The following is a 115,343-nucleotide window of genomic DNA, read 5'->3' as shown; positions in this document are numbered from 1 at the left end:
GGATTTTCACTGGTAAACACTCTCACCTTAAGACTTGCAAAGGCGCTGCTGGCAAGAATATCGCCCGATACTGACTTGCCAGAATGGCAGGCAGATTTACCCTTACCTGCTCCAGCATGCTGCGACAGGCGCTGACCTTCATGCTCTATAAAACTTACAGCAGAGATATGCTCAAGAGATGATACGCCCGGTCTGTCCTTTGCGACAATGGTGGCATACGGCATGAAACAGCCGTTTGTAAGCTTAATGCCTGTAATAAAGAGCGATTTTTTTGCAGGCAGCTTAAATGAAGGATGAAAGACAAAACGGATACAGACAAGCTCCTGAGCGACATTGCTATCTCCTGTTTTTATCTTGCTCACATAGCACAGCGGCAGCTGATCATCACTGGGAAATACCTGCTGTAAAAAGAACCTTGATAACCGATTATTACTTATTTGAGACAGGTTAGAAGTGCAAACAGGAGGTACTGTATTGTCAGGAAGTTCCTTGAGCATTGCTCTAACCGAGCCTGCAAATACTTTAAAAGCTTTGGGGCCTTGAGTATTTACCGGCATTACCCATTGAACAGTACCGCTGTCTGTCGGAGGTACAAGTGGCGACGGCAGAGTTACGCCACTGTGTGAGGCAGTATTTTTGGATAATTTTGTACTCATACGAGTTTAATCCTTTAACTTGCAATCAGTTCTCAGGCTCATATGAAGAAATGACAGTGCATCAGTGCGCATCAGTAAGCTTTGTCCAGGTGCCTGCATAGCAGCACCGGAGAGCATGGGCATGGGCATGCGCCCATGCACGCACATGCTCATGTCCGTCCATGGCGTCAGCCTTGGGCTGCAGGCATGCTGCTACGGGCATGCGGCTGCAGGCTTGCAGCTGTCGGCATGCGGCGGCGGGCTTGCCTGTGCCTGGCCCTGGTGCTGGTATTAATGCATCAGATGCAACGGTATATGAAGATGTACAGAAAGCTCGTGCTTGAAGATAAGGTCAGCATATCCATGGCATGTCATAATGCGGGCTCTGTCACCTGCAGAAGGAGACAGAGCATGCGACATTATGATTTATAAAACATTTTGTTTATAAATATGCACTCATCTTTGCTGACAGACTCAGGGCATTAATCAGACACTGCTAAATGGCGAACTTAAGTTTAAATACCATCTGTAGCGGCCATAGTAACCGTAAGCATGGTTTTAAGTACTCAGACGCTCATTAGCAGGCAATCATGATCAAAAGCTCGCTGATCCTTTCATATCAGTCGTTATCAGTTATTTCCTGGATTTTACAGAAGATTATTTTGCTGTAACTGCAGCTGCTGCAACATATGGCCTTTTGACGTGCGGGCACTGATTTCTGAGGCAAATTTGCTCCTGACAGGGACAAAAAGCATACTCAGCCGTGCTCCGTGGTCATGACAAAGCCATAGCCTGCTGCACAGACTCACAGTCCTGCGGCATAAATACTCTCTAAAACATAAAATATATCATGCAAGCTCAATACTGCTTTTTTCTTCATGACCGGCTGCTGACTGAAAGATGACTGCCGTTTACCAGTCCTGGCGACAGCACTTGATAATGCCAAGGTGTGTCGGGCTTAACATTCTGCACAGCTCTGGCCAAACTTTTACATTACACTGTTGCAGATCCATACTCATGGCCAACTTTGCCAGGAGGATCTTTTATGAACGTGTACTGATGTACTTTGTGCTTCAGGTGTATTGCAGATGCAGGTACCTCTACGGACGAAGTCTCTGTTAACAGTTGCAGTTACTGCTCATATTAAAAGCATAATATGCTGCATTGCAGATTTAATATCTAAAATGTTTTAGAAAGACGGTAAGCAAGGAAAGCTACATTAAAAGACGGGATCAAATGCGACTCTGCAGCTGACTTTATTGTATCAGGACAGAGGTGCTGACCATATCTGTTTATATATCTGTACTGTATATACCGACTGTCATTTGCTCATACTGGAGACAAAATTCCCCTAACCCCAAACAAAAGGGCCTTAAGGAAATCATGATTCCTGCTGAGAATAATGATGGTATGTATATATTGCTGTGTGCAGCTGCCACGACATGGTCATGACATTTCCCGGGGCGCCATGAATAAACATGACGCAACCGGGTATGACATGAAATGTCAGCCATTACGGGATATGACTTATCCCGTCATGACATGACGGGGTATGACCTGTCCTGTCATGACATCATGTATCTGGCATGACAGGGCACAACAAGTCCTGTCATGTGATTCATGTACAGCTGCACACTTGAATTGCATGCCTTTAAGGCACGAGTCCTGATATCCGCAAGCTCAATATGAGTCTTTAACACTGCTGAGCAGTATTGATGTGGAAACGGATAACAGGACGAGTAAGGAAAATGTAAAGCCATCAAGCCTTTGAGACTCTTATGCCTTACATTGAGAAATAAGATATAGCCAGCGCCCAGGAACGACGGGCACCTTATTCAGCCCTGCATTACTTTTACAGCACTGAACGCCGGTCTATCTCATACCGGTATCAGTAGTGCAAAGTCACTCAAAAACTCAGGGACAGAATAAACTTCAGTTCAGACGGTACTGTGGCAGCATATTTCCACTTATGCTGACATAGAGACCGTGCAGAGAAATCTGAAGGCTCAATGCTGTCCTTGCTTACTCTGACAAAAACAGCTCTTACAGATTTACTTAAACAAGTAATAGTCAGCCTCGCAATGATTAAAAATCTGTAGCAGTATTTTCCTAAACAGCTATTGCTGTTCAGGGCAGCTTCGCTGACACTTTCGTGTGAAGCTGAAATCATTATGAGGCGGGTGACTGGCACAGAAGGTCAGATACCTGACCTTAATGCCAGCTATGCCTGCAGCATACAGAACCATGTTGCCCCGTGACAGATGCCCTGAGGCATCAGTCCCTCGCTGCACTTGCGCATATCTGCATGAGTGCAAAGGCACATCAGCAGCGTAGCACAACAAGTGCACGGGCACAGGCACAAACGCCTGACGGTATGAGCACCGCAATGGCACAAACGCCTGACGCATGAGCACCGCAATGGCACAAACGCCCGACGGCATGAGTACCGCAATGGCACAAACGCCCGACGGCATCAGTGCCACCAACGACACAAAAGCCTGACGGCATAAGCGCAAGGTCACCTGCATTACTGCAAAGGTGCATGCGCATATGGCGCTTATGGAACTGTACAGGCAGACGGCCACATGTTATGGGGCCTCTGTCCTGCAGAGCATAATGGTGGATTTCTGGCCAGAATGCCCAGTCCTTACACAGTTAAGGACGGCACTGGTTTCAGGCCAGAAAGGTAAAACTGTTGCAGCATTGCGCTGGCAACAAATGACTGATAAATCACGCTTTTTTCAGTCATTTCCGATTTTTATCACATTTGGGCAAAAGAAAGCAAACCAGAATGACAGATAAATTGTCCTATTGTGAGCCAGATCAAATAAACTGATCTATGCCCTCCTTTACCTGGCATGTCATGCAATAATTTGATGAAAAAGTGAAACTCTAACAGACAAACGTTTAACATGAAGCATAGATGATACTGCCTGCTCTTGCTTCTGATATCAAATGAACAAGTAATGACTGATGCATTTGCAACTGACAAGAAAGATATGATGTCAGACGAGGGAAGGGACGGTCAGATCAGGTGAGGTGAAAAGAAAAGACAGCTCTGGAGTGCTGCTGACAATGAACCTGCAAGGCTCCGCATATTATTATGGACCCTTGCAGCTCACATACACTGAAGATACTAACCAAAACTGGTAGCGAAGCATTAAAATAATACTGGTAACTTTGTTTTATTCCGAGTATGAAATTTAAAACAAATGTACCTGAATGCTGACATAATGTATCCATAAACAACAGTTGGTAAATATATGCATATGTATGTATGTATGTTTTACCGGTAACTGTTCAACAATATGTAAGCCATGGATGCCTTTATTCTTAGACTGCAGGGAAATTATGAACAGCAAATTTATCTTGTTTTACTTTTAGATATGTAAATGTAACAGTAACACTTAATGATAGATAATGCTTTTATTAATACCTCTTTGTACGGAATGAGAATGAATGTAAGGCTTGCAAATATGAAGATAATGAGCACTTTCCATAAGTACTTATTTATCTAATCTTTCAAGTAATGACGTCATACTGAACAGTACGATATCAGGAGTAATAATGAATAAGATTGTATTTGAAGAAGTTAATGAGCAAGAAGTTTTTGCAGAATACACCGAGGGATGCTCTGGCGAGCGCTCTGCCTGCTGTACCCGAGTATGTACCCGTGATATGAACTCTATGGAAGACTCTGAGGAGAAGTGGGGTCAGTTCCTTAGTGTTGAAGGCGGTGTTATTCAGTACTAACCAGTCACTAAAGCATTTCAGCTTTTAATGAACCTGGTATTTATCAGATTACAGGCAATATTATTATAAAGTAATAATGATAAAACTTGGCTGTATATCTCATATAAGCTTAGTTACCTGCAATTACAATGCAGTATCTTTAACAACAATCAACAAAGATGCTGCATTTTATTTATACTCCTGCTGCAGGTCAAAACAAAGCATAAGTTTTGAATATGAAACATGAGTTCAATATTCATGGAAGATATAAAAGATTGTTCGATTATTAAAATTAAGGATTCTGTAGATCTGTTTCTTAATGATGATCATTATCTGATGGTCTATTACATGAATACCAGACAGAGGAAGTCTTTCAGAATCAATGATTCCATGGTTAATCTTCTGCAGACTATTGATGGCAAAAAGTCTGTAAAAGAGATTGTTGATATTATGCTTAATGAGCATGAGGTAGAAGAGGAACAGACCAGATCAGTCATTGAAATGCTCTACAGCCATAAAATATTGACCCCGGTTATGACAGAGCAATCTTTTCTAACTGCTGAGGAAGTTGACAGGTACACAAGGCAGATAAATTACTTTTCTGAGTTTTCAGGAAGCGAAATTGACGGCTTAAAAGCACAGAAAAAACTTTTTGACTCGCATATTGCAGTCTTTGGTTGTGGAGCTGTTGGCGGAAACATAGCTGTCCAGCTTGCAATGGCTGGCGTTGGCTCATTCACTCTTTATGACGATGATTTTGTTGAAGTCAGCGATGCTGCACGCCACATTTACTATGATGAAAACAGCATTGGAGAGAAGAAAGTTAACGCGCTTAAGCGTGAGCTGTTATCAATAAACAGCAAGATTAATGTTGAAACTGTTGATAATTACATGCACCCGGATTCCGACGTAAACAGCATTATTACAGACAGCGATTTCATCATTAATACTCTTGATGAACCCTACATTGGCTATACCTCTGCCAAAATTTCCAGGCTGTGCGTAAAGCACAATAAACCTCATTATATAGCCGGAGGCTTTGATGCTCATCTGGCAAGTACAGGCGAGCTGATTATTCCTTATATCACTCCCTGCGTTGAATGCTATGCATCTCACTTCAAAGTTGCTCTTAAAGACTGGAAGCCTAAAAAGCACCCCGTAATTGACAGATTCCGGGACATTGGCGGCCTTGCGTCAATGAGTCTTTTTTCATCTTCATTTGCCAGCATAGAAATTGTTAAGTACCTGACAGGCATCACTGATATTAATCAGTCGTTCAAAATACGTGGAGAGTTTCTTTTCCATGATATGTCCCTTAAGTACCTTAACTTAAGAAAGGATCCCGACTGCAAAGTATGTGGCAAAGGCGCTCCAGAATAACTCCAGTTTCTGCTAATCGAGGTTTAATAATTGAATCCTAAACTTAGCCCTACTGTTTCGGTCATCAGAAACAGCAGCAGTATGCTTGAATTTTTTCTCAGCGGGATTCGTCAACAGGTCCACATTAAAGTTGAGAACGATCTGATTGAAAGAATTGTATGCTCTTTAGATGGCACCAGAACTGTAGAGCAACTGTGCTCTGAGTATGAGACCAGTGCTGAGGACATGAATAACTTATTAAACTTTCTGAGGTCAAAGGGTGTCCTTGATAACTCTCTGCCTCACGAAGACTTCTATGAGTATGAGAGGTTTCGCCGGGTTATTCACTTTTTAGCCGAGTACTCCAGCAGTCATGAGCACCTGCTGTCCATGTGGAAAAATATTAACAGCAGTACAGTCCTTGTAATCGGACTGGGAGCCGTGGGAACATGGACCGCCTGTAACCTGGCACAGTCAGGTGTCTGCAACATTATTCTGATGGACGACGATGTCGTTGATATTACAAACCTGCACCGTCAATTTGGCTTTACTCAGGCAGATACGGGGCGTTTTAAAACAGACGTCATCGCAGAGCGTCTTCTTAAGTACAACCCTGATATTAATGTTACATCCAGTAAAACACAGCTGCAGGAAGGCAGCCTGGAAATTTTCAATGATGTAAACATTGATCTGATTATCAACTGTGCCGATCAGCCTACAGTTGACATGACATCATTGTTAACTGGTCAGTACGCTATGAGCCGTGCTATTCCCCACATAATTGGAGGGGGATATAACCTTCATCTTTCTCTTATTGGTCAAACAGTCATTCCCGGCAAATCAGCCTGTGTCAAATGCTTTGAAAAAACCCTGGATGAGCTCAATAAGATTGATCCTGATAAGGTCAAGAAGCTGATGGTGAAGAACAGAAAAATAGGAAGCTTTGGGCCAATGTGCTCACTGATTGCCAGCATGATTAGCATGGAAGCTATTAAAGTTCTGTCACGTGAGATCCAGCCATCTAATGTCAACAGACGAGGTGAGTTTGATATTTACACAATGGATATCACTTACAAAGAGTTTCCAAGAAGAGATGACTGTGAGTGGTGCTCAAAGCAAGGACTTTACTATCAGAACTTCACTGAGAAGAAGTAATTTAAAACCTTGCTCCCTCACCCCGATTTGTCCGATGTTAAACTATATCCATTTGTTATGTTATTAGAATTAAAACTGTAGCTATATTTTAAATCTATGTATACATAACTCTCTATATGGTCTTTATATTATGGATAATACAGTTGTTATCAAAGACGCCTATGAGAACAACCTTAAGCACATTGACTTATCTATTGATCTCGAAGCGTTTACATGTGTGACTGGCTGCTCAGGCTGCGGCAAGTCATCGCTTATATTCGATACTGTCTATGCTGAAAGTCAGCGAAATATGCTTGAAGGCATGGGAGGTGCTTTACAGGGGCAAAGATTAATGAACAAACCAAAAGTCGGTCAGATCATTAATCTTAAGCCTGCTATCAGCATTTCACAGCAGTCTTACAACGTTAACCCGCGATCAACTGTTGGTACATCTACTGACATTTCCGACCATTTAAGAGTTCTATTTGCATTAGTTAACAGTGATGACAAACACGAAGTCCCTACCAGCCTTTTCTCTCCCAACATTCAAAGCTCATGCTGCAAACACTGCTCCGGCCTTGGTATAGAAAAGGAAATAAGCATTGATGCCATAATTCCTGACAGGGAAAAGACCCTGGAGGATGGAGCGATACTCCCTTTCAAGGGCAGTCAGTATTCTAAGGAACGCGCCGTCTTAATGGGCCTGTGCTCTCATTATGGTATTGATCCTGGCAAAAAGGTATCAAAGCTGACCAAAAAAGAGCTGAATGTTCTTCTCTACGCTGATGATGGCGTTTCCAGACAGATCAGGTATAAGGTTAACCAGCGCTGGCGCAGCCATAACACCAAACTGAAAGGAGCTGCTGTAAGCATTCTTAATTACTTACAGGATCCGTCCTCATTGGAGGAGTCAAAGCAGTTCAGCAAGTATCTTGTAGAGCAGACATGTCATGTGTGCAACGGCTCAAGGCTTAAGGAGAGTACCTTAAAATATACTGTTGCCGGCCTTAATTATGCCGACGCAGAGTCGATGGAGCTGGTTGACCTCTATGACAGGCTATCCAAATACAAGCTCAATGATGTATGCAAGTCCAAGAAAGATCTGGTCAAAAGTGTTATCAGTACCCTGTTAATCAAGATCCACTCGCTTATTGAGCTCAATCTGGGCTATCTGACCCTGTCACGATCTGTCCCATCCCTGTCTGACGGTGAAAAGCAGCGAGTCAGAGTTGCATCTCAGTTCACCTGTTCTCTTAACGGACTGATTTATATCCTTGATGAGCCTTGTAAGGGTCTTCATTACCGGGATGTAGGTCTGCTCGTTTCAGCAACCAGGAAGCTGGTAGATATCGGCAACACTGTCATTGCTATTGAGCACAATGATCGCTACATAGCAGCTGCCGATCGTGTTATTGAACTGGGCCCTGAAGGTGGTCCTAAAGGCGGATATCTTATTTCTGCCAGTCAGCCAGCCAAGGTCAAAAATCATATTTTTGACTTCAAGGCAGAGGAAGAGTTTAAAAAGTTTATAGCTCTTAAGGGCATCAACTACCGCAATATCAAGGCACAGGACGTACAGATTCCGGTGGGCGCTATAACCTGTATCACTGGTGTCTCAGGGTCTGGAAAGTCAACACTGGCCCATGTAGTCAATGAGTGCATAAAAAGAAAATCACCTTATTGCTGCTCTTCTTTTACCTGCAATAATTCGATTACCAATGTTATCGATGTTAATCCTTCACCTATAGGAAAAACCCCTCGTTCATCTGTTATCTCATATCTTGGCATATATGAAAGCATAAGAGATCTTTTTGCCAGCACAAGTGATGCAAAATCACAGGGCCTTACCTCCAGCAGCTTCAGTATGAATGTTGAAGGAGAGCGATGCTCTTGCTGTCAGGGTACTGGTCTGAAGAAATATGAGATGGCCTATCTTCCAGAGTGCTATGTTCAATGCCCAGAGTGCGGTGGTAAGCGCTTTTCTGACAAGGTGCTTTCCGTAAAGTACAATGGTCTATCTATTTATGATGTATTAGAGACCCCTGTAGCTGAGATCATGGACTTTTTCAAAGATCAGTCCCTTATTTACTCCAAGCTCAACTGTATGCAAGAGCTTGGCATCAGCTACTTAAAGCTCGGACAAATGTCTATGCACCTTTCTGGCGGTGAGGCTCAAAGAATCAAGTTAGCAGACGCTTTAGGCAAGCAGTCTCGCAAAAAAACCTTATTTATTCTTGATGAGCCGGCATCAGGATTAAGCCGCTATGACATTGATAAACTTGTTTCAGTTCTGAAAATGCTGCAAAACCAGGGGCACACCATTTTAATGATCGAGCATAATCCTGACTTCATCGCAAGAATATCAGACTATGTAATTGATTTTGGTATGAAGAGTGGCTCTTACGGCGGTAAAGTGGTAAGCCAGGGTCCTGCTGCCAGAGTGTTTAAAGATTCGCATTCTTCGTTTTACGGCATCTTTTAACCCATCCGCTCCTGACTTTTCAAACAATTACGCAAACTGCGAACAAGTAAAGTTACGGCAGTTATCACTCCTGCTGAACAGCTCAAATCCCATTATGATGGCCGGCTCAGTCGCAGTCGGGACCAGACGTTGAGTTTCGCCCTCATGTCACACAGCCAGCCTGCAGGACGGTGGCTGCTCCCATAGCAGTAGCCCCTGCCTGCCACGCAGAATGACCGTCTGCGCTGGCTCCTGCCTGCCATGCGATAGAGCTGCTTCGCCGGCTCCTGCCTGCCATGCGATAGAGCTGCTTCGCCGGCCCCTGCCTGCCATGCGATAGAGCTGCTTCGCCGGCCCCTGCCTGCCATGCGATAGAGCTGCTTCGCCAGCACCTGCCTGCCATGCGATAGAGCTGCTTCACCTGCCACTGCCTGCTAAGCGTTAGTGCTGCTTCGCCGGCCCCTGCCTGCTATGCGATAGAGCGGCTTCGCCGGCCCCTGCCTGCTATGCGATAGTGCTGCTTCGCTGGCTCCTGCCTGCCATGCGATAGAGCTGCTTCGCCCGCCCCTGCCTGCTATGCGATAGTGCTGCTTCGCTGGCTCCTGCCTGCCATGCGATAGAGCTGCTTCGCCGGCCCCTGCCTGCCATGCAATGGACATGCTGCACATGGTTTAAAACCTGCCGCCTTTAAGACCAGTTCAGCTGCCGGATCTGGAGCTGATGCTTGCAGCTTCCGCACATCCTATTCCGGCCTGGTTTCAATAGAGATATCTGCCGGGAAACCATTGATGGTTATGCTGCCGTCCAGCCCTATACGCCACTCGCAGGTTGCTACTCCCTTCCTGGTCTCTATCTCCTGGCTGTAAAAGTCAGTCAGGTAGATGAAGCGTTGATTGGTTGAGCCCGCCCAGTTGCGAACGGTCTCAGGCCTGCTGTTGACATAGGGGCCGTCAACCAGCACGTCAATCTGATCAAGCAGCTGAGCTACGCCGTCAAAATCGCATTTTTCTTTGAGCCAGCTGTACTCATAACCGGTAAAGCACATCACAGACATCCCAAGTTCCCGAGTCTGACGGGCCAACTGGGCAAGGCCCGGAGCCTGCAAAAACGGCTCACCTCCCAGCAGGGTTATACCCTCTATTTCGTACCTTTCATGCGCCTGCCTGATGCGGGCCATAATCTCATCAGTAGAGACAATCATTTCAGGCCTGATGGGCTGCATTTCCTTATTGCAGCACTCAGGACATCTGAGCATGCAGCCCTGAGTCCAGAGTGCAAATCGCTTTCCCGGCCCCTCAGCTTCAGTACACTCTATAAAACATGAAAGATTAATAAATGCCATTACCTGTTCTCCAAAAATAAACGCTGTAAAGCCAGGTTCATCTCACTCTTTCTCTCATCACCACCTCCACTCCTGTGCTGTACTGCTGGAGTCACTCCGTGTTGCGCAGTCATATGTACGACAGCAGCAGGATATAAGCATCAGTCACAGCCTTCAGGATGATGATGCAGCAAGACCCAAACCCCACGCACACTCATAAAGCCCACGCACATGCATAAAGTCCATGCAGATGCAAAACAACTGCATGGACTGATGAAATTTGTGCTCATAAGTGCAGCAAAAGGCTGCAGCTCTTGCTGGCGTACATGCAGGCTATGGTTGGTTGCAGCACCTGACGGGCGCCCATGGCTGCAGTCAGGTGGCCTGCATTGGTGTGGGATGATGATGGAGTAAAAATCCTATCGGATCTCGAAGATAAACTCGTTTTTCAGACGAATCATGTTGATGGTCCGGCCGCGCAGCTGCTCTGGGCTGGCACTGCACTCAAATAGGAATTCACTGAGCGGGTCGAAGAGATATCTGATCATGGCATTGAGCACACCACGGCCTCCGCTGCGCAGATCAACCATGGAGACAATGCCGTCCAGGGCTGCGTTTTCATCCTCAAACTCAATGCTGTTAACGCCCCATTTTTCCTTGAGACGGTTCTTGAGCGGCACCAGCTTGGCACGTGCAATCTGTCTTAACACTTCCCTGTCAGTCATAAAGTTGAAAGGAATGATGTTGGCCTCCCCAATACGGCCCAGCAGCTCAGGACGCTGCAGCTGATTGGTGAAGTGATCCTGAACGGCATCACGGAACTGAGAGGCTACAGCCTCCTCATCCCCCTGCTCTACTGAGGATGCGCCGATGTTTGAGGTAAAGACAATGAATGTATCTGCAAAGGACACTGTCTCACCCTTACCATCTGACAGACGGCCATCTTCAAGAATCTGCAGGAACTTGTCCAGAATGCGCGGATGGGCTTTTTCAATTTCATCAAAGAGCAGCAGTGAGAAAGGACGTGCCTTGACAGCATTGGTAAGCTGACCGCCCTCCTCATAACCTACATAGCCAGGAGGGGCACCAACAAGTCGCTGGTCAGCATGCTCGTGGTTGAACTCGGACATGTCAAAGCGTATGCAGGCATCCTCATCGCCAAAGAGGAACTGAGCCAGTGATTTGGCAAGCTCGGTCTTACCCACACCAGTAGGTCCTACAAAGAACAGGGCTCCTTTTGGAGTACGGGCCTTTGAAGAATGCTGCAGTCCAGACAGACCGGTATAGGCGCGGATAAGAACCTTGTAAACAGAGTCAATGGCCCTGTCCTGACCCTTTACACGGCGGCGCAGCTCATCTTTTGCCGTAGTAAGTCTGCCGTAATTGAGCTGCTCCCATGGAGACTCTCTGGTTCCATAACGATACAGAGATACCAGGGAAGTTACATCTGCAGGCGGATCCTGCTGGCCCGACAGCCTTACCAGATTGTCGATATCACGCAGAGTCAGGCCGTCAGTCATGGTTGCAAGGTCTGAAAATGACTTGCCTGATCTTGAAAGCGGCTCATCAAGATGGAACATGGAGGAGCGGGCTGTCAGGGCGGCCTCTCTTTCCCTAATAGACGGCAGGGAAATGGTAATGCCGGCAAAGAGTGGATTGTTGACAAAAACAACAGGCGGGATACCGGCACTGCCTGAACACAGGAAGATTACAATGCTGCGCACTCCCCTGCTGTCCACATCACTGGATGCTGAAGGACTGTCTCGCAGGGCATCAGAGATCTGAGACAGCCAGCCGCGCTCCACCTCGGTCAGCGCATTGACCTGACCGAAAAGCAGATTGGTCCAGTCAACGATAAAGGCTATGCCGCTTGAGTCATCTTTGTCGGTAAGTACAGTCTTAACCGTGGCAAAGAATGATGCCGGATCAAGAGGGGCAGCCCCTGCAGCACCGCCGCTCCATCCTGATGAAGCTGACCTGCCCTGACCTGCAGTTCCCACACCATTACCTGCGGACATGGCATCAGCTTGATCATCATCGTCATCACTGCCCATGTCATAAGCATTGCCGGTATCAAAGGTAAAGTTTCTGGTTGTTATCCTCAGGAAGTCCTGGAGGGGCATACCTTTGATTCCATTGACACGGGAGTAAAAGACTACATGCTTAAATCCCAGAGCACGCAGACTGTCCTCAATAACCTCAGTTACCGGCATAATCCTGGACATGCGATTAAAAGCCAGGTCAATAACATTGCCATTTATCTGTATGGCGCGCCTGATCATGCACTGGCGCTCAAAATTCTCCAGCCATGAGTTAATGTATTTGCTCATCTGTACTTATCCTGTCTATCCGATTAATCCCAATCCATAAGTGCTGCTCTGCAGGCACAGCCTTCCATGCACCAGCTCATACATACTCTACAAATTGTTCAGGTTATTATCACTGTTCTGAAGACGAAAAATTCCACAGTACATCTCATATATTCTTTACAAAGTATGCAGGTTATCAGTAACTGACCCGAATACTAAGCATGTCATGATACGTTTATGCATATACTTTATAAAATATACAGGTTAATACATATACTGCAGAACATGCATGCACCCGTGGTCAGGTTCAGGCATGTTCATGACGCCCAGTCATGTAATTGCCGTTACAGGCCGCCGCGCTGGCCTGCATCCTTGTTCTGGATGTATGGTGACATTGCTCAGATGCATTTACTTTGCTGGTGTGGCAGAACATGCAGCCCCCTATGTCATGGATAAAGCACAGTAATGCATGACTGTGCTGTTGTCGATCGCTGTGGAGCAGCATAACTGAAAATGTTGCTGAAATGCCTGAATGGCCTTAATTGCCTGGCAGTGATTTCAAAGCCATATTCTTATCGTATGGCTGCCAGATGTAAGCTGCTATTGCGTTCCGGCATTGCTGCACAGACACTGGCAGGTGCACAGCCATGACATGTCAGAACAGAGAATATGCAGTATGACTGCCGGAGCATCAGCCCCCTGATCCTCCCTGGCTCTGACTTACAGGAGCCACTGGGCGACTGGTAGCGAAAACATCATCTGGATTTGACCAGAGAACACGTCTATTGCTGAGGTTAATGCCGTAAATGTCTTGAAGAGTCGGTATGACCTTGTCAATGTCGGCACGGCAACCCTGGCCCTCGTAATGGTCAAATTTGTATTTGATGGTACCGTCAAGACTAATGCTGAATGCTGCACGGTTACCTGCAGGACGGGCGCCCTGAATAAGAACGACCTCTTTTCCATCCTCCTCTATTAGAACAGGATTTGAAACTGCAAAACCTGCATCCTCCAGAGATTTTGCTACAGCTCTTACTATCTTGCGACGGTCCTCCTCTGACCCATCAGGGCCAGTTTCAATATCTGCTGTGTCATCTTCATAAGGCATGTCATCATCTGGTCCTGGATCAGTTCCGTCAGGTGCAGCATTAATGTCCTCAATGGCATCAGCAGCTGCCTGTGCTGAAGCGGCAGAATGCTCAGATTCGCTCTCACCACTCTGCTGCTGACTCTGCATTGTTTTTGAGGAAAATCGCTTCTGCAGCCTCTCATAGAGCTCATCAAGCTCACTGGCTATTCTGTCAGCGCTCCAGTCATGCTCAACTGCTGATTCCTTGATGTCAGCAAAGTAAGGGCGGGCGTAATTATGCATACGCCTGTTTTTCCAGCCGGAAATATGAGCACGCAACTGCTCGTCAACCTCTTTGCGCCTTTTGATGATTCGCTCCTCTGCAGCCTTGCGCTCTTCCTCAATACGTGCCTGCTCGGCAGCAACACGTGCCTGCTCGGCTGCACTGCGCGCAGCTTCGGCCTCAACGGCTGCAAGCTCCGCCTGCCACTTACGGTGCAGCTCCGCCTCATATGCCTCAGCACGTATGGCAAGCTTACGGATCACATCGACATACTCGCCAAGACGACGATGAATTGTGCGCTTACCTCTGTCAGTCTGAGACAGCTCGCGCCATCCGTTGAGTGTATTTCTGGCTTCATTAATTTCAGTCTTCAGAAGGTAAGCTGCTTCACTATTTTGAACTTCGCGCAAAAGGTTAAAACATTTTGCGAAGTTCTCATTGTTCTCGTGCCTGACTTGACCAATTCTCATACGAAAGCCTATCTCGGCTGCTTCAAATAAGCTCATAATCCCTCAACATGACGGTCAAAAACCGCCCTTTATTCAAAATGTGATAAAGTTCCATACAGCCATGCAAACTGTACCAGCCCCTGTTACAGGGACTCTCACTTTGCCTGCTGCTGTATGTGCTAAATGTTCGGACAGATCCGTCCTGACTGTGTATTCCTTATTGTCTGTTTTTGTTATTGCCAGCATGACAGTACCACTACTGCCTGTACTGTCCGGTACACGGCCATCCTAACCGGCATCTGCGCGGCTGCTTTATGGCCGCTCCATTCTGCGTAAAACTGATGACAGCCATTTGCATCCCTTTTCAGAATCTTAACACGGTCAAGGCCTGCGACCACTCAGGATACTGCTCAGGTGCTGGTCCGGTCCTGCGCCCGCTCAGGATACTGCTCAGGTGATGGTCGGGGCATGCACCGGCTGTGGGGGCTGCTTATATACTGGTCGGGAATTGATACAGGCAAGTGCTGAGGCAAAGGCTGTTTTATAAATCCGTATGGCCAGTAACAGCTCACCGTACTGAGCCATGCTCAGTGCTCAAGTTTTAAGGTATTGGAAACTGCTCTGATAACATAAGCCGTGCCTCCAGAGGCATTCCTTTGCGCAATGCAATGATCTGCTCTCTGAAAATATCATGCAGATCAGGCTCAAATGCCCTATGTCTTACCTCCTCATATGCCTTGCCTGATCCTTCGCTGCATTCAGCGCCCGAACTGCCATCAGCGCATGCCCGGCTACCAGCATCAACTGATGCTGCTGAACAATCAGCATCAGACGTTTCATCTGGCTTATGCACGGAGCCGGATGCAGTATCGCAATCAAAGAATGAAGCGAAATAGCCTTCAGGGCCAAACATGCTTGGAATGACAGCACAAGGAAATGAACTGCGGGTTGGCTCAGTCCGGGGAGCACCTGTCTGAGAAAACATACTGTCATTTCCATCAGCCTCCTCAAGACCTTTGTGGCTGTCCAGTCCACTGAAAATATCCAGAGAGTCAAGACCATCCCTGACTCTGAGCATTTCCTCCAGACGGTTATAGCGTCTGCTCATGTGCTTATCTGAAGCATGTTCAGTTGAGGATGCAATGACTGCGCTGCTATGCATGAAAGTCTCACTGCTATGCATGAAACTCTCACTGTCGCAGTTGTTGCTGCAGTCATGGGTAATATCCTCCAGTCTGCTGTCCTGCCTGCTCTGACCACTGCCATGTATGCTCCTTATTATGCTTTTGTACCTGTTCATGGCCGTCCTTACCTCAAGGGGAATTATGCCGCTTTCATTGAAGACAGCTTTCCAGGACAGCTCGTCCATATACGGCATCAGGCAGCGCACAGACTGATCATATGAGCTATACATGGGACCTTTGAACAGGCTTGGTATTCCCATCCTGTTAAAAGGCCTGTCTCTTTCAGCCGAGTCCTTTAGATACCTCTTTGCGACACTGTCGCTAAAGACAGTCTTGACGCCAAGTCGGTTGGCCTTTTTGACCGTTTCTCTGGAGCCTGAATAAAGAACAACATCATGAGCCTGCAGACACAGAGCCGTGCTGATACAGGAGATATTGAACAGGCTGAAACGGCTGTCATCGTCAGAGCGTGAGAAACTGTCCACCATGAGGGTAAAGTCATAGTCAGGCCAGAAATACACAGCATTGTCACCAAGCTGCAGCAATACTTTCTGGGCCTTGAACGCAAGGGAAGCCACAGCATCGTCATGATGCGTCTTTCTGATGAGCAGAGCTCTGAGCACAGTAAAAGGAATGACAATGCAGCGATTACCCACTGCATGGCGCAGATTATGGAAATTGCCCATGACAAATTCGGCATCCACAACTGCAAGCGGCTGGGAGTACGGTACGATATCAGGGCTTTTATGAAGCTCCGTGTCGCAACATGGCCACAGCTCCCTTAGTGTTATAAGGGAACGCAAATTGACATCGTTATCGTGCGCGTTTGTGACGTTATAGAACCACTTACTCAATGACCGGGCCAGATTAAAAACATAGCCAGAAAAGAAAGTGCTGAGCTCAGGCCAGTCATTGACACTCTGACAGACTAATCTGCTCATAAAGTGTAGACAGGACATACCCCTGTGACGAATCAGCCCGGCACTGAGCCCCTGATGGCAGTAAAGACTGATAAAGTCATATAAATCAGTAAGCCAGGCAAACTCGCTGATCTCGATATTCTGAAATGAGATTTGGTCCTTATGGTATTTCTCTTCAATGCTATGAAGGGAGATCTTGCCCTTATGGTATTTCCAGGACATCAGCTCAAGACGAATGTCGCGGGAAAAGTGATTTAAAGACAGATGTACGCGGCAGTCGCATCTTAAAAGAAACTCCTCAAGGCAGCTAAGCTCCTCCCAGCTGCTTATCTGCCTTGTGATGCTCACCAGGGACTGGGCCTGAGCAGCATCAAAACTGAAGTTAAAGCAGGCCAAATCATGGCAGCTTATGAGCCCTGCATAATCTTCAATATTACCTGGAATGCTCTGCAGGGGAAGCACAGATGCCAGGATACGGAAACTGCTCTGCTCCATGAAGTGCGCGCTCACTGAGGGCTGATTTAAAAGATCAACCATGCCCAGCTCATAACTGAAGAGCAAAGGCATGGAGACCTCATACCCGTCAAAGCTGCACATAATAAACTCAGGGCTGATCAGCATGGCGCGGCGCTTAACATAGTTGATCGCCAGAATGCTTCTTTGAGGATGCTTTATAAAGCGCCAGTAATCGTATTCAACCCTGGTATTATGCTCGGTACCGTCAGCCCTGCATTTTGCCTTAAACACCTTTTTGAGGTCAGAGGCCAGCTCATCAGCACTGACAAAGACAAAACCGCTGATGCTTCCCTCTGCACATGCCTCATCTGCACATATCCCCTCTTCACATGCCTCATCTGCACATGTCCCCTCTTCACATGCCTCTTCTGCACAAGTCCCCTCTGCACATGTCTCATCTGCACGTATCCTATCCGTACATATCCTGTCATGCAAAGCTGCATCGAGAGAATATGCCCGTTCATCATGTGCTGCAGCCCCGATACCATGGGCGTCCTCGGAGAGATATGCCCCGGTTTCATTTGCTTCATCCCATATATCGTGGGTTGCATAAATGACATACACCCGGGCGTCAGGCTTTACTTCTTCTTTCGCCGAGGCTGAGGAATTGGAACTGAAGTTCCTGGCAGTCCGTCTGGAGGAGTGCACGGACTTCTGAGTTGACCTGGCTGAGGAAAGTACGGGAATTTTGGTTTTGGCGGATAAAACATTATTCACCTCACTCAAAGTGTTGTAAGGGTCGCCACCGACACTGCCGGCGTCAGCTGCAGTCGATACACAACCAGCACAAGCAGTGACTGCACCGTCCTGAGGCTGCGCAGCGGCTGCACCTGCCTGCTGATGCCCAGTAGCAACTGAAGTGGTGGTTGAAGATGACAGCGCACTGGATGAAAAGTCGGAGTTGCTGTCATACAGAATGTCATATGGACTTCCCGAAAGCGGGACGGCATGGCCACCTGCGCTGCTGTCACTGTGCACCTGGGAGCGCAGCTGTCTTATCATGGCGTATTGCTCATCGGGGCAGAGCACAACACAGACGTCATGACCATTGACTGAGCTGGTCCGATGAATCATCAGATCAAGCAATCTGAGCTGGGAGCCATCACTGACAGTCAGACTGCTGTGACCCTTGCCCCTGAGCATCTGCCACACCTCAAGATAAAACTCATGGCCTATGAAAAAGACCATATGATCAGACTCATCAAGAAATGCCGCAGTGTCAGCAAGGCGGTGCCTCTTGCAGGTGTCCGACTGCTCATGGCATGAACTGTCATTGCGGTCCCGGTCACAGATGTATCTCAGAACCGATGAGGACATAAGGTCACATTCACTGGCAATGATCCTCGGGATATCACCATCAGGCGCAGCTGCGCTGCCCACAGCATGAACGCCGGTGGCATCGCCGATGGCGCCGGCGATGCCTGAGTCAGTAATAACGGTGGCTGTACTGGCGACATTATGGACTGCTGGAGCTCCGCTACCAGGTACAGCGCTGTCATCAAGCAGCCTGAACTCAGGAACTCTGAGCTTTCTGAGCTCGCCTCTGTGTGGCCTGACACTGCTGTCCGAGTCCTTGCTTATGCGATCAAACAAAGGCTCGATCAGTGCTGTGTACAGATACTGGCGGTCGACAAACTTAAGTAGCTGCTCAAGCTGCTCATCAGGGCTGCTCACACTGATCTCACGGCTTGTGCTGATGGATATCACCACAGGGGCCATAAACATGAGCTGACCAGTGATCTTCAGATCAGGACGCAAAGGAGTCTGCAGTCTGCGCAAGACAGCTGTGTCAGCAGATCCGTCTACTCCAGCACCGCTTTGAGCACTGATACCATCATGGCACCCGCTCTGCTCATTACCCTGCTTGAGCCACTGCTCAGGGGTGAATAACCTGGTTACAGACAGCAGGCTGCCTGCATCAGCTGAGCAGCTGGTAAGCACGCTGTGATAGCTTATGACATAGTCGCAGCTGCTATCATAAGTGCTGCAGCCTGAGGCAAAGCCGGATGCGGAGCCGGATGACTGGCCGGATGCCGAGCCAGCGTCGCCGGTGGAGGCGCATGCTGAGGCTGATGTGTATGAAAATGAGGCTCCAGTCTGAGCCTGCTGCTGTACAGTAGTGACATACTGTCCATGCTCGAGCAGCAGGTCATCAAAGATATTAATGCAGGCCGGTGCCCTCCTTCCACAGCTGTGCTCAACAACATCTGCCTGAGCTGCAAAAAGAACTGCTAACTCAAAGTTGTCACTCATTTCCTGCTCCTGATGTTCTCAGGAAGCACTGCTCCTGTGTCATTACATATTTGATGTTCAGAACAGACAATAAAACCGAACGTATGCCATGATTACAGCGGCAGCTGCAGCGGAGCCTGCTGCGGCTGCCGGGGGCACAGCTGCGCCTGCTGCTGAAGCTGCAGGACTTGCTATAGACGTCATATACTACAGCTTTGCTGTACCTCAACTGATGTAAAGACATTACATTAACCCCTCAATAACATGCAGCACTGTAAAAGGCCCCATTCCGTCCCCTTATGGGCGCCTGACCGACGCCAGTTCACCGGCACATCAGAAGCTCTGGCGGCGGGCATGAGGCCGGTTGCCGCTACAGATCGTTGCGGGTTTTCAGGCCCAGCTGACTTGCCTTGGAGTTGGCCATCTTGTCATCAGAGAGGAACAGCACGTCGTTAAACATGTACTGCAATGCAGTGCCGATAATAAGATCGTCCTTATTGGTTTCACTGCGTATGCTCCTGACCATTTCAAGCATAAACTCGGGGCATTTGACATGCTTTGCCCTGTCCTTGAGCTTTTCAATCTCCCTGACGCCACGGGCCACCTTCTTCTTAAGCTCCTCTGACTCTTTTGGAGAGTGACTGATGTTGTCAAGCTCATCGACCACAGTAACCGGGATAACAATATTGTGCTTAGTGGACAGGCGGGCAATGGTATCTGAAAACTTGATGACATAGTTGGTGTCCAGAACAGCCCAGCTGTGCCTTGGGTCATAAGGCTCAAATACCTTGAAAAGAGCCGTATTAAGACTCCTGACCGGCTCAAAAATCACATCAAGCACGTCCTTTGCCTGCTCGCCGCACATCTCCATGGTTTTCAGGTACAGCTCATCAGGCTGAGCAAGCACCGGCCACAGCTCTTTATGGGAGATAAGCTCAGACGGTCTGTTCATGGTGAAGCTGCTGACAAAGCTGGTGAGCTTTACCAGAAGGTCAAACTCCTTAATATCAAAATTGAGCAGCATAAACTCGCTGTCGGCACCGTCCCTGATGGCAGCAGATCCGCCAGTGGCAGCCCCACGGGCCGCTCCTCCGGCTGAGCCACGGCCAACTCCACCTGAGCGGGCTGACGACCCCATCAGCGGGTAACAGGCAGCCTTGAGCAGTTCGCAGCTGAGCTCAGGGGCAAAGGACTTAAGCGAGAGCTTTCTGCGGCCGTAGCTGCTGTAGACCATAGAATTGAGCTGTTTGACCTGCTCAACAGTTGAGACTGAGTACAGCTTGTCAAAGAATCTGTCAGGCAGGGTATCAGCTCTGATAAATCCTCTGTCGGCCAGATCAGCTATCCTCTGCACGGTCAGGCTGCCAATGTGATTATGAAGGCTGATATGACCTGACAGACGTTCCAGTACCGACAGCTCTTCAATGCTGCAGTCAGCAAAGGCCGGCAGGCCCAGCACATCCGGATAAGGCATCTGCCAGAGATCAGCAACCTCAATACCCAGGGACTGACCGGCAAAAGTACACTCCATAAGCTCAGGCATCAGGATATGGCAATCATCACTTTGCAGGTCTACCAGAGCCAGATACGCATCTGTCGTTGAGATAAAGTCAGACCAGCAACTGGCAGAAATGCCTTTCATATTGCTCTTGTCAGAACTGCCTGCACTCTGAGCCAGCTGCTCACTGATATCACCAGCTGAACGCAGGATAAAACCCGCCTTCGGCCATGCGTTGCAGGCTGCGCTTATGGCATGGACTGCCGCTGCAGCATTTGCCGAAGCCGCTCCGACTGTTGTCAGCACAATGAAAGTGGTAGTCAGTCTTTTGAGCTCACGTATTTTCATGAGCTCATATAAGAAAACACTTACCATATCCTGCTGTGAGGCACCTGCGTCGCTCTGTCCCATAACTCTTGCCAGCATGGTGTCACTGCATATGATGACAGCGCTGTCCTTAAGGGAGGCATAGCGCCAGCAGGTCATGCCAGGATTTGCTCTGACCTCACAGCTGCCTGTATCTGAAAAGGCAAACAGATGGGCCGCCGTAAAGGACGGCTCGGCACGCACCCACTCAGGCATGACATAGCGGACGGCCTGTTCTGCGCCTGCAGTGGCGTTGGCAGCTGAGCCGCCGCGCGCAGCGCAGGCACGATCAAAAAGACGCTCGTTGAGTAAAAATAACTGGTTTACCACACTGTCAAGAAGCATGCTTTCATCGGATTTGCTGATAAACTCCCTGGCCATGCGCTGACCTGAGTACAGGGAGATGGCGTTGTTGCGGTCAAGCTGCACTCTGATGGAAGCTGCGACCAGGACAGGATCACGGTCAGCCTGGACTATGTGGAGCTTGTCCTCATTAAGCGCCAACTCCTTTGAGTACCAGCTGGCTGATGTAAACCATGAGCGGGCCATGGTGTCGAGCACATTTACAGTAGCCTGCAGTGAGGCCGGAATGCCTTTAACGCTGCCAGGATATATTCTGATGCCAGCTTTAGCTGCTGCAGCGTTGTCCAGTCCTGCAGGCAGCCATTGCAGCTGCAGGCGCTGGTCAGCAGATGCGCCAGGCACATCGGAACTGCAAGCATCGATACTGCTGGCTTCTTCAGCATTGATAAAGCTGTTTTTTAAAGGACAGTAATAGAGCTGCTCTTCTTTCTGGACCGGCTTTTTGGCTACACGCTTTTGTCTGTAGAAGTACAGAGCATGCTCAGTAGGAGCAAAATCACTGACCATGAGAGAGCCCAGCTCGGAAATCTCTGCGCTGCCTCCAGACTTCCTGATAAGTGAGCCTTCCTCAATAAGAGAGTTGAGGGCATTGATGACAAAGTCATCTCTGATATACAGGCTGGCTGCCAGGTCATGCCACTGATAATTGCCATAGCCGCTGTTTCTGAGGGCCGGATCGCACATTACGGACAGCACAAGCTCCTCAGGGACATTCATGTATCTCAGGGCTGAATACTCATATCTGACTACATAAGGCTGTGCGTATGTGACCAGATCAAAAGACAGCAGATCCCTGTTTTGTTTAACATCTTTGATGCTCATGACCTTACTCCTTAAATCTGTTCTTTGCCTTGCTCTTGCCAGATAACCCTGATCTTCCCTTGCCATCGGACCAGCTACGGACCTTGCCATCTGACCAGCCACGGCTGTCAGACCAGCCCTTGCCACGACCGGATGAATAAGACTGGTCGCGGCCGTATGAACCTGCCTTTGGTGCAGCAGATGCCTGCTTGCTCAGATCTATTGCCGAGCCATCAGGATTTCTAAGAGCTTTGACAAAATCGGCTGCGGTGGTGACCACGCCGTCCTGACGGTTGTACTCAAGGTAATGGAACATGCGCTGATAAACTCTGACGCGGTCAGTTCCGGCACTGTCCATACGTGGCAGCTTGACCTCGCGGTTTTCCAGCATGTTGCGGGCACCGAAGACAATGAGCAGGTTCTGAGCACGGCTCATGGCCACGTTGATGAACTCAAAGCGGTCAATATAGGCACCACCCGGTCTTAAGGACTGGCTGATTGGACCGCCATTGTTCTTGACAATGCTCAGGATGATCACAGGCTTTTCCTTGCCCTGGAAACGTATTACGGTATTGATATCCACATCAATAGCCTTAAACCACTTGCCTCTGCGCCCGGTTATACGGCTAAGGGCATTGCGTATGGCCTTGCACTGTGGCTGATAGAAGGACACCACACCCACCTTGAGACGACGGGCAGGACCGTAGCCCTTGAGCAGGCACTGGCGCTCAATATCAACCAGAGTACGGGCAATAAGAGCCGCCTCGACCTCGTTGACATTGCCAGGAGCATCCCTGTTCCTGCGGGCATAGTTGTCACCGTACTCATCAAAAGTGGTATCAACCCACAGCACGTGATTTTTCTCACTCATGACCTCAGTGCCATAAGGAGTGGTGAAAGACAGGCCATGATCTCTGTTCAGTCCAGGATTGCCGCACTTGAGAGCACCATCATAGAAGTTATTGATCATGTTCATGATGGTAGGGTGCATACGGAACTGGACATTAAGACGATGTCTTAAGACGTCAGGGCTGTTCTCAAAAAGGTCCTTGAACAGACTGGCCGTAACCAGATTCTTGTACTTTCTGAGATTCTCCTCGGTAAAGTCGGACTCGGAGTTTTTATTGACCTGCCCTTCTTCTCCGTCTTCATTTTCTGCCTGGCGCTTTTCCACCAGGTCAGTAAAAGTTACGCAGTCAGCTTCATTGAAAACAGGAGGCAGCTGGCGGTGATCACCTACCAGGACAGCCCTGCCGGCTTTCATAAGCGGCTGAAGCATCTCAAGCGGGGTGGCCTTGGACACCTCATCAATGATGACCACGTCGAATCCATCAAATCCGTTAGAGGTAAGGGTCTGCTCATTTTCGTTACAGGAAATGGCTACCACGTTGCATGTCTTAATATAGGACTCGCCAATGGAAGCCCAGTCCTGTTCAGCACGTTCCTCAGGATTTTCCAGAATGTCAGCCATCCTGCGATAAAGAGGCAGTCTGTCTCCATGGCTGCTCTCAAAGTCAGTAAGCATCTGTCTTACCCGCTCAAGCACGGAGTTCTGGTCATTGAGCAGCTTTTTGAGCTGATCAACATCAAGCAGCCAGCGCTGTCCCTCACGCATCAGCACTGTCTTTGGCCCCTGCTGACCTGATCTGGCAGCTCCTGAGGCAGCGGCTCCCTCTGCAGCGGCATCAAGGTCAGCCCCGGCGAATGCCTGGCTTACATCTTCAGTAAGGCAGCTGATAACCCCGAAGGTAAAGGCCGGCATGGCAATTCCTGTGGAAACTCTGGCAGCGTATGCAGCATCGACACTGGCAGCGGCATTGATACGTGCTTCAAAGCTCTGTCTTAACTCAGGCAGACCAAGGTAAATGTCCTTGAGCTTCTGCTGCTTTTCGTACTGGGCGGTAAGCCATGCCTGGGCAGAATTTTCATACCTCTGCTGCAGGGTATTGAGTCTGTCGAGCTCCTGCTCGGCTTTCTGGGCAGAGCCAATGGCTTCATCAAGCAGCCTGCGGCTTTCAAGGAGCTTCTCTTTGGCAAGTGCGGAGGCGTCAATGCCGGCGGCCATGGACTGTGCAACAGCACGGTTGATGCTGACAATTAGCTCACAGCGGCCAAGTACCCAGTTCTTAACCTGCTCAACATCATCACTTGAGCTGATCTCACGATAGTCAGGGAAGCAGGAGGCATAGTTGCCAAACCTGAATGAAGTACCGTTGCTCTGGCCTGCTCCTATCCTCATGCGGTTGAGTCTGGTGTTGAGATCTTTGAGCTCTGCGGTCAGACTTCCATCTGCGTCATCATCATGAGCAAGCTGCTCCCTCAGCTCACTGATACGGCTGCTAAGGCGGCTCATTACTTCTTCAGATGCGGTGGATGAACTGCTGCTTCTTGCGGCCTGCTCTTTGTAATCATCAAGATCCATCTTCATGGCTGCAAGGCACTCATTGAGGCTGTACCACCTGCTGTACAGGGCAGCAATGATGGAACTGCGGCCTTCCTCGTGGCTGTGATAGTCCTCGCGGCTGGCAGGAAGAGGCTGTGCCAGCAGGTCAGAGAGCTGTTCAAGAGCGAAGAATCCCTCGCCTGATTTGACCATCTGCTCATCGTCAGGCCATGCAATATTGGCAATCTCAATATCAGCATTCATGTTTTTCTGCAGCTCATCGCTCAAAAGCAGAGCATCTGAGCCCTCAGAGGCCTTGCATACAGTCTTAACCGCTGTGAAAAAGTCCCTGACCATGGAGATTTTGTCAATGCGGTCGTCAATGGTCTTTTGCCTTCTGAGATTGAGACTGGCAGCATTGCTGTTGCGCTGCTGGATCTGAATCTGCTCAGCATTGCTCCTTGCTGACTGATGAGCCCTTTCTAGCTCGGCTATGAGATATGAAAAATCGTGCATCCAGTCCTCAAGATCGGTAACTGTGTTTTTGAGGACGTCATAACGATTTAAGGCACGGCTGTGCAGGGCCTCTGAAATGGACTGATACTGGCGTCCCAGAGCCCGTGCTCCGGAGAAGCCGGCACCGTCTTCAGTGATTTTGTCATTGAAGCGGGCCAGACGAATAGGCTGCAGCTGCGGATTGCTCTGCAGACGTGACAGCGCGTTATCAAGGGCATCATGGGACTGACTTGCCAGCAACACGCGGTTGTTGCGGGCAGCAAGCTGCATGATGGCCTCGGCAATAACAGTGGTCTTGCCTGTGCCTGGAGGGCCCTGAATGAGGCAGATGTTAGGGGCACTGATCATCTTGCGCACTGCCATCTTCTGATCATCATTAAGGTCTTTGTTATACCAGGTGGAGATCTCCTCAATCTCTCTTGGCAGCACAGCAGAATTGATGTCAAACAGATAACCTGCCAGATAAGGTGCATAACAGCCGTCATTGGAGTAAAGCTTTTTCAGGGCTGTGCGCTGACGGTTAATCAGAGTAATGTCTCCGATCATTGATATGGAAAGGAAGCCCTCGTCAGGAATGCCCTTGAAGACACGCTTTAACAAAATGGCAGATCTTGAGGTAACAGAGAGGTCACTGTCCCCAGATCCTGATGAGATATCAAAGGAACGATCCTGAAGCTCAGCTTCGTACACCTCTTCAACCTCTGACAGATCATCGATCAGACGCTCAGAAGGATCGACACTGACTACAGCCACTACGACACGGTCTATATTGATGCCGGAGCTGCTGGCAATGCTCTGGATACGGGAACGGGCTGCATCAATCATTTCATGAGTGACAGCTGCATTGCCACCTTTGCCGCCGGCACCGCCGTAGCGTGGGCCTTTTGCCAGCTCAACAATTTCCACCCTTCCATAAGGCAGCTGGCCCAGATCGTTAAAAGCAGGACGATTCCTGTTTTCCTGACGGCGATCGTTTTCACCTTCAGCCACAGGCTGCAGTCTGAAGACCATCTGATCAGTTGAGACCTCAGTGGTGTATACATTGATACTCTGACGGTTCAGACCGGCCAGCACATGCGCCATGGCAGCCCTGTCACGGGCAACGGTCAGGAATCTGACCTGATGGCTCTGCACATCATAATTCCAGCTGATGTAGCGCAGGCCTATTGCCTGGTGCTTGATCAGATTCTCCTTAAAATCGAGGAAGTTGTTCCAGCTGGAGAAATTGGAGGCGTTTTTCAGGGCAAAGGCCGGAAGATTGAGTATCCGATCCTTGAGCAGGATATTGTCATTCTTATCATCATTATTATATTTGTCTGGAAACTCACCGTGCTCGAGAGGTCTGAAAGATATATCAGCCATCACCTCATAAGGAGCCGGCCAGTACTGACCAAAGGTAATGGCGGCACGTCTGACCTGCATAAACGGTGTTGAGGCTCCACGCAGGCAGCTGCCGATAATGCACAGAGAGACGGTATCAGGCAGAACGTCAAAGTTCGGGTGATCGGCAATACGAATGCAGAAATAATCATCAAACCTTTCATTGCCATTGACGTCATCTGGTCTGATGTTGACATTGCTGATTAGAGCAATCAGGCCCATGTCATCCCAGTTGGACAGGAATCTGTTCAGAAAATGCCTTGTAACGTCCGCATCAGACATGGCATTGGGGCCTTTGCGATCAAAGTACTCAGGGAAGCTGCTTTTGTACTTGCCAAGAGCAAAACGTACTGATTTGGCAAAAACCTCAGTCATGTCACGCTTGCCCTGGACTGAAGGAATGCGCCAGTACAGATTGCCTTTAACCTCTGGCTCACTGTTATTAATATCAGGCTCAGGAGTGTACTTTTCTGTATCCTGTATGGTCATTGGTATGTACCTCAGTGACCACCATTACGCTTAGATGCGCGCTTAGCGCCTGCGTGCCCCTCCCGTACCCTGCGGCCGCGCTCAGGGCGCAGCTGTACGGACGACAGAGGACACATAATCTGCCTCATGCATGTGACATAGTGCAGGCGTTTACAGAATCGGACTTGAAATACAAAAGAATTTGGAAAGGAAAAGCAGATAAGTCATGCCTTGAGTCGGCATGAAAAAGGATAGACAGATTACACAACCCGCCCCTTGCATCTCAATACAGTCTGTCGGCCCGGCTGCAGTCCATAAACTGATGGCTAAATCCTTAAGGACGTACCTGTCAGCCAGGTATCAATACGGACTTGCTGACAGCTGCAGGCAGGAAACGAAATGCATCAACGCAATGCCTCCCTGCAGGGCTTGCTGCGCCCGGCTGACAGCACCAGCCTTACGAGGATTCGACTCAGAGCACGAGTTGCACCTGTGATCGACCATGGTGCTACAGCACGCGATGTGCCTGAAAGCGCCCTCTGCTCTACAGAGAACGTGCAGCGACTCTGTACACCAGCTGCGTTTGAGTCAGGCCCGCATTCCCTGAAATTCAGGGCATGACGGCACTGGTTCAAGTTTGCAGGTGCATAAGGTGCCAGCCTGCCATTAATGCCCGGCCCCAGTCGCGCAGGCGCGCAACCTCTGCCGGTCTTAAGCGGTCCGATCAGAATGAACCATTTCTTCGGGCCTCCAGGCGTGCAAAACTCCAGGGCTGTGCGTCTGACCTTAGTATTGACAATGCACGATCTTTTTGGCTTATACAGGCCTGTTTGACGATCTGCAAAGCATTTCAGGAACCAGAGGGCAGAGGCACAAAAGCTGTCAGCAGCTAAAAGCTAAATGAACTGTATTAAGGACATAAATATAATAAGGACGGGATCATTGAATGATTATTCAAAGCCGGTCATCGAGCTGTGAATAACAGACCATATCTATCAGAAATTTAATCTACTTTATTTTCCAATCCACACTATCATCTGCATCTTTACGGTATTCTGGACGTACCCGGAATGGGCAAGTTCAGTAACCGTCGAGTAACTCAATGCTGTAATTTAATGATGGTAAGAATTGTTTAGAGTCCGCAGGCACGGTGACATCAGTCATACGGCTCTGCAGTTATGCTGCGGTCACATGGTGCGACAGGCGCATTGGGACCAGCTTGACCTTCCGTTTACTGCCGTTGCCTACAGTAAAAAGACCATTGGTCACTGTGGAAATTCGGAAGTCTCTTGAGTAAGGTAGATGTAAAGTCAGGACTGTCCTTATTTGCAGCCGTTACCGGCCAGGAGGTCTTAGCCTTACATTGAGAAAGAAGATTTTGGTCAGTGGACTTGCCGTCCATGTACTGTCCCTGAGTTTGCCTTCTGTACATATCAGACAGCTTTCTCGACTGCCTGCATGACAGCAGGGTCTGTTTTAACACTCTCAGACAGAACACTTTCAGATCATTTACTGCCCATTTCCACAAGGGCTGTAATCAGCACAGGGCTGAAGAAATCTGAAAATGCCAGACTGTCCATGCTTACTCAACCAAGAACAGTCTTTGATAGATACTGGTCAGGGGACCAGGGTTTTGGGTCCCATCCAATGACTGCAAATCTGTAGCAGACTTTCTCTGATCGATGAAAGTTCAGAGACGCTACCGCTCAGCTGTAGCAGCCGGGGTAACACAATCAGGAGATGGCAGGTACAGTCAGTATGAAAGAACTCATACCGTCTGTATGAAAAAAGTCGCAGTGCTGTTTCAATCAGCCTCTCGACCAGAGCGCTGTAGCAGCACAATTAAGGTCATTAGAACCTCAGTACAGGTCATGGAACAGGACAGTATCCATGTTCCGGCGGGCACAGCAGCCCAGGACCTGCGCACAGCAAATTATCAGTAATGACACAGCCTGCAATTGCTCCAAGGCACTTACAGACCAGTACGGGAAAAGAGCTTTACCACCTCCGGCTACAAGGCAGGATTTTGATAAATCATGACTCCCCCCTGATAATTAATATCTATTTGTACCAGAACGCAGCTGCAAAATCAAATACCTGGACAAATATTTTGTCCTGCATCATTTTAGCTGTTAATTGCTCCCCAGACTCACAGTCAAAATTAACATCTGTCCGCCTTTCTTACCTCCCCAGTCCCTCGATTACTCCATACCTGCTGCCCAATCCAATACCATGGCACCCAGCCCCCATGCAAAACCAGGTATGCACTGTCCTTTCATATCGTGCCGGGCAGGTCAGCATGGCCTTCAGGCAGAGTCTGCTGTCACTGACTACAGGCCGGCCCGGACACCGCGCAAGCCGCCTGGCCAGCACCGGCAAATACCTCATACTGAAATCCCTCAATGCAGCGATGTGGCCATGATGCCTGTGCCCACTAATCATCCCCTGTGCACGGCCATGACCATATAACCAGATTCGGATCACGTTTATCATCGGCTTACATAGAGGAGTCTAAAAGGGGCTGATATCATCAGCTTAAGGGCCATAAATGGTATTTGCACCTGATTTCATACCCAGATATCATGGTCTGCAGGTACTGGTACAGGCTCATATCTGTATGTACTGATGCCCATGTCTGCAGTGCAGTGCTGATTTCAGTCTTTTAGTGGCTGTATGTTTTGAGATTTTAAGGAGTTCGACAGTGACACATAATGATGAAGCCCCTTCTGAACTTGCCCAGGCAATGATGGATTACCTTGACTGTCCCTGTACCTTCTTTGGACCAGCCAGTGATGACAGCCGCCTGATGAAGGCATGGCAGGAGACCCGTAAGCGCGGAGCTGTTGAGGGCTTTGTACCTGTAATTGTCACTGTTGACGATAATCTTTTTGAGATGATGCTGCTCAACACCGACGCCGACAAGGACATCCCTGACAGCAGCAATAATCTGAGCTTTAAAAGCGATATGGTCAGACAGTATCGTCAGCGTATGCTCGACGGCTCTCTGCCTGATGGCCGTCAGGTTCTCAATGACATGATCGATACCCGCCGCAGTGAGTCCGATGACGATGAGATTAACTGGGAAAATGAGGTTATAGGAGAGCCAGGACGCAGCTGGGCAAACGACAGTTTTGAGTCCTATGGCGACTACGAAGATGGTTCACAGTGCCCTGTTATTCTGGCCTGCATTCCGGTGAAAAACCCGTGGGAGGTCTTTGCCTGGATTCCCATGGGCAACTGGAATGAATGCCCTGATACCCCTGAGCTCATGGCCGTAGCAAGGTACTGGTATGAGCAGCACCAGGCCGTACCGGCAACCATGAGTCATGACGTACTTGAGTTTACTGTTCCTGTCGCCCCGGACGCAGAAAAAGCACGTAATCTTGCACTTGAGCAATATTCATTCTGCCCGGACATTGTTGACCAGTCAGCTCCGGGCATGAACGTGGCAAGCCTTGCCGAAGTACTCAAAAAGTCATCAGTGTGGTACTTCTGGTGGGACTGATTGCCATTTCCGGTCCATGAGCATATTGCTCATGATTCCTGAGTATCACTTTACATTTTATTTTACAGAGCATATTTCAGCATACCGTTCTGACATATTGCGACACTCTGCTCTGACATATTGCGACATGCCGCTCTGACATGTTGCAACATTCTGGTCCGACATGTCGCAACATTCCTGTCAGGCATATTGTGGCAAGCTGACCAGAATCATGGTCAGCTCAGTTTATGAAATAAGACCTTGCTGCAGACAGCTTCCTGAATGCGCCTGCTCAGAAAGATTGAAGGCAGCCGTCAGCTTTCATGTCACTTTACAAAAATTTTTACAGAGCACAGTGCAAGTACCTGACATACTCAGCATATGCCCGGACGCGCACTGTCCATGGTCTTGCTCAATAACGGCTGTCAGGAACGCTGCATTAAACACCAGGACAAAATCAGTAGACAGATTCTCCTACAACCCCTGCAAAAGACCAATGCCATTGTTATTGCCAAAGCCTGGAGCAATGCCATTGTCATTGCCAGTATCAGTACCACCTCCATGGCCTGAGACAATTTACAAAACCAACAGGTTGATTAGCATGTATCCTTATGCCCTGCTTAGCTCTGCCGTCATTGCTTTCACTGCTGCACCAGTTGCTGCTGCCGCTCCCGCTCCTGCAACTGCCACCGCAGATACATCTGCACATGAGCCAGCTGCTGCACATGAGTCTGCAGCTGCTGGTTCAGATGCCAGTGTGGCAGCTGAAAGGCGGGCTCAGTCTGTCAGTCCCTTTATCTTTGACAATGGACCTGACTACCTTTCGGAGGGTATGTACCGCGTAGTTGATGAACATGGGCGCATGGGCTTTGCCAATGCCAGGCATCAGGTGGTTATAGCACCGCAGTTTTCCTTTGCCTTACCCTTTGAGCATGGACAGGCCAAAGTTACCCTCAAAGGGAAGGCCCGCTGCGACTCAGTCGGCTGTGAACACTGGTACTGGGACAGTGATGACTGGTTCTGCATTGATGTCATGGGCAGTGAAGTCAAATGCAGATCTGATCTAACCGGAATGCATGTCGATCCTCAGCCCTCGTCGCTTTATGGCACTGATGATCAGCCGCCACTTCGTCCTGAGCATAACCCCCAGCCTCAGCGCAAGTGACAAACGCCGCTCCGGCCTCAGCCCTGGCAATGACAGTCCCCATGGCCTCTGCCACGGCAATGACAGCCGCTACGGCCTTAGCAGCAGTGATGACAGCCTTCCATAGCATGAGCATTCATTAACTGGTAAATCCTCTGCAGCACAGCTGCAGGCAGTCATTAAAAACTGTCTGATGCCGATACCCTGTAGCCACCCCTGTATGAGCATGCAGCGTCCGCCCCGACTATGAATGGAGGTTCCTCCTGCTAAAGCTACCACCACTGACTGTTTGTACTTTGACCGGCTGTTGTGAGGCTTAAGGGCCTTCATGACCGGCCGCCCCTGGTGGCCGGCTGCTGGGGCTGGAGCTGGAGCTGCAGCTGCATAGTCAGCTGCAGCTGCCATGAAAAGTGCGCAAGCATGGGGCGCATGGCAATGCAGGCAAGTTCTGCAGATGCAGGGGACAGGCTTATGTAATCTTATGGAGGTTCCATGGCCCATATGGATGACCTGATCACCAGGCTTTTTTCTGAATACCGGGACTATATCTGGCTGCTCTTTGGCCTTATCCTGGTGGTGGGCTCGGTGCGTAACTGGAACTGGCTTTGTGACCCGGTGGGTAAACCAGACTATCTGCTGCTTACCCGGGGCATGCTGCGCTTTATCTTCTTTTGTCTGGGCATATTGCTCATTGGCTGCAGCCTGTACTTCGTAATCTGAAACAATAAGAGCCTGCAGCTGCCAGGGCTGTCCTCAGGGCCACAGTAACTGCAGACCGTGCTGCTTCATAGCTGCATGCATCTGCTACTGTCATTGGCATGGACCAGGCTCAAAGGCAGGATCTGGGCCAGGCTCAGAGGCAGGAGCTGGGCCAGGATCAGCTGGCTCGAAGGCAGGCTCAAAGGCAGGGCATTGGCCATACCTGTGGCTCTGCTCTGGCTTAGGGCATGAGGCAAAACCTGGGCATCTCCTGAGCCCAATGATGTCCCATGCAGCCGCGCACACGTATGTGTAACTGACAGCCTCCCTGCAGGGCTGAAAAACACTTTGGAATTTGATTATCCGGAGGTAAGACATGACTGACAAGAAAAACGGTAAGGCTGACAGCAATGCTGAAAGGATTGGCGACGGGGCTGGATTTAAGGGGCCCTATGTTCTGCTCCATGGTGTTGATAATGTCACAGAGGAGAAATTTGCTCAGGCGGATAAGTGCATTGAAGATATCATTGCCGGTAGTGCCCGCTTCCATAAGGACAGATTCCCTGTAACTGTGGAGTCTGAAACAGGCTGGCACTTTCTGCCTGATGACCTGTTCCAGTACTTTCTTGAAGTAATGGTTCGGTCAGGCTTTGACTGTGACCTCGCTGTTATGCTTTGTAACATCCTGATCAAAAGTACCCGATGGAATAACCTTGATTACAAGGTCGACAGATTTCTGGACCATGCCTTTCGTGACCGCTGGTTTGACGTGGACAGCACATCGGACCGCTTCGGCCACCGCCATGAGTGCAAACTCAAGCCTGGGATTACTGCCGCTGACTGCGATGAGCAGCTGCTCCGCTTTGTCTGCCATGTCGCCATATGTCACAAAGTATACGGGCCATCGTATGCAACCATATCCACTAACTACTATCTGGATATGGTAAGTCAGATTCGCCCTGACATGGTCAATCGCCTCAAAAAGCACGGCACCGGAAATTTGCCTGCCGAGCTTGCTTCAGTAAGTAATGATTTGTTCAAAGCAAAGGCCAATGATGCCTTTGGCACTTTGAAAATCACCGCCCTTGCTGATACTGCTGCATGTTATGAGGGCATTTTGCATTGGCTGTGCAGTGTTATTGTCCATGAAGACTTTCCTCACAGCTATTCCATTGAGTTCAAGGGCCCAACAAAGATCTGGCTGCCGATCAGGGGACTGCCGCGCAAGGGCATCAATCAGCTTTTTGCCTGTGCTGCCCGCTTTACTGAGCTTCATCCGCTGCTTGAGATCTATGCCTGCCTTGCCATGAGAGAGGATGAGTTTTATACCTGCCTGAGCGATGAAGACTGTGCCCTGCCGGGCAGTTTTGCTGTCTTTGCCCTGGGCATGGCTGATACCAGGTGGATACCACTTGTTTGCGACTATCTTAAGATGTGCGATGACGAGCACTCCTCACTGCAGGTCAAATTTGTCAGAGACATGCTGCTCAAATGGGGAATTAACAGTCAGACTGTGGATGTGCTTGTTTATGCCGTACTGTCCACCCAGTCATTGACTGGCTTCAAAGCCCTTGCAGAGCCTGCTGCCTGCAGGGAAAGCCTGGAGGCCCTGCTTGAGGCCCGAACTCATCTGAGCGACTGGCTGACTCATCTTGATTACGATGATGATGACCCCTTTGATGACGAGTATGATTGCGATGATGATGATGCAAATGCAAGGCACTCATCCTCCCCGGACCGTGGGCTTGAGGACAGGCTCTGGGAGGACATCAAGTTTGCCATCTGGGGCCGAAAAGCACTGACCAGTCCCCAGACCATATGCAGCAATGCCCCTGAGCAGCTGCGCTCCCTGTATGCTGACCTGTTGCTTTGAGAGTCTTCGGGCCTGGGCTGTGACTGAAGTTAAGCCCTGCTGTGCCGTGCAGCGCAAGGACGCGCAAAACAAAAGCAGGTACGCTATTATGCAGCTAAGAGGCGCCGCCATAGCCGCCGAGTTCTGACCTCAGCCCCCAGGCCGCCCACTCTGCCTGCCTCCCATCCTCAATCCCTTCCGCCCTGCACTGCCCTGAGCCATGGCCGCCACCGGCCATGGCTCAAACGCCTCTATCCCCTGCAGCAATGCCTCTCCTGCCCTCCCTTCAAGCCATTCGGCTTGCATGCCCTGCATGACCTGCATGCAGAGGCTGGCCTGGCAACACGACCAGCAAGCGCTGCTCAAACGCCCAGGACGCATTGGCCATGCCGGGCTGGGCTGGGCTGGGGTGGTATGGTCCGGAATGGCCTGCGTGTGCCTGTGGTCTGAAAGGCCAGCCATGGCCAGGCCTGAAAGCAACTGCCAGGAGTAATGAGATTACAGGCGGGCATGGGACGCGGCTGTGGGACACAGCCATGAGATGCAGCCGTGATGGCTGCGCCATGCCCAGGGTATGCATAGCTGTCCCCTGATGGGAGGAGTCGCGGTGCTGGCTGCTGGCTGCGGCCTGAATGTGCAGCTGAAGGCCGCTGGCCTGCTGTTGGGTTTATTGCCCTGGCCTGTCATGGCTGTTGCTGGAGCAGTGCTTCAATGGGCTGCTGCAGGCGGATGAGGGGGCGGGGAGTGAACTGCGCGGTCGGCATGGTCCGGGTCAGCTCTGGTCAGGTGGGGCGCTCAAAGGGATGTCAGCTGGATAGCCGTTTACGGTGATGGAGCCGTCGGCACCAATGCGCCACTCGCAGCTGACTATCTGAGGGCGGGTCTCAATTTCGCTGGTGTAAAAGTCCGTCAGGTAGATAAAGTTCTGATTGGTCGATCCGGCCCAGTTGCGCACCTGTTCTGATTTGTTTCTGAGGTAGGGGCCGTCTACCAGCACATCAATGTGCTCAAGCAGCTCCCGGGTGCCTTTGAAATCACATCTGCTTTTCAGCCAGCTGTAGTCATAACCGGTAAAGCACATCACTGACAGTCCGGCCTCCTGAGTCCTGCGCGCTACCTGTGCAAGGCCTGCAGCCTGTAAAAAGGGCTCGCCGCCCAGCAGAGTTATGCCCTCTATATTGTTTTCCTCCCGTGAAGTACAAATGCGGTTAAACAGCTCATCGCTGCTGATAATATGGGCCGGCCTGAGCGGCTGAAACTGCTGATTGCAGCACTCAGCACAGCGCAGCAGACAACCCTGTGTCCATATGGCAAAACGCCGTCCCGGCCCTTCGGCCTCAGTACACTCCATAAAGCAGGCAAGATTCAGCCATGCCATTGTTCTATCCTCCACTCCTCAACTGATTGTCACACGGCACGCACAGGTCATATCAAGTGCAGGCCATCCCGGCCCGTACATACCGGTATGTCCCTGCCCGCACGGCAGGACCGGGCATTCCTGCCCGGACCAGGCCATGTCGTGGCCTGCCGTGCCGGGCACGATCAGGCCATGAGCCGGCGCGGCTGCAGCCCGGCGGTCGCACGGCGGACGGGCTGCGGTCGCACGGCGGACGGGCTGCGGCCGCATGGCGGACGGGCTGCGGCCGGGCTGGTCAGCTGATATCGAACAGGAACTGAGGGCCGATACGGGACATGGTGATGCTGCGGCCACGCAGCTGACCTGCCATGCCGCTGCAGTCGAAGAGGAATTCACTGAGCGGGTCAAAGAGGTAGCTGATCATGGCATTAAGCACGCCACGGCCGCCACTGCGCAGATCTACCCTGGAGACAATGAAGTCAAGGGCATCATTGTCATCCTCAAACTCAAGAGCAGTGATGCCCCACTTCTCCTTAACACGGTTTCTCAGCGGCTCAAGCTTGGCACGGGCAATCTGCCTGAGAATTTCCTTATCAGTGATGAAGTTGAAAGGAATGATGTTGGCATCGCCGATACGGCCCAGCAGCTCAGGACGCTGCAGCACTGAGGTGAAATGATGCTCCACAGCTGATTTGAACTGTGCAGCCACGCTGCGTTCATCTCCCTGCTCTACGGTAGCGGCTCCGATGTTGGAGGTAAAGACGATGAAGGTATCAGCAAAGGAAATGGTCTCGCCCTTGCCATCTGACAGACGTCCGTCCTCAAGAATCTGCAGGAACTTGTCCAGAATGCGTGGATGGGCCTTTTCAATCTCATCAAAAAGCAGCAGAGAGAAAGGTCTGGCTCGAACGGCATTGGTCAGCTGACCGCCCTGCTCATATCCTACATAGCCCGGAGGAGCACCGATGAGACGCTGATCGGCATGCTCATGGTTAAACTCGGACATGTCAAAGCGAATGCAGGCATCTTCATCGCCAAACAGGAACTGCGCCAGAGCCTTGGCAAGTTCAGTCTTGCCCACACCTGTAGGACCTACAAAGAACAGTGCACCTTTAGGAGTACGGGCCTTTGAGGAATGCTGCAGACCTGACAGACCGGTATAGGCTCGAATGAGCACCCTGTATACGGAATCGATGCACTGATCCTGTCCCTTGACCCTCTGGCGCAGTTCATCTTTTGCTGCAGCCAGCCTGCCGTGATTGAGCTGCTCCCATGGGGACTGTCTGGTGCCGTAGCGGTAGAGAGATACCAGCGAGTTGACATCGACGCTTTTTTCCTGCTGATTGGACAGTCTTACCAGATTGTCGATATCTCTGAGGTTAAGACCATCAGTAAGAGTAACCATCTCAGCAAAAGTGCGGCCGGTCCTGACCAGCGGCTCTTTGAGCTTGAAGTGCGAGGACCTGGCTGTCATGGCAGCCTCTCTTTCTCTTATGGATGGCAGAGCAATGGAAATGCTGGCAAAGAGCGGGTTGTTGATGAACAGATCCGGAGGCAGACCGGCAGAACCTGCACACATAAAGATGATCAGGCTGCGCGGCTCTTTCATCTGCATGCTGCTTCCTGATACCGGACTGTCACAAAGGGCATCGGCAATCAGTGACAGCCAGCTGCGCTCGACCTCGGTGAGGTTGTTGACCTGACCGAAGAGCAGGTTGGACCAGTCAACCAGAAAGGCCACTTTTTCGGTATCGTTTTCATCAGTCAGAACGTTTTTGACTGTGGAAAAGAAGGTAAGAGGGTCAATGACATTCTGACCTTGTCCGCCCAGCAGGCCGCCACTGCCCCTGCCCGACCCTGAAGTACCGCCTCGTCCTGAGCCGTCCAGGCTGTCTGAAGCGGACTGTGAGTCGGCTGCATCGGGCTCGTCATCGCCCATGTCATACTCATCGCCCTGCACAAAATCACAGGATGGAGCACTCAGTCTCAGGAAGTCCTGGACGTTCATTCCGCTGATGCCGCTGACACGTGAGTAGGAGACCACATACCTGAAGCCAAGTGCCTTGAGGCTGTCCTCAATTACTTTTTTGACCGGCATCATCCTTGCCATGCGGCTGAAAGCCAGATCCATGATATTGCCATTAATCTGAATGGCACGTCTGATCATGCACTGGCGCTCAAAGTTATCCAGCCATGAGTTGATGTATGAGTTCATAATTCTGATGTCCTGAATCATTATCAGCCCCGCCTGCAGCCTCCTGCATGCCCCATGGCACGCAGGCCAGCACGCAGTGCGGCACGCCGCCCTGAGTACGGACAGGGCCGCTGCGCCCCTTTGCGTACCTGACATGGCCATCCCAGGCCATGAAAAGCATGGCCCGCCCTCCAGGGACGCCACGGCATGCCTGAAGGCAAGCTCCTGCCAGCACAGCTGCAAGTCCCCAAAAACAAGCCGCAATGCTGCGCCGTGAGCTGCAGTCAGCCCGCCACTCAAAAGGCCTGTTAAACAGCCCAGGCCGGTTCGCTGCATCTGCCGGGAGATCGGTGCTGCTGCAGCAGCGAGGCGGCCTCATGCCCGCCCATATTTATGCTTAGCCGGCATCCCATGCAAAGCCTGCTCATCCAGAAACGAATTTAGGGCGGAGCAACCGGAGCAATGCTGTGCACTGATGTTCAGCTGTACATATGCCTCAAAGGCATGGCCGCGCATGGCTATGCAAGTAAGGCAAGGCCAGGCAAAGCTGCAAGCCCGCGCCGGGCCTCTCTGCACGCATCGTGAGCACGCCCTGAGCTGGCCCAGTCTGCACGCGTCGTGAGTAATGACTGCGCGGGTAGTCCCAGGCTGCACTGAGCGCCTGCATGAGACGGCCTGACCGGTATGCCCGGCCTGTGGGCCTGTAGTGATGCCGAAGCCGACACCAGCCCGCGCAGTGCCCTTATGGCCTGCAGACTGTGTAATCGCCGTGCCGGCTTATGTGGGTGTTGCAGTGGCTGCCAGAGCCGAAAGCGATGGCCGCAGCAGCGGCTGCTGCTGCAGCAACGACGGTGACGGCGGCAGCAATGGCTGCGGCGGCGATGGCGGCGGCCGGAGCGGGGCGGGGGTTACTGAGCGGAGCCGGTGCTGCTCTGCTGTACAGGTGCTACCGGGCGGCTGGTGGCAAACTGGTCGTCCGGGTTTGACCACATTACACGCTCATCGCTGAGCTCAATGCCGTAGATTTCTCTTAGGGCTGGCAGCACCTTGTCCATGTCCTCACGGCATGTCTGTCCTTTGTAGTTGTCAAACTTCCATGAGATACGTCCATCAAGATGAACGGTAAAAGCCGCTCTGTTACCGGCAGGACGGGCTCCCTGGATCAGCACCACATCAGCACCGTCTTCGTTCACCTTGACCGGCTTTGAAACAATGAATCCGGCATCCTGCAGTGACCTGCTGACAGCCTTTACCACCATGCGGCGGCCCTCTTCCGTACCCTCATCAGGTACATTGGCCATGACATCGTTAAAAGCAAAGAGGCCATCCTGCGGGGCACTGTCAGCTGTCTCCGCAGCCACCTGCCTGTCTGAGTCGGACGCATCTGAAGAAGCCCTGGATGTAACCTGCCGATCATCAGATTCATTTGCCTGTGCTCTGATCTGCTCATCACTGCCAGCTTCACTTCCGCTGTCGCTCCGGCCACTGCCCTGTGTGCGTCCGGAGAAAGGAGTCCTTCCATTACCGGCAGCTGCAGCGGCATGGCTCTGCTGACGTCTTGCGGCAATATGCTGTTCGATTTTGCTGTAAAGCTCCTCAAGAGCCCCGATAACACCGCAGTCATCGAGCTCCTGTTCCATGGATCTGTCCTTAATCTCAGCAATATAAGGAAGAGCATTGTTGTAGATACGTACATTGGTCCAGCCGCTCATGTGACTGTCAATAAGCTCATCAATTTGGCGGCTTCTTCTTTCCAGCTCCTGCTTTCTGGCCTCCTGCTCCGCCTTGATACGGGCCAGCTCTGCAGCATGCTTCTTTGCCCTTGACTCAAGCTGTCTTACCTCGCCTATGAACCTGAGTATACGAGGGAATAAATTTCTGGCATTCTTTTGATTGTTTGAGGCAGCAAAACTGTCAAGCAGCTCTGACGCCTTACTCAGTTCTTCGTGCAGGATCTCAGCACCCTGCGATTTCTGAGCGTTCTGCAAAACTTCCCTGCAGAGGTCCAGATTATCTTTGTTATCAGCAATCACCTCTCTGACTGGTGCCTTCAGGTGCCAGTTGGCACCTACATGTCTGCTCATAATTACTCCTTGAACAGTAAGCTCTGTCCATCAAATCTATTTGACTGCTCTCAGCCCTTTCCCAAACCAGCCCTCCATCGCAGGGCATGGCCCCATGGCTGGGCATGGCCCCCGTTGCAAGTCAAGACCAGTCCCACATCGCAAGTCCCAGGCTGCTCATTTCATCACACGGGCCTGACTCATTAAGCCGGGCCTGCATACTGATTGTCCGGGCACTGGCCTGGATGTGTGCACATAACTGGACTGTCGGTTACACAGCAGGACTGAAGCTCTGTTAATCCTTGTTGCCTGAGGCCGTAATCTGCCTGTAAGCGCTACTGCTGTACCGCCTGCTGATCGCAGCACCTGTGCCGCATTTGATGCGACGCCGTTGCGACAGCTGAAGCAGCGCAAAATCAGTTTCCGGCCTCATGTCCTTATTGTTTGATTGTCATGTGACCATGTTGCCAATTGATCTTTGGCCTTATGGCATCGGGCCTGTGGCTGCGTGGTCTGCGACCTTTGGCCTTATGGCATCGGGCCTGTGGCTGCGTGGTCTGCGACCTTTACCCTTATGCTTCGGGCTGACTCCGTATGACCTGTGGCCTTATGGCGTCTGGCCTGTGGTTGCGTGGTCTGCTGCCTGTGCCCTTATGATTCGGGCTGACTGCCGTATGACCTGTGGCCTTATGGCATCGGGCCTGTGGCTGCGTGGTCTGCGACCTTTACCCTTATGCTTCGGGCTGACTGCCGTATGACCTGTAGCCTTATGGCATCGGGCCTGTGGGACTATGGCCTCATGCCGGATGCCAGTCCTCAGGAAACAGCCAATACCCTATGAATCATCACCGTCAGACTGTTTCTCTGAGCTTTCAGACCAGCTCCTCAGACGCTCAACCAGGCTCTTCATGTCCGGTGAGCCGAACATGCTTTCGTCAGGCGATATCAAGCCATCTCTGACACCTTCAGATGTCCACTTCTTCATGCCCTCGGCGGTAATAAGCATTCGTTTATCAATCAGCTCCCGTGACAAATCAGTTCTGCCCCTGCGCACTGTATGCAGCTGCTTTCTGTAGACAGACTCAGCTGGAGGAAGGGATGACGTACTGGTGTAATCCTGGGACAGTCCCTGATAAGGATTACATAAACGCAATAAGGCCTTTGCCCTGTCTATCTCCTTCCTGAGCTTCTTCTCATGGACGCCAAGGGCCTTTACCACATTTTCAGGCAGATCCGGGTTGCCACTCTGGTAACTGCTCGTCCAGGACAGCTCGTCCAGTTGACTCTTCATCAGACTGAGCGACTTATCATATGTATACAGACCAAGATCCTCACAGAGCCTGAGTTCGTCATCATTATTCTCTGCCTTTCTTAATGACTGATCTCTGAGCTGAGCCTGCTTGCCGTACACATCATTGACCGCACCACTGAATACAGTCTTAACACCGAGAAAGTTGGCTTTTCTGGCCGTATCTTTGCTGCCGGTGTACAGTACTGTGTCGTATGTCTGCAAAGAGAGTGCGGTGGCGATGCAGCTGTCACTGCAGTTGCCTCTGTCATGCCCCATACCTTCACTGCCGTCATTACCACCCTGCTCTTCTACGGGCACTTCCTGCTGGTTTTCCGGGCTGGCCATGGCCAAACAGTTAGTAAATTCGAAATCAGGAGTGAAGTAGACAGCTCTGTCACCAAGCTCAATTACAGCTCTTTGCGCATGATTGGCTATCATATTCATAGCCACATCAAAGTGTAACCTGCGACAGATAAGCCCCGTCAGTACCGTTGCCGGAATAACAATGGTACGCTTGCCTGTGGCCTGTCTGATATTGTGGTAGTTGCCCATGAGAAATTCGGCATCCACTACCGCCAGCGGCTCATCACGGGTGACAATACTGCGGTCGGACATGATCATGGCAACAGTATCAGGATCAGGCTGGCACCATGGGCAGCTCAAAAGTGAGCTGAACTCTGCTGAATCCTCATACCTGCAGAAAATAGCCTGTGTCAGCTTTCTTAAATTGCGAATCTCTTTAATAAAACTGCTTGAATTAAACAGCTCCAATGAAACCGGGCAATCATAAACAGCCTGACTGATAAGCAGATCCAGGTTATTCACATATGCCAATCCCCTGTGGCTGAGAATCGCTCTGTCAACATCTTGCTTACCACATAACTCATAGAAGTCCCTGATATCATCAAGCCACTCAAACCCTTTGATACCCAGCGGATGAAATTCTTTAACTCCCGAGTTGTAAGAATGATTGTTCTCCTCATATCTGTCTTTGAGAAAATCAAGGCAGATCGTGTATTCGAAGCTGTCAGGAGAAATCGTCACCTTGAAAGGAAATTTCCTCAGGTAATTGAGCAGCTGCTGCAGATCATCTTCCGTCTTTACTTCTGCAAGTCTGTCTACCAGACGCTGCATTCCTGGACGTGTATAGCCTCTTGGTATATATAAATATTTAGATCCATGCGTATATTTGTCATGGAAATTCAATGAGTATCCAAACTGCCTGTCGAATTTAATGTCAGAACGGAAGTATCTGAGACACTCAGGAGGGATTTTGAAGCTGATGTCTGGCAGACTGTCTACTGGCAGCACCCTTGCCAGGGAAACAAAACTCTGCACGTCGTTACACTCAAAAGACGGCAGATTGACCATGTCCACAAACTCCATTTCATAACCAAACAGCAAAGGCAAATTCAAGTCATTGTCCTGCCAGCTGCAGTTAATAAACTCAGGACTGAGCATCATGGCCGATTTGCTCTGGTAATCAAGCACCATGATTTTTCTCTGGAGATGCTTTACGAAGCGCCAGTAGCCATACTCTTTCTGGTATTCGCGTTCCCGTCCATCCTTCTGGCACTGGGCTTTGTACATAGACTTGAGATCGTCGGCCAGTCTGTCGGCGCTGGCCATAACAAAGCCGCAAGTACTTGGCCATAACGGCTCCTCGACGTAAACAGGCGAGCCATACCTGTCAAAACCATCAAAGAGATGACGAAAGCCGTTCTCATCAATCATTTCGTACTGGTAACTATCAGGATCAAACCTTCGCCACCATGAAGTCCATCTGGGCATGCCCCCGGCTGAAGCGGCTGCATCTGCATCCTCTTCATGTGCGTGTAACCACATTATGGAATCGCGTAAACCTCCCTCACCGGGCTTGATGGCGCGGTATTCTTTTTCAGGCCACAGCACAACACAGACACATGGTTGATAGAAACACAGTTTGAAACACGCGTTGGAGATTATGAGCTCAAGAGCTGTCAGCTGAGGCCCCTCCAATCGCTCACGGCCCAGAAAATCCTTATACCTGCTGCTCTTAAACAGACTCATCATGTCCAGATAGAGCTCATGTCCAATGACAAATACCAGACCATAACTATTTTCAATAAAGTGTTTCGCACACTTCAGACTGCTGGTTTTAGGAAGTAAACCTTCTTCTGGATCAAGTCTACATTCATAACCTGAAGCAGGATCCTCAGCCACAAGCTTAAAAGTGTTTCGTCCCAGCAAAGCTGATGTCATCAGGGCACAGTCACTGGCAATCAAACCTGCTCGCTGCTCTCCGGCTCGCTTATCACTGTCTGCATCAGAAATATGGTCAGCAGAGACTGCAGATAATGATCCTGATATCCTCAGATCTCCTGTGTGTACTTTTGCAATGCTTTCAGACTCCTTCTCAAGAGCAGCGAACACCGGCCTGATCAGCATTTCATACAGAAAGTTTCTGTCAGCACCTGCAAGCCATGCCGCAAAGCTCTCGTTGCTGCTGCTCAGAGCAAGCTCATGACTTTCATTAACTGTTATGACCAGACGCGCCTGCAGTAACATGATCTGATGATCCTCTGCCTGTTCTCTGGCAGGTGGTATTTCACAATCCTGGATCATGTAAGGATCATAATCCGGCCCAATATCTACAGGCTGTGCACAATGCGACATAAACCTGCGATCGGACAGATGCAATGATTTGCCGGATCTGACAAGAGCTTCCTCCTGAAAACGCCGCCATAGTGTTGCCGTCACCTCATGGCTCATACTTCCGGTCGTATCGGCATTTCTCAGCACATGACCATGATAGTTGCAGACACATTCATATCCATGATCATAACTGTAATTCAGTACATCTGCTTCGTCGCCATTGCCCGTATGCCCTAATGTTTCTTCATATGGCTGGTAACAGTTTTGAAAGAATGGATCGCCTTCAAAGTAACCGTAACTCTGGTCATCTTCGACTTCATCGTTGTCCTGTATCCTGCCTCTGGTCATGATTAAGTCATCAAGGCCTCTGAGGACTGAGACAGGGCTGTCCTGCTCATTTTGTTCGTGCACATGAACATGTCCGTTAAACAGAACTGAGAACTCAAAAATCGTACTCATATACACTTCCTTAACTTGTTTTGCTTGCTGACATGCATCTGATGGCGGTTGATCGCAATTGGATCTGCCCGGATGACCACAGGTCAGGGACCAATGCCATACAGCCGAGCTTACGGCCTGCCAATGGCTCGGCAATGAAGACTATGGCGCTGCCCTGCTCCAGCCCATCATCATGTCTGCTGGCGCAGGTGCTGGTGCTGGTGCAGGTGCAGAGCGTTCATTGGGATGACACGGAGGCTGGTATGGCCGCCGGGACTCCCCCTGTCGCTACCGGTCTGGCCGCCGTGACGACTGCTGTCGCTACCGGTCTGGCCGTATTGACAGGCCGATAATATGGCGTGTAGCCCGTGCGAAATTGTTCAGTCAGTACGGACGGCAGTCATGCCTTGATACGGTCATATGTCTTCATGGTCACCTGGGGCCGTTTATGTACGGCCTGAGACCTGCCGGTGTCAGCACACCGGCATATGGCCTGATGCCCGCAGCCAATCCCCGGGCAACAGCCGGTTCCCTATGAGTCACCGCCTTCAGACTGTTCCTCTGAGCTTTCATACCAGTCCATGAAATGGTCAATCTGGACCTTCATATCCTCAGCAGTGATAAGCGTTCTTTCATCAGTCATCAGCCTTGCCGCAGCAGTTCTGCCCCTGCGCAGTCCAAGCAGCTGCTCTCTGTATACAGAGTCAGTCCCAGGCCTGGATGCCATCCTGACGAAATCATGGTAAATGCCGGGATTATGGCTGTATAAATTCAATAAGTATGATGCCCAGTCTGCCTCAGTTAAAAGCTTCAGTTGAAGATCAAGAACAGCCTTTGCATGTTTTTCAGACAGATCCATGCTGCCCATAACGCCAGTATCGTAACAATGCTTCCAGGACAGATCTTTCATAGCATTATCAATCAGGCTCATGGATATGTCGTATGTCGACGCGTATCCAACATCCTCATTGCAACTGAGTTCCTCAGCATTGCTCTGATCCTGTGTAACAAGCTTATTTATGAGCTTAGCCTGTTTTCTGTATGCACCAGTTACCGCGTCGCTCAATACAGTTTTCACGCCCAGCTGCTCAGCTTTTCTGGCTGTTTCTTCGTTGCCTGTATACAGGACCGTGTCGTATGCCTGCAGACAGATGGCTGTGCTGATGCAGCTGTAGCTGCAGATACTGCTGTCCTGGCTGTCCTCCTCGCTCCCGGCATCGCTGTCCTGGCTGTCCTCCTCGCTCCCGGCATCGCTGTCCAGGTCATTGTCTTCGCTGTCATCATCTGCAGTCATGAAAGCACTGTAAATATCAGTAATGCTGACATCACAGCTCTCAGAGGCTTCATCAGGCTCAGTATTCTGGTTTTTCTGGCCAGCCCTGGCTACCATTGAAGTAAAGTTGAAATCGGGAACGTAGTAGACCGCCTTGTCACCAAGCTTAATAACAGCCCTCTGAGCGTGACTGGATATCAGCTTCAAAGGTAAATCAAAGTGGCCTCTGCATACTGAAAGAGCATTCAGCACAGTCAGAGGAATAACAATGGTGCGATTGCCTGCGGCCTTTCTAATATTGCGGAAGTTACCCATGAGAAACTCGGCATCCACTACCGCAACAGGCTCATCAAAACTGACAGCATTGCTGTCGGATCTCATCAGGTGCAGCATGTCCGGATCAGGACGACACCAGGAGCAGCTTATAAGTGACCTGAACTCTGGTGAGTTTTCATGCCTGGACAGCACACAACTGAACAGCTTTCTCAGGTCTCTGGCCTCTTTAACCCAACTCTCGGAATCAAACAGTTTCCTTAACACAGGGAAGTCATATACAGCCTGACAAATAAGCAGTTCAAGATTGTTGATACATGCAAGTCCCCTGTGGCTGAGCAGCTTACTGGTAAGCCCCGAATGCCTGAAGCTCTTACAGAAGTCAATGACATCATTGATCCACTCAAAGCCTCTCATCATCAGCCGGTCTAAATTTTCCCACGTATATGAATGACGTTGTTTATTAATGTATTTCTCCGGACTGTATCTCATCTGAAGAAAAACAAGGCGCATTTCGTCATCAAAGCTGTCTGGCGAAATCGTTGCTTTTAAAGCGACTCTCTCAAGGTATTTGTTCAGATCAAGCAGATCATACTTTGTCTCTAAAGCGAGTCTGTCCACCAGACGCTGCGCTCCTTGCTGAGTAAAGCCTGGAGACGGGCCAGTCATGAATTGTATGTCCCATGTATCAGGATAGTAACCTGTGTAAAAGTGATCGAGCAGATCGGCTGGAATTCTGACACTGCTGTCCGGAAGATAGTCCAAAGGAACTGCATGAGCAATGGCAACTAAACTCTGCACGTCGTTAAACTCAACCGACGGCAGATTTACCATGTCCACCAACTCCATTTCATAGCCAAACAGCAAAGGGAGCTTTACACTGTTATCCTGCCAGCTGCATTCAAGACACTCAGGACTGAACAGCATGGCCTTTGTGTGTGTGTAATCAAGCACCATGATATTTCTCTCTGGATTCTTTACAAAACGCAAGTACCAATACTCTTTCTGGCGGTCCCGCTCCCTTCCGTCTTTCTGGCACTGCACTTTGTAAAGAGACTTGAGATCTTGAGCCATTCGGTCTGCGCTGGCCATAACAAAGCCGACTTTACGCGGCCATGATCTGTCACTGCGTTTTCCTTCAGGCAATGGCCACCATCTGTCCAGGACACCGGCTGAGCTGCAGGTCCTGGTGTCATCCCCTGAAGCAGCTGCATCTGTATCCTCTTCCAGATCATGTAGCAAGGTTACTGAATTGTCATCATCTTCATCGGCAGGCTTGATTGCGCAGTAGTCTTTTTCCGGCCACAGCACCATAAAGACACAGTTTGGTACTTTTTCCAGAAACAGCTCAAGCGCTTCCAGCTGAGGCCCATCCTCTCTCTCACGGCCCAGAAAGTCCTCATACCTGCTGAGATCAAAACGACTCATCATATCCAGATAGAGCTCATGACCAATAACAAAAACCAGACCTTTGTCTTCATCAAAAATGTGTTCTGGCAAACTCAGGCTTATACTCTCAGAAACTAAGCCATTAAAACGACCCCAGCTATCATTAAATAGATCTATAATGCTTTGTCTTTGACCATGTCTTAGACCAGGTCTTAGACCATGTCTTAGACCAAACTTATAAGTGTTTCGACCAAGCAAAGCTGATGGCATCAAGGCACAGTCACAGGAAATAATACCTGCATCATGCTTTTCGAAGCTCAGCTCACTGTCTGTGCCCGACTTGCTGTCTGCAGCAGCTTCGGCCGACGATGGTCCTGATATCCTGAGTGCACCTGTGTGTACTTTGGCAATGCTTTCAGAGCACACCTCAAGCGCATGGAATACTGTCCGGATCAGTTTTTCATAAAGAAAGTTGCTGTCAGCGTTGGCAAGCCATAATGCAAAGTACTCATTGCTGCTGCTGAGAGTCAGCTCATGACTTTCATTAACTTTTATTACCAGAGGAGCCTCCAGAACAATTACCTGATGCTCCTTCTGATACTCCTTCCTGCCTGCTTTCGCTGCGCGCCTGACATCTTCCTCTTCATTGTTACAATAATCAATCTGACGTACTGGAGTCATATCCTGGTCCAGATAGCCCAATTTCTGGAGACGTAACTCCTGTACACCCCTCCAGATATATGCCCAAACCTTATGGCTCAGACTGCCGGTCACGTAAGCATTGCTCAACACATCTCCTAAATAGCAGAATAAACCCTCATATCCTGCATCCCTGAAGTAAATATACTCTTCTTCGAGTTCAGCCGTTGCATATGGACTGCCCCTGCTTAATATTAATGAGTCAATACTGCTGAGGCCTGAAACTGCCCGTTCCTGCTCATGTTTCCCATGGAGCTCAACAAATCCACGAAACAGAACTGAGAACTCAAAAATCGTACTCATATACACTTCCTTAATTTGTTATGTTTGCTGACACTAAGCTGCCCGCAAGCAGCCCTGAGCACAGTAACCACAGGTCGCATGGCAATGCCTGACAAGCGTCGCCTGCTGCAGCATGTGCTTACGGCAGCCTGATGACGCTGCCCTTAAAACTGCGGTTATGTTCTGCCATGAAGCCCCGTGGTGTCGCCCTGGCCCGGCACCAGCCCCTTGTCATGGCTGCAGGTGCAGAGAGTTTATGGGGCTGACACGGCGGCACGGCCAGCCGCCGTGACGGCAGCTGACAGTGCACATGGTGCGTCAGGATTTTGTCTGAAGACCGAGCTGTCCTGCCTTGATATTGCACTGGCGGTCTGATGAATAGAAAACAGTATTGTTGAACATATACCTGAGAGCTGCAGCCAGAATGCGGTCATCCTGGTTGGTCTGGGTGTTGACGCTTCTTACCATGTTAATGAGCGGCTCACTTGCAGTAATGATCTTCATTCGGTCCCTGATCATTTCCAGAGAGTTAAGGCTGCGGCTTACCTTGTCCTTGACTGACTGAGCTTTGTTGCGTGAGTGCTTGATACCGTCAAGCTCGCTCATGACAGTGTCAGGAATCAGCACGGTTCGATCATGGAACAGGCGGTGCAGATCAGTGGCGTGATCAAGAACATAATTGGTGTCAAGAACAGCATAGGATGCCTTTCTGTTTACAGGCTCAAAGATCTTGAAAATCTCACGACGTACCCGGCTGAGCGGCTCAAAGTACTGCTCTACAGAATCAAAATCCTTTTCCTCAAACAGCTCCATCATCTCAAGCTGCAGATTGTCAGGATCCAGAAGATCAGGCCACAGATCTTTCTGCCCAATAAGGCTCTGAGGTCTGTTGCTGTCAAATCCGTCAGCAAACTCACGCAGCTTTATCAGGCGGCTGAACTCATAGACATCAAAGTTGAGTTTGCTGCCCTGTCCGCTCAGTGCAGCAATGTTGAACAGTTTCCTGTTCCGGCCTGAATTTCTGCTGCTGACATAACCAAGACTGCGCCTCATGACCTCGAAACGAATGCCGGTGTCAAAAGACTTAAGCGAGAGCTTCTTGCGGCCATAGGAGCTGTAGACTGTTTTATTGAGGCGATCGAGCTCATCAGAGGAGCTGACTGAATGCAGTCCTTTAAAGAAGGAGTCCGGCACCGAGTCAATCTTGACAATGCCCCTGTCAATCAGGCTTTCGAGGCGATTCACAGTGAAAGGACCCACATGATTATGGACTGAAATCTGACCTGCCATCCTGCTCATCATGACCAGCTCTTCGTCGCTGCAGGCAGCAAAAGGCCGCATCTGCAGCAGATCCGGAGCCTTGATATCCCATACCGAAGCACGGTCCAGTTCAAAAGTCTGACCGGCAAAATGGCAGTCAACATGTTCAGGCCTGAGCAGCAGGCTCTCGCCTAATCTGAGATTGACCATTGCCATGAAGGAAAAGCTGTCATTGATGATCCTTTGCCAGCACTCTCTGACTTTCTTCTGATCCTTGCTGTCACTGACCGCTTTGGCATTGACTTCATACTCACGGGCAAGTTCAGGTCGGCTGCGCATCATAAATCCGGTATGCTTCCATGGATTTACAGCACTGATACTTCGGGCAAATTCCCGGGCTGCAGCGCTGATCTCTCCGGAAGCAGCGCTGATCTCTCCGGTGGCAGAGTCCGTCATGTCATGCAGTGAGTCTGCATTGTCCTGGTCAAGCACTATCACCATGGTAGGTCTGCGGTGGCGCTCTCTTTTATCCAGAATCTCGTGCATAAACATGGTCACCACATCCTGATTGCAGCAGCCAACATATGTCTCATCGTCAGCGGTCATGCCCAGCATGCGCTCAACCATGGAGCGATCGCATATCACCACTGCAGGCTCATCCTTGTCCATGAAACGCCAGCAGCTGAGATCAGGATTGTCCCGACGCAAACAGGATCCGTCTGCAGCCCGGTAATAAAGATCCGTGGCCATGAAGTTGATTTTGTGCTCGGCACCATCAGGCATGGACGGCATGAACTGACCTGATGCAATGACTTCATGCTCCTGCTCATTTTCCCGGCCTCTTCTGGTCAGAGCCTTTTTCAGGCCCGAAAACAGATCTGTTTTATGCTCGGATAAGGCCTCCATGGCGCCCTGACAGGCCTTGCGGTGCATGGTGGCGATGCGTGACAGCAGCGGAGAAATCAGATAATTGAGCTTGAGTCTGTCATCACAGCGGTTCAAAAATGAATCAACCATGCCTTCTGAAGAAAACAGTGACAGATTGCCGCTGCCAGGCTCGATCATTATCTTGATCTCCGAGGTCACGGTACCTGCTTCCTCATCAAGAGGCTTAAACTCTACACCGTTTTCTGTCAGAGAGCAGTCCTCAGGAAACAATCTGCCATCATTTACTCTGGCTACAGCCATGTGGCGCAGCAGATCATCTGAGGCAACTGCCGAAGGCGGTACGGGATCTGTCTGCTCAAAGACAGCGCTGTCGGCACGGCCCCCTGAGCGTCCGGCACCTGAGCGCCCGGTACCTGAGCGTCCACCCCCGGCGCGCATGGCGCCTGCCCCGGCTCCCGCCGCCGCTCCAGCTCCGGATGCCTGTGAGGCACTGCACTGCCAGGAGAGCTTAAGGCGGGATGAAGAAACCTGAGAGTCGTTCTGTTCAGTTTTCTGTGAAGCTGCCGACTGCTCATAGAAGTCATCATCATCATAACCATCGTCATCGCCATGATCCTGGTCATGATCAGTTTTGAGAGCACTCTTGATTTCTTCTTTGTCTACGAAGCGATCATAGAATGGACAGAAATAGAGGTTCTCCTCCTTGAGATTAGGCTTGCCGACAAAGCGCTTGTATTTGTAAAAGCGACTTGCATTGTCGTTAACATCAAAATCACCGACCAGCGCCTCCTCGAGCCTGTCTGAGGTTATTTCCTCCCCTTCAGAACCGTACATCTCGATCATGTCTTCGCTCATCAGATTATCCAGGGCATTGTGGACAAAGCCATCATCAATGCGCAGTTCACGGGTGAGCTCAAAAAGAGGAATGTCCTCGTACCCGCTGTCCTGAAGCGAGGTATCGCACAGCAGAGCCAGTACCAGCTCTTCAGGCATGGTCAGAACGCGTACCTTGGCATACTCGTACGTGATGGCATAAGGCGTGGCTGAGGCACTGAGATCAAAAGCAAGCAGATCTACGCGCTTTTCTTTTTCTGTTTTGCTCATCTTCCTACTCTCCATCCTTATCCTGAGTGCCTGCCTGATCATCTGCGGCATCATGATTAACTGTTATGCCATCTGCAGCCTGCCCGTTTCTGAACACTTTTGGTCCTGCAGATCCTGAGCTGTTCCCGGCACGTAACTGTGCGCCTCTGCCCTTGCTCTTAACGCTGCCCCTGCCGGAGGCGGATGCCATGCTCTGGCTTCTGATGGCCTCATCATCAGGCAGGGTCATCAGGAACTCCCTGGTAGTGGTAATTGAACCGTCTTTGGCTGTGAACTCCAGGTAGTCAAACATATTCTTGTAGACCATTCTGTCGTCGTAGCCGGTGCTGTCCATGCGCGGCAGTCTGACTGAACGGTTCTGCAGCATGTTGCGGGCACCAAAGACCATAAGAAGGTTCTGGGCACGGCTCATGGCCACGTTGATAAACTCAAAGCGGGCAATATTGGCTCTGCCCGAACCGAACTTCTGGTCCATTGGTCCGCCGTTGTTCTTGACCAGGGACAGGATAATCACCGGCTTTTCCTTGCCCTGATAGCGGATCACGGTATTGATCTCCACATCAATGCAGGAGAAGTGGTTGTTGTTGCGGCCAAGCAGTCTTGAGATTTCAGAACGAATAACTCTGCACTGAGGCTGATAGAAAGACACCACACCAACCTTGAGACGGTTATCACGACTGTAGCCCTTAAGTGAGCACTGACGGTCTATGTCCACAAGAGTACGGGCAATCAGGCGGGCCTCAACCTCATTGACATTGCGCTCCTTTGAAATCTGGAAAGATGCGCCTTTCTCATTGAGAGTGGTATCCACCCACAGCACATGATCTTTTTCGCTCATTAACCTGGTGCCTGACGGTGTGGTAAATGAAAGGCCATGTTCACGTGGCTGTTCAGGATTACCGCAGATCAGGGCGTCATCATAGAAGCGGTTGATGAGCTGCATAATGGCTGGATGCATGCGGAACTGGATGTTAAGACGCTGTCTTAAGGTATCCGGACACTTTTCAAACAGTTCCTTGAACAGACTGGCAGTAACCATGTCCTGATAGCGCTCCAGATTTTGCTGGGTAAGCGCAGCCGGAGAGGTGGTGTCCTGAGCTGCCTGTCTGGCGTCATGGTCAAAGCCATAATCATCTACAGACTGTTCGACATGCTCGCTGAGAGAGACGCCGTCAGACTCATTGAAAATTGGCGGAAGCTGGCGGTGATCGCCTACCAGAATGGCGCGCGGGGCACGCATCAGAGGCAGCAGCATCTCAAGAGGAGTTGCCTTTGAAACCTCATCGATAATGACCACATCAAAGCCGTCAAATTTGTTGTTGACAAGGGTCTTCTCGCTTTCATTGCAGGACATGGCCACCACATTGCAGCTGGCCAGATATGTGTCCTTCATAAGCTTCCATTCTTTTGTTGCACGCTCTTCAGGATTCTTGAGAATCTCTGCCATCTTGCGATACAGAGGCAGCATCTGGCCGTTTGATTTTTCAAAGCTGACAAGCTGCTCCTGAACCATGGCCTGCATCTTCTTCTGCTCTTCAAGCAGACGGGCAAGATCAGCATCATCAAGACGCCAGCGGCGGCCTCCGCGCCTTAGCACAAGGGCCCCGCCGGAGCTTACTGACCTGTCGTCCATGACCTCTGCAGCTGCACCACCTGCCACACCGGCCTGCCCGCTAAGTGCATCGCCAGTACCGACATCAGCTGCGCTGGCTGCAGCCAGTCCGTCTTCGGATGCGCGCTCATCAGCGGCTCTGCGTACGTGCCTGTTTGACTGCCTTGCAAGCGAGGTGAGCACAGTACGGGTAAGCTCAGGCACAGCCAGATCCGTTGAGGTTGCGGCGTCCTGCCCGGATGCAGCACCTTTCCTGGATGCGGCCCCATTGCTCGATGCGGCTCCATTACTGGATACTGCAGCCTCATTCTTTGCTTCCAGCTGACTTGCAAGTTCCGGCAGCCCCAGATAAATGTCTCTTAAAGAGGCTTCATGCTGGTACTGGGTATCCAGCCACTTTTCAAGACGCTCTTCGGTCTCCTTGTACTCAGCATTGATAAGCTCAAGCTCCTGCTTTGCTCTGCGGGCTGTGCTTAAAGACTCATCCAGGGCTTCGCTCTTGCTGAGCAGCTCAAGCTCCATATTTGCAGCAGCCTCAATACCTCTGGCCATGGCACGGTTTAGAGTGCGGTTGAAATTGACAATCATGGAGCTGCGATCTTTCAGCCAGAACCTGAGCTGGCCTTCATCTCCAATATCACGTACCTGGATGAAATCAGGGAAGCGCTCTGAATAATCACCACATACGGAAGCAAGGCCCGCCCCTGCAGCGTTGCTGCCAAGAGTCAGAGCCGTGCGACGTCCATTCAGACGGCGCAGTTCATCGAGCATGCTGTTATCAATTTCATCAGATGCCCCCAGCTGCTCTTTGAGCAGGGAAATCTGCCTTTTGATGCTTTCAAGCTCGGCCTTGTTCTGAGCGCTTACAGATGACCTTTGTGTCCCTGTGTTCTCCAGATCCATTTTCATTGATGACAGATCAAGGTTCAGCTGATGCCACATCCTGCAGACAGAGGCAATGATGGCGCCGCGCCTGTCATGATGATCAAGGTAATCATCAGCAAAGGCTCCGACCTCAGGGAGCAGCTGCTCCAGTCGCATAAAGGCCTCTCCGGCCGCCATGAGCTTTTCATCATCAGGCCAGGTAATATTGGCAAGGACCACATCAATGGAGCTGTTCTCCCTGAGAGCATCACGCAGCTGCAGCACGTCCGGGCTCTCACTTGCAATACAGATCTGCTGAACTGCCTTGAAGAAGTTCTGCAATGTTTCCAGGGCATTGATACGGCCATCAATGATCTGCTGCTCTCTGAGTACATCATCAGATACAGTCAAAAGACGCTCCTGGCTCTGACGCATGGCGCTTACAGCTTCAAGATCAGATCTGACTGAGGCTATTGATGAGAGCAGGAAATCAAACTCCTCAGTCCATTCTTTCAGTCCTGATGCAGTGTTCTGCAGCTGAGTAAGACGTCCCAGACAGCGACCATTGAGATCATCGGCAATTGCCTGGTACTGACGGCCCAGCACGGCACTTTCAGTAAAGGATTTGCCCTCATCGGTAATACGTTCAGAGAACCTGGCCAGACGTATGACCTTGAGCTGAGGGTTGCTCTGCAGACGTGACAGAGCGTTATCAAGGGCATCATGGGACTGACTTGCAAGCAGCACCCTGTTGCCGCGCCCGGCCAGCTGCATGCAGGCCTCTGCAATGACCGTGGTCTTGCCTGTACCTGGCGGGCCCTGAACAAGGCAGATATTAGGCGCACTGATCATCTTGCGCACAGCCAGCTTCTGAGCATCATTGAGACTGTCGTTATACCAGGTGTCAATCTCCTCAATTGACTCAGGCTCAAGAGCCGAGGTGATATCAAAAAGATAACCGGACAGATGAGGGGCGTAACAGGAATCATTGGAATACAGATTCCTGAGAGCTTCACGATGGCGGTTGATCAGGGCCAGATCACCTAAAAGGGAAATGGATATGAATCCCTGCCTTGGCATGCCTTTGAAGGCCTTGCGCAAAAGCACGGATGGATCACGGGGATCGACAGAGCGTCCTTTGCCCTCGCCCTTCTCTTCACGTGGAACATAATCAAAATCAATTTTCGACAGCTCATTTTCCAGATCTTCAGATGGCTGTACTTTGATCAGGGCCATAACAGCTCTGTCAGGATTAAGGCTGGTGCGGCCCTCCTTGACAATGTCCAGGAGCATTGCTCGAGCATGAGCAATGTCGTCAGGGTTTGCGAAATCATTGCCACCACGTGAACTGCCACGGCGCAGGTCGAGAACGGTGACACCGCCAGGCACAATCTGTCCCATCTGACTGAAGGCAGAACTAAGAGAGTTGTTGTTGTCCTTGCCCAGCTGGAGACTGAAGATCATGGGGTCAGATGAAACTTCAATGTTGTAGGCATGGACAACCTCTCTTTTCATGGTGCTGATGGCTCTGTCCATTGAGAACCTGTCAGGAGCCACAACATAAAAGAGGATACATCCCGAATGCCTGTCGTAACTCCATAACAGATAGCGCAGGCCCTGAGCCTTGTGCTTGACCAGATTGTCCTTAAAGTCAAGGAAGTCGCTCCAGCCCTTGAAACGGGCCGCATTCTTCAAGGCAAAAGGCTCAAGAGAGGTAACCTGTCTGAGGTTGAGTACATTGCCCGACCTTGTGCCTGGTCTGTCATCAGGTGGAAACTCGCTTCCTCCAAGCAAATGGAATTTGACCTTTGCCATAAGCTCATAAGGAGCCGGCTCAGACTGACCAAAAGTAATGGAGGCACGTCTTATCTGAAGAAATGGCGAATCTGTATCGCGCTTGCGGGTACCTACAAGACACAGTGCCACATTTTCCGGCAGCTCCGGAAAGGAAGTATGACCAGGAATACGGATACAGTAGTAGTCGTACTGACGATCAGGGCTGTCATCACCAGGTCTGTTGTTGATATTGCTGATACAGCATACAAGATCATGGCTCAGATCCTGAGGAAAGAAGCGCATGAGGAAGCTGCGTGACAGCTCTTCGTCGCTTTTTCCGGATCGGTCGCGGTTGAACTCAGGATACAGATGGCGATACTTGCGCAGGGCAAAATCCACGCTTTTTGCCAGGGTGATCATGGCATCGCCAGCTGGCGGCAAACGCCAGTAGACAGTGCCGCTGACAGGGGCAGATGATGCCGAATCTGAGGCAGATCCGGAGACAGAGTCTGCACTGTTTGATGATTGAGATGAACCGCCCTGAGCTCGGAATCTCAGGTCATCAACTCTGGAACGACTGACTGGTAAGAGTCTGGTTGTCATATGAATGCTCTGTTCACAACCCACCATGCCCGAAGTCAAAAGACCTGAGAAGTGACTGAAAGAAGAGCATAGAAAAGAAGAAGAAGGTGAGGATGGCCGTAAAGCCGGCTCAGCAGCCGCAGTCAGTCTCCAGAGGAGATGCAGCAAGACAGATATGACAGATTCAGGACCTGATAAGACAGCTGCCCTGTAACCTGCCCGCGCCACGCCTCAAGGCGTGGAGGCAGGCCCGGCCTCGCCATGCCCCGCCATGCCCGGCATGGCCCGCCACCACCGGACATGAAGGCCGGTGCGAGGCCACGGGGCCGTGAGCTGTGGAGCCATGTGCTCCTCAGGGCATGTGCCGAGCCTTATGGCATGCGACATTTACTGCCCTGGCGATGGCATCCAGGGCATAATGTGCAGGCAACGCAGCTGACCGCCTTGTGGGCTGGCAGTGATTTTTCCCGATCAGATGGACGGCTGTTATCTTAATACCCGGTTCATGACTGCAGGCCGCTGACGGCCAAAGGCATAAGCCTCAGGTACAGGCCGGACATGAATAAGCCACTTGCAGACCCGGCCGCTTTACTCCATGAGCTGATTTCATGCACATGAAGGTGAGGCTCAATGCCTGCTCAGGCTTTGCCCTGTCAGGCATTGCCTGAATCAGGTTCAGCCTGTGCACGGCCGGTTCACGGCTACTGACTGCATGCACAGACGACAGTCGGCTGCATGAGCATGAACTCAGGACTGAGCTCATCCAGAAAGACGAGTCCATCCTGCAGCTAAGGTCTGCTGACGTCTGTCTGCGGCCTGCGGCCTGCAGTCTGCAAGGGCTGCGCAACAGTGCACATAAACTGCTGCGGTCATACCGGTGCCGGTGCTGCCGATCTGACTGGTCTGATGTGGCATCAGGAGTTGCTGCATCAGCCAAAGTCATTCCTACAGCACAAAGTCCATTTCAATGATTTCCTGCCGGTACACTGCAGAGAGCAGATAATGACAGCATACCTGGCCCGGAGCCCTTACTCATAAGACCTGGCGGTCACATGAGTAAAGGCTCTCAGCCCCGTCTGCCCTCTGAAAGAATCAAAAGGTCTGGGACGTCAGGCCGGTATGCCTTTCCCGTCAGTAACCCATCTGCCCGTAAAGACAGATCTGACGCTGCATCAGAGCTGTCTCTGTAGCCGGGCAAACAGCCCGCTGCATCTGTGAACTTACGAGACAGATGTAAGTTTCATGCTGTGAACCTGCGACCGGCACAAGCCGATCGGCTCGGCCTGAGGCCACTGCCCCCGCCAGACGCCGTACGCCAGACGCCGTTACGGCGCCCGCACCGACACTGATGACCAGCCAGGCTGCAGGACAGCCACCGGTACAGGCAGAAGCACAGGGACAGGCCCTGGTTCATTCTCGTCCGAATCCCGCAGCTGAACTGCAGGCAAACCACCGCTGTCGGCACACAGCTGCGTCAGCACACCAGTACTTCAGGCACAGCTGTGGATGCAGCAGGTCCGGCTCAGGACGGGTTGAAGCCACGGCAGTGCAGTACTGTGCTGACCTTCCCTCACCGGTCGGCAGGCTCAGCACAGGGCGGTCCAGCAAAGGATCGGTCCTGTGTTCATGAGCATGCTGTGGACACAGTTCGGGACGCAGCAGGTCCAGTTCAGCTCGCACCGGCGCCCGCCCCGGTTTAAAACCGGAGCTCTCAGTGGCTCACAGCCGTTTCCTTACCGCCTCTCAGGGCCGTTTGAGGCTGGGAAGCACGGTTCAGGGCTGAGTCTGTGCTCATGAGCGCGCTATGGATACAGTTCTGGACGTTGCGTACAGTGCACGGCAGGCACAGTAACGGACGTATTCATCTCAGGCATCATGACCTGATCTGACTTTACAGCGATTGAAACTTATTGAATTAACAACAGGAAAGACAGGATCATTGAACCATCCACAGCACAGAGAAAATTGGCTGCGGACGAGCTGATCGTATCTATATCTATCTAAAACTTCTGAAAACTGCTTTCTTCTAAATTTCTAAACTAAATTTCTTACAATCAGTTCTGCAGATGTATACAATCTCCCCCGTCCCCAATGTAAGGGGCATGACGGAGTCAAATTTTTCTACTTCAGAACAAATGATGGAAAAAATTTATTTGCACTGCAGATGCCTGACCTGAGGTCATGGACATGTCTGCAGCTCCGCACCGGGTCTGCTCAGTAAACCTTGCAGCCAGTGCCGGGTTCCCCGCCAGCAGCCAGATGAATCACCAGGGATCCCTGGCCGTCGTGGAAGTACGGGAAACTTCCGAGTAAGATTGATGTAAGTTAATGAAGAAAGCCTGTAAACAGGGCATTCAGCCGTCCCTCACATTGAGAAATTTAGATGCGGCATGTGGACAAAAGTACCATGTCCCGTCATCAAACTATCCTCCAGAGCAGTAACCAGGTCTTCTCAAACCCGTTTGCTGAAATGAAAGATACTCCTTTGTTCTAAGACAGAACATTTACAGACCGGCCATGTTCGCACAGGACTCTTCTTCCACAGAAGCTCCTGCAGCGAGCTGAGGCTGATGGTCTGAAACCGCTGAGCTGCCCATGCTTACTCAGTCAAAAGCAGCCTTTAGATAGATACTGATCAGGGGACCAGTACGGTATGGGTAACCCTTTCAATGATTGAAATCTGCAGCAGATTTTCTCTGGAAGACAGAGCAGATACCGGGCAGAGCCTCTGGGCATCTGAATCAAAGATGAGGAGGTTTGAAAGGTTTTGAACAAAACCTTCAGTCTGGAGAGGTGCTCAATGAGACCGGTTGCGGTTCATCGGGCAATTGCTGATTTGCGGCAGTATCCTGAGACATTCACCGGGCTTCAAAAGCTCAGCTGCTGTCACCGATACTGACAATGACAGAGTACACAGAAGCTCAGTCACGCTCAGCAAACTGAAAGCAGACACACAGTTGCGATGCAGCTGTGCTGACCGGCCGGTCAAAGACCTGCTGTCGAATCTGCCCCGGTTGCAGCCCTGTTCTCTGCCGTTGTTCCTGTACCCATGTCAGGCGTCAGAGCTTCAGGCGTACTGCCGGTTAACAGTGCATCTATTTTTACCATAAGGTCATACGAAAAATCAAACCGTAAAAACAAAAAACCCAAAACATTGCCGCATTTCCTGACATAAATCAGCCCTCATACCATACGACAACCGCCTTATTTATCACGATCACCCCGCCCCAGGGCTGCCAGCATGCACCATGGCAGCCAGCGCTCCCCAGCGGCTCCCGGCTGACTGTTCGGCTGGCGGCCCCCTGGCAACAAGCGCTCCCCAGCGGCCCCCGTTGACTGTTCGGCAGGCTGCCCCCTGGCTGCCAGCGCTCCCCAGCGGCCCCCGTTGACTGTTCGGCAGGCTGCCCCCTGGCTGCCAGCGCTCCCCAGCGGCCCCCGCTGACTGTTCTGCAGGCTGCCCCCTGGCAACAAGCGCTCCCCCAGCGGCCCCAGCTGACTGTCCGGCAGGCTGCCCCTGGCAACAAGCGCTCCCCAGCGGCCCCCGCTGACTGTTCGGCAGGCTGCCCCCTGGCAACAAGCGCTCCCCAGCGGCCCCCGCTGACTGTTCTGCTGGCTGTCAACCTCGCAGCCTGCCATTCCTCAGCAGTCCCTGCTGACTAACCAGAAGACAGTCGACCAGGCTGCTGCTGCATTGGCTTACGTTAGCCTGAATCTGAACACTCTCAGCCGCGTGCACCTGATTACAGCTGGCTGCTGAACATGGCTCGTGGCTGTATGCTTGTAGGGAATGGCACTGTCTGAGGACGATGCGCAGCCCGCATGTTATTGCAAGGCTTTGTCAGGGCGCCTCAGGCTATGATGCGGTCAATGCCCCTGTAGCTGTGACAACTGCGTTATGAACAGGAGCGCATGGTAAAGGTCACTGGATCCATGGCTGATGCAATCATGTATGACTCTGACTTGCCTCGCAGACACAGAGGCATGACCTTTCACAGAAGGCTCATGTTCATCTGGATCCGGGCATACTTTTCAGCTCGTTACAAATCAATGCCCTCTATCCCCACAAAGGCCAGCCCCGTTTATGGAGCTGGCCTTTTTCGTCATCATCAACGGCTGAGGTCAGATCTGCTGCTGGTTCCTCATCTGCGCTGCTGTGCAGAGCCACTGCTGCCCGCTGCACATAAATAACGTCATGGATCACATTCAGTCGGACTTTCTGTGGAGGGCCGCTGCAGTGACTGTTAATATCAACAGGTACCACTGTATGGCCCTGCATCCCTGCAGGTCTGCAAACTTGCAGACCATGCCTGCTCTGCAGAACAGGGCGGCCCTTCCTGCCATGGCGGTCCGGCATACCTGGCAGTCAATGAGTGACATTCAGGCAGTGCTGACAAGGTATTCCAGTTCATATCATGGCTTCCTTTGCATCCTGAGCGAGGACATGTAACTGTACAGCGCTTATGGAGGCGACGGCCTGCACGTTGCGTACGGGCCGCAATTTTAAGTCCGGGCCGGTGCAGCACATTACAGTGCAGCCACAGGGCTGCAGGAGCAAGAAATGAAAACTCACGACCAGACCACGGCCCCGTCAGCCCCAGCAGGCCACACCGTTAAAGCCGGAGCTGACTGTGCCGCCCCGTCAGGCGCAGCAGCCGACACTGGATCCTGCGCCACCGGTGCTGCAGGCACTGCACCGGCCCCGGAGGCTGCAGCTGCTGCAGCGGAGGCCATGACGGCAGCCGGGGCGGTGGTGCTGCCCGAAAAGGGCGTGGCCAGGATTAAGGCCATTAATGAGCTTGGTCAGGATGAGAGCAATGCGCCCCTGCTCTTTGACCTCGTCAAAAACGAAAAAGGCAAGTACAAAACAGCCGCCCAGCAGGCTCTGGCCATCTTCGAGTACGAGCCGGCCGCGCCCATGTGGGCCCGCATGGTCAAAGGCAAGCTCATGGGTTCATCTGTATTGCTCAAGGCCTGCTCTGACACTGTTTCTGAGGCTGCCGGTCCTGAAATTTTCAAGAGACTGAGCGCCATGCTGGACATTGCTGAAGACAGAGTGCTGACCCGCGACGAGCAGGAGCAGTTCAATCTGTGCATCAACCTGATGCTGGGCAAGGCATCCCCGGCCATGCTTGAGGTATACCGCTACATGGCCGGACGGCTTGAGAGTTTTGCCAGCCTCAGACATGCGCCGCTTTATGATGGCGACAGCTGCAATACCTGGCATATAGGCGACCACATGGGCATTTATCATGTGGGTCCTGAAGAGCTGCAGAAAATTCCTGCTGTTACTCTCAGCGCCTCGCTCATTTACAGCTCCGATCCCCGACTTCACGAACTGGCAGCACAGCTTTATGCAGATCATGGCGGTGTCTGGCTGATTTCAGCCCTGATAAGCGACATCATCAACCGGCCTGGTGACGAGGTCTACAGCCGCTGGTCTCCCCTGCTCAAAACAGATGACCGCGCTCTGGTATGCAATGCCCTGGCGCTGCTGGACTTCTGCCAGTATCCCCGCAACTGGAAATATGAGCGCTGCAGCCCTGACGGCATGAGAGCACTGGTTTTCTGGGGCATGTCACGCTATGGGGTTTACGATTACAGCTTTGTCTTTGACCGCCCGGTCAATCTAGATGAGCGCTGGATTTACGATCTGGCCGTCAACCCGGAAGAGAATAAACCGGCCGTTACCTGGCAGAGCTATAACCGCAGCGGCGTACTCATGGAGAGCTACGATGAGATGCTGATAAGCCTGCTGCCCCTGTACCTTGAAAATGAGGAGCTCAAGGCACAGCTGCGCCACTACTTCTCGGTAAGAGCCTCTCTTATCAGGGTGGAAAAGAGCATCACCGTATACAAAGATGCCGCAAAACGCTTCGGCACAGAAAAGCTGTCCTGAGGCTGTTAAACAGGCCGGATAACAGGCAGGCATATGCATGTTCTGACCTCACTGCCGGCCGCATTCAAACATCGTCAATACAGCAGTCATGCAGCCATGAACTGTCAGCTATCACTTAAGCCATGGCGGTAAGCTCATGGCAAAGGCACAGTGCACTAAGGAGATTAAATGACAACAACCTGCTTGCCTTCATGGCTGAACGGCCTGCAGCTTAACCGTGAGCCCTCAGGTGAAATATCACTGGCAGGTCCTGCAGGAACCTCTCTGTTTGAAATCTGGTATTGCGGCGAACTTTGTAAGGTCAAAGGTGAGCCTCAGCTGTACATAGTGGCAGATGACATTCATCCCCTGCTCATTGAAGCGCGCAGTATCGACGGATCAGAGCGCCATGTCATTTTTGACGGCCTGCGCCACGGATATAACGCCATGTTCTGCGACAGCTTTGACCCTGAGGCCGCTGCCCATCGACCAATGGTTCGCTATGACCACCCTGCAGCCTCGCTGGTGCTTGAGACTGGTCATGGTATTGACTATGAGGATGAAAAAGAAGACTACGAAATTGACGACAACGGCATGGTAACCATCAACTGCGGCGACCGCATTTCATGGGATCAGGTCAAAACAGATGGCATCGACTGGCTGGCCATATATATGGTCGACAGTAGCGGCAAACGCTGTCAGATTGTCAGTCTGGAGCTGGCCTGACGCACTGACTGATATTTGCCATCCTCCTTGATATGGCGGCCATGTGCTTACTGATGCCGTACTGTCATGACAGGATTGACAGAAACCATGCAGGCCTTTAATGACAGGCTCTGACAGTCGCTCTGCTGGCCTTTAATGAAGGCTCGCCAGTCAGGGCTGTAAAGCAGGCAGCGGGCTCAGCTAACGCCCCTGTGGCGGCCGTGTAGAGCCCACACCCTGCAGGCCTGGTGAAGCAGGATTAAATGGACAGGAGTTGAGATGGATAAGACTGAGCTGATGGAGCAGTGCGAGCGCTGGCATAATGAGATCCAGCACGGGCGTATTATCACTGCTCTTGAGGGGCTGGGAGCGGACTGCCGCGATGCCCATGTCGACAGCATTCTGGCGCGTGCGTATAACAACAGCTCTCAGTATGGCAAGGCTGTGGAGCTGCTCAAAAAGCATGAGCAGACCATGAGCTCTGACCACTTGTGGAACTACCGTCTGGGCTATGCTCTGTATTATCTGGGGCGCTATGAAGAGGCTCTTGACTGTTTTAACCGGGCCCTTGAGGCCTGCCCTGGCGATAAGGATACCCTGCTCTTCATCCAGTTTTGCCAAAGCAGCCTTGAGCATGCTCATGACGCTGCTGATGCTGCTGACTATGATGCTGATGCTGCCGGGGAGGATGGCGATGATGAGTTTGAGGACGTTGAGGGCCTCAGGGCTCTGAGCCGTCCGGCCATAAGGCTGCACTTTTGCGGCAATGCCCCTGAGGGCACAGGCGCAAGCCGCTTTGGTGGCAGGCCTGATGTGCCGCCAGACTTTGTCTGGCCTGAGTATGATGGAACAGACTACAGGGATAAAAAAGCCGTACGCCCGCTGTCCTTTCTGGCTCAGTTCAACTGTGCCGACCTTGCGCCCTATGACAGTGAGCATCTGCTGCCCGATCACGGTGTGCTCTCTTTCTTCTATGAAGTCCTGAGCATGACCTGGGGCTTTTCCCCTGAGGATATGGGCAGTGCCCGGGTATACTGGTTTGAGGACGCCAGTGTCCTGCGCCCGGCTGACTTTCCTGAAAACATGGACAAAGACTGCAGATTTCCCCAGATCGGAGTGCAGTTTGAGCCCCTGAATACCTGTCCTGACAGGGTCGATTATGTGGCTGTCACCAATGCTGCCCGCAACCATGAAATCAGCAGTTTTCAGCCCATGAGCGCGCACGAGCGCTGCAAGGTATTTTCCAAGAGCTTTACCAGGGCCAGAGATAAGATTATGGGCCTTAACAGTGAGAACTTCGAGCCTCACTCATGGCTGCTGGGCTGGCCTGAGGTTATTCAGAACAGCATGTTTTATAAGTGCGAACTGGTAACGGCAGGCTATGAAACCGGTCGCGCCCCTGAGCTCATTCCCTCAGAAACGAGGAAAGCAGCTGAGCTCACTGCCCATGAAAAATGGACCCTGCTCATGCAGATGGACACGATTGAGGCCGATGATTTTGAGCTGATGTGGGGCGATTGCGGCCATATCTACATCTTTATCCCGCGTGAGGACCTGGCCGCCCGCAACTTCGACAACTGCTGGCTCATCCTGCAGTGCTACTGACCTGCAAACAAAGCAGTGCAGTCCCGTCAAACCCATGGCCCCGCTGCCCCCATGATATGCGGCTCTGTGGCCCGCTGCTGCAGCACTGAATTACGGCCCTGTGGCACGCTGCTGCAGCACTGAATTACGGCTCTGTGGCCCGCTGCTGGAGCACTTAACTTCAGGCCACAGCCACTGCTGCAGTACTGTCTTGCGGACCTGTAGACCTGGTTGCTCCCCAGGCGCCTGCCTGCAACTGCAGTTAGCTGCAGCTCGTAGCAGGACCAGCGGCAAAAGCGACTATCTTGCCCGAGGCCAGCATGGCAGGCGACAGCGAAGCATGGCAGCTGCACTGCCGTGCAGCCCCTGTCAGCTGTTGTCCTTGATTTTCTGCTCGAGCTCTTCAAAGCTGTCGCATTGAATCATCTTGACCTGGCGGTCATCATCAGGACTGCAGACCAGGAAAAAGTGAGTGCCCTTTGCTGACTCGTCTACCCCGTCCCAGCCATAGGAAAGGATATAGCGTCCCTCAAGCATGCGTCCTGTGTCCTTTACAGTGCGGCCATGGCCTGCTGTCTTGTTGAATCTTTCGACAAAGTGTTCAGGAGAAAATTCAGCCATATTGTTTTTACCTGCTATTTGTTCTGTATACCCTGTAAGCTGACAATGAGCGCCGCTGCCCGAGGTTAACCCCCTCAACAGCATGAAACGGGCAATCAGCAAAGGCAATTGTCACTGAGCTCAGTTATCCTGGCACAGAGCACAGCTCATCACGGTAAGTCCATCAGGTCCAGCTACCTGAAAGGCCCGATGACACATGGAGCTCTGCTGTATGAATATCCAGAGGACACATGGAGCTCTGCCGCATGAATATCCAGAGGGCACATGGGGCTCTATTTTATGATTGCGGTAAGCACTTTTGGGATGAGTCCCTTGCCTGTCAGCTCTGAGAGCTATTTGTTTTCGGTGCATAACAATACCACCAAAATGGACTCAGGTGAGCTTTTCTTACCTGAGCTGCCCTGCCATGACATACTGTCAATGGCAGCTGGCACCTTCTGCTGCCGGCAGCTGCCACTGGCGTCCGGCACCGGCAGCTGTCACTTGAGAATGACACTGACGGATGGTCCCACCGTCACCCATGACTGTCAGCCATATCGGCATTCGTTATTTGCCGGTCTGTGCATTTTCATGAGGATAGAGGAGAAGTCTATGAAGAAGTTTAACCCTGCTTATGTTCTGCTCAAGGACATGTACGAAGATGATTACTACCCTGCTTTTCTGGTAGACAAGGTGCGTGATGAGCTCATATCAGTCATTGAGCTGCTTGAAAGCGGTGAGACTGACATTGAGCGCATTCAGGACAGCCTTGACCGCGCAGTAGAGGGTATCAACGATCTTCAGGATGAGTTTGATGCCCATGACAGCGAGATTGAGACTGTTGCCCGTGAGAGCATTGGCGAAAGCGTAACCTACATTCTCAGCTGGTTTGGTATTGGTATCGACATTGAGGAAGCCATTCGTGCGCGCGACTGGTAAGAGCAACAGCAGCTGTAAAGCAGGTACGGTAAAGGAGTCCGGCTCCGGCTCAGGTTCAGGCACAGGCTCCGGATCGGCCCGCCCGGGCAGCACTGCTGCCGGGCAGGCCCCACGCTGGCCTGCACGGGCAACTAAAGCTGCATGGCAGGACGGTCAGCTTACTCTTGACGATACCAAAGTGCTGCCCATGGCTGCCGACGACCATGAAGCCTTTGAGCGCCTGTGTGCCTTTCGTCTGCTGGGACTGCAGATTACCGGCCTGCCACTTGATGCCTCTGCACTGAAAGCTGTCAGCTCGATAAAAAGCCTGGTCAACCTGAGCCTTGATAACTGCAGTCTTGATGACAGCTGCTTTGAGCCGCTGGGCCACATGCAGGCCCTGCGTTATCTAAGTCTTGAAAATAATGGTTCCCTGACCGGACGTGGGGTTGCAAAGCTTGATGCCCTGCCCCTGGAGCTTCTTTCACTCAGTTACACCTCTCTTGATGACCTGGGCCTCAAAGCCGCTGCCGGCCTGCAGAAGCTGAGCATGCTTCATCTGAGCCACACAGCTGTGACCTTTGACGGTCTCATGGCCACAGCTGATAACAGCCGTCTGAAGATTGTGGCCGGTGAGCAGTTCAGCGACAGCCAGATGGATGAGTTTGAACGCGTTCAGCTGCGCCGCTCCATCGATCCGCTCGACAGCAGTCATCCTGATGTGGTGTCCTGCCGTGAGGTTCTGTGGGACTTCTTTGCTGCAGTCAACGACTGGGAAAAGAAAATGGAATCAGAGGATCTCGATGACACCACAGGCATGGCTGCCCTTCTGGACATCTGGGATAACTTTGTCTGTGAAAAGCCCCGCAGCGGCTACCGCCCTGAGGCTCTGTCATGGTCGCCACATGGGACCTATTCAGACCATATCTATCTTGATGCCGGCAAGGTAAGCCGCAACAAAATTCACATCTACACCCGTGAACTCAATAATGGCTTTAAACGCCGCTTCCTGCTTAAAAGAACACCTGATGGCTGGAAAATTGAACGTGCAGACATGCTGCTCAACGGCTGGCAGCGCTATGGCCTGTAATGACAACAGCAGCCATACAGGCCGTCTCTGGCATTGCTGTCCATCCATGGCTCAGCCCGGGTACTGAATGTCATGTGATCGTATTTTGCTGTTGATGCAGGCAGGTCGTATTACTTTGTTGTGCAGTCAATGCAGGCTGGTCATGTGACCGTGTTGTGCTTATGATGCGACCGTGTTGTGCTGCTGATGCTGGCTGGTCATGTGACCGTGTTGTGGTGTCAATGCAGGATGGTCATGCGGCATAAGCACCGGTCTTAAAGGAGTTTATATGGATATTCTCAGGCAGTGCCAGAAATGGCACGAAGAAAACAAGTTCAGGAAAATTGTTGATGCCATTGAGGCTCTTGATGATGATCATCGCAGTGCTGAGCTGGACCTGGAGCTGGCGCGTGCTCTGAATAATCTTGCCTCCTTTGAAGATGAGCCTGAGCTGTACCGCAAGGCTGTGGAGGCTCTGGAGCGCTGTCAGGATGAGCTTGAGAACACTCATCTGTGGCAGTTCAGAATGGGGTATGCGCGGTACTATATGGACCAGGATGGCTGGGCCCTTGATCACTTCCGCAAAGCCCTTGAACTGCTGGGACCTGATGATCCTGAGAAGTGGGGTGAGGATACCCGCTATTTCATTACTCAGTGTGAACACCGTACCGCCCTGCCGGCATTCAACCAGTGCTTTGCCGAGCGTGTACGCCTTGCCTGGGATGAGTTTGTTCAGGTAGAAGAGCGTATCCGCAAGCACATTGACGGTCGCAATGATGATACTCAAGAGGCCAATATGGAGATGCTCAGGCTGTGCAGCGGAGCGCTTAACAGGGCCTTTACTTCAATATCCTACGAACTGGGCAAATCAGGTGAGCTCTATGAGCTCATAGTCACTCCTGAGGGCGATCGCGTACGCCTTTTTGAGATCGAATACTTCATGCGCCATGCTCCTGAGCAGCTGCGTGAACACTGGAAACTTACCATCGGCCGTCAGGCAGCGGCCAATATCTGCATAGTAAGTGAGGGCTGCAGGATCTCGGCTGAAGATGTCACTGTCTGGGTGAGCGCTGCAGAGAGCGGCAGCTTTGCCCTCAAATGCTGCTGTGAAAAGCTCGAGCCTGCCTTTGAGCAGCAGTCTGAATCATTTGTCTGGTGGCTGCTTACCAACCTTACTGACCAGACTCTGGGCGAGCTGGTTCACATGCGCTATATCGAGTCCTTTGATTTGATGCGCAGCCCTGCAGATGCCGGTGATGATGCCGGAGAACAGCTTACTCTGGACAGGCTGCCTCAATGGCTTGCCGATCATGACTGCAAGCTTGATCTGTCAGCCCGGGAGTGCCTTGATCTGTACACAGGCTACAGCATGAAGCCCAATGAAGACCCCAACGCTGACTGGCGTCTTGATATCATTGCCGGCAGCACCTGCTGTGTCCCCCTGGTACAGGAATATCTGTCTGCAGACAACGATGTGGTAAATGCCCTGCACTCCGATGGTGTGGCTGCTGGTTTTTTCATATGGCCGCTTGATAAGCTCAAAGACGGGGGCAGCGAGAAGATCTTTGCTTTCAGAGACGAGCTTGAAGCTGCCCTGAGCACTGATGAAGGCCGTGAAGCCGTAACTGTTACCGGCGGCGGCACCGGATGTTTCTGCGGCTATCTGGACTTTATTGCCTGGGATCCGGGCAAGACCCTGCAGCTTGCAGGCGAGTTTTTTGACTCCAGCTCAGTTGACTGGGCTTATTTCCATTCCTTCAGAAGAGATGCGGCTACAGTGCCGCTCAAGCATGGCAATGATAACGGCCGTCTGACCTCATCGGTAATCAATCCTCAAATCGAGGATGGTCTTGAGTATATTGCCTGGTCTGAAGAGCAGGCCGATGCCTTCTATGAACAGCTCGAGCAGTGGAACAAAGATGACAAATTCTCACGATGCATAGCTGTGCTCAATACTGTGCCTGAGAGTCACCATGATCTGCGCTTTGCCATTGCCATGGCCCGCGCCCTTGAAAACTATGCCATCATAGGCGATGACAACGATGGCACTGCGCGCTATAAGGGCGACATAGCCCTCAACAGGGCCATTGTAGTTCTCAAGGCTGTTCAGGAAGACGGAAAGGACGATGTCAAATGGAACATGCGCATGGCCTATGGCTATCAGTACCTTTATGGCAATGAGGAGCAGGCTATTGAGTATGCCCGCCGCTGGGCTGAGCTTGATCCTGACGATGAGCAGGCTCCTGATGTTATCGAAGAGTGCCTTGAGGAAATAGAAAAACGCAGGCGCATCGAGGCAGGTATAGACAGCAACCCGGGCAGCATTCTTGACTGACCTTCCTGACCAGCTGCAGCCGTCGGCTGCAGCTGCCCCGGCCAAGGGCGGTCCAGTCTGGGCTGGCCCGGACAGGGCAGCCTCAGCCAGGGATGGCCTGGACTGGTCGGGCTGACCATGGCCGGTGGCGCATGGCCCCCATGCCATCCGTGGCATTAGCTCAGGGAATGACCATATGGAGATAAAAAATGGGTCTTGATATTTATGCCGGTACTTTAACCCGCTACTACTGCGGCAACTGGAAGAACATGGTTCAGCAGTGGGCAGAGGCCTGTGGACATGAGTATCATGTCATCAGGCCTGATTATGACCAGGGAGACGATGAGGAACTTGATGAGGCTGAGGTTCAGGCCGCTGTTGAGCAGTGGCGCAACCTGCTCATTGAGTCGGTCATGCCTCCGGGCTCAGGTGCTGATGAGCAGTGGCCTGAGAACAATACCGCTCCGTACTTTACCCATAAGCCAGACTGGGATGCCTTTGGCGCCCTGCTGGTAACTGCAGCCTGTGCCCGCTATGGCGAGCCCATACCTCAAAGCGTGGAAAAGAACCACGATTTCATGGAGCATCCGCTGGTATTAAAGGCCGCTGAAGACACTGAAAAGGTCTGGTCACTGTTTCGTGGAGCCACCATGTGGGTGCCGCTGTCACGACCTCTGCTGTTTAACGGCACCCTGGTCAATGGCAGCGAATGCACCATCAGTACTCTGGCTGCGCTGCGCCTTGAACTGGAGAAACTGAACTCTCTGGTATGGCAGGCTGACGAGGCCACTGTTGCAGGCTGGAAAGACACCGAGGGCTATCCAGCTGACCTTGAGCAGGCTGAGGACGGCTCTGTTGATCCGCAGAAGATTCAGAAGCACGACAGCTACGACACCCAGTCTCTGGCCCGCTACGCTTTTGCCATTTTGTGGGAGGCCCTGCTCTTTGCTGAAAAGAACAGGTCGGCCATCATTATGGACTTCTGATATCACCAAGCCGCGCCCCAGCCACAGGCCAGGCCCGTCTATCCGGACGCGCCTGCCGGCCCTGTGGCCGGTGCAGCGGCACTGCAGCAGCGGCAGAGACACTGCAGCAACGGCGACGGCGTCCTTGCGCCAGGCATTAAGGAAAGATCATGAGCTCTGTTATGAACAGCATTCCGGCTCCCCCATGGATGGTATGTCCTCACCTGTCACGCTTCTCGCTTGGGTGGCGTATGGGCTATGGTGAAGGAGTAATAGACATCTTCTGTCAGTGGCTGGACAAACTCAATAAACAGCAGCGGGCTGAAGTACAGGAACTCTTTCCTGAACCATTCACCTGGCAGGGCTGGTGGAATGAGGAAGAAGACGACGGCGATGATGACAGCTTCAACATCATGGAGCATGGTGATTTGCTGGTCTTTGTCAGGCAGCCTGACGGTCAGCCCTGCTACAGCCGCCAGTGGCTTATGGATCAGCAGGCCGGCATGTGCCGTTCAGCTGTAATGTTCTGGGGACACCAGCCACAGGCTGATGGCAGGCTCAGCCACAGCTGCATGAGCCAGTGGTGGAAAGAAGACTTTAAGCGCGAGCATGAGAGCTTTAGCTGTGCCGAGCAGTTCATGATGGCCTCCAAGGCAAGCCTGTTCAGTGACAGCGAATGTAAAAAGAAGATCATGAGCAGCTCCGACCCGCGCCATATCAAGCAGCTGGGCCGCACGATCAGTCCTTTTGATGAGTCCGTCTGGGATCGCTTCAAATACGCTATTGTCGTTGAGGGCAACTGGTACAAATTCTCCTGCTCCCAGAGGCTCAGAGATTATCTGATCGGAACGGGCTCAAGAGTTCTGGTTGAGGCCAGCCCGGCAGACAGAATCTGGGGCACAGGCCTTGCCCGGGATCATGAGCATGCCTGCAATCCTGAGCTCTGGCAAGGCGAGAATTTGCTGGGCTTTGCGCTTATGGAGGTACGCGACGAGCTGCGCCGCGTCTATGCCAATGCCCACCGCTGCTCCATGGATCCTTACCGCATACTTGAAGAATGATCACACAGGCCGCATATGCTACCAGCATCCGGCACCTGCATCAGGTTCCGGCCGCCCAGATAATCGGCCGGCGCACCCGGCCCACGGCTCCAGCCTCGCCCGGACGGCATCGTAAACTGCTGGCACGGCACCGTAAACGGCTGGGACGGCTCCGTAAACTGCTGGGACGGCTCCGGCCCCGGCTGCCTTCGTAAAAAGCTGGCGCACCCATCCCCGGCATCCTTCGTAAGCAGCTGGCGATCCACCTGCATCACCAGCCTGCTGCTGGGTGCAAGGCCAGGTATTACAAGAGTAACTTTGACAGGAAATTAAGCTGTGATGGAATATCTGCAGGTGTTCTGGGCCGATGCACCGCAAGGAGAGCCCGCTGTTATCTTTTACGAAGTCGATACGGCCGATGACAGGCTGGGACGGCGCTCCATTGATGTCTTTGCTGATGGCCGCATGGTCCGTTATGAAGATATGTACGACGGGGCCATTGAAATCACTCCCCTGCCCACAGCTGCAGAGCTCAACAGCAATATCTGGGGCGAGGAGTTTCACGCCCGGGAAATCACAGCCGCTCAATTTGAAAGTGTCTGGTATGCGCAGCGCTATGAGGGGCCGTTTCAGGCTCAGTGAGCTGCGAACATCACCTGCAGCTCCGGCCCCGGCCGATTGCAGGCCGCTGCTGTTGCAGCTGCCAGCCCCTGCTGACGGCTTCACTCTGCTAATTTATCTGATGCGCCCGTAACGCAGGCGCATGGAGGTTCTCATGGGAAATGGATTCAGTCCTCTGATAATTCTGGGACTGGTTGCGCTGATTTTTGGCGGCGCAGCCTTTATCCGCAGTGTGGCTGAACGTCCCTGGTACCACCTGATGGTCTTTTTTGCCTGCACCCTGGGACTGCTGCTGTGGATTGCATGGCGCTGGTGGCGCATGTAATACCGGCCGTCTTGGCCACCACGCCCCCCCCTCTCTGCAGCCAGGCCATTCTCCCATGAGCCCGTCCGGCCTGCCGGCCTCATGACGTGGCATCAGGCCACTTCCGGGCGCTTATGCAGGCATGCGCCTTCGCTCATGGGAAGGCATGCCCTTACGGACATGGTCGGGCATGAGCGCAGGTCGGGCCGTCCCCGCTCCGGCCTTACATGGCCGGGGCGGGGTGTGGACGGCATGGGCGTGCAGTATCAGTGAAAGTTAAGGAGTGTGCATGTACAAGATTGCATATCTGGGTAATTTCGACAGTGTTCCCGAGCCGGTGCGCGCGGTGCTGGACGAAGATAAGGACAGTCTGCTCTCTCAGCTTGCTCAGGGACTCGATCTCAACAGCAAAGTGGAGATCAGCCGCTATATCACCCTCATGCCTCTTGAGGCTGCAGTCTTCTGCAACCTGCCGGACATGATTACTTTCCTGATTGAGCATGGAGCCCGCCGCGACCTTGCAGTTGAAAACCCGCTTGTCATAACGGCCGTGCGCTGCTGCGGCAGTGAGGTCCTGTCCATGTTTATCGACCAGGCGGCCGATCTGAACGTAAAACACAAACGCAGGATATTTCTTGAGGTCTTCTGGGGTGGCCATACCGAGCATCTCAAAACTCTTGAAAATGCCGGTATCACCGCTGCCCTGTATGGAGGAGATGCGCTGCGCCGCGCTGCTTCTAAGGGCGACAGAGACACGGTCAGGCTGCTTCTTGATATGGGAGCTGACATCAACTGGCATGAGCCGGACATGGTCTTTCCCTATGCCTCAACTCCGCTCATTGAAGCGGCCCGTAAAGGTGATATGGAAACGGCAAAACTGCTGGTTGAACGCGGCGCTGATGTCACCATATGCGATCGCGACGGTGACCGCCCTTATTCGGCAGCACTGAGCAGCAAAAATCAGGATCTTGCTGCCTGGCTTAAAACCCTGGAGCCTGAACAGTGGCATAACGAACAGGAAAAACTCAGGATGCTGCGCGGATACAAGGCACCTGCAGCCATGATTGAGCAGCTGACCCAGGGGCCATGGCTCATTGAGTTTCCTGATGCTCCGCTGGTGCGCTTTGTCCGTCTGCATCAGCTCATGGATATCATGGAGTTTTCCCGGGGCCGCAGAAAATACCTTTCCCTGCTGGCTGAAATTGACAACTACAGCGACTGGAAGCTGCTGTGGAGCCGCACTGACCGCAGTCTCTGGGCTTTTGACATCGAGCATGAAGAGCTCAAAAAGCTGGGCTCATGGTCAGACTTTACAGAAAATCCAGGACTTATGCTTAACAAAATGATCGATGAGCATGTGGAGTACTGATATGGATATTTCCCTTAAAGACCGCGAGTTTATCAGCTCGGTAAGCATCACTGACATACCATGGCGCCGCCTTGTATGCTCTTCGGGCCGTGCCGGTAACTTTCCTCAGTGGCTCAATGATCTCAGTGAGCTTAAAAGCCGCAGTAACATCAACTTTGCTCTGTCCAGCCTGAGCCAGGATATGGAGCATCAGTCCACCTTATGGCACTGCACTCCATTTGCCCTCATCTTTGCCGTGCGCGCTCTGGACAATGCTCTGCAGCAGCTTGAGCAAAACGAGCTTGCAGACTTTCTTGCAGGCGAGCTGATTGACTGGTTTGCATGGCTTAACCGGGGCATAAATGAAATTGAGGCATACGAACACGCCGCCCCGCTTGAGCATTTTGCCGACCTGCTCGATGAGCGCTACCTGCTGCCTGATGTAAACAGCCATGATAACGCTGATGACGACGAAAACGATGTTGCTGATGAGAACGGGGATGAGGATGAGGAGAGCGATGATGAGGATGATGACTGGGAGGAGGACGAAGATGACGCGGATGACTACTTTGAAGAAGATTTGGACTACCCTGACAATGTCTTCTACTCGTTCTACTACTACAGCAAAGTAGCCATAGAATCATCCCGCGAAGTCATAATCAGGCACAATGCCGTCCTAAACGACAATTTGCGCTCCCTGGCTCAGGAGCTATTCCCTGACCTTATAGTAAACGAATTAAAGATTTGATTATTAATCGGACTAGTGGTCTGTAAACCAACTGCAGCTACATAGAGCTCTAAACCTGACGTTAGACGCTCTATAAAGCGAAAAGTAACTAAACAATGTGTCGTCAAGTTTGTCGAGCGTCTCGAAGTACCGATTATGTGTTACTTCGCGACGTGTTACTCGCCAGCAATTGCTCAACAGGGTTAAGGTCATGTGAGTAAGGGGCATTTTTATAATGTCCAGCTTTTCCCTGATGTCCTTATACTCCGGAAGCTGCTCATCAACAATTAGCCTGAATGCTTTTTTATGCCATGGGGGCGTTGTCAATCACGAGAACTGCTTTCTTACCCTAAGCAATATTAGCCTCGGCTATGAAGTCTCTCAAGGACTGAATAACCGTTTCAAAGTTAAACCATGACGGCCTTGTTACAATGAGCTCACCAGTCTCTGGAAATACATACCAGGACACAGCAACTGATCACCTGCCAGGAGCAGATAGCACTTGAAGTTTTGAGCCTTTTAAGGCCCATATCCTTGACACACTTGTTGTCTGATGGAAGTGCGCTTCATCCTGAAAAACGAGGACTTTATTCAAGTCATTATTTTTCTCCAGGATTTTTTTAAATGCTGCACGCTCCTCTTCGTTAGCCCTCCCCTTTGACGGAAAGGTCTGGTCTAATCAATGAAGGGTTTAGCTTGTGCTTGAGAATGTTCTGACACTGTCTGACTCCAAGAGATACGTTGAACTGTTGTTCAATGTAGACAGAAACAGACTTGCCATCCCATACTCTAAATCCATAATCTTCAGCAGATGAGCTCACTGCTTTATAAAGCATAGAAAGCTGCTCTTCAGTCAATCTGCTGTTTCTTCCAGGAGGAGATGTGGGTGTTAATGCGTCAAACCCTTTTTCATCAGCTGTTTTTATCCAGTTGTTGATTGTTCCGATACTTTCGCCACAGCACGCTGAAAGCTCTTTCTTTGAGATACCGCCTAATGCCAGACTGACGACAGTAGCCCTATATACTGTTTTCCTGTCGTTGCTTGACTGAACAAACTGAAGACCAGCCTCCTTTAGAACTGCTGGATCATTAACAAACTTACGAACTTTCATTCTGACCGCTCTAAAACTCTAGATAATGACACCTGGACATTATATTAAATCTGCAGTCTGAATATTGGTTTATTAATCAATAATTTGTTTCTTATATTATGAGTTCTGACCTCAGGAACACAGATCGGTGCGCCCCTTTCAGGCAATGCCATTTTCATACTGTACCAGACTCAGTCAGACCATAAACTCCAGGCATACCTTCTCCATGGTCTTATCCACGGCTGGTCCCCATGAGAGCCAGGAGCAATTAACAGTGCATGCAACATCATGGCAGTTGCATCCAGACGTCATGCTGCCCATCAGTAAGCAAGGATTCTCAAAGGAAGCTCAGCTTTTGTAAAGCGTCAAGGTCAGGCTGCCCGTCAGCAAAGCTGACAGCTCACAGGAGGTTCTGCTTTTGTAAAGCGCCATGGTCAGGCTGCCCGTCACCAGGTCCTGACGCTCAAAGGAAGTTCTGCTTTTGTAAAGCGTTAAGGTCATGCCGCTGTGTCAGATTGCAGCTGTAAACACAGTTTGCAGCTGCAGCAGCCAGCCATGCTGCAGGTTACAGCCAGAAGTCTTGCTGCATTGCTATGGACAGCAGGCAGCAGCCATGCTGCCCGGTGCAGGGCCTGCATGGCTGACCTGATGCGGCTAAATCCACAGGGGGCCCATGTCTTCAGGACGGATTGGCAGCTGCCACTGGTCCTCGTAGGTTACATGAACCAGATACAGGCCGGCAGCCTGGGCGGTTGGTCCGGCCAGCTCACGGTTGCGCGCATCAAAGACATACTGCAGCCACTGCCTGTCCTTTGAGCCGTCTCCCACCAGCAGCAGCGATCCTACAATATTGCGTACCATATGGTGAAGGAAAGCGTTTGCCTGAATATCAAAGATAATATAGCGGCCCCGGCGCATGACATTAATGAAATGAACATTGCGCATGGCATGAGGGTTTTCATCCTGGGCAGAGCGGAAGGAAGAAAAATCGTTTTCGCCAAGCAGAATCTGAGCCGCATCATGCATGGCCTGAACATCATATTCGCCACGGTATAGAGAAACACCGGCCCTCATAATGCCAGGACGGTAGTCAGTATTCTGCAGAATGTAGCGGTAGCGGCGGGCACGAGCTGAAAAGCGTGCATGGAAATCATCAGGGACCTGCTTTGCCCAGGTAATGGCGATATCGTCTGGCAAAATGGTATTGGTGCCTAAAATCCAGGCACGCTCAGAGCGCTCTTTAGTGGTATCAAAATGGATTACCTGACCGGTAGCATTAACACCGGCATCAGTACGGCCAGCGCATTTGATCTCCACAGGCTCGGCAGCTATCTGAGACAGGGCTTTCTCAAGTTCATTTTGAATGGCAGGAGCATGCCACTGGCGCTGAAAACCAGCATAATTCCAGCCTGAATACTCAACACCAAGAGCAAATCTCATAACCACCCTCCCCGAGCTGGTATAGCTAAATCCATTTTCTCACCAGGCAAACAGGCACCGTAAGCTAATCATACTGAGATGATACGGTGGCTGAGCCCATGTTTTCGCGCCATAGTCTAAAACAGCATGTGTTGTAAAACAACAGGGGCCGCAGCAAAGCTTCCTAAGGCTTTATCTGCGGCCCCTGCTGTATGCAGCCGGACAGTAGCGACCCGGATGTCATGCATGACTCACGGCGCTGTCAGCCAGTACATCAGTCATCACATGAGCTTACATCGCCATGGCTGTCATCTCTGGTCTGTGCTTCTGCTGCTGCTGTTTTTGAGTCAGCTGCTGCAGCACCTGCAGCAGCGTCGGCAACCTCAGTGGATGCTGCAGTGGCTGCAGCAGCTGTGGCGGATGCTGCAGCAGCAGCTGTGGCGGCGGCCGGGGCGCTCTGATGCTCGTTAAAGTAAATACCGCTGCCAGTACGCCTGCATCCCTCGATAAGACGGTTGCTCAGTCCGCCTTTGACTGTGGAGACCACATAAACTGGACGTCTTTTAACCTCTTCACTGACACGGCCCAGGTACTCACCCAGAACGCCAATGGAAATTAGCTGAATACTGCCAAGGAAAAGCACCACGCACATAAGGGAGGCATAGCCAGGTACGTTTACGCCCCTGATCATGGTACTTATCATTATGTAAATCATATAGACAAGTCCCAGGGCACCTACACATCCACCAATGTAGGACCAGACGCGCAGCGGCAGAGAGGAGAAGGACACAATGCCATCAAGGGCAAAGTTCCACAGCTTCCAGTAATTCCACTTGGTGGTGCCAGCGCTGCGTTCAGGGCGCACATAGTCTACATTGCGTGAGGTAAAGCCAGGCCAGGCATAAAGTCCCTTCATAAAGCGGTTGCTTTCATTAAGACTGCGTACAGTCTCAATAATGCGTGAGTCGATAAGACGGAAGTCGCCCACATTCTCAGGGATTTTTACTCTGCCTGAGAGCTTGTTAAATACATAGTAGAAGCCGCCTGATGATACACGCTTGGTGCCGGAGTCACTGGAGCGGTCAATACGACGACCATAGACGGTATCAACATTTTCCTCGCGCCAGATACGTATAAACTCAAGTACCAGCTCAGGAGGGTCCTGCAGATCCACATCAATAGGCACCAGAGCATCGGCGTCGCACAGGTCAATGGCGGCTGTCATGGCCGCCTCCTTGCCAAAGTTGCGTGACAGCTTAATCAGGGCAATGCGGCTGTTCTGCTCCATCAGACCCTCAATAATCTCAACTGAGCGGTCCCTGGAGCCGTCATCGACAAAGACAATCTCAATGTGGTCGATAACCGAAGCCAGTTTAAGCTCTACTGTTTCCACGAAAGAGGCAATGGTCTCCTCCTCGTTATAGACAGGAACAATAAGAGCAACCTTGTAATTTTCATCGTGTCTTGCCATAGCGACCACCTGCACCACAGTGCCAGAATAATGTCCAGAACCCGGGCCCACTTATGTATACCCGCGCAGAGAAACAAAAGCCATACTCTCAGAGCACTGCTGTCATCAAGACACAGACATAATGCAATGCTCTGGCGCTTTGGGGTAATTTTTACCTTTTGATAAGCCAAACATAAATTTGAGCTTAATCAAGGGCTTAAAGTGTATTCCTAAAAACTTAGCAATGCTATAGGCGCTGGCCCAATATCTGCCATGCATCAGAATCAGCCATCCCCTGCGCAAAAAAGCCCGCCCTTTTCAGAACCGGAACACCAGTCCTTTCAAAGGCGGGCTTTTGAGCTTCCTGCTTTATCGTTACCCCAAAACTGACAGCACAGCCCGGTAAGCCGCGCAAACCACCATATTACCTCATCAGGACTCAGTCCTGATGACGGCAAGTCGGCCACCACCTGATGACTGATGCCAGCGCCATGATGCTGATGCCAGCGCCATGATGCTGATGCCAGTGCCATTATGCTGATGTCAGCGCCATTATGACTGAACCATGAGCCCCAGGCCTGCGCCTTGGGCGTGGCGGTCGCTGGACCATCAGAGGAGCTTACCGGGCACGGTCACGGGGTATGGACAAGTTCGGGACTATCGGTCGTCAGTCAGGAACTCATGGCGTGAGGATGGATTATATTTGAAGTGACCGCTCAGAGCTGTGGTAGTAGTTGATGAGGTAGGGTCCTGTACACCACGGGCCTTTACACAGTAATGGGTACCGGTAATGGTAACAGCCACATTCTCGGTCTCAAGCAGGGTCTTGAGAGCCACCAGAATCTGCTGGGTAAGGCGTTCCTGAACCTGAGGGCGCTGAGCAAAAAAGCGCACAATACGGTTAATCTTGGACAGTCCGATAATCTTGTTATCAGGCATGTAGGCCACCTTGGCCATGCCGTCGATAACCATGAAGTGATGCTCACAGGTAGAGGTAAAGGAAATATCCTTGACCTTGATCATCTCATCTACCTGCATCTTGTTTTCAATCACGGTGATTTCAGGAAAATTGCGGTAATCAAGTCCGGAAAACAGCTCATCGACGAACATCTTGCCCACGCGGTAAGGAGTTCTGGTAAGGCTGTCATCACTCAGATCAAGACCCAGGGTTTCCATCATGGTACGCATGCACTGGCTGATACGCTCACGCTTTTCGTCGTCGCTCAGACCATTATCATGCACCGGAGTCTCAAGGCCGCACTCGATAAGGGCATTCTTAACTTTTAAAGCCTGCTGGCTTAACTGCTGATCACTCATAACAACCTCAAAATAAAGGAGCACCCTGGCCCATAAAGTACAGAGCCAAAGCCGGGAGCTAGCTCCGCACCAAAATTTACTATGCGTCTGTCTCCATGGCATTTATACCTGGCCGGGCTGTTAATTATACCCCTATTGATGCGTTACCAGTCGCAACTGATAATTAAGCACGAAAGCACCTGTCATAACGTCCCATTCCACACCTGCTAAGTCCGACTGAACAAAATGCCAGTCGGCCGGTAAACAGCCCTGGTGCCGGCCTCAGTAAAAAAGGGGCTCATCAACGTGCCATTGCGCCCTGCAGTGAAATTTTGTGCCGAAATTTCTCCGAATTGAGGCCTCGGACATACTATACAGCGCCCTTTTCATCTATCATGGCTGAGTGCCTGTTTGCCTCAGCTGGCAACCAGTCCGCATTAGAGCACTGTCCCTGTCCTGTAGCCGTCATGGACAGACGGGGTACGCCACCATGTCTAACTGGAGCATAAACGCTCCCTGCAGCCTTTACTGCGCACAATGCCACAGATAATGTCTGCATTATGAAGTGGCAGCTGTAACTTGTATTTTTCCTGTTCTTTTTCTGGAGGAGGTATGGTCAACTCTATAGAGCCTGTAGGTGCTGTAGACCGCATTGCCAAAATCAAAGCCGCACAGTCCCGGGCCCGTGGAGCTGCAACAGACTTCAGTCTTGCTGAGCGCGAGGATATCGATCCTGATGAACAGCGTAAAAAGGACTCTCAGGAAGAACGTAAGAAAGAGCAACAGCTGGCCGTTTCTCTGCTGCTGGAAAGCCAGTCACCGGAACACGCAAGTCACCAGGTAAGTGAAAGTCTTGAAGAGCTTGAGCACGACATGCCGACAGCCATGAAGCATTACCATGCCATGCTGACTAACATGCTCTTTGGTGACAGCTCTCTGGTTAACAGCAGCATGGAGCTGCGCACCTTTTTCTCCTCAACAGCCAATACCATAAGGTATGGCATGGGCGTCAGCCCTGAGCAGCTTGAGGCGCTCAAGGTCAATCCGTCACAGACAGTTCAGACCTCATTTGGCTGGCTTAACTACAATGATATTACTCACTTTGCCAACCTCAGCGCGCGCATGACCGCTACTGGAGCCTTTGATCTGAAAAGACAGGCCATGGCACTTATGGAACGTTTTGCCCTGAGCAGCGATGAGGTAAGACAGTCGTTTTTTGACCATACAACAGGCTTTACCACAAAGGCCTGAAAGCATTGAGCTTATGCCCTGAGTAAGCCCTCATGCCAGCCTGTCCATGCAGGCTCATGCCGGCAGCTCAACTTACTGCCCCCAGGTCAGCTTACCCACCGACTGCTCAGCGTACCATCCATCTGGATCATGCTGGCATGTCAGCTTAATGCCCCGCAGGTCAGCTTACCCACCGACTGCTCAGCGTACCGGCCGGCTGGCTGGCTCATGCAGGATGTACCGCTCACCTGATGAGTTTCCGACAGAAACAGGTAACAGCTGCGCGGTAACAGTGTTCAAAGAACAGCTGATGACATGGTAATCAGACTGTACTTTAAGCACTCAACTTCATCCGGACCGATACAGTGCGCGTCAGGCGCAGTGGATCACTGATAATCAACAACTTTGGACTTCGGGAGTTTTTGGCTATGTATATTTCAGATAAGTTCTGGCACAACTATGTAGGCGACACCGACGACAGCCTTAATCTGGTAGCCATGCTCAATGAGCTTGAAGACAATGAGGTCTCCATCGACACTCTCTTTGAGCAGATTGGCATCAGTCAGGATCTCCAGGCAGTCCGCAAGTCAACTGATAACCTGTGCTTTACCAACAGCGATGGAGTTACTGTTCAGTTCGCCTACGCCATCAACCAGATTCTCGACTGTGCGGCAATCATGCTTGAGTGTTATGTCAACGGATCTGTGCGCCTGTCTGAACTGGATGACTATATTGAAAGCGAGCGTGAGATTAACATTGTCGCCTCCCTTGGCAATCATGAGTTCATCAGCCATGTTCTTCAGGACTTTATTGCCAGTCCAAAGGAATATGACATCTGTGAAATGCTTGATGATGACGGCATTGCCGAAATGGTTGAGGTCGTTACTGAGCTGCATGAAGAGCTTTATAACCCTGCCCTCGTCCGCCATAACTACGCCATCAAGGCCGATCAGATAAATCCTGTACTTACCGACTGGGAAGGTCCTGATGCATGTATTGCCACCTCAAGAGTAACAGTTCAGAACTTCAAGGTGGGCTACTGCTACCGTGAAGAGCCCCAGGATCCTACCGACTGCGGCTGGCGCTTTATGGCAGGTAACGAAAGCGAAGGCTATATGAGCGATCCCCGCTACGCCTTTATCTACTCGCTCAATGTCATTGCCAACTACGACCCTGAAGTTCTCAGCGTACTAAAGACAGGTGCAGTCTGCGCTTTCAGCAAGAACGCCGAAGGACGCCTTGTTCCTACCCCAATCACCCTTGAGGGCAAAGACTACGACTGTGCCGAACCCGTCCCTTCCTCATGCGCTGCCGCCCATCAGGGATCAGACAGTGAGAACTGTTCTCCTGAAGCTGAAGCTGCAGCTGATGCCGGCACCAGCACTGAGCATGACAACTGATCTTCAGCCAGTCCCTGAAAAAATAAAAAGCCCGGGCTTATGCTTGGGCTTTTTATTTTGCTTTCTAAAATATTATGTTAAAGCACTATGATGGAGCGTTATTCATCATTATGTGCGTTTAATCTAATGGCCACTTTGTGACTCATACAGCTTTTGCAGCTCTCGTTAATAAGTATGAGGAAAATCACAAGTTCATCGACAGTTTAGCTGTAGATGAAATGGACGATGCCATAAATCAGAGCATAAAGCTTGCTCTCTGGAGCAGTCACACCAGCCACACCAGCCACACCAGCCATACGGGCATGATACAGTCAGTAAGCATGGTGTAAAGACGTCCTTATCAGGATGGCTCGTCAGCCTGCTCATGCAGCTGACTTATGAGCAGTCATCGTCAGGAGTCATTGTGAGAATGACTTGTGAGGTTACCTTTCGAGAGTGCCTGAAAGGCAGGCCAGGCTGGTATTGCCTATCAGGCTGGTATTGCCTATATTGCGCTGTCAAGCTGTCGAGGTATTGCCGGTTTTTCCTAGTCTTCGTCGCTGGATCCGGCCGGGCCTATGGTGTAGGTAGGAACGTCCTTTTCATAAGTGAAATGTGAGGCAAAGTGCTCAAGGCCAAAGCGATCGGCAAGCATGTCTCCAAGGCGGCCAATAGCAAGCTGCTCTGAGGCGTGATGACCTACAACAAATACCAGAGTGCCGGTCTCAACTGCCATGTGGTAGGTCTGCTCATTGGCATCACCGGTTATTAAAGCCTGGAAATTCGGCTGCTTGTTGTCATCAAGCAGTGAGGATCCTGATCCTGAACATACAGCAAGATCATCGATCATGATGTCATCAGTGATATTGCCCAGCAAGGTTACCTTGGTATCAAGGCGATGGCACAGCAGTGCTGCAATTTCCTTTACAGCCAGAGGCTCAGCAAGACGTACACGCATGCCAATTGACTGCTTTACTCCCGGCTCAATGTAGTCAACCACATCACCACCAAGGATATGGGCCAGCACAGCATTGTTACCGAGCTCCATATGGGCATCCAGTGGCAGGTGATAGGCTACAAGGTTAAGATTGCCATCAATCAGAGCCTTGACGCGCTGATAGTAGTTGCCGATAAGACGCGGATCAGCGCCCTTCCAGAACAGGCCATGGTGCACAATCAGGGTATCACAGCCTGCCTCAACTGCAGCATCAATAGCCTCAAGAGAGGCTGTGCATGCAGTGGCAATCTTTTTGACCTCCTCTGGTCCTGCCACCTGAAGGCCGTTATAGGAAGCATCCTTATAATCACGTGCTTCCAGCAACTCGTCCAGAGAGGCAATTAACTCTGATATATGCATGGAAATTCTCCTTGACAATAACTCTGACAGAACCTGCAACTGTTACTTGCTCAGTCAAAGCCTTACGGCTATGACTGGAGTTCAGTCACGCCTGCTGTCAGCAATCTCAACCTGCGCTTAAAAGCTAAGAGCGGTTCAGACCTGATGGCGACTTTGCAGTGACTGAAATTCTGGTAATGCCTGAAATTATAGGCCATAGAGCGCCACTATAGTAGCCTTGCATACTGTGATTTGTCCTGACACCAGCTGCTCAGTCAGCCCCGCACCATGCAACACGCAGTTAAACTGCCGGTGGCCTCGATCCATGGCAAGGCTGGGCCTTACCAGCTTGCTCAATGACATGGCTTGGCCTTACCAGCTTGCTCAATGACATGGCTGGGGCCTGACCAGCTTGCTCAATGACATGGCTGGGCCTGACCAGCTTGCTCAATGGCATGGCTGGGGCCTGATCAGCTTGCTCAATGGCATGGCTGGGCCTGACCTGCTTGCGCTGTTGCCTTGCTGGCCCATGGCCTGCCTGATACAGGGGCCTTATTTTGGCTTTGCCAGCCACGGGGCCGCCAGTTTCCAGAATAGAGGGATTATTTGCCCTTCCTGGTCTTTTCAGGAGCTTCTGGCTGACAGAAGAAAGTTACCAGCTCGGGGCACATCTGTCCTGAAACTACAGGGCAGCGCAGCAGAGCATAAAAATTGCCAGGAGCATCTGCACTGGTCTTCCACTTGTCCATGTAATCGCAAAGCAATTCTGATGAGCTGTTGACCTCCCTAAGGAGAACGTCCATCTTATGGCCGTTTTCATCCTTGAATATGGCACGGACATGCTCTGGATCGCTCTTATCAATATCCAGGCACTTGCCCACATGTACCAGATGAATGTTGTCTGTTCTGCCCTTTACTGAAAAGTACTCGGATGAACTGCGCAGTGAGCTGCGTCTTAATGCCTCATAATCACGCCATGCTATCAGATCGTAGAGCTCCCTGTGAGCAACATCATTCTCTTCGCTACTGCCTTTGCTTTCGTTTTCTTCTTCATCTTTAGAGATATCAACAACAAAGTCAAAATCAGTCCATGATTCTTTGGAGTTTTTGATCTTGCCATCACAAACCCATACTCCGCAAAAGCACAGTACTTCGCCGGCTGCTGCTGAAAGAGAATAGCTGCTATAATCGGTGCTGAACAGCGTCTGAGGAGGCCTGAATCCGTCATTAATAACTGAATAGATAGCCAGAAAACGCCGTCCGATAAAGTCGTAGAAGTAATAAGCAATTGATTCACAGTTGCCGCTGGTTGGTGTTGAGGTATCGACCCTGTTATAGCCACAGCCCACTACCGGCATGGTCTGTACATAGTATGAATGACCGCTGTTAATACCGTAAAGAGATATCAGAGCCTCACGGCTGTCATTCTTTCTGATGGCCTCCACTGTATTTACGATGCGGCACAGCAGATTGAAAATGGCCCCCACACTGGCAGAAGCACTGTCATCCATGAAACGCTTGAGCATGTTGAGCAGGACAGACAGGGAGTTATGAAGAAACTCAATACGACAGCTGCCCGCCTCAACAATCAGGGCCTTGACCTTTTCACACATGTCGAGATTGAGGTTATTCAGGCCCTGAGAAAAAATCAGACTTACCGTTGCCAGCACCTCATCAAAGAAAGGCTGAAATTTCTCACGAGATGTGAACAGAGCATCTAATTCATCCTCACACTCCAGACGGTCAAGTATCAAAAGAGCCAGCATGCCTGCATGAAGGAGCTCATATTCCTCTCTGTTGTCTGCCTGCTCGTCAAGGAGCTTGCAGCTGCTGTTGCGACTGAAGCTCAGGCTGCAGGCACAGTCAGGCATATTGCAATAAAGAATGTCTTTGTTCTGGTCCCAGGTAAAGTAGCTGTGATTGTCACATATTGCCATCAGTCTGCGATCAAGCCACGCCTTTGGGGTAAGCCCCTCTTTGAGCATCTCCGAGGTAAGTCTGTCCAGACCGCCATAGTGCCCCTCAAGAATAAGCTCACGCACTTTCTGAGCACTCAGAGGAGCGCTGGATGTGTCATATGGCATGTAGTCGCGCTCACTGAGGGTGAAAAAGCGCCCCAGCACCTCCAGCTGCGCACTGTTCCAGGAGCATGACTGATGACTCTGGATTTCCTGCTGAGCTTGCTGCTGACGGCGCTTTGCAGTCAGATCGGCAATAGCTGAAACTGTCTGATTGATTTTATCCAGTGCCAGATCAGTGGATGACTCTTGCCTCTGACCACCCTCTGGCTGCTCGATCTGCGACATATTGTTCTCCTGTTTACCGGCACTCCTGTCCGGTGAGCCGTAATCTTTGATTTGCCTGTGCAGCTGTCGCTACATGCAACACTGGTAATCCTGCGACCATGCCTTGCATGCAGCTGTGCTCCTGGCATGGCTGTATGAATACAGTCATGCTTAAATGCATGCACCTGAGCATTTAATTCACTGCTTTATCCACTGGAGCACTCCCCAGCCACTTCATATGCAGCAGCCGTCTGCAGACATGTGCTGCTGCAGGACATGCTCACAAAGTCTTATAGCTGCTCTAGCATGCTTCTCATCTGATCATTGTTGCCCGGTGCTTCCTGCAACGGCACGTCAAGCGATGACAGAGCAAACTGAATATGAGATATGGCTATGGTTACAGCCAGAGCTGTCTGGGGATTAACAGTACGCAAATAGTCACTGCAGGCCGTATAAAGCCTGCCCAGGAGCATTCCAATAGACTTGAAACCAATCTTCTCGGCTGTCTCCCTGAGGCTGTCGAGCTCAACCAGAGTGGTATCTTCAATGATGCTGTAGCCCAGCATCAGATACTCCTGAACGGTTTCGTTAACTCGTGCCAGAAAAAGAGCATTAACATTACTCATCGAAATTCAACGCAGAACCTGTTCCTTAGTACAGGCAGGCGCTGTCCTCCTTTCATGTCAGGTTAAAAAATGGCGTCAGCATACAATGCAGTCCCGGCATGCCCCGGCTGCAGCAGCTAAGGCCTGCGCATAATGCAGAGGCCTGGCTGTGCACCGGCCTGCATAGTGCAGAGGCCTGCTGCGCACGGCCTGCATAGTGCAGAGGCCTGCTGTGCTCATAGTCTTTGCAGCGCATGCTGTGCAGTCCTACAGCTGTGGTGCGGCAGTCTGCCTGCGGTGCAGCTCAGCAGTCAGGGCGGTCAGCCGCGCACCATGGTCGATACGTACTCGACAAGGCGATCCGGACTGAGCACAGCCACGTTGGCACCAACTGAAGAGAGCCTGGCGGCCGTTTCTTTGTCATACGAAGGAGCACTGTCTCCCAGAGCAGGCAGAATCAGATAACGTACACCACTTTCAATATGGTCCTTGATCATCTTGATCATGCGTGCAGGCTCAAAATCATAGAGATCTGAAATCAATACCACAATGGTACGTTCTGGCTGAGCAAACTTCGGCTCAATATAGGAAAGTGCCTTGCAGGTCTCAGTACCACCTGAAAGCTGTGACTTGAACAGCAGCTCTACCACATTGTCCAGATACTCGCTGTAGTCCACCACATCACTTGAATAGATCACCATAGAGGTATTCAGACAGCCCAGCTGAGCAAATACCGAGGCTACAATGGCACTGTAGGCATATGAATCCATCATGGATCCGCTCTGGTCAACTACAACAAAAAGGTCGTGAACCACGTTTTTGATACTGCGTGGTGTGAAGTACAGCTGACGTGGCACTATGCACTGATACTCAGGCAGGTAATACTTCATATTAGCTTTTATAATGCGCCTGATATCAAGATTTCTGAAAGTGCGAACCGGTGTGGAACTCAGGTCACGATGACCGTAAAAGGCACGCTGAGCCTCGAGTTTAAAATGCTTACGCAGCTCCTTTACTATGCGCTCTACCATGGCCTCTGCATTAGCCAGAGCCTTGCCATTGAGAGAGTTCTTCAGTGAGAGAATGGAAGAGAGCAGATCCATATTGGGCTCAAGCTGAGCCACAAAATCATCATCCTGAAGCAAAGCAGCGATGCGGCCATGAGCCATGGCATCCTTCTGCACAATCTCATAAATGCCCGAAGGAAAGAGCTTTTTGGAGGTGTTAAGCCAGTTGGTGGCGGTCAGTGAAACATCCTCATTTCCGCCCTGACTTTTTTCACCGCTTTGCTCATCAAGCTCGTTTTCGTAAACATACTCAAGGCACTTGTCGAGATCTCCAAGAGTGTAGCGACGATTACTGCCAGGCTCCTGAAAAAATTCCTGATCGGATGACAGAGGCATATCTCCCTCAGCACTGCTGCCAAGGATCAGGCGCCACTTATCCTTAATATCGATTTCTACGTCCAAAATCCTTTACCCCGAAAAAGTCTTAATCACCAGCTCACGTCGTGCTCATCACAAAGCGCACCTGCACAACAGAGCATGTGCAGCATCTGCAGGCTGCCCAGCTGAATGCAGCAGGCCGTAACAGCAGGCCTCCGTTACTCCTGCCAGGTACAGGATGGAGCAACATGAAGCAGGCAGCCTGGTGCAGGCCGGGGAGGCATGCAGCAGGCAGCCTGGTGCATGCCGGGCCTGCCATGGCAGTGAGCAAAGCTTACTGCCATGTTTGTGATGCGGTGAGCTGATTGTCGTGATTTGAGTTATCCGGCTCAGAGTGGTTCATCATCAAGCAGGATATCGTCATCAGCGCTGCTGCGCTGAGAGTCATCATGGCTCTGCGATGCTGCTGCTGCCGGATTCAGGATATTTACCGGCTTTCGTCCGGTCAGATCCTCAACCAGTCCTGGAGTTGCCAGGGTATTGGAGGAATGCTGATCAATCATGCTCCAATCAGGCATATCAAGCCACCTGCTCATCTGCTGGTACATGATTCTGTCAGCTTCCATATTGGCAACATAGTCTTCTGGTGAAACCTCAAACTCTACCTGCTCAATAGACAGGCCATGAATCTTGCGCAGCAGTTTGAGCACCTTGAAGACTTCAACCTTGCTGAAATCAGCAAAGCAGCGCTTGAGCATGATCAGGACCTTCAAGAACTCCTCACCACGAAGAGACTCAATGTAGGCATTGAGCAGCTTCATGATGCCGTTGCGGTAGAAAATACCGGCACGGGAGATCTTGATAATGCCGTAGAAAAAGCCTATGCAGTCATTGTTGCTGAGAATTGAGCCATAAACGAACTGATCGACATGGCGCTCAAACTCTTCATAGGAGATTTCCTTGTTCTTAAACAGCAGGGAAAGATAGCATCCCTGAAGAGTTGAACCGACAGCATCATCTTTGATTAGCTCACGCAGCTGGGTACAGTAGGCCTCTTTATGACTGTCATACTTTCCAAAGTAGTAGTTGATGCACTGGATGTTATCAACGAAGTCATCGACTTCATCATCTGTAACATCATTGAGCTGAGACAGAATACGCAGAGCCTGATCAAGCACCAGACTGTTGAGCTGATCGACTGTTGTCTGACTGTGCTCTTCTACCTTGGCAATAAAGGAATAGGAGCTGAGGATATTGAGAGCTTCGGCCACCTCACCAAGCTCCTTTTCGCTGGAAATGGCATTTCTGATAAGGCCGGCAAGTTTACGAAGGATCTCGTCAATGCCCATGTCGACGCACTGACTGAACAGAGTACACAGCTCTGAAAGACTGTCCCTGCTGCTCTCAAGGCGCATACGTACCAGCTTGCGACAGGCAGTGCCCATATCCTCGCCATGCTCAGCGGCCCTGATAATGGCCATAATGGTACTGTCACGGAAACAGTAGTTGTATGTCTCTCGACGTCGTACTGTATTGCCTGTGGTTTCCTGGCTCAGTTTTGTAAAACTGTCAGGATCGATGAATGCTGCCTGAGCAAAGAACTGGCCTTTAAGGATGTTCTTTTCATCCTTGAAGATGTCGATGGTGGCATTGCTTACCGTGTCGATTTCGGTCTTCATGCCAAACTTGCGGGCTTTTAACACGAAGTCACGCCACAGCGGAGGCACATTGACATTTAGCGGGACCGATCCTGAAGGCAGAGAGGTCAGAGCTTTCTGCAGGTTGAGCAGCATGTAATGAGACTCACCCAGCTCCTCTTTAATGCAGGTGCTCTTGACGGCATCGATAAGCTCAAACACTGATGGAGCGAGCTTGTCACGTATAGCACAAAGGCCTTTGAGCATGACATTGCAGTCAATCTGCACAGCTGTAGCCAGTCTGCGGCCACGATAGTCGCGCAGCTGGCGGCTGAAATAGAAGCATGCAGCTTCTGCAGCGGCAATGAGCTGCTCATGATCAGCACGGTAGCTTAACAGTGCAATGCGCTGCGACGGACTCAGCTCCACTGAAGTCTCTGCTGCAGCAGTCTGAGCAACATCTGCTGTCTCTGCCTGATTGTCAGCACTGTCTGATACAGCTCCATCACCCTTGCCCTCCATGGCATTTGCAGCCACAGCTCTGGCGGCCAGGGCGTTGAGCTCCTTAGGGTCCTTGATTTTGGCCTGCTCAGCTACTGATCCCAGTGACTTGATGAGATCAAGTACCTTATCAACAGGTCCTGACGGTGTCTGGTCGCTGCTGCTGTCCTTTTTCTTTTTTCGTCCGCCCTGCTCATCATCTGCCTCATCCTTACTGTCTTTTATCTTATAGACCTTGCAGGCGGCTCTGATGGCAGACAGAGGGTCATTCCAGTGCCCAAACTGACTGTGATCACAGGCTACAGCAACCCACTGCTGCTCTGACTCAGCATCAGCTGGATCGCAGTTACCTGACTGAGCATCAGCTGAATCGGAGTTACCTGACTGAGCATCAGCTGAATCGGAGTTACCTGACTCAGCATCTGCTGGATCGGAGTTACCTGACTCAGCATCTGCTGGATCGGAGTTACCTGACTCAGCATTGGCAGACTCTGAGTTGCCTGATTCAGCATGGGCAGACTCTGAGTTGCCTGATTCAGCATGGGCAGACTTCCCGGCCACAGAAACAGAGGCATCTTCAGCGGCGCTGAGCGCAGCTGCAGCAAGATCCGAAGCCAGCTTAAGGCTCAGCGACGGGTTGAAAGACATTGAGTCTTTAATTGCTCTGTAAAGCACAAAGTAGAAAAACGGGAAGACCATGCCAGCTCCATAGGAGTTCTGGGCATCAGCTCTACGCCATGAAAATGGAATGATAAAGCTGTTGTTTTTGATCTTTCCAAATTTGACCGGCTTGTCTTTGGCTTTCTTATAGTAGAGGTAGTCACAAAGCGCTACAGAATGGGAACCGCCGGTAAGTACCAGCACACGGCTGTACTTTTTGGAGGCAGCAGTAATCTGCTTGAGCATGAAGAGCTCACGCTGCACATTTGCCAGTCCCTCACGATCTCCAGATCCTTTACGCGTTACATAACAGTATATATAGAGATCACGCAGATAGGTCAGAGTATCAACACCAAGGGCATTAATCTCAAAGCAGCGATCCCAGAACTCTTCAAAGCTCAGAGAACCACTGTTTTCTGTTATGCACTCGATGATTTCGCCAAATGAGGAATCGGATTTAAGGTGCTTTACCGCCTCCATCTGCAGAGCCTTGCGCTGCTCATCTGCAGCAGCCACTGCGGTGTCAGCCCCATCTTCGCTGTCGACCTTCAGGCCATCATCACTGCTGTCTGAGGTCTGAGCGCCCAGGGCATTGAGCAGAATCTGGCCTCCAGCCATGGCATGCTGCTCCATAAGAGCAGCCAGCTCATTTTGAGCCTGCGCCTTCTCAAGTTCATCAAGATAGTCAGTCTCGCAGCTGCTCAGATCAATGCAGCTGAAGTCGATATTGCGGTTTACCGCCTCTCTTATGGCCACATATTCAGGTGACTGCTCGAGCATTGGGTAGAGGTGATTAAAAGGCACTTCAACCGTTTGCTCAACAAGTTCTGAATCCGGATCATCTTCATTTTCAGGAACAAGCTTATTAACCTTTGTTGTTCCATAGCTGAAAAAGGCAACAGGAGGCACCACGCCCGGGGCTATCAGATCACGGCAGATTTCCTGATAGGCATAAGGCATTTCCACAGCAATGTGATCTGGCTGGTAGGCGTCGATAATACGCGGCAGATGCAGAGCCATGGCCGGGGAGTGATGACGCATTGGAACGAGCAGCACCTTGGACTCAAAATCCAGAGCCTTCTTCCAGTGCTCTTTGATAACCTCAGGGTCAAGTACATCAGCCTCTTTGCTGCCTTTTTTGCCCTTTGCTTTAGATGAGGTCTTTGAACCTGTCTTTGATCCGCTCCTGCTTTTGGCTTTTGCCCTGGGCTTGTCAGCACCAGCAGCCGCATCAGCTGCCGCAGCTGCAGCGGCAGCGGCTGCGGCTGCGTCAACTGCAGTCGCTGCGGTGGCATCAGCAGTGACCGCTTCAGTGCTGGCTTGAGCCTTGCTGTCACTGGATATGTGAGCTTTACTCATTGCAGTTCACCCCTCAATCAGCACTTGGCTACCTGCTTTGCAAACTCCTGATAAAGTTCGTCATTGCTCTTCTCCTCTGACTTGGCTATGACCTTGACATAGTTCTTCAGAGTCTTGAGGTCCTCTTCCTTATCCTTGATTACAGCTGACTTGATGTTGTTGACGAAAGTCTTCATGGAGATCTCGTCATCATGATAGTAATGGGCGTCAACAACGGTCTGCTGATAGACCTGAACAGCCTCAGCTGTAGACAGCACGGCATCAGGACGGTCAAACTTGCCTCCGCCTGAGGAAGTGCCGGTACGCAGATCACGGAAGGTTGAAGCCAGAATGCTGATGAAGCTGTCATCAAAAAGCTCAGGCTTCATGTCAGCGCAGAGTTTGGATGCCTGTGAACGGATAACTGACATTTCCATATCAATGGTCTTGATAGGCTGTACAGTCTCGAAGTTGAAGCGGCGCTTGAGAGCGCTGGACATCTCATTTACGCCCTTGTCGCGGGTATTGGCGGTAGCGATGATGTTAAAACCACGCTGAGCCATGATGAAAGGCTGATCCTTAAGCTCAGGAATAGAGAGAATCTTGTCTGACAGTACAGAAATCAGAGAGTCCTGAATTTCCAGCGGAGCACGGGTGATTTCTTCAAAACGGGTGATGATACCCTCAGTCATGCCGGTGTAGAGCGGAGAAGGCACCAGAGCCTCAGGAACAGGGCCCTTGGCAATAAGCAGAGCATAGTTCCATGAGTACTTAATCATGTCCTCAGTCAGGCCAATACTGCCCTGAATGGTATTGCGGCTGTTTCCGCAAATACCGGCACTGAGCAGCTCACTTAAAAAGGACTTGGCTGTGCCAGGCTCGCCAATAAGCAGCAGAGGACGGGAGCTGGCCAGAGACACAATGCAGCGCTCTACCAGAGAGTCATTACCAAAGAACTTTTGTGAAATGGTTATGGAGCGTCCTTCATATTCAAGAGGTTTCTTCTGACCAAGAATAAAGGTACGCAGTGACTTTGGAGAGAGCCTCCAGCCTGCTGGCTTTTCACCCTTGTCATGAAAGGCCAGTGCCTCAAGCTCGTCCTTATACAGATCTTCCATACATGGTTTGAGAATGTCGCTCATATAAACTCAGCGCCCAGCTCCACTGCCTGCAGTCAGGCGAGGAAGCGCTGTCCTCCTTTCAGGTTGGGTTGAAAAAGTCGTTTGTCTTGACCAGCATCATTTCTTAATTCTGATACGGTCTGAAATACTCTGTCAGTACAGAGTGCTTTTTGTCAAAGCTCCCTGCAGCAGATGCACAGCTGTCAGTATGTCCCGCCCTTTCCCATGTCATCAGCATAAGACGCAATCAGCAGCGCCTGCAGCGGCAGCGGCAGCGGCAGCGGCGCCATGTTCTGGAACTCTGCGACCTGCGGACTGCGGCCTGCTGCAAAATGAGCAGCCACGTGTCCGGGCAGCATGCCAGCAGGCCAGACTGCCATGTGGCCAGGCGAACATAAGGGCAAAATGATTACAGCACAGCCATTACATTGTAATTTCAAGCTAATTTAGCATTTAAGTTACGAAAATTCAACTATATATTAAATTATTTTTTAATTTAATGGACAGTAAAGCTACTAACTGCAAATTCACTTTGTTATGCGACAGGAATCGAAGTCTATAAACAGCGGCCAGAATAATGTCCCAAAAACGCATTTATATAGTCTATCTATATAAGAATTTATTTAAACACTAAAGTCATGAAATTTTTATTAATGCTATTGAAGCTATGCCTGTAATTTCATGGTAAAAACCATCAATGTGATCTAAAGAACTACGACTTATGGCCTCCTTCAATGCTCTTTGAAAAAGATACAGATACAGTGACCGCTGGAAGTAACACTTGCTTTTGCCAAACAGCGCTTGTTTACTGAAATTGCGCCCGACTGATCGATCAACAGGCCTGTCTCATCTTCCTCCCCTGCCACGGCCGACGACGCCTCTTCTTCAATTGCCATGACGTCATCGCAGGCTAGGAATTACCAGTTTTATGGCGCAATCTACAGAGGCGGCTGATACATCATCTTAAGATTGGCCATAAATGAAAAAAGCCTCTGGACCATAACGCAGATTATGGTTCAGAGGCTTTTGTATTTTGTACTGACGGCCTAAATGAAGCCCGCTTCGGGCACATTCATGACTGGCCGGTATAGCAGATGCGGCTACGCCTGAGTGCATTGCATGGCAGCAGGCATGCCTGCTGGCTATGGTGCTGGCATGGTTACAGGCATGCCTGCTGGCAGGGTAACAGCCATGCGTGCTGGCATGGGTGCAGTCACTGATGCCGGCGCGCCTGCATCAGTTAGGAACAATCTTTGATTTGGTGCCGCACAGGCGGTTTACGCGCTCTACCAGAGTGTTCAGGTCATTTCTGTTGTTGGAGCGACCGCCAAAGACACGGAAGAGCTCACGGCCATTGGTATTGACCCTGACAGCATAGACAGGAATGCCGTCACCCTGAAGTATTTTGACCACCTTCATGGCATTATCTTTCTTGGAGAATACGCCAACCTGAATGACAAAGCGCTCGCCTGGACGGCTGCCGGCAATAATCTCTTCATCATTGGAGCCAGGACCAGGGGATGGCTTTGCGGGAGCTGGTGCAGGAGCTGGCTTAACTTCCTTCTTTGGAGGATTTCTGTCAGATACCAGAACCTCATGAGAGTTGCCCTGTGGGCGCTGGCTCTGAGCTGTCTGAGCGTTCTGAGCCGGCTTTGACGGGGTCAGAATTTCAGTACCACCGGACTGAACAGCCTGACCTGACGGGGCGGCTGCAGGAGCACGATTGCTGGTAAGAATTTCACCTGAAGGACTGGTTTCAGGACGGGAAAACTCAAGCATTTCAACGCCATTGTCCTGACCTGCTGTAACCGGTCCGTCATTGAGGTCTGGAGCAGGATTCTTCTGCTCACCGGCAAGCTGCAGAGTACCGCGATCTGAGTTTACATTAAGTGCCAGATTCAGATCGGCCTGGTCCTTGTAGGCAAGCTCACCTTTTTCATTAACTACTGCTCCATTGCCATTTACAGCAATGGCATCAGGTGTTCTCTTGGTGATCATATCCTTGGAAAGAATTAAAGGCAGTATGATCAAAATGGAAGAGGCTACTATGCCAAAGCCCACCAGGCGGTTTCTTAAGGTATTGCTGACAGCCATGAAAAACTCTGCTCCGTCTCTTGGCACTGGCCCATGGACTTAAAGGCCTGTGACTTGTGTTCTGCCGGCTGTAATCCTTTGAGTCAGGTGCCGGACTGAGCCCATTGTACACTGATTTTCATGGCCATTGGCTACCAAAGAACTAATGCACTGTTTACGGCTGAACTGCCAGTAAGCAAGCATCAATTTACCGCTCCACTATTGTCAGCACTGCACTTTTCTGCCAGTGAAAGCCGCCCGCTGACTGCTGAATGGTGCCTGATGACTGTCAGCTTACTGGCTCCTGCGGCTGACTGGCGTTGACTGCCTGCTGCCTTGCCTGTACCAGTGCCCGGAAACAAAAAAGCCAGCAAAGCATAAGCTCGCCGGCCGTTTGAAATGTTCAATGCTGCTGAGGCATGAAAATCAGGTACATCAGTGATGATTCAACCGTATGATACAGACTTATGCTGCAACCAGGCTGGACATGATGCCAGGACAGACTGCTGGCCGACGCCTGATGGTTGCAGTCATGGTATGGCCTGCACACATGGTCCATTCCTGGTGTAGTCCTGGTATGGCCTGCACGTATGGCGCAGCCCTGGTGTAGACCGCACGTATGGTGCAGGTCTGGTGTAGTCCGCACGTATGGTGCAGGTCTGGTGTAGTCCGCACGTATGGTGCAGCTCTGTTATGCCCTGCATGTATGGCGCGGCCCTGGTGTAGACCGCACGTATGGTGCTGGTCTTGTGTAGTCCGCACGTATGGTGCAGCTCTGTTATGCCCTGCACGTATGGCGCAGCCGCAGGCTAGAGCACGTTCAGATAACGTGCTGCCTCGCTTACGGTGACAAAGGAGCCCAGAACCACAATGGTGTCGTCAGGTCCGGCATCGCTGCGGGCAGCATCAAGAGCTGATGCCGTGTCATCAAAGGTTCGTACAGTTACGCGCTCTTTATCGGTGTTGCTGTTGAGCCATTCACCAAGGCGCTCCTTGCTCTCACCGCGCTCGGTATGCAGGGTGGTTACATAGAAGGCATCAAAGCTGTCCTTGAGCACATTAAGCACGCCCTCAACATCCTTGTCCTTGAGCATGCCTGCTACCGCGATACGACGTCCACCGGTACCGGCATAGGAATCAAGATTGCGACACAGGTGCTCGGCAGCTGGAACGTTATGGGCGACATCCAGATAAACAGCAGGCTGCGATGCAACTTTCTGCATACGTCCTGGCAGAGATACCGTAGCCACGGCACGCTCTATAGCACTGAGATTGTCGTAGTCGTTCTTGAAGCCCAGGGAGTCATTGAGCTTGAAGATGACATTGAGTGCCAGACCTGCGCAGCTGAGTGGGACCTTAGGATATGGGAAGTACAGCGCAAAGCTTACAGTTCTGTCCTGGTAACAGATATCGTATTTGAGCTCATCTGGAACTCTGCGTCCCTGCTTTTCAAGCTCAGCAACACGAGGGTCAGGCTCGGAACGTGGCACCAGGTCCACCTTGAAAGCAAAGTCCTCAGGCCAGTTACGGGCATCTCTGATTTTGGCTACGCGCAGTATTTCCTGACGTGCAGCCTCGTCCATATTGCGGCCAATTACCACCTCACCATAAGGCTTGATAATGCCGGCCTTTTCAAAGGCAATTTCCTTGCTGGTATTGCCCAGAATCTTCACATGATCCATGCCTATGGAGGTAATCACGGCAATATCATTGTAGAAGACATTAACGGCATCAAGGCGCCCGCCCAGACCAGTCTCCAGCACCAGCAGCTCACAGCCGCTGCGCATAAAGGCACGTACTGCAGCCAGAGTTACCAGCTCAAAATAACTTAGCAGTACCACAGCATCCTTAAAAGGACGTTTTTTGGCCATCAGCTCTGGCGCACCGTCCTCCTGGGCTCTGGTAGCGTGATTGAGCTCAGCAATAGCCATGAGACGCTCATCGTCGCTCATTGAGCTGTCTTCCTCAAAGTCATCAGAGTTGAACTCGGTGCTGAACTTTTCAGGATCAGGAACAATTACGCCTTGCAGGTCACAGTCAGGATACTGGGCTGCAACCACCTCGGAAAGACAGAGCGATAACAGACTGTTGTCGATATTTTTACCATTGATCTGCATGCGCTCATTAAAGGAAATGAGATGCGGTGAGGTAAAAAGACCTACGTTTACTCCCTGATTACTCATGGCCTGAGCAATCAGAGCACAGGTAGAGCCCTTACCATTGGTTCCGGCAACGGTAACGATATAGGTTCCGTTATTTACCAGATCCTCAAACATGTGCAGACGGAAGGCTACTTCCCTGATACGGTCAAGGCCCAGGGTCATGTGGTTGGGATTGATGGCGTTAAGATACTGCTCCCAGCTCTCCACAGTCCAGTTACGACCCTCATCACGGGCTCTGGCCAGCTCAGCCATCAGTGCGCTGTCATCGCGCTCAACGGCATCTCCGCCAATGGTCTCAGTTACGCTCATAATCAAACCTCAAATTGATCTTAATGGCCGTATTACCTTTCAGGCATACACATGCCAGTCTCAGCCATCGCTCTTTCAGCCCTGTAAGAACACAACGGTCAAAAGCACATCATACCTAAATCAGGTTAATGAATCTGCAGCTGCATGTTAAGTACATCTTATTATCACATTAAGCCTGTATAAGCCCCCGGCAGAGCCTGCAGCACACAGCCCGGCAGTCACCATACCTGCCACTCATGCAGCCGCCCCGGCTGTTCTTACGCCCTGCAGCATGTATTGCTGCGGCTGTCGCAGCGGAAGCTGGGGCTGAGGCATTTTGCTGCGGCTGTCGCAGCGGAAGCTGGGGCTGAGGCATTTTGCTGCGGCTGTCGCAGCGGAAGCTGGGGCTGAGGCATGTTGCTGCGGCCCCTGCAGGTGCGGCATATTGCAGATATCAGCCAGAATTGCAGGCCTGCATCAGGGTTATGCAGCAGCAAATCATGCTGTTAAAGTCCTGATGGAAAAAAAGGAGCCGCCTGTCAGGGCGACTCCTTTTTTTGTCTGGAGCTCCTCAAATATGAGGCAGCTCCTTTGTTTGTGCTGCAGTACGGGATTTTCAGTACTTCAGCCAGAAAAAAGTGAATTATTTCTTGAAGCCGATACGACGGGATGAGCCTTTAGCCTGCTTGCCGTCCTGCTTTTCCTCTTCGGCAGCGGCAATGGCCTGAGCGGCCTCTTCACCGGCACGGGTTTCTTCCTCGCTGCGGGCGCGGCGACGGCGGCTGGTGGTCTTAACCTCGTCGGCATTGAGTTCGACAGGCAGTGCTGCACCACTCTCCTGGGCTGCAGAACCGGCCTTGCTGTAGCCTGAACCTGCGTTCTCATAACCCATCATCTTGGAAATGAGCTCGGCAATCTCGTCACGCATATTGTGACGGGCAACGATCATGTCAATAGCGCCTTTTTCAAGCAGAAATTCAGCATGCTGGAAGCCCTCAGGGAGCTTTTCGCGTACGGTCTGCTCAATAACACGAGGACCGGCAAAGCCAATCAGGGCATTAGGCTCGGCTATATTAACGTCACCAAGCATGGCCAGGGATGCAGACACACCGCCCATGGTAGGGTCAGACATAACGCTGATAAAAGGCAGGTGGGCGTCAGACATCTTGGCAAGTACAGCTGAGGTCTTGGCCATCTGCATCAGGGAGAGCAGAGACTCCTGCATACGTGCACCACCTGATGTGGAGAAACATACCAGGGCACGGCCTTCCTTGAGACACTCCTGGGCAGCCAGACAGAAACGGGCACCTACTACAGAACCCATGGAACCTGCCATGAATCCGAACTCAAAGGCACAGGCAACTACTGGAATACCCTTGAGAGTGCCCTTGAGCACTACCAGAGCGTCCTTTTCACCAGTGCTCTTCTGAGCGCTGGTATAACGGTCCTTATAACGTTTGAGGTCCTTAAAGCGCAGAGCATCCTTAGGCTCAAAATCGGCCCCCAGCTCTTCACGGCGGTCAGCATCAAGGAAAGATTCAAGGCGTTTGCGGGCCTTAAGACGCATATGATGGCCACACTTTGGGCACACGTTGAGATTGCGCTCTAACTCAGAACGGTATAAGACCTGCTCGCAGGACTCACACTTGGTCCATACGCCTTCTGGGATTTCATGCTTGCTGTTTTCACTCTTGGTAAACTTCTTAGCAATATCATCAATCCAGCTCATAAAAATGCACCCTCAGTTATTGGACACGTCCCAGTCATCAGCGTAGCGCAGGGCATGGCTCCCATCTCTTGTGCAGGGCCATACATAAGCTGCAGATACCAGCATATCGGGCATGAAGCATGGAGCACTTACTGGCATGCTCAGGCATGCCTGTGCAAGACAGTTAAAGCATATGACAGAACATCTTCTGTCTATCCCCGGAAAGCTGTCCGCCCGGCCTCAGGACCTGACGAGGTCTCTACACAGCGCATGGGCAGGTGATGAATCTGATGTTCAGACTGACTGAATGTATGCTGAACAATCCCCATAAAACACGGTTCGGTCCAGCACAGCGACCTGTAATTATAATACAAAGTTAACCAAATCTCACCAGCATCGCATCAAAGCCCGTATATATGGGCTTTAAGACGAAAAATTCATTATCTATGCACTCATTCCCCAGGCACATTCCAGCCCTCAGCCAAACGCGTAACCCCCTGCTGTCGGCTGCACAGTCCCCTCCATATCGCATTCAAAAACTCCCCTTAATCAATCACAGCTGTCCTCGCACTTGAGAAAATCCCAGGCCACTGCTCCTGGCCACGCCTGATGGCCACAGCCATGAGTCAGTGCATGAAAAAAGACTCAGATGGAGCAGGCATGGCCGTATGGTCATAGTAACGCCACCAAATGCGGTCAGGCACGAACTGATAACAAAGGGCCAGGGCCTGGGCCAGGGCCACGGTCGTGAAACAACTGACTCATAACATGGTGTCAGTTCCACAGACACGAAAGAGCTGTCTTACTCTGCAAGGCGGGCCCGAGTCAGGAGGCATGGTCTTTCTCTGCAAGGCAGGCCCGAATCAGGAAGCAAGGTCTTTCTCTGCAAGGCGTGCTCAAGTCAGGAAGCATGGTCTTTCTCTGCAAGGCGGGCCCGAATCAGGAAGCATGGTCCTACTCTGCAAGGCGTGACAGATATGAAGACTGTTGAGACTGATTCAGAGCCAGCCGGAGCTGAGTGCTGCATGAAGACAGACAGGGCAATATGCCACACAACCTGGTTGGCTGACATAGTGAGAGTGCTGGCAAAGCGGGACTTACCTGGGGCCCAATGCCGCTACATGCAGGGCGCAAACTAAAAAGGCGAATCCTCAGACCCGCCTTAATATAGATTAGTGAGTAGTTTGCAAAATCACTTGTGTGAGTTTTGCGCAACCAATTATATAGATTTTTTCCTGGACTTTTCCTAGCGCTCATACAGCGTCATGACAGCGATCACAGGCAGATGGTCTGAGACACTGGCCCAGTCGATGCCCATTTCCTTTCCTTTAGGGATGGTAAGGCTCTTAAGAGTCCAGCGCTGACCACGGGAGGTAAAGATATGGTCAAGGTCAGCCATAGGGTTGGCAGAAGGCCAGGTACGCATTCTGTAGCGGTCCTGAAGAGTTACCAGGTCCCAGTAACGTGACAGCTCGGCAATGTTGTCACTGTTGCCGGTATCGTTGAAATCGCCCATCAGGATTTTGACCTTGGTAGTCACATCTCTGATCTGCTTGAGAGAAACGTTGGCCACAGCAATATCATTGATGGTGGCAATCTGCTTTCTCTGCAGCACATGATCCTCTTTGTAATCCAGATGGGTATTGAGAATTACCACCGGGGTATCAAACTTCTCGTGGTTAATTTCAACAGCCAGAACTACACGATCCTCATCAACCCCAGGCTCCCCCTGAGGGAGATTGACTACCTCGTAACTGCTAATGGGATAACGGCTCAATACGGCAATACCGTATTTGCCGCCCTCAAAATCTATGGCTGGACCAAAGGCATACTGCAAACCAAGCTTCTCAGCTATGTATTTGGCCTGGTCAACGCCACCGGCACGAGCTGTTTTGTTATCCACCTCATTTAAGGCAATAACATCAGCATCAATGGCCTTAATGGCCATGGCAACACTGTCAAGAGAGGAAACACGGGCTGCAGCTATATTGTAGGATGCAACCTTGATAACCGGTCCTTTCTTATACTCCTTATTTGTAACCCCCTCACTTACGGGAGCTGGCACTTCTGCAGGAGTGTTGGCAGCTTCTGTACCGGCAGCCTGAACGCAGGCAGCCATCATAATTCCGGCAAGAGCACCTGCCAGAGCTGACAGCTTAAGCATTAGTACCCTCCATATCCTCAGATGCTCCTGACGCCTCATGGCTGTCATTTTGGGAGGAGAGATCATCGGTTGGAGTAACGCTTGCTGCTCTGACACTTACACCATAGGCAAACTCAGCCATGGCACGCTCGTAAATAGTACCCATTTTTCCAAAAACTCCTTGTCGACGGCAGTGGCAACTACAATCTGCCAGTAAAACCGCTCTGTGCGGGTATAAAAACTCCAGAATGCTTATGCTCATATCTGAAAACGGCCACGCAGCCTCACTCACGCAGCCCTGAGCGGCATTTGATCAAGACAATCCTCTGCATCTGCAAGGCACCACACAAATACTGTCAGCAGCCATGGATCCAGAGATGCAGACATCAAATTATCTTTTTGTTGAGAGAAATTCATCAACAAAGATCACATTATTTTCCTTATTTACGTTTTATTTACGCGCTTTTTGCAGCTGAGGCCACAATTGAGATCCAACAGGGTGCAACTCCTCCAGATTCGCTCCCCAAGTGATCACAGCTGCAGGCAGGCTGCAGTTTCTGCCCACTGATGGAACATTCCATGCCGGCTGGCCTGTACCAGGCCTTACATCAATACCTGGGGCCACAGTCATTTACCCCGCCTGTGGACAAGCCTTAGGAAACATTCATTTTCTCGTCTATGTTCCTTCCTGACGCCCATGCTATTGCCCCGTCTGTGCTCCTGCCAGATGCCCGTGCCATTGACCCGTCTGTAGGCCTGCCAGATGCCCGTGCCATTGCCCCGTCTGTGGGCCTGCCAGATGCCCGTGCCATTGACCTGTCTGTGGGCCTGCCAGATGCCCGTGCCATTGGCCTGTCGTGGGCATGCCAGATGCCCGAGTCATTGAAGACCGGCTCATAGCCCGCCCGTGAGCCTTCCTGGCGCCTTACTTACACCTGACTGCTGCAGACGTGCCCATCCATGCCTGATGCCGCACATGCTGTCCAGCATGCTGCCTGTTCCCATGATTATGTCCCGGCTCAACATTCTCCCCAGTCTGCCCTGCGCATCCGCCCTGGGAAAAGCCTTATACAGGCCTTATAAAGGCCTTATAAAGGCACCATGACCTGACTTACTGCAGGATGCTTCCTGGCCGACCTTAAGGTCATGCCTTTTGATTCAGCCCTGTTCTCTGTCATTTAGTCTGTTCGTACATTTCTTGCCCGCCATGCCATTGCCATTTGCAGTCAAGGTTACTGCCATGACATCTGTCACAAGGGATATGGCACATGGCGCATGTCATATGCTGCATATCATATGGCTCACGACCTCAATGCTCTGAGCATTGAGCTGCTTTGCAGTGCCCTATCCCTGCAGTTATTCAGATATACCGATACAAACTGTGTAATAAAGTGCTCGCTGTGTATGCATAATGAGGGTACTTTTTTCGCCTCATGCGTGTTCATGGGCAGATAAAATCTGTCTGAGCGTGACGGAGCGCGCAATTATGTGTCTTTGAGGTATGGCCACAGGGTATGCTTAACCCTTATCATTATTTTTGACCATATGAATGCTTCAGCTTCACTTTGAGACTGATAAATGTTCGGCCCGACTGATGAGCTGAACTGGCCAGAACGGATAACGTCGGGGCAGTGATGCCCTGAGTGAAATACCCAGGTCTGCGATCATGAAGAGCGCCTTTATGGATTGCCCTCAAGGGACATTTTTCAGGTTGCTGAGCGTGCCGTTCATTGCCTGTATGGGCCATGCTTAACTGAGCTGCCTCTGTACAGCTTATGCATCCTGGGTAATGCCCCTGAGATTTCTGCTTTGATCACATGGTATTGAGGCGCTCGGTAACAGGACAGCAGATTTGCTGTTGCCTGTTCCCCGCCCGTGTGACCTGCGGTCAGAATACCAGGGGATTTTGCTGCCGGGAAAAACGGGGCATAGTGGTACCATAAGAGTCGCCCCGGGTATCTGATACCAGTGAGAATCTTTCCCATGGTATCTCATCCCCGTGAGAATCATGCCCTTGGTATCTTATACCCGTGAGACTTATGCCCTTGTATCTGATACTCATGGACTGAGGCCTTGCCGGACAGCTGACCTTGCAGCTGTGCCCCGGGTTCAGTGCCATGATGACTTTAGCTGACCGGCATGCTGACCAGGTTAACCGTACGTTATATGCCTTATCATGGCATGCACTGCATGGCTGCGGGTATGATGAGCATGGCTTCATGCATGATGGGCATGGCTGAGGGCATGACGCTCAGGCTGTGCCTGGCCTTATGGCATGTGCTTTGGAATAAAGGACAATTATTAACACCTGGCGTCACCTGGCGCTTTGATGTGTTATAAGATGCATGGCAGCTCCATAAATGTGGAGATGCCAGTCATTTGATGATTAAAATATCACAGGCCTGACCTGCAGGCCTTAGATGTCATGGCCAGACTGAGCTTATGAGCAGCCTGACGACATCTCAATACCGAGGCAGTCTACTTTGCTTTTCCCCTCAGGGGATGTACTGCCGAATTGTTGTTTGACAGGAGGGTGCCAGTACATACAGTCTTAAAGCTGTATGGCTCTGGTGAGAATAATATGAGCTACGACCACGGTAACGTAAGTGAAGGTGCAGCTGCCCATGCCATGCTTGAGGTTCTGCCCTACAACCATGATGAGCACTATATGCAGCTTTTCAACATGTCTCTTGAACTCAAGAGCTATGGTGAGTATCTGGATGACAGTGATGAAGACATCCCTGATGAGCTGCTCGAAAAGGTCGATCAGACCGTAGTTGACTATCTTAAGGGAACTCACCTGCTGGTATGTTTTGCCCATGATGACAGCGGTCAGCGCCGTCTGGCCGGTCTGCTGTCAGCAAGTGTCACTCCTTATGAGGATATCAAAGCCAAAAAGGCCGCCTCTGTTGATCTGACCGCTCTGCAGATACAGCTTATCCGTCAGGCTTCCAGCGGCAATTCCGACAGCGGCGCCCAGAATGTCTCTACAGCCAGTCTGCTCGAGGCAGCCCTGGCCTCTGCAAGGTCAAGCTCACCGGATCCTCAAGGCGTCGACGGCTCTGACTCATCCTCAGCAGATGGCGATGGCAGCGCCGGGGGCTCATCTGGCCAAAAGACCCGTGACCCTGGCTGCTACCTGTACGTCAACCGCATTTATGTGCGCCCTGGCCACCGCCATCAGGGTGTAGCTACCAGCCTTATACATTCAGCCATAGAGCTGGGTTCATCGCTGGAAAAGAAGTGTCATAACGTCATTATTGCCACTATTGCCTCATATCAGGCTGCCCTGAGTCTCTACCAGCACTGCGGCTTTGTCATTACCGGGCAGTCTGGACTGCCATCCAATCTCAAAGCCAAACCAGGCAATATCTACTTAAACTACAGCCTTGATGCTCAGGAACAGTCGCAGTAACTGTGAGGCTGTAACTTAAGTTCCGGGCACCGGCTTCATTCAATGACTGAAAGTCAGTGACTGTACGTCAGTGCCCGGCCCCCAGCGGTTCCGGAATCCCTGCGGTGCGACCTGCTCCAGTAAGCTGCACTGCACAGCGCTGTATGAGGTCACGGGCAAAAGACCGTACCAGATGGTGCAGCTTAATTTGCACCTGATTTTGACAAAGAGGCCAGACACTTTTGGGTGTCTGGCCTCTTTGCTTTTGTTCATAAAGAACAGGGCTGGATAAAATCACTTTGACTGCAAACAGCCATATATGGGCGCTGCCCCTGCCCGACTCTGCCCTTGCTCTTCCTGCAAGGCCCCGTTACGGGATGCTGACAGAGCATGCGGCGGCGCATGCAGCGGCGCTTGCAGCTTAGCTTTATGTGCTGCTGGCGCCGGTCTGTGACTGGCTGCTGTCATCGACGTCGTCGTGGCTGCCTGCTGTATCAGGGAAAAGCGGTTCGTAACGGCGGAAATAGAGGTACAGTGCCAATGCTCCCACGGCTGCCAGAATGGCACCAAATATAGTGACCCAGCTCATGTGCATATTGAGCTCAAAAGGAATACCACCTGCCCAGGCTCCAATGGCATTACCAAGGTTAAAAGCCGCCTGGACCAGAGAGGCTCCCAGCAGCAGGCCGCCAGGTGCAACTCTGAGGATAGACACCTGCTCAGGGGAGGAAATGGCAAAGAGCATACCGGCAGCCACACAGGCCAGAATAATCAGTACCACAGGATTCTGACCAAAGGCGGCTATGCCCAGCAGTACAAAAATGGTAATGAACTGACAGACAAAGGCTACCTTGCCAGGTGTATAGCGATCGCACAGACGTCCTGATACCAGATTGGCAATGACCATTGATATACCCATGGCGGCCATGATGGCTGATACATACTGCAGTGGCAGACCGGCATAGTCGGTAATAAGCGGGCTTATGTAGGAGTGCATGCAGAAAATACCAGCATTGCCAAACATGGTAGCTGCCAGCACCAGCCATGGAGCCGGATGTCTTAAGAAGACAAACTGTCCCTTAAAGCCGGTATCCTCGATTTTGCCAACATCACGTACCCACATGATGGCGCTGACCAGCACAATAATGCCCCAGACAATGACCAGATAGAAAATAGTGCGCCAGGACAGACTGTGAGCCAGAGCTGTACCCAGAGGTACGCCGAAAATATTGGATACGGTCATGCCGGCCACCATGATGGACACGGCTGAGGTGCCCTTGCCCTTTGTTGCAAGGCGCTGGGCAATGATTGAGCCCACACCAAAATAGGCACCATGGGGCAGGCCGGCAATAAATCTTGCTCCGAGCATGGTCTCAAAGGAAGGTGCAAAAGCCGTAAGCACATTACCCAGAATATGGACCACAATGAGCAGCAAAAGTATGCTCTTAAGGCGCATACGGCGCATGACAATAATGCAGAAAGCACCTATGGCCACGCCTATGGCATAAGAAGAAATGGCATGACCGCTCTGAGCAATGGAGACATCAAAGTCTGCAGCCCAGTAAGGGAGAAGGCCCATGGCCACATACTCGGCAATTCCCAGTCCCAGGGTGCCAAAAGCAAGCGCAATTAAGCCACGAATCATAATAGTCACTGTCCTCAAGCAAAAGCTGAAGCAAAAAACACCACAGTCTGCCATCCCCGGCAGCACCTGGCGCAGCCAGGCATGGCAAGGACCTCTGGGAGAGAGCCCGCGCCGCCTGAGCTGCCCATGGGCTGAGTCCTGGCGGATCCCCGGGGCTGTTAAGGCCAGAATATCAAGGCAGCCTGTCAGGTGTAAGGCATTAAATCAAACGATCATTATGCCCAGAAAAACAGGGCTGCGAAATGTGCAGGTCAATTGAGTGTACAAAACGTTATTGCAGTGCGCCCAGTTATCTGATCATGCTCACAATATTCACCTGCATTGACAAATGCTCAGTCCCACCCGGAAAGCCACAGGAACTGTACCATAACCTCCTGGACAGGGCAGCGAGGCTCATGGCAAGGGCTGTCACTCCCATGGTAATACCAGCCACATCCTGAGCAAGCCAAAGTGGCTGCCTGTCCCGACAGGCCTGCCCGGCGGGGCCAGGGCATGCTGCCGCTACGGCAGGCCCGTTTATTTACGGCCGACAGCAGTGAGTGCCGGGCAGTCAGCTGACCATGAGCTTACTTACGGAAATGCATACACAGCCATGGCGTTTGCAGCCTGGGCATGAAAACTCAGCCATGGTGCATGCAGCCAGGGCATGCAAACTCAGCCATGGCGCATGCAGCCTGGGCCTGCAAACTCATCAATGGCGCTTGCAGCCTGGTCCTGCATAAACAGCCATGACGCCTGCAGCCTGGGCCTGCAAACTCATCAATGGCGCTTGCAGCCAGGGCCTGCATACACAGCCATGTCGCATGCAGCCTGGGCCTGTTTAACAGACAGCATGGTATGCACGACTTGCTGAGTACAGGCATAGGGGCTATTATGTGCCTGTTTTTACAGGTACGTTTTACGCTTGATGATGGCGTACCCCTGAGGCAGCTTAGCTGTCGTAGTTGTTCACGAGATCACACCATGCAGAATTTTGCCGCAATCGACTTTGAGACGGCCAACAGCAAGCGCAGCAGTGTCTGCTCTGTTGGCGTTGTGATTTGCCGAAACGGGTCCATAGTAGAGGAAATCTACGAAATGATTCGTCCAGTACCGGACTATTTCAGTCAGGCATGCATCAATGTTCACGGTATAAGACCACGTGATGTTGCCGCTGCTGACCCTTTTCCTGCAGTATGGTCCCGCATTGAGCCCCGCATATCAGGCCTGCCTCTGGTAGCTCATAACCGTGCCTTTGACCGCAGCTGTCTGCAGAATGTGTTTGAGGCATATGACATGATCTATCCTGACTACGAGTTCCACTGCACCCTGCTTGCTGCCCGCCGTCTGCATCCTGAGCTGCCCAACCACCGTCTGAACACCCTGTCCAGAATCTACAATATTGATCTCCAGCACCATCAGGCCCTGTCTGATGCCCGCGCCTGTGCCAGCCTGGCGCTGCAAATCCTGTAGCTGAACTCAAGTCCAACCCCCGCCCATCTGACACGCGTCAGCAAGCAGCTGCCCTGCCGGGCCGCATGCAGCCACAGCCGCTGCCCTGCAGGGCACGCATACAGCCACAGTACCAGCCCGTCCCAGGTGTTATGAAGCACTGGCCCTGCCATACCTTAACAGGCTGTGGGTGGATTACTGCAGACTGGGCTCGACCGGGACTGACCAGGCCTGCTGCCAGACTGCTCGGATCGGAGGTTCTGCCCAAAAGAAAAAGGCTTATGACAGCATATGTCATAAGCCTTTTTCTATGTCTGACAGCCAGACCGGTGGACAGGTTAAGCTCCTGCCTTATACCTCATGCAAGGGCATAAGGTATAAGCTTGTGGCACGTAAGAGCAGCGCAGGATGCCACTGACTGCCATGGAGATGGCAGAGCAATTACTTGCTCTTCTTGTCGGTGCCGGCCTTTTCTGCGGCTTGATCCTTGGCAGGAGTCTCAGCTGGCTTTTCAACAATGGCAGGGCCTACGGACTCAACCTCAACTTCCCAGATGTATGGCTGGCCGAACTCCAGAGAGGAGGTACGCCATAATGGCTGCTCATTCTGTAAGGTGGTATCAAATACCAGCTTTACATGATCGCCTGCGGACAGACCGGCAGTAAGGATCTTCATCTGTGGGTTTAAGTTGGCGAAATTGAGCTCCTCATGATAGAAGCCCAGTACATTGCCCTCAAGGTCAATGCGCTTGGTCAGGATACGGGCAGAGGTGTCATCACCAATCTTCTTGCCATCGCCGCTGTTGCCGCGCTCAAGGAAAATACGGTAACCGCCGTGCTGACCAAAGGCAGCATCGGTGAACTTCTCAACACCCTCGATTGAGGCAACTTCCTTGAAGAACTCATTGGAGCGCAGCAGATTCATCTGATACTGGGTAGCCTCGGCTACAGCACCTGCATCATACAGGGCATGTGGCTTGAAGGTACAGGCAACACCTTCCTTGGAGTAAACAACAGGACTGTTCATGTCACAGTACTTGGCAACAAATACCAGAGAACGGGCCTCATTAAGGGCGTTCTGGTTGGCCATTAACTGAGCCTGAGCCTCTTTTTCAGCGGCATCTTCTTTCTTGTCCTTCTTGCCTTTGCCCTTGTTCTGATCGGCCTTCTGCTCATCAAGAATTGGCTGTGGAACATAGGCTACGGTGTCACCAAGAACACACTTGACGTTGTTCACATCCATGGTGAAGCAGACATGATTACGTCTGTTGATATCAGAAGATGAGGTAACCAGAGCTACGCTGTCCTGAGTACTGGCAGCAGCCGGAGCAGACTTAGTGTCTTGAGCAGTGGCGTTGGAATCGTTGCAGGCAGTAACAAGGAGAGCTGCACACAGTGAAGACAATACAAAAGACTTGCCCATTGGGCTATTTGAACTAAGCATGAATGATGCCCCGTGATAAAACAAAACAACTGCGTTACTTTAGCCCTTTTTGATTAGCCAAATCTTAGGACAGCTCATAATCTGAGCTCATTGCCCTGATGACCCGGCACCAGGGCGTGCCAGGACAGGCCGGGAAACCGGAGCCCAGGGCCAGAAATTCCTGCAGCACAGTACAGAGGAATATGCATACACAGCGCAGCATTTATCAGCGCGGGCCAGACATGAGTGAAGGCTAAAGCAGATATTGAGCCCGTCTACAGCCCCAGCAGGCGCAGCACAGGCAGAAAAACGTTTGCACAAAGCGATGCAGCATACAAAAGACAGCCGCAATGCCGTGCCCAAACTGTTCACGTCAAACCTGCTATTTTATCCCAAAAATCAGCATAGATGCATGACGCTGCAGTGAAAAATGACAATAACAGTACGTATTACCTTTTTAAGCCCGGCTCTCAAATATGCAAATATTAATTTGGAAAAGCAACTGAGCAGTGAGCAATGAGCAATGAGTATCACGTACTTCCAGTGCGACAAAACAAGTCTGTCATCCCATTAATCCGATGCGCAAGTCATAACAACAGGCCAGGATCATCACAGAAATCAGCCCGGTCAAATCAGAACTTATTTATGACAAAAACTGTCTGAAATCTCAGGGCCGCCCGCGATATGACAGCTCCCTGCCATGGAAACAACGCAAGAGTGGGATTACAGCCTGTGCAAAAAGTGCATGTTAATCAAGGGCTCGGGACTGGCCTTTAATCAGGAGGCTGGCCCGGCAAGCCTGCTCCCCAGCACAACATACACCCGGCAAGGCACAGAAAGCAGGCAGGTAAGCCCTGGCAAGACCAATGATAGCGGTCAAGGTCTAATCGCTCTCGCACTGACTGGAAAACATGGACAGGTCATGCACTTGCAGATATCAGAGCATGGCCGCGAAGTGATGGGGTAAGACATGCCCATGCTTATAAGCAAAATGGCGGAAAACAGCTGTATCAGGCATGCCAGGCAGAGGACTTGGCAAGGCTGGAAACGGATAGGTGTCAGGCATGCCAAGGCTGAGGGCTGGGCATGGCCGGGAACGGATGGGTATCAGGCCTGCCCAGGCTGAGGGCTGGGCATGGCCGGGAACGGTAATGGACCTGGCGGCGGGCGCCAGGCTGCCCTTGGGGCACAGGTGGGAGTGCAATCGGGATCAGGCCTGCTCTTTGAAGGCCAAAGTGCCGTTGCGCTCTTCCATGAAATCAGGAACCAGAATGATATTGGCAAGGCGTGGCTCCTCACCATCCTTGACCTCACGGATATTGTCGAAGAGCTGCTGAAGCTCATCAAGAGAGCCTCTGATCATTCCAGCCTGACCGTTGTGGCTTACCACATAGACGCTGTAGCCGTATTTCTCCATGAGATCACGCCACCAGGTGGTGCCGCCTGCAAGCTCCATAAGGTAAGGACAGAACTCGGCAAAGATAACAGGACGGAAGCCCTCGTCAAACATCTTCCAGCTGCCATTGAAGACGAACTGCTCGTGGCCCTCGACGTCAATGACAATAAGATCAGGCCACTGATCCTTGCCCCTGCCATAGAAGATATTTTCCATGGAGTCTGTCGGCACGGTGATTTTCTCAAATACTGTCTGGTCACGAGCCTGGTTATGGGTACTCAGGTGAATGGAGCTGCCGCCGTCGTTGTTGTGGTTGACGTGGAAATCAACTTCGCCCTCTTTGTCTGACAGAGCTATACCATGAACCGTAATCTGACTTTCAAGCTGGTTGATACGGACATTGTCCTTGAGCAGCTCCAGAGTTTCAGGATTAGGCTCAAAGGCATCGATCCTGACCCTGCCAGTCATACGGGCAGCCAGTACTGAGTACCAGCCAATATTGGCGCCGATATTAGCCATGGTAAAGCTGTCCTTATGCTCAGCAAAGATACGAATCAGCTCAGCGACAATCAGGCTATCATCAGGCTCCCAGCAGCCTCTGGTGGCAATAGCACTGGCAATATAGCCATGGAAAACAGAAGGATCAAAGGTGCGCATCAGGTAGGAAGAGAGGTCGCCACGCCATCTTACTCCCTCAGGCAGGGCTCTGTTGAGCTCACTCTCATCACGCAGCTTCATATTTTTCACGGCCTCAGGCAGTCTGATAAGACCAAAGAACTGATCAGGCTTCTTAAGACATACCAGATTGTAGGTATAAGATAGTAACTGATCTTCATGTCCGGCAAGGAAAGCTTTAAGTTCATCAGGACCGGAAAATGATTTGCCTGCCGACGCTGCAATCAGCTCCTTTGACATCTGACACTGGGTATTGAGCAGACGGAAATTGATGCCCAGATCATCAAGAGCCTTACAGGTAAGAAGTGAGCGCTCGGCCTGACTTAACTTTCTGCGCAGTTCAGCATCCCAGAACTCAACAGTGGAACTGGTAATAACCCGGCATATGCCCGGATCGCCGCCATTGATGGCGTAGTGTGGAGTGGCAGTGACGATTTCAATATGAGCACCATGAGCGCAGATGCGATAAAGCTCAGGCAGCAGCCACATCAGGGACTTGCCCTGCTCCGGGGCCATACGCTCAAGGGTGTAATGAAAACGTGCCTCACAGACAGAATTGTCCTTAATATCGGACAGCTTAACGTCCCATGAAAATGGCCTGTCTGAAGCCTTGTCTGTCTTCTTTCCCCGGCTTGCCTTTACCACCATGTCAGCGGTATTGATAAAGCCACCTGAGGAAAAAGTCTCATCACCAAAATTAAGAGCGATCATCGTCTTACACTTCTCAAAATCAAAAAAAGCCCCCTGACAGGAGCCATAAATGGCCCTGATGGGCCATATACTCACAGCCACATGACGCAGCTGAGCAGCGCTACACGCGCGTCTGCGAGCACAGTGTGCAGCTCATGCAGCTCTGCGCCTGCGATGCCTGTAAGCATAATCTGCAGCAATCAGAGCAAAACCGCATGCCATCCGGACAGCTCACCCTGGAGCGCATCTCATGCAGTGCCGCATCTCCCCCTGGGTCGCATATCATACTGTGCTGCATATCATACTGCACCGCATCCCATACTGTGCCGCATCTCGTGCGGTGCCGCATATCATACTGCTCAAAAGCATATCTGTGCAGCTTTCAGTGCAAAAGTATCGGACAGGATCACCTTTATGACCAATTGTCTGTCCAGCCACTCAAGTCATGCTCCTTCTCAAGACGTTTACCGCCATGTGCAAACTGAGAATACCTGGTCCACCTGCAGGCCATTTCACATCCTGCAAGTACTGGACACTGGCCGGGCACGGCATGGGCACGGCATGGGCACTGGCCGGGTACTGCCGTGTCTAACGACAAAGCGATCTGGCCCGGCATGGCCGGGACATGTGCTTTATAAAGCAAAAGTCCCGGAATGCCAGCTGCTGCAGCAGTTCCGGGACCTGATTTAACTCACAGGTGCAGGTCTGAAGCTCAGCTGTATTGAGTAAGACCTGATGCGTAAGTTGACCTGTAATGCCAGCCTTTATGTGGCATGACGGTGCTGGGCTGGTTAATCAATCTGCAGCGGAGACTGAGACTTGACCAGTGAATCCAGCTCATTGAGCTGAGTGAGGAAAGGATTGAGCAAGGCCAGTGGCAGAGCACTTGGACCATCACACCTGGCCTGATCCGGGTCAGGGTGAGTCTCAAGGAAAATGGCAGCTATCTTCTGGGCGACACCTGACTTGGCAAGCTCCAGGGCCTGAGCACGACGGCCACCTGATGCTGCTGCATCTGAGGCACGGCACTGCAGAGAGTGGGTTACGTCAAACACAATTGGGGCACCGTTGCTGACATTTTTCATGACAGTAAAGCCCAGCATGTCCACTACCAGATTGTCATAGCCAAACTGGGTGCCACGCTCACAGAGCATCACCTGCTCATTGCCGCACTCGGAGAACTTTTCAATAATGTTAACCACCTGATTTGGTGACATGAACTGAGGCTTTTTGACGTTGATAACCTTGCCGGTCTCAGCCATGGCATTCACAAGATCAGTCTGCCTTGCAAGAAAGGCCGGCAGCTGCAGCACATCAACATAAGGTGCTACTTCATTACACTGATACGGCTCATGCACATCAGTGATGACAGGCACATTAAACTCTTCCTTGATGCGATCAAAGATCTTCATACCCTCATAAAGGCCAGGACCACGGAAAGAGTGAACCGAAGAGCGGTTGGCCTTGTCGAAACTGGCCTTGAAGATAAAGTTCAGACCAAGGGAGGCGCAGGTCTCCTTGTAAACCTCGACAGTGCGGGCAGCAAGGTCGTAATCCTCAAGCACATTAAGACCACCAATAACGGTAAGAGGCAAGTCATTGCCAATCTCAAAGTCTGCTACTTTAATTCTCTTATCACTCATAACAACCTCTTCCTAAAATACTTTATAAAGTATCAACCTGTCATATAAAACAGATAACAGCGCACTCAGTTCACAGCCACCATCACGGCAGCCACAGGTCAGCTCACCTCACAGGTACGTGTACCGCGTCACATGCGGCCGTTCCCGTCAGGGCACGGCATCAGCCTTTAATGCATGTTACTGCATCAGGCTGCAATGCTGACCGTCGTCCTGCTGGCAGCATACTGTAACGGGCCTGTGCAAGGGTCAGCGCAGCTGTCCCATGGTGACACGGTCATTACCGCTAAGGTCTTTTACCGTGCTGACGTTGTCAAAGCCTGATGAGCTCAGTACAGCTCTGACGGCCTCTGCCTGATTATATCCATGCTCAAAGAGCAAATATCCACCTTTGACCAGATATTGACCAGCTTTATCAGCAATGTGGCGGATATCATCAAGGCCATCCTGTCCTGACACCAGTGCAGTAAGCGGTTCAAACCTGACATCGCCCTGAGTAAGATGCGGATCATGCTCCTCTATATAAGGAGGATTGGATACTATCAACTCAAAGCAGCTGCCCTGAGGTAAAGGCTCAAACCATGAGCCCTCATAGAAGTGCACCTCAAGATTATTAAGCCGGGCATTTTCCCGGGCTACCTCTAATGCCTGAGCGGAACGCTCTACTGCGCTGGCAATAATGTGCCCGGCTGAATGCTTGATGGAGAGAATAATGGCTCCACTGCCTGTGCCCAGATCAAGAACTCTGGGGGCTGGGCCAAAATCATGGCTGCTGACAGCTTTCAGAGCCTGCTCTACCAGAACTTCAGTATCAGGACGAGGAATCAGAGTATGTTCATTGACCTTTAAGGTAAGCTCCCAGAAGTCACGCTCACCCAGCAGATGAGCCACGGGATGCCCTTTGGCACGGGCGGATATCAGGCGCTCAAACTCCTGGGTCCTGTCTGGATCAACCTCACTGTCGTCCATTGTGATTAGCTGAACCCGGCTTAAATTACAGGCCTTCATCAGCAAGAGTACGGCATCAAGGCGGTAGCTCTCTGAGCCGGCTGCCTTGAGCTCTTCAACGCCCTTGCGCAGCAGTTCTCTAATAATCATGGCACTCTCTCCAGTTCATAACGGTATTTGTCCATAAATAATAACAGCAGATACCCACTCAGTGCCTTACTGATCTGCAGGCAGGTCACGATACACGCATGATAACCGATAAGGAACTGTAAGCAATTAAATTGATCTTTTAAAACCATTGATTCGATAGTTCCAGAGAGGAAATGGCCCAATGGGTTCCATGTCTATCGATTTCATCTGGGCATCACTGATTTTGATGCCTGTTTCA

At 51.3% G+C, this 115,343-nt stretch carries 64 protein-coding genes and 1 pseudogene (1 of these 65 running past the window's edge); 28 read left to right on the top strand and 37 right to left on the bottom strand.

Annotated features, from left to right (window positions below):
- Window positions 1-362 carry the 5' portion of an AAA domain-containing protein gene (locus MXE39_RS01620; RefSeq protein ID WP_246976521.1) on the bottom strand. It extends 6,094 nt beyond the left edge of the window, so 362 of the gene's 6,456 nt are visible here — the first part of the coding sequence; the start codon lies at window positions 360-362; its stop codon lies off the left edge, out of view.
- A gap of 2,832 nt (window positions 363-3,194) precedes the next feature.
- Between MXE39_RS01620 and MXE39_RS01615 the strand changes: the two genes are divergently transcribed.
- The 5 genes from MXE39_RS01615 to MXE39_RS01595 all read left to right on the top strand — a co-directional run bounded on the left by MXE39_RS01615 (window position 3,195) and on the right by MXE39_RS01595 (window position 9,342).
- On the top strand, window positions 3,195-3,437 hold the full coding sequence (locus MXE39_RS01615) for a hypothetical protein (RefSeq protein WP_247073726.1): 243 nt from the start codon (window positions 3,195-3,197) through the stop codon (window positions 3,435-3,437).
- Between the two features lie 765 nt (window positions 3,438-4,202).
- A complete protein-coding gene (locus MXE39_RS01610) occupies window positions 4,203-4,388 on the top strand; it encodes a hypothetical protein (RefSeq protein ID WP_246976518.1) in 186 nt (61 codons plus the stop codon).
- Between the two features lie 222 nt (window positions 4,389-4,610).
- Window positions 4,611-5,747: a ThiF family adenylyltransferase gene (locus tag MXE39_RS01605; RefSeq protein ID WP_247073724.1), complete on the top strand. Its 1,137-nt coding sequence runs from the start codon at window positions 4,611-4,613 to the stop codon at window positions 5,745-5,747.
- A gap of 81 nt (window positions 5,748-5,828) precedes the next feature.
- A complete protein-coding gene (locus MXE39_RS01600) occupies window positions 5,829-6,881 on the top strand; it encodes a ThiF family adenylyltransferase (RefSeq protein ID WP_246976512.1) in 1,053 nt (350 codons plus the stop codon).
- Window positions 6,882-7,011: 130 nt separating this feature from the next.
- Window positions 7,012-9,342 (top strand): ATP-binding cassette domain-containing protein, encoded by a 2,331-nt coding sequence (locus MXE39_RS01595; RefSeq protein WP_246976510.1) that lies wholly within the window; start codon window positions 7,012-7,014, stop codon window positions 9,340-9,342.
- 721 nt (window positions 9,343-10,063) lie between these two features.
- Here MXE39_RS01595 and MXE39_RS01590 read toward each other — a convergent pair.
- The 6 genes from MXE39_RS01590 to MXE39_RS01565 all read right to left on the bottom strand — a co-directional run bounded on the left by MXE39_RS01590 (window position 10,064) and on the right by MXE39_RS01565 (window position 27,400).
- The gene (locus MXE39_RS01590; protein ID WP_281503348.1) at window positions 10,064-10,663 is read right to left on the bottom strand and encodes a 4Fe-4S single cluster domain-containing protein; all 600 of its coding nucleotides are present in this window, start codon (window positions 10,661-10,663) and stop codon (window positions 10,064-10,066) included.
- 398 nt (window positions 10,664-11,061) lie between these two features.
- Window positions 11,062-12,972 carry an AAA family ATPase gene (locus MXE39_RS01585; protein ID WP_246976504.1) on the bottom strand — a complete coding sequence of 637 codons (1,911 nt, stop codon included), beginning with the start codon at window positions 12,970-12,972 and terminating at the stop codon, window positions 11,062-11,064.
- Window positions 12,973-13,642: 670 nt separating this feature from the next.
- Window positions 13,643-14,809 carry a hypothetical protein gene (locus tag MXE39_RS01580; RefSeq protein ID WP_246976501.1) on the bottom strand — a complete coding sequence of 389 codons (1,167 nt, stop codon included), beginning with the start codon at window positions 14,807-14,809 and terminating at the stop codon, window positions 13,643-13,645.
- Between the two features lie 544 nt (window positions 14,810-15,353).
- The gene (locus tag MXE39_RS01575) at window positions 15,354-19,625 is read right to left on the bottom strand and encodes a hypothetical protein (protein WP_246976497.1); all 4,272 of its coding nucleotides are present in this window, start codon (window positions 19,623-19,625) and stop codon (window positions 15,354-15,356) included.
- A gap of 349 nt (window positions 19,626-19,974) precedes the next feature.
- A complete protein-coding gene (locus tag MXE39_RS01570) occupies window positions 19,975-22,653 on the bottom strand; it encodes a PIN domain-containing protein (RefSeq protein WP_246976495.1) in 2,679 nt (892 codons plus the stop codon).
- Between the two features lie 4 nt (window positions 22,654-22,657).
- A complete protein-coding gene (locus tag MXE39_RS01565) occupies window positions 22,658-27,400 on the bottom strand; it encodes an AAA domain-containing protein (RefSeq protein WP_246976492.1) in 4,743 nt (1,580 codons plus the stop codon).
- Between the two features lie 2,680 nt (window positions 27,401-30,080).
- On the opposite strand from MXE39_RS01565, the gene MXE39_RS13060 reads away from it, so the two are divergent.
- The 5 genes from MXE39_RS13060 (at window position 30,081) to MXE39_RS01540 (ending at window position 34,579) form a co-directional block, all read left to right on the top strand.
- A complete protein-coding gene (locus MXE39_RS13060) occupies window positions 30,081-30,884 on the top strand; it encodes a DUF4253 domain-containing protein (protein ID WP_246976487.1) in 804 nt (267 codons plus the stop codon).
- Between the two features lie 381 nt (window positions 30,885-31,265).
- A complete protein-coding gene (locus tag MXE39_RS01555) occupies window positions 31,266-31,433 on the top strand; it encodes a hypothetical protein (protein ID WP_246976484.1) in 168 nt (55 codons plus the stop codon).
- 31 nt (window positions 31,434-31,464) lie between these two features.
- Entirely contained in the window at window positions 31,465-32,028 is a 564-nt protein-coding gene (locus MXE39_RS01550) for a WG repeat-containing protein (protein ID WP_246976481.1), read from the top strand.
- 471 nt (window positions 32,029-32,499) lie between these two features.
- Window positions 32,500-32,727, top strand: coding sequence for a hypothetical protein (locus MXE39_RS01545; RefSeq protein ID WP_246976478.1), 228 nt, complete (start codon window positions 32,500-32,502; stop codon window positions 32,725-32,727).
- A gap of 355 nt (window positions 32,728-33,082) precedes the next feature.
- Window positions 33,083-34,579, top strand: coding sequence for a DUF6138 family protein (locus MXE39_RS01540; RefSeq protein ID WP_246976475.1), 1,497 nt, complete (start codon window positions 33,083-33,085; stop codon window positions 34,577-34,579).
- A gap of 751 nt (window positions 34,580-35,330) precedes the next feature.
- On the opposite strand, the gene MXE39_RS01535 is transcribed toward MXE39_RS01540, so the two are convergent.
- The 4 genes from MXE39_RS01535 to MXE39_RS01520 all read right to left on the bottom strand — a co-directional run bounded on the left by MXE39_RS01535 (window position 35,331) and on the right by MXE39_RS01520 (window position 44,010).
- Entirely contained in the window at window positions 35,331-35,936 is a 606-nt protein-coding gene (locus MXE39_RS01535) for a 4Fe-4S single cluster domain-containing protein (RefSeq protein ID WP_246976472.1), read from the bottom strand.
- A 274-nt stretch (window positions 35,937-36,210) separates the two neighbouring features.
- Window positions 36,211-38,130, bottom strand: a complete 1,920-nt coding sequence (locus MXE39_RS01530; RefSeq protein WP_246976469.1) for an AAA family ATPase — start codon at window positions 38,128-38,130, stop codon at window positions 36,211-36,213.
- Window positions 38,131-39,017: 887 nt separating this feature from the next.
- Complete coding sequence (locus MXE39_RS01525; protein WP_246976467.1) at window positions 39,018-40,193, bottom strand: hypothetical protein; 1,176 nt, start codon at window positions 40,191-40,193, stop codon at window positions 39,018-39,020.
- Between the two features lie 814 nt (window positions 40,194-41,007).
- The gene (locus MXE39_RS01520; protein WP_246976464.1) at window positions 41,008-44,010 is read right to left on the bottom strand and encodes a hypothetical protein; all 3,003 of its coding nucleotides are present in this window, start codon (window positions 44,008-44,010) and stop codon (window positions 41,008-41,010) included.
- A gap of 195 nt (window positions 44,011-44,205) precedes the next feature.
- On the opposite strand from MXE39_RS01520, the gene MXE39_RS12905 reads away from it, so the two are divergent.
- Entirely contained in the window at window positions 44,206-44,334 is a 129-nt protein-coding gene (locus tag MXE39_RS12905; protein ID WP_281503479.1) for a hypothetical protein, read from the top strand.
- A 733-nt stretch (window positions 44,335-45,067) separates the two neighbouring features.
- Here the strand turns inward: MXE39_RS12905 and MXE39_RS01515 are convergent.
- The 3 genes from MXE39_RS01515 to MXE39_RS01505 all read right to left on the bottom strand — a co-directional run bounded on the left by MXE39_RS01515 (window position 45,068) and on the right by MXE39_RS01505 (window position 56,558).
- Window positions 45,068-48,151 (bottom strand): hypothetical protein, encoded by a 3,084-nt coding sequence (locus MXE39_RS01515; RefSeq protein WP_246976461.1) that lies wholly within the window; start codon window positions 48,149-48,151, stop codon window positions 45,068-45,070.
- A 618-nt stretch (window positions 48,152-48,769) separates the two neighbouring features.
- Window positions 48,770-51,703 (bottom strand): PIN domain-containing protein, encoded by a 2,934-nt coding sequence (locus MXE39_RS01510; protein ID WP_246976458.1) that lies wholly within the window; start codon window positions 51,701-51,703, stop codon window positions 48,770-48,772.
- A 4-nt stretch (window positions 51,704-51,707) separates the two neighbouring features.
- Window positions 51,708-56,558, bottom strand: a complete 4,851-nt coding sequence (locus MXE39_RS01505; protein ID WP_246976454.1) for an AAA domain-containing protein — start codon at window positions 56,556-56,558, stop codon at window positions 51,708-51,710.
- 4,537 nt (window positions 56,559-61,095) lie between these two features.
- On the opposite strand from MXE39_RS01505, the gene MXE39_RS01500 reads away from it, so the two are divergent.
- The 3 genes from MXE39_RS01500 to MXE39_RS01490 all read left to right on the top strand — a co-directional run bounded on the left by MXE39_RS01500 (window position 61,096) and on the right by MXE39_RS01490 (window position 64,722).
- Window positions 61,096-62,433, top strand: coding sequence for a hypothetical protein (locus MXE39_RS01500; protein ID WP_246976451.1), 1,338 nt, complete (start codon window positions 61,096-61,098; stop codon window positions 62,431-62,433).
- 168 nt (window positions 62,434-62,601) lie between these two features.
- Window positions 62,602-63,138: a hypothetical protein gene (locus MXE39_RS01495; protein ID WP_246976448.1), complete on the top strand. Its 537-nt coding sequence runs from the start codon at window positions 62,602-62,604 to the stop codon at window positions 63,136-63,138.
- Between the two features lie 258 nt (window positions 63,139-63,396).
- On the top strand, window positions 63,397-64,722 hold the full coding sequence (locus MXE39_RS01490; protein WP_246976445.1) for a DUF1963 domain-containing protein: 1,326 nt from the start codon (window positions 63,397-63,399) through the stop codon (window positions 64,720-64,722).
- 348 nt (window positions 64,723-65,070) lie between these two features.
- Here MXE39_RS01490 and MXE39_RS01485 read toward each other — a convergent pair whose 3' ends face one another.
- A complete protein-coding gene (locus tag MXE39_RS01485; protein ID WP_246976443.1) occupies window positions 65,071-65,322 on the bottom strand; it encodes a hypothetical protein in 252 nt (83 codons plus the stop codon).
- Between the two features lie 591 nt (window positions 65,323-65,913).
- On the opposite strand from MXE39_RS01485, the gene MXE39_RS01480 reads away from it, so the two are divergent.
- The 9 genes from MXE39_RS01480 (at window position 65,914) to MXE39_RS01440 (ending at window position 74,628) form a co-directional block, all read left to right on the top strand.
- The gene (locus tag MXE39_RS01480; RefSeq protein ID WP_246976439.1) at window positions 65,914-66,240 is read left to right on the top strand and encodes a DUF5713 family protein; all 327 of its coding nucleotides are present in this window, start codon (window positions 65,914-65,916) and stop codon (window positions 66,238-66,240) included.
- The gene (locus MXE39_RS13055) at window positions 66,224-67,309 is read left to right on the top strand and encodes an NTF2 fold immunity protein (protein ID WP_246976435.1); all 1,086 of its coding nucleotides are present in this window, start codon (window positions 66,224-66,226) and stop codon (window positions 67,307-67,309) included. The genes MXE39_RS01480 and MXE39_RS13055 overlap by 17 nt, the downstream gene beginning before the upstream one ends.
- Before the next feature lie 268 nt (window positions 67,310-67,577).
- On the top strand, window positions 67,578-69,623 hold the full coding sequence (locus tag MXE39_RS01470; protein ID WP_246976432.1) for a hypothetical protein: 2,046 nt from the start codon (window positions 67,578-67,580) through the stop codon (window positions 69,621-69,623).
- A 188-nt stretch (window positions 69,624-69,811) separates the two neighbouring features.
- Entirely contained in the window at window positions 69,812-70,588 is a 777-nt protein-coding gene (locus MXE39_RS01465; protein WP_246976429.1) for a hypothetical protein, read from the top strand.
- Window positions 70,589-70,737: 149 nt separating this feature from the next.
- The gene (locus MXE39_RS01460) at window positions 70,738-71,628 is read left to right on the top strand and encodes an NADAR family protein (protein ID WP_246976426.1); all 891 of its coding nucleotides are present in this window, start codon (window positions 70,738-70,740) and stop codon (window positions 71,626-71,628) included.
- A 318-nt stretch (window positions 71,629-71,946) separates the two neighbouring features.
- Window positions 71,947-72,249 carry a hypothetical protein gene (locus MXE39_RS01455; RefSeq protein WP_348647457.1) on the top strand — a complete coding sequence of 101 codons (303 nt, stop codon included), beginning with the start codon at window positions 71,947-71,949 and terminating at the stop codon, window positions 72,247-72,249.
- A gap of 133 nt (window positions 72,250-72,382) precedes the next feature.
- The gene (locus MXE39_RS01450; protein ID WP_246976420.1) at window positions 72,383-72,553 is read left to right on the top strand and encodes a hypothetical protein; all 171 of its coding nucleotides are present in this window, start codon (window positions 72,383-72,385) and stop codon (window positions 72,551-72,553) included.
- A 268-nt stretch (window positions 72,554-72,821) separates the two neighbouring features.
- Window positions 72,822-73,901 carry an ankyrin repeat domain-containing protein gene (locus MXE39_RS01445; RefSeq protein ID WP_246976417.1) on the top strand — a complete coding sequence of 360 codons (1,080 nt, stop codon included), beginning with the start codon at window positions 72,822-72,824 and terminating at the stop codon, window positions 73,899-73,901.
- A 1-nt stretch (window position 73,902) separates the two neighbouring features.
- The gene (locus MXE39_RS01440) at window positions 73,903-74,628 is read left to right on the top strand and encodes a hypothetical protein (RefSeq protein WP_246976414.1); all 726 of its coding nucleotides are present in this window, start codon (window positions 73,903-73,905) and stop codon (window positions 74,626-74,628) included.
- A gap of 623 nt (window positions 74,629-75,251) precedes the next feature.
- Here the strand turns inward: MXE39_RS01440 and MXE39_RS01435 are convergent.
- The 4 genes from MXE39_RS01435 to folE all read right to left on the bottom strand — a co-directional run bounded on the left by MXE39_RS01435 (window position 75,252) and on the right by folE (window position 79,884).
- Window positions 75,252-75,719, bottom strand: a complete 468-nt coding sequence (locus MXE39_RS01435) for a helix-turn-helix domain-containing protein (RefSeq protein ID WP_246976411.1) — start codon at window positions 75,717-75,719, stop codon at window positions 75,252-75,254.
- A 633-nt stretch (window positions 75,720-76,352) separates the two neighbouring features.
- Entirely contained in the window at window positions 76,353-77,138 is a 786-nt protein-coding gene (gene truA / locus MXE39_RS01430; protein WP_246976408.1) for a tRNA pseudouridine(38-40) synthase TruA, read from the bottom strand.
- 253 nt (window positions 77,139-77,391) lie between these two features.
- A complete protein-coding gene (locus tag MXE39_RS01425; protein ID WP_246976405.1) occupies window positions 77,392-78,588 on the bottom strand; it encodes a glycosyltransferase family 2 protein in 1,197 nt (398 codons plus the stop codon).
- A 636-nt stretch (window positions 78,589-79,224) separates the two neighbouring features.
- Window positions 79,225-79,884, bottom strand: a complete 660-nt coding sequence (gene folE / locus MXE39_RS01420; RefSeq protein ID WP_246976402.1) for a GTP cyclohydrolase I FolE — start codon at window positions 79,882-79,884, stop codon at window positions 79,225-79,227.
- A gap of 591 nt (window positions 79,885-80,475) precedes the next feature.
- Between folE and MXE39_RS01415 the strand changes: the two genes are divergently transcribed.
- Entirely contained in the window at window positions 80,476-81,114 is a 639-nt protein-coding gene (locus MXE39_RS01415) for a hypothetical protein (RefSeq protein WP_246976399.1), read from the top strand.
- A 407-nt stretch (window positions 81,115-81,521) separates the two neighbouring features.
- Window positions 81,522-82,493: a DUF2185 domain-containing protein gene (locus MXE39_RS01410; RefSeq protein WP_246976396.1), complete on the top strand. Its 972-nt coding sequence runs from the start codon at window positions 81,522-81,524 to the stop codon at window positions 82,491-82,493.
- A 526-nt stretch (window positions 82,494-83,019) separates the two neighbouring features.
- On the opposite strand, the gene MXE39_RS01405 is transcribed toward MXE39_RS01410, so the two are convergent.
- From MXE39_RS01405 to MXE39_RS01345, 13 genes and pseudogenes are all read right to left on the bottom strand, one after another.
- Window positions 83,020-83,829 carry a Nif3-like dinuclear metal center hexameric protein gene (locus tag MXE39_RS01405; RefSeq protein ID WP_246976393.1) on the bottom strand — a complete coding sequence of 270 codons (810 nt, stop codon included), beginning with the start codon at window positions 83,827-83,829 and terminating at the stop codon, window positions 83,020-83,022.
- Window positions 83,830-84,410: 581 nt separating this feature from the next.
- Window positions 84,411-86,114 (bottom strand): hypothetical protein, encoded by a 1,704-nt coding sequence (locus tag MXE39_RS01400; RefSeq protein WP_246976390.1) that lies wholly within the window; start codon window positions 86,112-86,114, stop codon window positions 84,411-84,413.
- Between the two features lie 269 nt (window positions 86,115-86,383).
- Window positions 86,384-86,719, bottom strand: a complete 336-nt coding sequence (locus tag MXE39_RS01395) for a hypothetical protein (RefSeq protein WP_246976387.1) — start codon at window positions 86,717-86,719, stop codon at window positions 86,384-86,386.
- A 299-nt stretch (window positions 86,720-87,018) separates the two neighbouring features.
- Window positions 87,019-88,167: a VWA domain-containing protein gene (locus MXE39_RS01390; protein WP_246976384.1), complete on the bottom strand. Its 1,149-nt coding sequence runs from the start codon at window positions 88,165-88,167 to the stop codon at window positions 87,019-87,021.
- 305 nt (window positions 88,168-88,472) lie between these two features.
- Window positions 88,473-92,240 carry a DUF5682 family protein gene (locus MXE39_RS01385; RefSeq protein ID WP_246976380.1) on the bottom strand — a complete coding sequence of 1,256 codons (3,768 nt, stop codon included), beginning with the start codon at window positions 92,238-92,240 and terminating at the stop codon, window positions 88,473-88,475.
- A gap of 17 nt (window positions 92,241-92,257) precedes the next feature.
- Entirely contained in the window at window positions 92,258-93,337 is a 1,080-nt protein-coding gene (locus tag MXE39_RS01380) for an AAA family ATPase (protein ID WP_247073721.1), read from the bottom strand.
- Window positions 93,338-93,543: 206 nt separating this feature from the next.
- Entirely contained in the window at window positions 93,544-93,684 is a 141-nt protein-coding gene (locus MXE39_RS01375; RefSeq protein WP_247073719.1) for a hypothetical protein, read from the bottom strand.
- A gap of 387 nt (window positions 93,685-94,071) precedes the next feature.
- Window positions 94,072-94,236: a hypothetical protein gene (locus MXE39_RS01370; protein ID WP_246976374.1), complete on the bottom strand. Its 165-nt coding sequence runs from the start codon at window positions 94,234-94,236 to the stop codon at window positions 94,072-94,074.
- A gap of 340 nt (window positions 94,237-94,576) precedes the next feature.
- Window positions 94,577-95,434, bottom strand: a complete 858-nt coding sequence (locus MXE39_RS01365; RefSeq protein WP_246976371.1) for an SPOR domain-containing protein — start codon at window positions 95,432-95,434, stop codon at window positions 94,577-94,579.
- Between the two features lie 788 nt (window positions 95,435-96,222).
- Entirely contained in the window at window positions 96,223-97,884 is a 1,662-nt protein-coding gene (locus MXE39_RS01360) for a cyanophycin synthetase (protein WP_246976368.1), read from the bottom strand.
- Window positions 97,885-98,752: 868 nt separating this feature from the next.
- Window positions 98,753-99,592: pseudogene (gene accD, locus MXE39_RS01355) on the bottom strand (acetyl-CoA carboxylase, carboxyltransferase subunit beta); the annotation flags it as partial.
- Between the two features lie 1,225 nt (window positions 99,593-100,817).
- Window positions 100,818-101,735: an endonuclease/exonuclease/phosphatase family protein gene (locus tag MXE39_RS01350; protein WP_246976365.1), complete on the bottom strand. Its 918-nt coding sequence runs from the start codon at window positions 101,733-101,735 to the stop codon at window positions 100,818-100,820.
- Complete coding sequence (locus MXE39_RS01345; protein ID WP_246976362.1) at window positions 101,728-101,880, bottom strand: hypothetical protein; 153 nt, start codon at window positions 101,878-101,880, stop codon at window positions 101,728-101,730. Before MXE39_RS01345 ends, MXE39_RS01350 begins: the two co-directional genes overlap by 8 nt.
- 512 nt (window positions 101,881-102,392) lie before the next feature.
- Here MXE39_RS01345 and MXE39_RS01340 point away from each other — a divergent pair.
- Together MXE39_RS01340 and MXE39_RS01335 are read left to right on the top strand one after the other, a co-directional pair.
- The gene (locus MXE39_RS01340; RefSeq protein WP_246976359.1) at window positions 102,393-102,614 is read left to right on the top strand and encodes a hypothetical protein; all 222 of its coding nucleotides are present in this window, start codon (window positions 102,393-102,395) and stop codon (window positions 102,612-102,614) included.
- 1,681 nt (window positions 102,615-104,295) lie between these two features.
- On the top strand, window positions 104,296-105,129 hold the full coding sequence (locus MXE39_RS01335) for a GNAT family N-acetyltransferase (RefSeq protein ID WP_246976356.1): 834 nt from the start codon (window positions 104,296-104,298) through the stop codon (window positions 105,127-105,129).
- 406 nt (window positions 105,130-105,535) lie between these two features.
- Here the strand turns inward: MXE39_RS01335 and MXE39_RS01330 are convergent, their stop codons facing one another.
- On the bottom strand, window positions 105,536-106,753 hold the full coding sequence (locus tag MXE39_RS01330) for an MFS transporter (RefSeq protein ID WP_246976353.1): 1,218 nt from the start codon (window positions 106,751-106,753) through the stop codon (window positions 105,536-105,538).
- A 963-nt stretch (window positions 106,754-107,716) separates the two neighbouring features.
- On the opposite strand from MXE39_RS01330, the gene MXE39_RS01325 reads away from it, so the two are divergent.
- Window positions 107,717-108,205 carry a 3'-5' exonuclease gene (locus MXE39_RS01325; protein WP_246976350.1) on the top strand — a complete coding sequence of 163 codons (489 nt, stop codon included), beginning with the start codon at window positions 107,717-107,719 and terminating at the stop codon, window positions 108,203-108,205.
- A gap of 420 nt (window positions 108,206-108,625) precedes the next feature.
- Here MXE39_RS01325 and MXE39_RS01320 read toward each other — a convergent pair whose 3' ends face one another.
- From MXE39_RS01320 to prmC, 4 genes are all read right to left on the bottom strand, one after another.
- Complete coding sequence (locus MXE39_RS01320) at window positions 108,626-109,627, bottom strand: hypothetical protein (protein WP_246976347.1); 1,002 nt, start codon at window positions 109,625-109,627, stop codon at window positions 108,626-108,628.
- Between the two features lie 1,189 nt (window positions 109,628-110,816).
- A complete protein-coding gene (locus MXE39_RS01315) occupies window positions 110,817-112,388 on the bottom strand; it encodes an FkbM family methyltransferase (protein WP_246976343.1) in 1,572 nt (523 codons plus the stop codon).
- 770 nt (window positions 112,389-113,158) lie between these two features.
- Complete coding sequence (gene kdsA / locus MXE39_RS01310) at window positions 113,159-114,010, bottom strand: 3-deoxy-8-phosphooctulonate synthase (protein ID WP_246976340.1); 852 nt, start codon at window positions 114,008-114,010, stop codon at window positions 113,159-113,161.
- Window positions 114,011-114,256: 246 nt separating this feature from the next.
- On the bottom strand, window positions 114,257-115,105 hold the full coding sequence (gene prmC, locus MXE39_RS01305; protein ID WP_246976337.1) for a peptide chain release factor N(5)-glutamine methyltransferase: 849 nt from the start codon (window positions 115,103-115,105) through the stop codon (window positions 114,257-114,259).
- Window positions 115,106-115,343: the final 238 nt, after the last annotated feature.

This window comes from Anaerobiospirillum sp. NML120511, assembly GCF_023050955.1.
GTDB lineage: Bacteria > Pseudomonadota > Gammaproteobacteria > Enterobacterales > Succinivibrionaceae > Anaerobiospirillum.
The sequence above is the reverse complement of the archived record's forward strand: the minus strand, read 5'-3'. Positions and strand labels throughout refer to the sequence as shown.

Coding starts and splice junctions, on each gene's coding strand:
- MXE39_RS01615 (WP_247073726.1), top strand. CDS start 3,195: ATGGAACTGTACAGGCAGACGGCCACATGTTATGGGGCCTCTGTCCTG.
- MXE39_RS01610 (WP_246976518.1), top strand. CDS start 4,203: ATGAATAAGATTGTATTTGAAGAAGTTAATGAGCAAGAAGTTTTTGCA.
- MXE39_RS01605 (WP_247073724.1), top strand. CDS start 4,611: ATGAGTTCAATATTCATGGAAGATATAAAAGATTGTTCGATTATTAAA.
- MXE39_RS01600 (WP_246976512.1), top strand. CDS start 5,829: ATGCTTGAATTTTTTCTCAGCGGGATTCGTCAACAGGTCCACATTAAA.
- MXE39_RS01595 (WP_246976510.1), top strand. CDS start 7,012: ATGGATAATACAGTTGTTATCAAAGACGCCTATGAGAACAACCTTAAG.
- MXE39_RS01590 (WP_281503348.1), bottom strand. CDS start 10,663: ATGGCATTTATTAATCTTTCATGTTTTATAGAGTGTACTGAAGCTGAG.
- MXE39_RS01585 (WP_246976504.1), bottom strand. CDS start 12,972: ATGAGCAAATACATTAACTCATGGCTGGAGAATTTTGAGCGCCAGTGC.
- MXE39_RS01580 (WP_246976501.1), bottom strand. CDS start 14,809: ATGAGCTTATTTGAAGCAGCCGAGATAGGCTTTCGTATGAGAATTGGT.
- MXE39_RS01575 (WP_246976497.1), bottom strand. CDS start 19,625: ATGAGTGACAACTTTGAGTTAGCAGTTCTTTTTGCAGCTCAGGCAGAT.
- MXE39_RS01570 (WP_246976495.1), bottom strand. CDS start 22,653: ATGAGCATCAAAGATGTTAAACAAAACAGGGATCTGCTGTCTTTTGAT.
- MXE39_RS01565 (WP_246976492.1), bottom strand. CDS start 27,400: ATGACCATACAGGATACAGAAAAGTACACTCCTGAGCCTGATATTAAT.
- MXE39_RS01555 (WP_246976484.1), top strand. CDS start 31,266: ATGGTCTTGCTCAATAACGGCTGTCAGGAACGCTGCATTAAACACCAG.
- MXE39_RS01550 (WP_246976481.1), top strand. CDS start 31,465: ATGTATCCTTATGCCCTGCTTAGCTCTGCCGTCATTGCTTTCACTGCT.
- MXE39_RS01545 (WP_246976478.1), top strand. CDS start 32,500: ATGGCCCATATGGATGACCTGATCACCAGGCTTTTTTCTGAATACCGG.
- MXE39_RS01540 (WP_246976475.1), top strand. CDS start 33,083: ATGACTGACAAGAAAAACGGTAAGGCTGACAGCAATGCTGAAAGGATT.
- MXE39_RS01535 (WP_246976472.1), bottom strand. CDS start 35,936: ATGGCATGGCTGAATCTTGCCTGCTTTATGGAGTGTACTGAGGCCGAA.
- MXE39_RS01530 (WP_246976469.1), bottom strand. CDS start 38,130: ATGAACTCATACATCAACTCATGGCTGGATAACTTTGAGCGCCAGTGC.
- MXE39_RS01525 (WP_246976467.1), bottom strand. CDS start 40,193: ATGAGCAGACATGTAGGTGCCAACTGGCACCTGAAGGCACCAGTCAGA.
- MXE39_RS01520 (WP_246976464.1), bottom strand. CDS start 44,010: ATGTTACTGCAGGCGCGTCTGGTCATAACAGTTAATGAAAGTCATGAG.
- MXE39_RS12905 (WP_281503479.1), top strand. CDS start 44,206: ATGGCTCATACTTCCGGTCGTATCGGCATTTCTCAGCACATGACCATG.
- MXE39_RS01515 (WP_246976461.1), bottom strand. CDS start 48,151: ATGACTCCAGTACGTCAGATTGATTATTGTAACAATGAAGAGGAAGAT.
- MXE39_RS01510 (WP_246976458.1), bottom strand. CDS start 51,703: ATGAGCAAAACAGAAAAAGAAAAGCGCGTAGATCTGCTTGCTTTTGAT.
- MXE39_RS01505 (WP_246976454.1), bottom strand. CDS start 56,558: ATGACAACCAGACTCTTACCAGTCAGTCGTTCCAGAGTTGATGACCTG.
- MXE39_RS01500 (WP_246976451.1), top strand. CDS start 61,096: ATGAAAACTCACGACCAGACCACGGCCCCGTCAGCCCCAGCAGGCCAC.
- MXE39_RS01495 (WP_246976448.1), top strand. CDS start 62,602: ATGACAACAACCTGCTTGCCTTCATGGCTGAACGGCCTGCAGCTTAAC.
- MXE39_RS01490 (WP_246976445.1), top strand. CDS start 63,397: ATGGATAAGACTGAGCTGATGGAGCAGTGCGAGCGCTGGCATAATGAG.
- MXE39_RS01485 (WP_246976443.1), bottom strand. CDS start 65,322: ATGGCTGAATTTTCTCCTGAACACTTTGTCGAAAGATTCAACAAGACA.
- MXE39_RS01480 (WP_246976439.1), top strand. CDS start 65,914: ATGAAGAAGTTTAACCCTGCTTATGTTCTGCTCAAGGACATGTACGAA.
- MXE39_RS01470 (WP_246976432.1), top strand. CDS start 67,578: ATGGATATTCTCAGGCAGTGCCAGAAATGGCACGAAGAAAACAAGTTC.
- MXE39_RS01465 (WP_246976429.1), top strand. CDS start 69,812: ATGGGTCTTGATATTTATGCCGGTACTTTAACCCGCTACTACTGCGGC.
- MXE39_RS01460 (WP_246976426.1), top strand. CDS start 70,738: ATGAGCTCTGTTATGAACAGCATTCCGGCTCCCCCATGGATGGTATGT.
- MXE39_RS01455 (WP_348647457.1), top strand. CDS start 71,947: ATGGAATATCTGCAGGTGTTCTGGGCCGATGCACCGCAAGGAGAGCCC.
- MXE39_RS01450 (WP_246976420.1), top strand. CDS start 72,383: ATGGGAAATGGATTCAGTCCTCTGATAATTCTGGGACTGGTTGCGCTG.
- MXE39_RS01445 (WP_246976417.1), top strand. CDS start 72,822: ATGTACAAGATTGCATATCTGGGTAATTTCGACAGTGTTCCCGAGCCG.
- MXE39_RS01440 (WP_246976414.1), top strand. CDS start 73,903: ATGGATATTTCCCTTAAAGACCGCGAGTTTATCAGCTCGGTAAGCATC.
- MXE39_RS01435 (WP_246976411.1), bottom strand. CDS start 75,719: ATGAAAGTTCGTAAGTTTGTTAATGATCCAGCAGTTCTAAAGGAGGCT.
- truA (WP_246976408.1), bottom strand. CDS start 77,138: ATGAGATTTGCTCTTGGTGTTGAGTATTCAGGCTGGAATTATGCTGGT.
- MXE39_RS01425 (WP_246976405.1), bottom strand. CDS start 78,588: ATGGCAAGACACGATGAAAATTACAAGGTTGCTCTTATTGTTCCTGTC.
- folE (WP_246976402.1), bottom strand. CDS start 79,884: ATGAGTGATCAGCAGTTAAGCCAGCAGGCTTTAAAAGTTAAGAATGCC.
- MXE39_RS01415 (WP_246976399.1), top strand. CDS start 80,476: ATGGTCAACTCTATAGAGCCTGTAGGTGCTGTAGACCGCATTGCCAAA.
- MXE39_RS01410 (WP_246976396.1), top strand. CDS start 81,522: ATGTATATTTCAGATAAGTTCTGGCACAACTATGTAGGCGACACCGAC.
- MXE39_RS01405 (WP_246976393.1), bottom strand. CDS start 83,829: ATGCATATATCAGAGTTAATTGCCTCTCTGGACGAGTTGCTGGAAGCA.
- MXE39_RS01400 (WP_246976390.1), bottom strand. CDS start 86,114: ATGTCGCAGATCGAGCAGCCAGAGGGTGGTCAGAGGCAAGAGTCATCC.
- MXE39_RS01395 (WP_246976387.1), bottom strand. CDS start 86,719: ATGAGTAATGTTAATGCTCTTTTTCTGGCACGAGTTAACGAAACCGTT.
- MXE39_RS01385 (WP_246976380.1), bottom strand. CDS start 92,240: ATGAGTAAAGCTCACATATCCAGTGACAGCAAGGCTCAAGCCAGCACT.
- MXE39_RS01380 (WP_247073721.1), bottom strand. CDS start 93,337: ATGGAAGATCTGTATAAGGACGAGCTTGAGGCACTGGCCTTTCATGAC.
- MXE39_RS01370 (WP_246976374.1), bottom strand. CDS start 94,236: ATGGCAATTGAAGAAGAGGCGTCGTCGGCCGTGGCAGGGGAGGAAGAT.
- MXE39_RS01365 (WP_246976371.1), bottom strand. CDS start 95,434: ATGGCTGTCAGCAATACCTTAAGAAACCGCCTGGTGGGCTTTGGCATA.
- MXE39_RS01360 (WP_246976368.1), bottom strand. CDS start 97,884: ATGAGCGTAACTGAGACCATTGGCGGAGATGCCGTTGAGCGCGATGAC.
- MXE39_RS01350 (WP_246976365.1), bottom strand. CDS start 101,735: ATGCTTAAGCTGTCAGCTCTGGCAGGTGCTCTTGCCGGAATTATGATG.
- MXE39_RS01345 (WP_246976362.1), bottom strand. CDS start 101,880: ATGGGTACTATTTACGAGCGTGCCATGGCTGAGTTTGCCTATGGTGTA.
- MXE39_RS01340 (WP_246976359.1), top strand. CDS start 102,393: ATGTTCCTTCCTGACGCCCATGCTATTGCCCCGTCTGTGCTCCTGCCA.
- MXE39_RS01335 (WP_246976356.1), top strand. CDS start 104,296: ATGAGCTACGACCACGGTAACGTAAGTGAAGGTGCAGCTGCCCATGCC.
- MXE39_RS01330 (WP_246976353.1), bottom strand. CDS start 106,753: ATGATTCGTGGCTTAATTGCGCTTGCTTTTGGCACCCTGGGACTGGGA.
- MXE39_RS01325 (WP_246976350.1), top strand. CDS start 107,717: ATGCAGAATTTTGCCGCAATCGACTTTGAGACGGCCAACAGCAAGCGC.
- MXE39_RS01320 (WP_246976347.1), bottom strand. CDS start 109,627: ATGCTTAGTTCAAATAGCCCAATGGGCAAGTCTTTTGTATTGTCTTCA.
- MXE39_RS01315 (WP_246976343.1), bottom strand. CDS start 112,388: ATGATCGCTCTTAATTTTGGTGATGAGACTTTTTCCTCAGGTGGCTTT.
- kdsA (WP_246976340.1), bottom strand. CDS start 114,010: ATGAGTGATAAGAGAATTAAAGTAGCAGACTTTGAGATTGGCAATGAC.
- prmC (WP_246976337.1), bottom strand. CDS start 115,105: ATGATTATTAGAGAACTGCTGCGCAAGGGCGTTGAAGAGCTCAAGGCA.